104 protein-coding genes and 5 pseudogenes (1 of these 109 running past the window's edge) are annotated in these 115,343 nt (G+C 60.3%); 46 read left to right on the forward strand and 63 right to left on the reverse strand.

The window, feature by feature from the left end; genetic code table 11:
• Positions 1-311 precede the first annotated feature (311 nt).
• Genes A5483_RS06970 through A5483_RS06980 form a run of 3 tightly spaced genes read left to right on the forward strand, consistent with a single transcriptional unit; the run spans position 312 to position 5,217 of the window.
• The gene (locus tag A5483_RS06970; protein WP_063811374.1) at positions 312-3,395 is read left to right on the forward strand and encodes an alpha-mannosidase; all 3,084 of its coding nucleotides are present in this window, start codon (positions 312-314) and stop codon (positions 3,393-3,395) included.
• On the forward strand, positions 3,392-4,567 hold the full coding sequence (locus A5483_RS06975) for a glycoside hydrolase 5 family protein (protein WP_002548294.1): 1,176 nt from the start codon (positions 3,392-3,394) through the stop codon (positions 4,565-4,567). Before A5483_RS06970 ends, A5483_RS06975 begins: the two co-directional genes overlap by 4 nt.
• A gap of 50 nt (positions 4,568-4,617) precedes the next feature.
• The gene (locus A5483_RS06980) at positions 4,618-5,217 is read left to right on the forward strand and encodes a short chain dehydrogenase (RefSeq protein WP_063811375.1); all 600 of its coding nucleotides are present in this window, start codon (positions 4,618-4,620) and stop codon (positions 5,215-5,217) included.
• Between the two features lie 49 nt (positions 5,218-5,266).
• Here the strand turns inward: A5483_RS06980 and coaD are convergent, their stop codons facing one another.
• Both coaD and A5483_RS06990 read right to left on the reverse strand, forming a co-directional pair.
• On the reverse strand, positions 5,267-5,743 hold the full coding sequence (gene coaD / locus A5483_RS06985) for a pantetheine-phosphate adenylyltransferase (protein ID WP_002548252.1): 477 nt from the start codon (positions 5,741-5,743) through the stop codon (positions 5,267-5,269).
• A complete protein-coding gene (locus A5483_RS06990) occupies positions 5,740-6,348 on the reverse strand; it encodes an RsmD family RNA methyltransferase (RefSeq protein ID WP_002548285.1) in 609 nt (202 codons plus the stop codon). Before A5483_RS06990 ends, coaD begins: the two co-directional genes overlap by 4 nt.
• A 153-nt stretch (positions 6,349-6,501) precedes the next feature.
• Here A5483_RS06990 and A5483_RS06995 point away from each other — a divergent pair, with 153 nt between their 5' ends.
• Positions 6,502-6,924: a pyridoxamine 5'-phosphate oxidase family protein gene (locus tag A5483_RS06995; protein ID WP_002548258.1), complete on the forward strand. Its 423-nt coding sequence runs from the start codon at positions 6,502-6,504 to the stop codon at positions 6,922-6,924.
• Between the two features lie 95 nt (positions 6,925-7,019).
• On the opposite strand, the gene A5483_RS07000 is transcribed toward A5483_RS06995, so the two are convergent.
• The 14 genes from A5483_RS07000 to A5483_RS07065 form a co-directional block, all read right to left on the reverse strand.
• Positions 7,020-9,269, reverse strand: coding sequence for an ATP-dependent DNA helicase RecG (locus A5483_RS07000; protein ID WP_063811376.1), 2,250 nt, complete (start codon positions 9,267-9,269; stop codon positions 7,020-7,022).
• 49 nt (positions 9,270-9,318) lie between these two features.
• Positions 9,319-9,504: a 50S ribosomal protein L28 gene (rpmB, locus tag A5483_RS07005; RefSeq protein ID WP_002548328.1), complete on the reverse strand. Its 186-nt coding sequence runs from the start codon at positions 9,502-9,504 to the stop codon at positions 9,319-9,321.
• A 141-nt stretch (positions 9,505-9,645) separates the two neighbouring features.
• Positions 9,646-11,337, reverse strand: coding sequence for a ribonuclease J (locus A5483_RS07010; protein ID WP_063811377.1), 1,692 nt, complete (start codon positions 11,335-11,337; stop codon positions 9,646-9,648).
• Between the two features lie 165 nt (positions 11,338-11,502).
• Complete coding sequence (locus tag A5483_RS07015) at positions 11,503-13,242, reverse strand: pyruvate dehydrogenase (RefSeq protein ID WP_063811378.1); 1,740 nt, start codon at positions 13,240-13,242, stop codon at positions 11,503-11,505.
• A gap of 107 nt (positions 13,243-13,349) precedes the next feature.
• On the reverse strand, positions 13,350-14,171 hold the full coding sequence (locus A5483_RS07020; protein WP_042842529.1) for an LmeA family phospholipid-binding protein: 822 nt from the start codon (positions 14,169-14,171) through the stop codon (positions 13,350-13,352).
• 16 nt (positions 14,172-14,187) lie between these two features.
• On the reverse strand, positions 14,188-14,928 hold the full coding sequence (dapB, locus tag A5483_RS07025) for a 4-hydroxy-tetrahydrodipicolinate reductase (RefSeq protein ID WP_002548277.1): 741 nt from the start codon (positions 14,926-14,928) through the stop codon (positions 14,188-14,190).
• 165 nt (positions 14,929-15,093) lie between these two features.
• A complete protein-coding gene (locus tag A5483_RS07030) occupies positions 15,094-17,301 on the reverse strand; it encodes a polyribonucleotide nucleotidyltransferase (RefSeq protein ID WP_002548256.1) in 2,208 nt (735 codons plus the stop codon).
• A gap of 322 nt (positions 17,302-17,623) precedes the next feature.
• Entirely contained in the window at positions 17,624-17,887 is a 264-nt protein-coding gene (rpsO, locus tag A5483_RS07035; protein ID WP_002548327.1) for a 30S ribosomal protein S15, read from the reverse strand.
• Between the two features lie 233 nt (positions 17,888-18,120).
• Positions 18,121-19,260, reverse strand: a complete 1,140-nt coding sequence (locus A5483_RS07040) for a bifunctional riboflavin kinase/FAD synthetase (protein ID WP_417033718.1) — start codon at positions 19,258-19,260, stop codon at positions 18,121-18,123.
• Complete coding sequence (locus A5483_RS07045) at positions 19,166-20,173, reverse strand: glycine betaine ABC transporter substrate-binding protein (protein WP_042842528.1); 1,008 nt, start codon at positions 20,171-20,173, stop codon at positions 19,166-19,168. Before A5483_RS07045 ends, A5483_RS07040 begins: the two co-directional genes overlap by 95 nt.
• Before the next feature lie 42 nt (positions 20,174-20,215).
• On the reverse strand, positions 20,216-21,082 hold the full coding sequence (locus tag A5483_RS07050) for an ABC transporter permease (protein WP_063811379.1): 867 nt from the start codon (positions 21,080-21,082) through the stop codon (positions 20,216-20,218).
• A gap of 5 nt (positions 21,083-21,087) precedes the next feature.
• On the reverse strand, positions 21,088-22,407 hold the full coding sequence (locus A5483_RS07055; protein WP_042842527.1) for a quaternary amine ABC transporter ATP-binding protein: 1,320 nt from the start codon (positions 22,405-22,407) through the stop codon (positions 21,088-21,090).
• Positions 22,408-22,727: 320 nt separating this feature from the next.
• Entirely contained in the window at positions 22,728-23,615 is an 888-nt protein-coding gene (gene truB, locus A5483_RS07060; RefSeq protein ID WP_063811380.1) for a tRNA pseudouridine(55) synthase TruB, read from the reverse strand.
• Positions 23,616-23,668: 53 nt separating this feature from the next.
• Positions 23,669-24,010, reverse strand: coding sequence for a cupin domain-containing protein (locus A5483_RS07065; protein ID WP_349018636.1), 342 nt, complete (start codon positions 24,008-24,010; stop codon positions 23,669-23,671).
• Positions 24,011-24,482: 472 nt separating this feature from the next.
• Here A5483_RS07065 and A5483_RS07070 point away from each other — a divergent pair.
• From A5483_RS07070 to A5483_RS07100, 7 genes and pseudogenes are all read left to right on the forward strand, one after another.
• A pseudogene (locus A5483_RS07070) lies at positions 24,483-26,387 on the forward strand (BglG family transcription antiterminator).
• Positions 26,388-26,402: 15 nt separating this feature from the next.
• Positions 26,403-26,906 carry a transcriptional regulator GutM gene (locus tag A5483_RS07075; RefSeq protein ID WP_063811381.1) on the forward strand — a complete coding sequence of 168 codons (504 nt, stop codon included), beginning with the start codon at positions 26,403-26,405 and terminating at the stop codon, positions 26,904-26,906.
• An 87-nt stretch (positions 26,907-26,993) separates the two neighbouring features.
• Complete coding sequence (srlA, locus tag A5483_RS07080; protein WP_002548249.1) at positions 26,994-27,572, forward strand: PTS glucitol/sorbitol transporter subunit IIC; 579 nt, start codon at positions 26,994-26,996, stop codon at positions 27,570-27,572.
• Between the two features lies 1 nt (position 27,573).
• Positions 27,574-28,602 (forward strand): PTS glucitol/sorbitol transporter subunit IIB, encoded by a 1,029-nt coding sequence (srlE, locus tag A5483_RS07085; RefSeq protein WP_002548349.1) that lies wholly within the window; start codon positions 27,574-27,576, stop codon positions 28,600-28,602.
• A 27-nt stretch (positions 28,603-28,629) separates the two neighbouring features.
• On the forward strand, positions 28,630-28,998 hold the full coding sequence (locus A5483_RS07090) for a PTS glucitol/sorbitol transporter subunit IIA (RefSeq protein ID WP_063811382.1): 369 nt from the start codon (positions 28,630-28,632) through the stop codon (positions 28,996-28,998).
• The gene (locus A5483_RS07095) at positions 28,995-29,294 is read left to right on the forward strand and encodes an HPr family phosphocarrier protein (protein ID WP_042842510.1); all 300 of its coding nucleotides are present in this window, start codon (positions 28,995-28,997) and stop codon (positions 29,292-29,294) included. Before A5483_RS07090 ends, A5483_RS07095 begins: the two co-directional genes overlap by 4 nt.
• Before the next feature lie 2 nt (positions 29,295-29,296).
• Complete coding sequence (locus A5483_RS07100) at positions 29,297-30,670, forward strand: sn-glycerol-1-phosphate dehydrogenase (RefSeq protein ID WP_063811383.1); 1,374 nt, start codon at positions 29,297-29,299, stop codon at positions 30,668-30,670.
• A 63-nt stretch (positions 30,671-30,733) separates the two neighbouring features.
• Here the strand turns inward: A5483_RS07100 and rbfA are convergent, their stop codons facing one another.
• The 8 genes from rbfA to rimP all read right to left on the reverse strand — a co-directional run bounded on the left by rbfA (position 30,734) and on the right by rimP (position 39,470).
• Positions 30,734-31,165, reverse strand: coding sequence for a 30S ribosome-binding factor RbfA (rbfA, locus tag A5483_RS07105; RefSeq protein WP_002516965.1), 432 nt, complete (start codon positions 31,163-31,165; stop codon positions 30,734-30,736).
• Between the two features lie 80 nt (positions 31,166-31,245).
• Positions 31,246-31,857 (reverse strand): hypothetical protein, encoded by a 612-nt coding sequence (locus A5483_RS07110; RefSeq protein WP_002516886.1) that lies wholly within the window; start codon positions 31,855-31,857, stop codon positions 31,246-31,248.
• Positions 31,854-33,026, reverse strand: a complete 1,173-nt coding sequence (locus tag A5483_RS07115) for a hypothetical protein (protein WP_063811384.1) — start codon at positions 33,024-33,026, stop codon at positions 31,854-31,856. The genes A5483_RS07110 and A5483_RS07115 overlap by 4 nt, the downstream gene beginning before the upstream one ends.
• Positions 33,023-33,826, reverse strand: coding sequence for an ABC transporter ATP-binding protein (locus A5483_RS07120; protein WP_063811385.1), 804 nt, complete (start codon positions 33,824-33,826; stop codon positions 33,023-33,025). Before A5483_RS07120 ends, A5483_RS07115 begins: the two co-directional genes overlap by 4 nt.
• Positions 33,827-34,499: 673 nt before the next feature.
• Positions 34,500-37,400 carry a translation initiation factor IF-2 gene (infB, locus tag A5483_RS12615; RefSeq protein ID WP_002548348.1) on the reverse strand — a complete coding sequence of 967 codons (2,901 nt, stop codon included), beginning with the start codon at positions 37,398-37,400 and terminating at the stop codon, positions 34,500-34,502.
• A gap of 220 nt (positions 37,401-37,620) precedes the next feature.
• On the reverse strand, positions 37,621-37,869 hold the full coding sequence (locus A5483_RS11380; RefSeq protein ID WP_081474382.1) for a YlxR family protein: 249 nt from the start codon (positions 37,867-37,869) through the stop codon (positions 37,621-37,623).
• Between the two features lie 91 nt (positions 37,870-37,960).
• Positions 37,961-38,932, reverse strand: coding sequence for a transcription termination factor NusA (gene nusA, locus A5483_RS07130; protein ID WP_002548269.1), 972 nt, complete (start codon positions 38,930-38,932; stop codon positions 37,961-37,963).
• Position 38,933: 1 nt separating this feature from the next.
• Positions 38,934-39,470, reverse strand: coding sequence for a ribosome maturation factor RimP (gene rimP, locus A5483_RS07135; protein ID WP_002548270.1), 537 nt, complete (start codon positions 39,468-39,470; stop codon positions 38,934-38,936).
• A gap of 126 nt (positions 39,471-39,596) precedes the next feature.
• On the opposite strand from rimP, the gene A5483_RS07140 reads away from it, so the two are divergent.
• The gene (locus tag A5483_RS07140) at positions 39,597-40,538 is read left to right on the forward strand and encodes a DUF4439 domain-containing protein (protein ID WP_063811386.1); all 942 of its coding nucleotides are present in this window, start codon (positions 39,597-39,599) and stop codon (positions 40,536-40,538) included.
• 30 nt (positions 40,539-40,568) lie between these two features.
• Here the strand turns inward: A5483_RS07140 and A5483_RS07145 are convergent, their stop codons facing one another.
• From A5483_RS07145 to A5483_RS07155, 3 genes are all read right to left on the reverse strand, one after another.
• Positions 40,569-41,336 (reverse strand): sulfite exporter TauE/SafE family protein, encoded by a 768-nt coding sequence (locus A5483_RS07145; RefSeq protein ID WP_063811387.1) that lies wholly within the window; start codon positions 41,334-41,336, stop codon positions 40,569-40,571.
• 83 nt (positions 41,337-41,419) lie between these two features.
• Positions 41,420-43,171: a TIGR03767 family metallophosphoesterase gene (locus tag A5483_RS07150; protein ID WP_063811388.1), complete on the reverse strand. Its 1,752-nt coding sequence runs from the start codon at positions 43,169-43,171 to the stop codon at positions 41,420-41,422.
• 161 nt (positions 43,172-43,332) lie between these two features.
• A complete protein-coding gene (locus tag A5483_RS07155) occupies positions 43,333-45,078 on the reverse strand; it encodes a proline--tRNA ligase (RefSeq protein WP_063811442.1) in 1,746 nt (581 codons plus the stop codon).
• 180 nt (positions 45,079-45,258) lie between these two features.
• On the opposite strand from A5483_RS07155, the gene A5483_RS07160 reads away from it, so the two are divergent.
• From A5483_RS07160 to A5483_RS07180, 5 genes are read left to right on the forward strand one after another with little or no spacing between them, the layout of a single operon-like run.
• A complete protein-coding gene (locus A5483_RS07160; RefSeq protein WP_063811389.1) occupies positions 45,259-47,940 on the forward strand; it encodes a TIGR03773 family transporter-associated surface protein in 2,682 nt (893 codons plus the stop codon).
• Complete coding sequence (locus A5483_RS07165) at positions 47,937-49,460, forward strand: anchored repeat ABC transporter, substrate-binding protein (protein WP_063811390.1); 1,524 nt, start codon at positions 47,937-47,939, stop codon at positions 49,458-49,460. The genes A5483_RS07160 and A5483_RS07165 overlap by 4 nt, the downstream gene beginning before the upstream one ends.
• Positions 49,457-50,509, forward strand: coding sequence for a choice-of-anchor M domain-containing protein (locus A5483_RS07170; protein WP_193790456.1), 1,053 nt, complete (start codon positions 49,457-49,459; stop codon positions 50,507-50,509). Before A5483_RS07165 ends, A5483_RS07170 begins: the two co-directional genes overlap by 4 nt.
• Positions 50,506-51,264, forward strand: coding sequence for an anchored repeat-type ABC transporter ATP-binding subunit (locus tag A5483_RS07175; RefSeq protein WP_063811392.1), 759 nt, complete (start codon positions 50,506-50,508; stop codon positions 51,262-51,264). The genes A5483_RS07170 and A5483_RS07175 overlap by 4 nt, the downstream gene beginning before the upstream one ends.
• 12 nt (positions 51,265-51,276) lie before the next feature.
• Complete coding sequence (locus A5483_RS07180) at positions 51,277-52,134, forward strand: anchored repeat-type ABC transporter permease subunit (protein WP_002548333.1); 858 nt, start codon at positions 51,277-51,279, stop codon at positions 52,132-52,134.
• Positions 52,135-52,355: 221 nt separating this feature from the next.
• Here the strand turns inward: A5483_RS07180 and A5483_RS07185 are convergent, their stop codons facing one another.
• The 5 genes from A5483_RS07185 to dxr all read right to left on the reverse strand — a co-directional run bounded on the left by A5483_RS07185 (position 52,356) and on the right by dxr (position 57,924).
• On the reverse strand, positions 52,356-53,201 hold the full coding sequence (locus A5483_RS07185) for a GNAT family N-acetyltransferase (protein ID WP_002548338.1): 846 nt from the start codon (positions 53,199-53,201) through the stop codon (positions 52,356-52,358).
• A 1-nt stretch (position 53,202) separates the two neighbouring features.
• Positions 53,203-54,384: a flavodoxin-dependent (E)-4-hydroxy-3-methylbut-2-enyl-diphosphate synthase gene (gene ispG / locus A5483_RS07190; RefSeq protein ID WP_176607836.1), complete on the reverse strand. Its 1,182-nt coding sequence runs from the start codon at positions 54,382-54,384 to the stop codon at positions 53,203-53,205.
• Between the two features lie 155 nt (positions 54,385-54,539).
• Positions 54,540-55,259 carry a TenA family protein gene (locus A5483_RS07195; RefSeq protein WP_063811393.1) on the reverse strand — a complete coding sequence of 240 codons (720 nt, stop codon included), beginning with the start codon at positions 55,257-55,259 and terminating at the stop codon, positions 54,540-54,542.
• 164 nt (positions 55,260-55,423) lie between these two features.
• Complete coding sequence (locus A5483_RS07200) at positions 55,424-56,704, reverse strand: M50 family metallopeptidase (protein WP_063811394.1); 1,281 nt, start codon at positions 56,702-56,704, stop codon at positions 55,424-55,426.
• Positions 56,701-57,924: a 1-deoxy-D-xylulose-5-phosphate reductoisomerase gene (gene dxr / locus A5483_RS07205; protein WP_063811395.1), complete on the reverse strand. Its 1,224-nt coding sequence runs from the start codon at positions 57,922-57,924 to the stop codon at positions 56,701-56,703. Before dxr ends, A5483_RS07200 begins: the two co-directional genes overlap by 4 nt.
• Positions 57,925-58,020: 96 nt before the next feature.
• Between dxr and A5483_RS07210 the strand changes: the two genes are divergently transcribed.
• A complete protein-coding gene (locus A5483_RS07210; protein ID WP_063811396.1) occupies positions 58,021-59,394 on the forward strand; it encodes a serine hydrolase domain-containing protein in 1,374 nt (457 codons plus the stop codon).
• Positions 59,391-60,482 carry an LOG family protein gene (locus tag A5483_RS07215; RefSeq protein ID WP_002548261.1) on the forward strand — a complete coding sequence of 364 codons (1,092 nt, stop codon included), beginning with the start codon at positions 59,391-59,393 and terminating at the stop codon, positions 60,480-60,482. Before A5483_RS07210 ends, A5483_RS07215 begins: the two co-directional genes overlap by 4 nt.
• Here A5483_RS07215 and gdhA read toward each other — a convergent pair.
• The 8 genes from gdhA to rpsB all read right to left on the reverse strand — a co-directional run bounded on the left by gdhA (position 60,460) and on the right by rpsB (position 68,137).
• Entirely contained in the window at positions 60,460-61,797 is a 1,338-nt protein-coding gene (gdhA, locus tag A5483_RS07220; protein ID WP_063811397.1) for an NADP-specific glutamate dehydrogenase, read from the reverse strand. The two genes, A5483_RS07215 and gdhA, sit on opposite strands and share 23 nt — an antisense overlap.
• Before the next feature lie 79 nt (positions 61,798-61,876).
• Positions 61,877-63,094, reverse strand: a complete 1,218-nt coding sequence (gene rlmN, locus A5483_RS07225; protein ID WP_063811398.1) for a dual-specificity RNA methyltransferase RlmN — start codon at positions 63,092-63,094, stop codon at positions 61,877-61,879.
• Between the two features lie 63 nt (positions 63,095-63,157).
• Complete coding sequence (locus tag A5483_RS07230; RefSeq protein WP_063811399.1) at positions 63,158-63,814, reverse strand: disulfide bond formation protein B; 657 nt, start codon at positions 63,812-63,814, stop codon at positions 63,158-63,160.
• A gap of 250 nt (positions 63,815-64,064) precedes the next feature.
• Positions 64,065-64,928, reverse strand: a complete 864-nt coding sequence (locus A5483_RS07240) for a phosphatidate cytidylyltransferase (RefSeq protein ID WP_002548304.1) — start codon at positions 64,926-64,928, stop codon at positions 64,065-64,067.
• An 11-nt stretch (positions 64,929-64,939) separates the two neighbouring features.
• Positions 64,940-65,494: a ribosome recycling factor gene (gene frr, locus A5483_RS07245; RefSeq protein WP_063811401.1), complete on the reverse strand. Its 555-nt coding sequence runs from the start codon at positions 65,492-65,494 to the stop codon at positions 64,940-64,942.
• A 32-nt stretch (positions 65,495-65,526) separates the two neighbouring features.
• A complete protein-coding gene (pyrH, locus tag A5483_RS07250; RefSeq protein WP_042842505.1) occupies positions 65,527-66,243 on the reverse strand; it encodes a UMP kinase in 717 nt (238 codons plus the stop codon).
• Between the two features lie 183 nt (positions 66,244-66,426).
• Positions 66,427-67,239 carry a translation elongation factor Ts gene (tsf, locus tag A5483_RS07255; RefSeq protein ID WP_002548357.1) on the reverse strand — a complete coding sequence of 271 codons (813 nt, stop codon included), beginning with the start codon at positions 67,237-67,239 and terminating at the stop codon, positions 66,427-66,429.
• A gap of 34 nt (positions 67,240-67,273) precedes the next feature.
• Positions 67,274-68,137 carry a 30S ribosomal protein S2 gene (gene rpsB / locus A5483_RS07260; protein WP_002548317.1) on the reverse strand — a complete coding sequence of 288 codons (864 nt, stop codon included), beginning with the start codon at positions 68,135-68,137 and terminating at the stop codon, positions 67,274-67,276.
• Between the two features lie 289 nt (positions 68,138-68,426).
• On the opposite strand from rpsB, the gene A5483_RS07265 reads away from it, so the two are divergent.
• A complete protein-coding gene (locus A5483_RS07265; protein ID WP_002548305.1) occupies positions 68,427-69,374 on the forward strand; it encodes a tyrosine recombinase XerC in 948 nt (315 codons plus the stop codon).
• Here A5483_RS07265 and A5483_RS07270 read toward each other — a convergent pair.
• On the reverse strand, positions 69,294-70,052 hold the full coding sequence (locus A5483_RS07270) for a M23 family metallopeptidase (protein ID WP_063811443.1): 759 nt from the start codon (positions 70,050-70,052) through the stop codon (positions 69,294-69,296). The genes A5483_RS07265 and A5483_RS07270 overlap by 81 nt on opposite strands.
• A gap of 149 nt (positions 70,053-70,201) precedes the next feature.
• Between A5483_RS07270 and A5483_RS07275 the strand changes: the two are divergent.
• Together A5483_RS07275 and def are read left to right on the forward strand one after the other, a co-directional pair.
• Positions 70,202-71,277: pseudogene (locus A5483_RS07275) on the forward strand (lactonase family protein).
• 67 nt (positions 71,278-71,344) lie between these two features.
• The gene (def, locus tag A5483_RS07280) at positions 71,345-71,947 is read left to right on the forward strand and encodes a peptide deformylase (protein WP_002548295.1); all 603 of its coding nucleotides are present in this window, start codon (positions 71,345-71,347) and stop codon (positions 71,945-71,947) included.
• Here def and A5483_RS07285 read toward each other — a convergent pair.
• Positions 71,931-72,770 (reverse strand): TrmH family RNA methyltransferase, encoded by an 840-nt coding sequence (locus A5483_RS07285; protein WP_063811402.1) that lies wholly within the window; start codon positions 72,768-72,770, stop codon positions 71,931-71,933. The two genes, def and A5483_RS07285, sit on opposite strands and share 17 nt — an antisense overlap.
• 32 nt (positions 72,771-72,802) lie before the next feature.
• Here A5483_RS07285 and A5483_RS07290 point away from each other — a divergent pair, with 32 nt between their 5' ends.
• Positions 72,803-73,789 carry a bile acid:sodium symporter family protein gene (locus tag A5483_RS07290; RefSeq protein WP_063811403.1) on the forward strand — a complete coding sequence of 329 codons (987 nt, stop codon included), beginning with the start codon at positions 72,803-72,805 and terminating at the stop codon, positions 73,787-73,789.
• Between the two features lie 196 nt (positions 73,790-73,985).
• Here A5483_RS07290 and A5483_RS07295 read toward each other — a convergent pair whose 3' ends face one another.
• The 3 genes from A5483_RS07295 to A5483_RS07305 all read right to left on the reverse strand — a co-directional run bounded on the left by A5483_RS07295 (position 73,986) and on the right by A5483_RS07305 (position 76,512).
• Positions 73,986-75,152 (reverse strand): SPFH domain-containing protein, encoded by a 1,167-nt coding sequence (locus A5483_RS07295; protein WP_063811404.1) that lies wholly within the window; start codon positions 75,150-75,152, stop codon positions 73,986-73,988.
• Positions 75,153-75,232: 80 nt separating this feature from the next.
• On the reverse strand, positions 75,233-75,700 hold the full coding sequence (locus A5483_RS07300) for an NfeD family protein (protein WP_002549959.1): 468 nt from the start codon (positions 75,698-75,700) through the stop codon (positions 75,233-75,235).
• Between the two features lie 26 nt (positions 75,701-75,726).
• A complete protein-coding gene (locus A5483_RS07305; RefSeq protein WP_082864016.1) occupies positions 75,727-76,512 on the reverse strand; it encodes an ABC transporter ATP-binding protein in 786 nt (261 codons plus the stop codon).
• A 113-nt stretch (positions 76,513-76,625) separates the two neighbouring features.
• On the opposite strand from A5483_RS07305, the gene A5483_RS07310 reads away from it, so the two are divergent.
• Entirely contained in the window at positions 76,626-77,360 is a 735-nt protein-coding gene (locus A5483_RS07310) for a hypothetical protein (RefSeq protein ID WP_002549957.1), read from the forward strand.
• Positions 77,361-77,365: 5 nt separating this feature from the next.
• Here A5483_RS07310 and fabI read toward each other — a convergent pair whose 3' ends face one another.
• Both fabI and fabG read right to left on the reverse strand, forming a co-directional pair.
• Positions 77,366-78,139: an enoyl-ACP reductase FabI gene (gene fabI / locus A5483_RS07315; RefSeq protein WP_042843119.1), complete on the reverse strand. Its 774-nt coding sequence runs from the start codon at positions 78,137-78,139 to the stop codon at positions 77,366-77,368.
• A 40-nt stretch (positions 78,140-78,179) separates the two neighbouring features.
• Positions 78,180-78,899, reverse strand: a complete 720-nt coding sequence (gene fabG, locus A5483_RS07320) for a 3-oxoacyl-ACP reductase FabG (protein WP_063811406.1) — start codon at positions 78,897-78,899, stop codon at positions 78,180-78,182.
• 135 nt (positions 78,900-79,034) lie between these two features.
• On the opposite strand from fabG, the gene A5483_RS11390 reads away from it, so the two are divergent.
• The 3 genes from A5483_RS11390 to A5483_RS07335 all read left to right on the forward strand — a co-directional run bounded on the left by A5483_RS11390 (position 79,035) and on the right by A5483_RS07335 (position 81,049).
• Positions 79,035-79,322: a DUF3099 domain-containing protein gene (locus A5483_RS11390; protein WP_306417292.1), complete on the forward strand. Its 288-nt coding sequence runs from the start codon at positions 79,035-79,037 to the stop codon at positions 79,320-79,322.
• A 78-nt stretch (positions 79,323-79,400) separates the two neighbouring features.
• On the forward strand, positions 79,401-80,231 hold the full coding sequence (locus A5483_RS07330) for an SURF1 family cytochrome oxidase biogenesis protein (RefSeq protein ID WP_153023081.1): 831 nt from the start codon (positions 79,401-79,403) through the stop codon (positions 80,229-80,231).
• Positions 80,228-81,049 (forward strand): putative RNA methyltransferase, encoded by an 822-nt coding sequence (locus tag A5483_RS07335; RefSeq protein WP_002550042.1) that lies wholly within the window; start codon positions 80,228-80,230, stop codon positions 81,047-81,049. The genes A5483_RS07330 and A5483_RS07335 overlap by 4 nt, the downstream gene beginning before the upstream one ends.
• A 28-nt stretch (positions 81,050-81,077) precedes the next feature.
• Here A5483_RS07335 and A5483_RS07340 read toward each other — a convergent pair whose 3' ends face one another.
• The 3 genes and pseudogenes from A5483_RS07340 to A5483_RS11395 form a co-directional block, all read right to left on the reverse strand.
• On the reverse strand, positions 81,078-81,632 hold the full coding sequence (locus tag A5483_RS07340; RefSeq protein ID WP_063811407.1) for a helix-turn-helix domain-containing protein: 555 nt from the start codon (positions 81,630-81,632) through the stop codon (positions 81,078-81,080).
• A 68-nt stretch (positions 81,633-81,700) separates the two neighbouring features.
• Complete coding sequence (locus A5483_RS07345) at positions 81,701-83,299, reverse strand: ABC-F family ATP-binding cassette domain-containing protein (protein ID WP_002550052.1); 1,599 nt, start codon at positions 83,297-83,299, stop codon at positions 81,701-81,703.
• 58 nt (positions 83,300-83,357) lie between these two features.
• Positions 83,358-83,486: pseudogene (locus tag A5483_RS11395) on the reverse strand (GNAT family N-acetyltransferase); the annotation flags it as partial.
• Between the two features lie 128 nt (positions 83,487-83,614).
• Here A5483_RS11395 and A5483_RS07355 point away from each other — a divergent pair.
• Genes A5483_RS07355 through A5483_RS07365 form a run of 3 tightly spaced genes read left to right on the forward strand, consistent with a single transcriptional unit; the run spans position 83,615 to position 86,267 of the window.
• Positions 83,615-84,643, forward strand: a complete 1,029-nt coding sequence (locus A5483_RS07355; RefSeq protein ID WP_002549988.1) for a glycosyltransferase family 2 protein — start codon at positions 83,615-83,617, stop codon at positions 84,641-84,643.
• Positions 84,640-85,824, forward strand: coding sequence for a hypothetical protein (locus tag A5483_RS07360; protein ID WP_063811408.1), 1,185 nt, complete (start codon positions 84,640-84,642; stop codon positions 85,822-85,824). The genes A5483_RS07355 and A5483_RS07360 overlap by 4 nt, the downstream gene beginning before the upstream one ends.
• A 26-nt stretch (positions 85,825-85,850) precedes the next feature.
• Positions 85,851-86,267 (forward strand): GtrA family protein, encoded by a 417-nt coding sequence (locus A5483_RS07365; RefSeq protein WP_002550008.1) that lies wholly within the window; start codon positions 85,851-85,853, stop codon positions 86,265-86,267.
• A gap of 42 nt (positions 86,268-86,309) precedes the next feature.
• Here the strand turns inward: A5483_RS07365 and A5483_RS12415 are convergent.
• Both A5483_RS12415 and A5483_RS07370 read right to left on the reverse strand, forming a co-directional pair.
• Positions 86,310-86,683, reverse strand: a pseudogene (locus A5483_RS12415) (iron-sulfur cluster assembly scaffold protein); the annotation flags it as partial.
• Positions 86,684-86,685: 2 nt separating this feature from the next.
• Positions 86,686-87,186, reverse strand: a complete 501-nt coding sequence (locus A5483_RS07370; RefSeq protein WP_063811409.1) for a GNAT family N-acetyltransferase — start codon at positions 87,184-87,186, stop codon at positions 86,686-86,688.
• An 18-nt stretch (positions 87,187-87,204) separates the two neighbouring features.
• Here A5483_RS07370 and A5483_RS07375 point away from each other — a divergent pair, with 18 nt between their 5' ends.
• The 7 genes from A5483_RS07375 to A5483_RS07405 all read left to right on the forward strand — a co-directional run bounded on the left by A5483_RS07375 (position 87,205) and on the right by A5483_RS07405 (position 94,947).
• Positions 87,205-87,564, forward strand: a complete 360-nt coding sequence (locus tag A5483_RS07375) for a hypothetical protein (protein WP_042843127.1) — start codon at positions 87,205-87,207, stop codon at positions 87,562-87,564.
• A 198-nt stretch (positions 87,565-87,762) separates the two neighbouring features.
• Positions 87,763-89,775, forward strand: a complete 2,013-nt coding sequence (locus A5483_RS07380) for an oxidoreductase (protein ID WP_063811410.1) — start codon at positions 87,763-87,765, stop codon at positions 89,773-89,775.
• Between the two features lie 227 nt (positions 89,776-90,002).
• Entirely contained in the window at positions 90,003-91,580 is a 1,578-nt protein-coding gene (locus A5483_RS07385) for an acyl-CoA carboxylase subunit beta (RefSeq protein ID WP_082864017.1), read from the forward strand.
• An 11-nt stretch (positions 91,581-91,591) separates the two neighbouring features.
• On the forward strand, positions 91,592-91,954 hold the full coding sequence (locus A5483_RS07390) for an OadG family transporter subunit (protein ID WP_063811411.1): 363 nt from the start codon (positions 91,592-91,594) through the stop codon (positions 91,952-91,954).
• Between the two features lie 2 nt (positions 91,955-91,956).
• Complete coding sequence (locus A5483_RS07395; RefSeq protein ID WP_063811412.1) at positions 91,957-92,427, forward strand: biotin/lipoyl-containing protein; 471 nt, start codon at positions 91,957-91,959, stop codon at positions 92,425-92,427.
• Positions 92,428-92,430: 3 nt separating this feature from the next.
• The gene (locus tag A5483_RS07400; RefSeq protein WP_063811413.1) at positions 92,431-93,552 is read left to right on the forward strand and encodes a sodium ion-translocating decarboxylase subunit beta; all 1,122 of its coding nucleotides are present in this window, start codon (positions 92,431-92,433) and stop codon (positions 93,550-93,552) included.
• A gap of 105 nt (positions 93,553-93,657) precedes the next feature.
• Positions 93,658-94,947, forward strand: coding sequence for an SLC13 family permease (locus tag A5483_RS07405; protein WP_063811414.1), 1,290 nt, complete (start codon positions 93,658-93,660; stop codon positions 94,945-94,947).
• Positions 94,948-95,012: 65 nt separating this feature from the next.
• Here A5483_RS07405 and A5483_RS07410 read toward each other — a convergent pair whose 3' ends face one another.
• The 9 genes and pseudogenes from A5483_RS07410 to A5483_RS11405 form a co-directional block, all read right to left on the reverse strand.
• Positions 95,013-95,369, reverse strand: a complete 357-nt coding sequence (locus A5483_RS07410) for a metal-sulfur cluster assembly factor (protein ID WP_063811415.1) — start codon at positions 95,367-95,369, stop codon at positions 95,013-95,015.
• Positions 95,366-95,866, reverse strand: coding sequence for a Fe-S cluster assembly sulfur transfer protein SufU (gene sufU, locus A5483_RS07415; protein WP_002549997.1), 501 nt, complete (start codon positions 95,864-95,866; stop codon positions 95,366-95,368). The genes A5483_RS07410 and sufU overlap by 4 nt, the downstream gene beginning before the upstream one ends.
• Entirely contained in the window at positions 95,863-97,104 is a 1,242-nt protein-coding gene (locus A5483_RS07420) for an aminotransferase class V-fold PLP-dependent enzyme (protein WP_042843145.1), read from the reverse strand. The genes sufU and A5483_RS07420 overlap by 4 nt, the downstream gene beginning before the upstream one ends.
• Before the next feature lie 2 nt (positions 97,105-97,106).
• Complete coding sequence (gene sufC / locus A5483_RS07425) at positions 97,107-97,874, reverse strand: Fe-S cluster assembly ATPase SufC (protein WP_063811416.1); 768 nt, start codon at positions 97,872-97,874, stop codon at positions 97,107-97,109.
• Positions 97,875-97,880: 6 nt separating this feature from the next.
• Positions 97,881-98,204, reverse strand: a complete 324-nt coding sequence (locus tag A5483_RS07430; protein ID WP_002550050.1) for a non-heme iron oxygenase ferredoxin subunit — start codon at positions 98,202-98,204, stop codon at positions 97,881-97,883.
• Positions 98,204-99,304 carry a Fe-S cluster assembly protein SufD gene (gene sufD, locus A5483_RS07435; RefSeq protein WP_042843146.1) on the reverse strand — a complete coding sequence of 367 codons (1,101 nt, stop codon included), beginning with the start codon at positions 99,302-99,304 and terminating at the stop codon, positions 98,204-98,206. Before sufD ends, A5483_RS07430 begins: the two co-directional genes overlap by 1 nt.
• A gap of 160 nt (positions 99,305-99,464) precedes the next feature.
• The gene (gene sufB, locus A5483_RS07440; protein ID WP_063811417.1) at positions 99,465-100,913 is read right to left on the reverse strand and encodes a Fe-S cluster assembly protein SufB; all 1,449 of its coding nucleotides are present in this window, start codon (positions 100,911-100,913) and stop codon (positions 99,465-99,467) included.
• Positions 100,910-101,674, reverse strand: coding sequence for a helix-turn-helix transcriptional regulator (locus tag A5483_RS07445; RefSeq protein WP_002550005.1), 765 nt, complete (start codon positions 101,672-101,674; stop codon positions 100,910-100,912). The genes sufB and A5483_RS07445 overlap by 4 nt, the downstream gene beginning before the upstream one ends.
• Positions 101,675-101,877: 203 nt before the next feature.
• Positions 101,878-102,193 (reverse strand): annotated as a pseudogene (locus A5483_RS11405) (hypothetical protein).
• Here A5483_RS11405 and A5483_RS07450 point away from each other — a divergent pair.
• The 8 genes from A5483_RS07450 (at position 102,177) to A5483_RS07485 (ending at position 112,099) form a co-directional block, all read left to right on the forward strand.
• Positions 102,177-103,283: a sugar ABC transporter substrate-binding protein gene (locus A5483_RS07450; RefSeq protein ID WP_042843147.1), complete on the forward strand. Its 1,107-nt coding sequence runs from the start codon at positions 102,177-102,179 to the stop codon at positions 103,281-103,283. The pseudogene A5483_RS11405 and the gene A5483_RS07450 sit on opposite strands and share 17 nt — an antisense overlap.
• 97 nt (positions 103,284-103,380) lie before the next feature.
• On the forward strand, positions 103,381-104,985 hold the full coding sequence (locus A5483_RS07455; protein WP_063811418.1) for an ABC transporter permease subunit: 1,605 nt from the start codon (positions 103,381-103,383) through the stop codon (positions 104,983-104,985).
• A complete protein-coding gene (locus tag A5483_RS07460) occupies positions 104,985-105,890 on the forward strand; it encodes a sugar ABC transporter permease (RefSeq protein WP_002549986.1) in 906 nt (301 codons plus the stop codon). The genes A5483_RS07455 and A5483_RS07460 overlap by 1 nt, the downstream gene beginning before the upstream one ends.
• 28 nt (positions 105,891-105,918) lie before the next feature.
• A complete protein-coding gene (locus tag A5483_RS07465) occupies positions 105,919-106,947 on the forward strand; it encodes a LacI family DNA-binding transcriptional regulator (RefSeq protein WP_063811419.1) in 1,029 nt (342 codons plus the stop codon).
• A 201-nt stretch (positions 106,948-107,148) separates the two neighbouring features.
• A complete protein-coding gene (locus A5483_RS07470) occupies positions 107,149-109,632 on the forward strand; it encodes a sodium-translocating pyrophosphatase (RefSeq protein WP_063811420.1) in 2,484 nt (827 codons plus the stop codon).
• A gap of 43 nt (positions 109,633-109,675) precedes the next feature.
• Positions 109,676-110,410 (forward strand): ABC transporter ATP-binding protein, encoded by a 735-nt coding sequence (locus A5483_RS07475; protein WP_063811446.1) that lies wholly within the window; start codon positions 109,676-109,678, stop codon positions 110,408-110,410.
• Complete coding sequence (locus tag A5483_RS07480; RefSeq protein ID WP_193790457.1) at positions 110,385-111,176, forward strand: ABC transporter permease; 792 nt, start codon at positions 110,385-110,387, stop codon at positions 111,174-111,176. Before A5483_RS07475 ends, A5483_RS07480 begins: the two co-directional genes overlap by 26 nt.
• The gene (locus A5483_RS07485; RefSeq protein WP_063811447.1) at positions 111,173-112,099 is read left to right on the forward strand and encodes a COX15/CtaA family protein; all 927 of its coding nucleotides are present in this window, start codon (positions 111,173-111,175) and stop codon (positions 112,097-112,099) included. The genes A5483_RS07480 and A5483_RS07485 overlap by 4 nt, the downstream gene beginning before the upstream one ends.
• Here the strand turns inward: A5483_RS07485 and A5483_RS07490 are convergent.
• Positions 112,048-113,367, reverse strand: a complete 1,320-nt coding sequence (locus A5483_RS07490; RefSeq protein ID WP_063811422.1) for a sialidase family protein — start codon at positions 113,365-113,367, stop codon at positions 112,048-112,050. The two genes, A5483_RS07485 and A5483_RS07490, sit on opposite strands and share 52 nt — an antisense overlap.
• 129 nt (positions 113,368-113,496) lie before the next feature.
• Positions 113,497-114,519 (reverse strand): heme o synthase, encoded by a 1,023-nt coding sequence (locus A5483_RS07495; RefSeq protein WP_042843130.1) that lies wholly within the window; start codon positions 114,517-114,519, stop codon positions 113,497-113,499.
• 215 nt (positions 114,520-114,734) lie between these two features.
• Between A5483_RS07495 and zwf the strand changes: the two genes are divergently transcribed.
• Positions 114,735-115,343 carry the beginning of a glucose-6-phosphate dehydrogenase gene (gene zwf / locus A5483_RS07500; RefSeq protein WP_082864018.1) on the forward strand. 966 nt of this gene lie beyond the right edge of the window, so 609 of the gene's 1,575 nt are visible here — the first part of the coding sequence; its start codon is at positions 114,735-114,737; the stop codon falls past the right edge of the window.

The raw sequence follows: 115,343 nt of genomic DNA on the forward strand, positions 1-115,343 counted from the left end.
CGGGGGGGGGGGGGGGGACAACTCACACCCTCGACGGCATCAATCGCCGTCATAGACGCAAATTTCATCCCCACCGACGGGATACGGAGCCACGAGCAGATCGACTTGTGGCGGGTGGCTTGCCAGCACGGACAGAGCTGCTCAATGCCAGGATTAGATCCGCTGTAGACACTGAACCGCTTTCACCACTGACGATGGGCTTCTGGGTCGATAGGATCAATTCACACTCAGCAGGTTGACTAAACCGTATTAGCCACTACACTTCAAACTGAAACTATTCGTTGTCAATGTCGTAACCGCCAGGGACCCCTATGCATGATCACGCCCCCATTCTTGACGGCAGGGTGCACCGCCACCTCGCCGAGAAGATTCGCCCCGCCGAGACCACCACGGTGTGCCACCTTGACGTCGAGTGGGCCCCCGTCACCGACACCGTCGAAGGCCCAAACAGCCGGCCCGGGATTCTCGGCCAGGGTGAACCCATCCCAATCAGCGCAGGCCTAGCCCTGAAATATGAGCCGTTCCGGGCAGGTGATAAATGGGGGCCGCCATGGGGAACGACATGGCTCCACCTCACCGCGACCGTACCGCCAGAGCATCGCGACGATCACCTCGAGATGATCGTCGACCTCGGCGGAGTCTGGGACTCCCCCGGATTCCAGTCCGAAGGGTTAGTCGTGCGTCCCGATGGGTCCGTCATCAAAGCCCTCAATCCACGCAATACCTGGATTCCTGTCGAGACTGACGCCGAGGGGCACATCGACGTCTACGTCGAGGCTGCCTCGAACCCCATTCTGTTAGCCCAGCCGCCCTTTCAACCCACCGAGGATGGCGACAAACTTACCGCCTCTACCGAGAAGTATTACTCCCTCAAACGAGCCGACCTCGTCGTCGTCAATGACGAGGTACGCGAACTCATTGCCGACATCGTCACCTTGTCTGGTTTGGCCGCCCAGTTGCCGGAGGACTCCGAGCGTCGCTGGGACATTCGCCGCTCTCTGAACCGTGCCATGGATCGCCTTGATCTAGTCAACGTCGTCTCCACCGCATCAGCAGCTCGCAACGAGTTGGCCCCTGCCTTGGCCCGCCGTGCGCATGACTCGGCCCAGACGATGACCGCCATCGGCCACGCCCACATTGACTCCGCCTGGCTGTGGCCACTGCGCGAAACCCGGCGCAAGGTCGCTCGAACAATCTCCAACCAGCTCAACCTTATCGACAGCGACCCCGCCCACATCTTCGCCTTCCCAGCCGCCCAACACTCGGCCTGGCTGGAAGAGGACCATCCCGATCTCTTCGCCAGGTTACAGAAAGCTGTCAAGGATGGTCGCATCATCCCGGTCGGCGGTATGTGGGTGGAATCCGACGCCAATCTTCCCGGTGGCGAGTCGATGTGCCGGCAACTGTTATACGGGCAGCGCTATTTCATGGCAAAATTCGGCCACCATTGTCCCGAAGTATGGCTGCCCGACTCTTTTGGCTACTCCGGCGCACTGCCCCAGCTCGCCAAATTAGCCGGAGCCCGCTGGTTTTTAACCCAAAAGATTTCTTGGAATCAGGTCGACAAGTTCCCCCACCACTCGTTCTGGTGGGAAGGAATCGACGGCACCCGCATCTTCACCCATTTCCCGCCAGCCGATACCTATGGTTCCGACTTATCGGCTCACGATCTCGAGCACGCCCGAGCCAATTTCCAAGACAAGGGCCGTGCCAGTTCCTCCTTAGTACCCTTTGGTTACGGTGACGGCGGTGGCGGCCCCACTCGCGAAATGCTCGCCCAAGCGCACCGAGTTGCTGATCTTGACGGATCCCCCAAACTAGCCATCGAGCCTCCGGCCTCCTTCTTCTCCCGGGCAGAGTCCGAGCATGAGGATCCGGAAACATGGGTCGGAGAGCTCTACCTCGAGCTGCACCGTGGCACCTTCACTAGCCAGTACGAGGTCAAGAAGGGGAACCGGCGCAACGAACACCTGCTGCGTGACGCCGAACTGTGGTGCGCCACTGCAGCCGTACGTGGACTCATGGATTACCCCGGGGAGCGCCTGGCTGAAATCTGGCGAACGATCTGCCTGTACCAGTTCCATGACATTTTGCCAGGATCGGCCATCGCGTGGGTGTACCGCGAGGTCGTTGCCGATCACCGTCGTATCTCCGACGAGTTGACCGAGCTCATTCACCACGCCCAGGAGCTGCTGGCCGGGGAGGGACACGAGGAGATCGTCTTTGACTCCGCGCCCATGGCCCGCCCGTGGGCCTCCACGGTCGCCATGGGTGGCGGCAAGGTTCCGTCCATCATGGAGGGCATCCACGCCGAGGAGACCGAGGAAGGGTTCATCGTCGATAACGGTCTGCTGCGCATGGCTGTTGACGAGCACGGGCTCATCACGCACCTCGTCGACACCGCCAGTGGCCGAGACGCCATTCCTGCGGGTCAGCGCGGCAACCTACTCCAAATACACCCAGACTTCCCGAATATGTGGGATGCCTGGGATATTGACCCCTTCTACGCCAATAATGTCACCGACCTCGATGACGGCTACGCCACCATGAGCCGCAAGGGCGGGTCAGTGACCATCAGCGTCACGCGGACCTTTGGCCACTCCAGTGCAACCCAATCTCTGACCGTCAATCCAGGAGATCCTCGTGTCAAGGTGCACACCCATGTCGACTGGCATGAACGGGACAGCCTTTTGAAGCTGGCCTGGCCGATAGACGTTCACACGGATCATGCCGATTATGAGATCGAGATGGGTCACATCACTCGCCCCACCCACACCAATACTTCGTGGGATGCCTTCCGGTTCGAAGTCCATGCTCATCGATGGGTGTACTTGTCCGAGCCCGGCTTCGGCGTTACCATCGCCAACTCTGGCACTTACGGATGGAACGTGTCTCGTCATCCCAAAGACAACGGGGGTACCTGGTCAGTCGCTCGCGCATCTCTCCTCAAGGGAGCCCGCTTCCCTGATCCTCGTGCTGACGAGGGGGAGCACGACTTCTTCCATACCCTGCATGTCGGCGCGGATCTGACCGACGCCATCCGCGACGGGTATGCCGCCAACCTGTGTGTACGTCGTCGTCAAGGTTCTCCGGTCGAACCGCTGGTGAACGTTGAGGGGGTTGCAGTTGAGGCCGTCAAGCTGGCTGAGGACGGCTCTGGTGACGTCATCGTCCGACTCTATGAGCCCTATGGATGCCATGTTGACACCACGATGACTCTGGGGTTTGAAGCGACCTCGGCCGTCGAAGTCGACCTGCTCGAGGACCCCCTCGACGGCAATCCGCGCGCCCAAGTAACGCCCTCTGTCGTCACCACTGGCCTAGCAGATGGCGTTATCGGTCTGTCGCTACGCCCCTTCCAGGCCGCAACCCTGCGGTTGGGACGTAACCGATGAAAATTGGCGTCAACCACACTCCCTCCCAAGGGTGGTTTCACAGCTGGCTTGATCTTGACCTCGACGCAACCCGCCGTGACTTTGAGGGCATTGCCCAGCTCGGCCTCGACCATGTGCGTTTGTTCCCGCTGTGGCCGTTGTTACAACCTAACCGCGGTCTCGTCCGCCCACGGGCCCTCGACGACGTTATCGCCGTCGTCCGAGCGGCGGCGGAGTTTGACCTCGAGGTCAGCGTCGACGCCCTCAACGGGCACCTGTCAAGCTATGACTTCCTGCCAGCATGGGTGATCACGTGGCATCAGTCGAACCTTTTTACCGACCCGCTAGTCAGATCTGCGCAAAGCGACGTCATTTGTCAGTTGGCGGAGCGTTTGCGAGAGGAACCCAACGCCACTGGCATGACGGTTGGCAACGAATTTCCGCAGTACGCTGCGCTGGCACCAGGACACACCCATCCGACGCGCAGCGAGTGCACCGTTAATGAGGCACAGACCTGGTTGGAAACGATGCAGGAGGTCATGACGAACCAATGGCCTGAGGGGCAGTTCTGGTTCGGCTTCGACGACGACCTATGGTTCGTTGATGATCATCCATTTATTCCACGTCACGCCGTAACCCAGGGATCCGCTACGACCGTCCACTCTTGGGTGTTTGCGCAAGTAGGGCCCCGGTTTGGAAAGGGACATTCTGCCCTGACATGGTTCCCGCGCTACCTGCTGGAGCTAGCTCGGGCATGGAGTCCGTACCCAGAACGTCCGCTGTGGCTGCAGGAGGTAGGAGCACCTCGAACCCATGTACCCGACGCCAGCGCGGCAGCCTTCCTGACGACGACGATGGCGTCACTAGCCTCGACGCGTGGCCTGGAGGCCGTCACTTGGTGGTGCTCCCACGACGTGTCAGCCCAGCTGCTGGATTTCCCGAAACTGGAATACTCACTCGGCCTATTCACCAACGACGGCAAACCAAAGCCAGAAGCTCTGGCCCTGTCGGACATGCTGCCCGATCTGCACAACGCCCAGCCCCAGAATCAACCCGATGAGCCATTAGAGTTCAGCGCGGACTGGGTTACCGGTAAAGGCCGCTCAATGTGCTCCCCGATAGGCGATCTCTTCGCTCAGTGGGTTGACCAAGCGGAACAAACCGGGAGGGCTCCGCAGCTTCGCCGAGTGTGAATGTAATATTGCCCCGCCCCCTGAGCGATGGCAGTGTATTAGCATAGTTTATGCGTATTTTAGTTGAAGGAGCCCGCGGAACAATTGGAAAAGCCGTGACCACCCTGTTCCGCAACCATGGCCATACGGTGATTGAGGTAGGCAGGTCTGACGGTGAGATCCTGTGCGACATTAGCGATGAAACACAACTGGAATCATTGTGGCAGCAGGCGGGCCATATTGACGCCGTAGTGTGCGCATCGGGGACGACGCCCTTCGCACCCTTGGGAGAGTTGACCTCAGCCGATTTCAACAACGCCTGGCAGGACAAGGCGCTTTCCCAAATAAGCCTTGTGCGCACGGGCATCAACCATATTTCCGAGCGGGGATCCTTCACCTTGACGAGCAGAATCCTCTCCCGCGATCCTATTCTCAAGGGATCGGCAGCAGCTGCCGCTAACGGCGCGCTCGAGGCATTCACACGCGCAGCAGCGATAGAAATCGCACCTCGCCGCGTTAACATCGTCAGCCCTCCGGTAGTCGCCGAGAGCTTGGAAGCTTATGACGAATTCTTTCCGGGTTTCCCTGCGGTGAAGACAGCCGATGTCGCCAACGCCTTCCGAAAGTCCGTCGAGGGCGGGGCAACTGGCACGGTGATAACTCTGCCATGAGCCCCCAAGGCGGCGTGGTGCAAGGAGGATTCCTCAGCATTCGACAAAATCATTGATGCCGGAATCTTTCGCGCAACGCGACATTAACCATTTCCGGGACAAATTCGGAGACGTTGCCGCCATTGCAAGCAGCAGAACGAATCATCGAGGAGCTGATCGTGCCGAATTCACGGCCAGCCGGGAGCAAAATCGTTTCAATACCGCTCATAGCCTTATTGAGGTGAGCCATCTGGAGTTCGTAGTCGAAATCGCCACCAAATCGCAACCCGCGAATGATCGCGTCGGCTCCCTTTTCAGTACAGAAATCGACCAAAAGGCCGTCAACAAGCGCCACTTCGACACCGGGGATATCAGCGACAGCATCCTTGACGAAGGCCACCCGCTCAGCCATGGAGAAGATACCGTTTTTCGCGGAGTTCACGGCCACTCCGACGACGACCTCGTCGACGAGTTCGGCTGCCCGGATCACGATGTCAACATGACCGAGGGTGATGGGGTCAAATGATCCTGAAAAAACTGCTTTCACTGCTGCTCCCTGCCCGCATCTGTCTCCGGCTCACCGGCGCGTTGGGCGTAATAGACAACCGTCTCACCGTAGCGAGAACTCCACGACTCATATCCGTCTGGGAAGCGGGGATCACGACTGCGCCGTGACCTCTCGATCACCAGCAAGCCGTTTCGGGCGAGGGACTTCTTACAAGCCGTCGCGATGAGGCTATCGAGGTCGTCGTCGGCGAGGTCATAGGGGGGATCAAACCAGACGACGTCAAAGATGCGTTGGTTCTCCGCGAGGAATACCGTCACCGCCTGGGACAACACTTGGATCCTCAACCGAGTTGTCCGAGAATTGTCCTTCATGACATTGCAGGCGCAGCGGTCACGATCGACGGCGCAAACCATCGTGGCCCCTCTACTGGCAGCCTCTAGGGCCACTGCACCTGATCCAGCGAACAGATCACAGAAGGCTTGACCGGCCAGCTGGTCTTCGGGAGCTTCGTTAGCGGTCCCGTTCCATGCCGCCAGAGCGGAGAACACAGCCTCGCGTACCCGGTCGGTCGTCGGACGGGTCAATCGTCCCGGCGGGGTAGCCAGACGCTGCCCACCGGCGCGCCCCGCAATAATCCTGCTCACTATTTCAGGCTACCGGCCCCCACTGATTACTTCCACGCGGGTGATCGCCCACAGCGGAATACAGAATGGTCATGTGAGGCCCCGTGTTAGGAACCTCCGCAACTTTGCGCCGGTCGACTCCCGAAATGCGCCACAGTCAGGAAGAATGGGCGCATGATCACTGAGGAGAACCCGATCACCGAGGTCCCGGAAGATAGCTGCTGGGGCTACTTGGACACCGCCGAGGTCGGTCGCCTGGCCACCAGCGTCAACAACCAGCCTGAGGTATTCCCCGTCAACTACGTCGTTGACGGACAGAGCATCGTCTTCCGCACTGCTGCAGGTAGCAAGCTGGAAGACATTGTCACGAACAACCGCGTCGCCTTCGAGGCGGACGGCTGGACCGAGGAGACCGGCTGGTCGGTCGTTGTGCGTGGCAAAGCTGAAGTCATCACCGACGACGCCGAGCTTGCCTTGTGCGACAAGATGCCGCTATTGCCCTGGGTGCCTACTGTTAAGCGCAATTACGTCCGCGTCCAGGCCGATCAGATCACCGGACGCACTTTCGCATTCGGGCCGGAGCCGAAACGCAACTAAAACTATCTCAGCAGGCCCGGATCGCTCTCGCGGTTCGGGCCTTTGCCACGTCTAATAACCAAGCCAATCTACGGCGTCATCTGCCGAGGATCGACTCAGCCCTGCTCCATAAGGTTGCCCTCAGCGAGCATCTCGGTGGCGGTAATGACGTCAAGGAGCCTCGGATCGTCGGGGTTTTCCTGCACCCACCGTTCCGCCAGATCTTTCGACGCCGTCACGATCTCGGCATGGTCAAGCACTCGCAACAGGCGTAGCGGCGAGGAATAACCGGCCTGGGAGGATCCCAGCACATTGCCTTCATGGCGCTGGGCCAAATCGAGCTCCGCCAATTCAAATCCATCGCGAGTCGAGGCCACGGCGTTCAAACGCTCGCGCGCCGCCGATCCGGGCGGCGCCGTCGTTACCAGGAGGCATAGACCCGGCAGGTTGCTTCGACCAATACGACCGCGCAGCTGGTGCAGTTGGGATACTCCGAACCGGTCGGCATCCATGATGACCATCATGGTGGCGTTGGGGACATCGACGCCGACCTCGATCACTGTTGTGGAGATAAGCACCTGCGACTCGCCCCCGGTGAACCTGTTCATGACAAGGTCCTTCTCCGATGGGTCCAGCCGGGAGTGCAGGACGTCAATGTTCAGTCCAGCAAGAGGCCCGGTAGCCAGCTGAGGCGCGAGCTCTTCGACGGCAGCTGCAGGAGAGCGCCCACCCTCGACGTTGTCTGTGTCGTCGGAACTGATGCGGGGGCAGACTACAAACACCTGGTGACCGGCATCGCATTCCTCTCGGACCCGCTGCCAGGCGCGTGTGAGCCAAGAACTGTGGGCGGGCAGATCGACAACCGTAGTCTGAACGTCGGCACGTCCGGTCGGTAATTCTTTCAGGCTCGAGACCTCGAGGTCACCGAAGACCGTCATAGCGACAGTACGCGGGATCGGGGTCGCGGTAAGGACGAGCTCGTGGGGACGCGCGCCGTCACCGGTGGTAAGAAGACTGCGTTGCTCAACACCGAAGCGATGCTGCTCATCAACAACGACTAACCCAATGTCGTTGTAGATCACTCGACCCGACAACAGGGAATGGGTACCGACGATGATTCCAGCGGCTCCCGAGGCAATATCTGCCAGTGCGGCCCGGGTGCCGGAAGCCTTCATTGAGCCGGTCAGTAGCGCCACGCCAGTGGAGATCTCCGGGGCATCCAATCCCCCGCCGGACGCCAAGTCGCCCAACATATTGGTGATGGTTCGGTAATGCTGCTGGGCAAGGACTTCAGTCGGTGCCAGCAGAACGGCCTGGTGCCCGGCGTCAACAACCTGAAGCATGGCTCGCAGCGCGACGAAGGTTTTTCCCGAGCCGACCTCTCCTTGCAGCAATCGGTGCATAGGACGATCTGCCGACAGATCGGCGTCGATCACCCGACTCACCTCGTCCTGGCCGGCAGTCGGGGTGAAGGGCAGGCGATCCTCAAAGGCTGCTAGCAATCCGCCGCCGCGACGCGGACACACCGGGGCATCATGACGCTCTGCGTTGCGGCGCCGCACCGCCATCGTCACCTGGGTGGCTATCGCCTCTTCCCAGATAAGTCGTTCGGCGCCACGGCCAGCCTCAGCCACCGAATGCGGGTGATGGATAGCGTGGTAAGCCTCCCACAAACTCGGTAGGTCAGCTTCCTGACGTAACCATTCAGGCAGGGTGTCCTCTAATTCGGGGGTGGACTCGAGCAACATCGATTCGACCGAGGCAATTTCCCAGGTACGCAACTTAGACGTCTGGGGGTAAAGGCCCAGCAAACCGTGGCGTTGCACCTGAGCAGCCATGACCTTGCCCTCTTCACGGCCGGCCACCACCTTGCCGTCACGGTCGATCATGACGAAATCGGGGTGAACAAGCTGTGGGTTTCCGCGGAACTCCCCGACTTTGCCGACAAAGATGCCGTGAGTATGGGCCGAAAAAATACGCTGCCAGTAGGAAACGATATGGGGTTTGCCAAAAAAAGTGACGGGCAGGCGCGCTATACCGTCAGAAAGCATGACTTCCAGACGTTGCCGCGGGCGTCGCTCCCTGCCTGTGACGGTCTTGTTGGTGTGAACCTCGACGCCGACGACGTCGGCCACCAAGGCGACTTCAGTGTCGATAACTAAGTGGGACAAGTCGGTGGTTTCCGTGCCGGTGAGGTAGCGACGCGGGAGATGACCGAGGGCCTCACCCACCGTGTCGACATGAAGCGCAGAAAAGGCCTTAGCCGTTTTAGCCCCGACCGCCTCCGCTAACGGACGGTGAAGCTCCTGCTGGGTGCGGGTATGCCACCGGGTCACTGCATTCACGTCAACACCGTACCGGCCCATAACGACAAAGAACCCGCCCTACGGCGGGTTCCATCGTCGAACGTGATGCTCAGCGGCTGACGCGACCAGCCTTAAGACACGAAGTGCACACGTTCATACGCTTATGCGTACCGTTCTCGATGACACGGACGCGCTGAATATTCGGGCTCCACCGGCGATTGGTCTTCTTCTTCGACCAGGGGACGTTGTGTCCGAAACCGGGGCGCTTGGCGCAGATGTCACACACAGCAGCCACTGGGAGATCTCCTGTTCAGGGTCGAGTGCAACACGCACCCGACGCAATCGTTGGGTTCGAGGGTTCCTTCGGGAACTGGACAAGCCTATACGGTTAAGCGCCCGGAACCCAAATCGGATTCAGGGAGCCGGCGACCGCGCCTCAGATTTTGACCACGACAGGCACGATCATGGGGCGACGCCGCAGAGAGCGCGACACCCAGCGTCCGATGGTTCGCCGAACCACCTGCTGCAACCGGTGAGTGTCGTCCATACCACCAGCCATCGCCTTCTCCAGCTCAGCGACGATCTGGTCGGTGATCTCCGCGAACACCGAATCATCCTCGGCGAAACCACGCGCCTGAACAGCCGGGCGAGACACCACTGACGCCGAGCGGGTGTCGACCGCAGTGACGACCGACAAGAATCCCTGTTCGCCCAGGATGCGGCGATCAGTGAGCGTGTCCTCGGTGAGCTCCCCCACCCCAGATCCGTCAACGAGAATATAGGAGGCATCGACCTTGCCAACCACGCGCGGCACTCCATCGACAAGATCAATAACCCCACCGTCCTCGACGAGCACCACGTTCTTCTCATCGACGCCGGTGGCTTTGGCCAGGTCGGCATTCGCAACAAGATGACGCACCTCGCCATGAATCGGCATCACAGCGCGTGGCCGCACGATGTTGTAGGCGTACAGCAGCTCTCCGGCAGCGGCATGGCCTGAGACGTGGACCAAGGCGTTGCCTTTATGCACCACGGTGGCGCCAAGCTTCGTCAGACCATTGATCACCCGGTAGACAGCATTCTCATTACCCGGGATGAGAGAGGACGCCAGCAAAACGGTGTCCCCCTCCCCCACCTCAATGTCTCGGTGCTCCCGGTTGGCGATCCTCGCTAGGGCCGAGAGCGGCTCTCCCTGGGAACCAGTGGACACGATGACGACCTCGTTGTCCCGATAATGGTCGAGCTCACGCAACTCAATGACAGTGTTCTCTGGAACATCGAGGTAACCCAGATCCTGAGCAACAGCCATATTGCGGACCATGGAACGACCGACATAGCAGACCTTGCGATGATGCCGGACCGCCATATTGAGGACTTGCTGAACTCGATGCACGTGGGAGGCGAAGCAAGCGACAATAAGCTTCTTGTTCGCCTTCTCGAAGACCCTCTCGATGGCCGGCTCGATCTCGGTCTCGGACTTCACGAACCCCGGGACTTCGGCATTCGTAGAGTCGACCATGAAGAGATCGACCCCTTCTTCACCGAGTCGCGCAAAGGCGCGCAGATCGGTAATGCGTCCGTCCAGCGGCAGCTGGTCCATCTTGAAGTCGCCAGTGTTGATGAGAGTTCCGGCATCGGTGCGCACACACACGGCCAGAGCGTCAGGAATGGAGTGGTTGACGGCGATGAACTCTAGATCGAACTGCTCGCCAACCTCGGCGACATCACCTTCGTGAACAACATTGAGCTTGTAACCCTTAATACGGTGTTCACGCAGCTTCGCCTCGAGTAGCGCCAGGGTCAACTTGGACCCGTAAATCGGGATATCAGGGCGACGCTTAAGCAGATAAGGCACCGCACCAATGTGGTCCTCGTGACCGTGAGTGAGCACCAGAGCTTTCACCCGGGACAGCTTCTCCTCGTCGAGGTAGTCCAGCCCAGGCAGCAGCAGATCAACCCCAGGGTGGTCATCCTCCGGGAAGAGCACCCCGCAGTCGATGACAAGCATCTCCCCGTTGATTTCATAGCACGACATGTTGCGCCCAACGTCCCCCAACCCTCCGAGGGGGATGATGCGCAAAACATCCGGTTGCAGGTCCGGGGGTGTCGTCGGTCCAGTCTCAGCCACGTCATCTAGGATATCGGTAGACGGCGACAGCAGTACTACCGATCACGCCATACCCGAACCCACTGCACGAATAGACGACACCGGAGCCGATACATCCGGATCACACTTCATGGATCGACGAGGGCCGCCACCTATGTGGTGACGGCCCCTATCGCGTCTCGCCGATCAGAAGCGAGGAATGTTTCTCATATTGGACGTAGCCATCGACACCGCCTCACCGGCACCACGATTGAGCACGATCTTGCTCATAGCGGTGGCAAACCCGATCATCTGCTCGCCCTTGATCTCCGGCGGCAGGGACAGGGCATTGGGATCAGTGAGCACCTCGACTAAGGCCGGGCCGTCGAAGTTCAAGGCGTCGGTCAAGGCACGGCGAATGTTGCGTGGGTCATCGACCCGCTCGGTGTGAAAACCAATCGCTTCGGCAACACCCGCGTAATTGACATCGTGGACGTCGGTACCGAAGTCGGGCAACCCGTTCACGAGCATTTCCAGCTTGACCATGCCGAGAGTGGAGTTGTTGAAGACAATCACCTTGATCGGCAGGTTGAGCATACGTGCTGTCACGAGCTCTCCGAGAAGCATCGAGAGGCCGCCATCACCGGATACCGAAATAACCTGACGTCCTGGGTGGGAGGTCTGAGCACCAATGGCGTGCGGGAGGGCATTGGCCATCGATCCGTGCAGGAAGGATCCGATAAGACGACGAGTGCCGAGGGGATCGATGTAGCGAGCCGTCCACACGTTGCACATACCAGTGTCGGCAGTAAAGATGGCATCACGGTCAGCCACCTCGTTAAGAACGTGAGCGACGTACTCCGGGTGGATCGGCTTCATGTGCTCGACGTTGCGGGTATACGAGCCGATCGGGGCCTTCATGATCTTGGCGTGGCGCTTGACTGTGGCCTTAAGGAACTTATCGTCATGCTGCTTCAGCAGTGGGGTGACGGCGTTGCAAAGCGCCTTGACGTCGGCGTGGATCGGGAAGGACACGTCGGTGCGACGTCCCAGCCTCTCCGGACGGTTCTCGACCTGGACGGTGAGGGTATCGGGGAGGAATTGGTTGTAGGGAAAATCGGTTCCTAACAGGATGAGGACGTCGGCATCATTCATGCCCTCAGCAGCGGCACCGTAGCCCAACAGACCGGTCATACCGACGTCAAAGGGGTTGTCGTACTGGATGAAATCCTTGCCACGCAGGGAGTGGCCAATAGGAGCCTTGAGCTTGTCGGCCAGGGCAAGGACCTCATCGTGGGCACCTTCGACGCCTGCGCCGGCAAAGATAGCAATCTTCCTGGCGTCGTTAAGTAGCTTGACCAGTTGGCGGACGTCCTCCGGGTTCGGCTCGATAGACGGCCGACGGCTCGGGATGAAGACCGGGGAGGGGGCGGCAGCCTTCTTATCAGAGACGTCACCCGGAAGAGTGATGACGGAGACGGTGCTACCAGCAACTGCGTACCGGATGGCCGAATTCACGACGCGCGGAGCCTGCTCCGGGGTAGAAACCAGCTCGCAGTAGTCGGAACACTCCACAAAAAGACGGTCCGGGTGAGTCTCTTGGAAGTAGTTCATGCCGATCTGGACGCTGGGAACGTGAGATGCGATAGCCAACACCGGCACTTGGGAACGGTAGGCATCGAACAGACCATTGACAAGGTGCAGGTTGCCCGGCCCGCAGGAACCCGCGCACACCGCGAGCTCTCCGGTCAAGGAGGCCTCTGCTGCCGCAGCGAATGCCGCCGCCTCTTCGTGACGGACGTGCACCCAGTCGATGCCGCCCTTGACGGAACCACCCGTCTTACGAACCGCATCGACGACCGGATTGAGGGAGTCACCGACGATGCCGTAGATCCGTCGCACCCCCGCATCGAGGAGCTGTTGGACGAGCTGTTCGGCAACATTCATGAAAGGGACCTCCGCGGTACTGACAACATGGGACGAGTGGCCGACCGGCCACTTCCCAGCATACGACTTATCGTCTCAGTTTGGCCCCATCCTTCGCGCGAAGCGGATCACCTTCCCGTTCCCGCGAGATCGGACAGTTTCACTTCGGTGCCAACCAAAGAAAAGTCGAGGCCTTGTGGCGTTGCTTTAAGTGATTCGTAATGCAGATTTCCCAGATCGGGAAGGGTAAACCGTGAGGTGATCCCTTCTAAGATCGGTTTGAGCAACATGTCAGGAATTCGAATGTCATCGAGGCTCGCTGACGGACTACTCAAGGTCACCCGTCGGGAGGTGGCTTCCACCCCAGGCACAGCGGTAATACTGGCGTCTACCCGGGCTCCCAACACCGTCAGTTCCCGCACGATCTTCACCCTGCCGGTTTCCCCAGTGGCGTCGTTAAAGGTGATTTTTCCACCCGCCAACCGCGATAGCTCAGACCAGTCGATACGGCCAGTAGCCGACATCGTCCCAGCCACTGACTGGGATTTCTCACGGGCATGCCGGATTCCATTGGCATGGATGTCGACGTCGTGGAAGGTCACCATAGTGTCATCTCGGACCACAGTCGCCTTCGGAATGGTCGCGTCAAGACCCTGTAACTCGTCGGTAAATAACACTTCGAGGAAAGGTCGGTTGTGAATCGTCACTCCAACCGTCGAGGCATCGGCTGCCACGGACTTCGCAATAGTCGCCGCAACGTCCTTCTCGGCTCTCGCCCGAAATGTCTGGTCGACGATCACTGCCGCGACCGCAAGCAATGCGATAACAACGATGGCGATCAGCCACTTAATAAAGCGATGGGGGTGACGGTCCCGTTCGACCGTCACCACCGCGCCAGAACCGGGCTGTGGCCTCGGCGGAAGCACCTGAGTCGGCTCGCTTGGCGTCACCGAGAACATAGGACGCTCATTCAAGTCCCAACAACCCTTCAATACCGATAGTCAGACCAGGACGATCAAGGACTCCCCGAACCCCCGTCAACACACCCGACATGAAGGACACTCGGTCCATGGAATCGTGACGGATCGTGAGAGTTTCTCCCTCGGCTCCGAATAGCACCTCTTGGTGGGCGATGAGGCCACGCAGGCGCACGCCATGGACGTGAACCCCATCAACAACAGCTCCGCGAGCCCCGTCGAGCTGACTCTTCGTCGCGTCCGGGACCTCTCCCAAACCAGCCTCTTGTCGTGCCGCGGCAATCTTGGTCGCGGTTGTGCGGGCAGTACCGGACGGCGCGTCAACCTTATTGGGATGGTGCAGCTCGATGATCTCCGCAGACTCGTAGAACTTTGCGGCTTGCTCAGCAAAGTGCATCATGAGGACAGCGCCAATAGAGAAGTTCGGGGCCACCAAACAGCCGGTACTCGGATGATTGGCGAGCTGGTCACGCAGAGTCTGGTACCGCTCATCGTCAAACCCAGTCGTGCCGACGACGGTGTTGATGTCATGGGAGATAGCCCATGAAAGGTTATCCATAACGGCGTCGGGGGTAGTGAAGTCGACGATGACGTCGGCTCCCAACGCTGCGGAACGATCGTCACCGCTATCAACAGCCCCAACAAGTTCGGTGTCCTCAGCCTCCTCGACGGCCTGGCACACCGCAGCTCCCATCCGTCCCTTGGCTCCAAATACGGCGACCTTAATCATCTGGACCTTCCTTCCTGACGACGGCACCTCTCAGGCGCCTGGTCCAGACTACCTAGCAGGGCTGACGTCTCTGGACCATGTTCTATCCGCGCATAACGAACGGGCTGCCCCGGCACAATGCTGGGACAGCCCGAAAACGTCAATTCCCTCGTACGGGATTACGACTCACTCGTCAGTGTCGTCGTCTTCCTCGTCGGAGGCCAGCACCAAGGAGAGCTTGCCGCGGTCATCGACCTCAGCTATCTCCACCTGAATCTTCTGACCGACCGACAGCACATCCTCGACAGCCTCGACGCGCCTACCGTCGTTGAGGTCGCGCATCTTAGAGATGTGCAGCAGGCCATCCTTGCCAGGCAGTAGCGAGACGAAAGCGCCGAAGCTCGTCGTCTTGACGACGGTGCCAAGGTAACGCTCACCGACCTCGGGCATCTGCGGGTTGGCGATCGCATTGATCATCGAACGGGCAGAATCGGCCGAATCGCCGTCATCAGCCCCGATGAAGATGGTGCCGTCGTCCTCAATGGAGATGTTGGCGCCAGTGTCGTCCTGGATCTGGTTAATCATCTTGCCCTTGGGCCCGATAACCTCACCGATCTTGTCCACCGGGATGCGCACGGTGATGATACGCGGGGCAGTCGGGGCCATCTCGTCGGGAGAGTCGATGGCGTCGTTCATAACCTCAAGGATCGCGGTACGGGCTTCCTTCGCCTGCTTGAGAGCACCAGCGAGCACGTCGGCGGGAATCCCGTCGAGCTTGGTGTCCAACTGCAACGCGGTGACGAACTCACTAGTACCGGCCACCTTAAAGTCCATGTCGCCGAGAGCATCCTCGGCACCGAGGATGTCGGTGAGGGCCAGGTACTTGGTCTTGCCGTCCTCATCAGTCTCACTCATGAGGCCCATAGCGATTCCAGCGACCGAGGCGCGCAACGGCACACCGGCGTTGAGCAGGGCCAAGGTGGAGGCACAGACCGACCCCATCGAGGTCGAACCATTAGAGCCAATGGCCTCAGAAACCTCGCGGATGGCGTAGGGGAATTCCTCGCGGGTCGGCAACACCGGGATGAGGGCCCGCTCGGCAAGGTTGCCGTGGCCGATCTCGCGGCGCTTCGGGGAGCCAACACGACCAGTTTCACCGGTGGAGTAGGGCGGCATGTTGTAGTTGTGCATGTACCGCCGGGTGTTTTCCGGGGAGAGAGTGTCGAGCTTCTGCTCCATGTCGAGCATGTTGAGGGTCGACACGCCCAGAATCTGGGTCTCGCCACGCTGGAACAGAGCCGAACCGTGAACCCGCGGGATGATGCCAACCTCAGCTGACAGGGAACGGATATCACGAGGCCCACGACCGTCGATTCGCACGCCCTCGTCAAGGACACGCTTGCGGACGATCTTCTTCATAACGGCCTTAAACGCTCCGGAAACCTCAGCCTCGCGTTCCGGGAAGGTCTCAGCAAGCTCAGCCTTGATGCGGGCCTTGAGCTCGGACTCAGCCTCCTGACGCTCCAGCTTCGCAGCGATCTGCTCGATGCGGGAGAGTTCCTCAGCAGCCTTCTCCTCGACGGCAGCGTAGACGTCATCCTCGTAATCCTTGAAGACCGGGAAGTCGTAGGTCTCCTTGGGTAGCTTGGCTGCCAGGGCAACCTGGGCGTCACACAACACCTTGATGAAGGGCTTGGCGGCCTCTAGACCAGTAGCGACGACCTCCTCCGTCGGGGCGGTGCGCCCGCCGCGCACGAGGCCCCAGGTAGCCGGGGTCGACTCTGCCTCGACCATCATGATGGCGACATCGCCGTCAGCGAGCACGCGACCGGCGACGACCATGTCGAAGGTCGACTCCTTGCGCTGATCGGTGGAGGGGAAACACACCCACTGGTCATCAATGAGGGCCATCCGGACGCCACCAATCGGCCCGGAGAACGGCAGACCAGCGAGCTGGGTGGACATCGAGGCGGCATTGATAGCCACGACATCGTAATAGACCGCCGGGTTGAGAGCCATGACAGTGACAACGACCTGAACCTCGTTGCGCAGCCCCTTAACAAAGGACGGACGCAGCGGACGGTCAATAAGACGGCAGGCGAGGATGGCCCCCTCAGACGGGCGTCCCTCACGGCGGAAAAAAGAGCCGGGGATACGTCCGGCAGCGTACATGCGCTCCTCGACGTCGACCGTTAACGGGAAGAAGTCGATGGAATCGCGGGGAGTCTTAGCGGCCGTGGTGGCCGACAACAGCATGGTGTCACCATCAAGATAGACGGCAGCGGATCCATCAGCCTGCTGGGCCAACAGTCCCGCCTCAAAACGGACGACGTGCTTACCAAACTTGCCGTTGTCGATAATGGCCTCGGTGAATTCGAGTCCGGGTCCCTCCACAGGGATATCCTTTCGCAGGGCCGACCACCGCCCGCAGGCGCTCCAGAAGGCGCCCCCTGATAAACCACACCGGTCTTCGATCGAAGTCGCCGGGACCGTGCCCCGGTGACCACTACCGAGGACCCATGTGTCGTGGGGAGGCAGTCGACGGTTACAGTGATTCTTATTGTGGCCTTGAGTCTACGGCATCGGCGGCGAATCCCACGAATTGCCAGGGTGTACGTGGTTATCATCGCAGGTTCGGCCAAGGCCTGAGCATGGTGCGAATACAGCAAACGGGGCGCCCCGGTAGGGACACCCCGTCACATATGATCTATAGCCTTCAGCGGCGCAGACCCAGGCGAGCAATCAACTCACGGTAATGCTCAATATCATTCTTCGCGATGTAATTGAGCAACCGACGGCGCTGACCAACCATGAGCATCAGGCCACGACGAGAATGGTGATCGCCCTTGTGAACCTTAAGATGCTCGGTGAGCTCGGCAATGCGCTTTGTGAGGATGGCAACCTGAACATCCGGGGATCCCGTGTCTCCAGGATGGGTCGCATACTCTTCAATGACCTTCTTCTTTTCGGCAGCATCCATCTCAGTAGATCCCTTTCTGTCCGTTGCACGGCGTCTCCGACGCTCTTATTGCAGGAGACTCTTCCTAGGCCGCGGCCGATCTAACGGCAACTGGGAGAGAGTATCAGCTATCCCCGATTACGCGCGAATCCTTACGCGAGATGAGGTGCCGAGGCGAAGACCCAAGCAAACTCTTCGCCCAGCGGATCCGACTGGTAGCCCCAAACAAACCCGGACCCGCACAAGCCATGCCCTCAGGACAAAGCTCGCTTAGCTGCCTCGACGTCGTGCGCCATCTGAGAGATCAACGGCTTAATCCCGTCGAATTTGATTTGGCCGCGCAGCCTCTCAGCGAAAGTCACCGCAACGTCGACTCCGTACAGCTCCAGGTCGTCACGATCGATGACGTAGGTCTCGACGCGACGCTCGACCCCATCGAAAGTCGGATTCGTGCCGACCGAGATTGCCGATGGAAGGCGCCGGCCAGCGTCCGGGCCGCTGCTGGGCTCCAGCCATCCGGCGTACACCCCGTCAGAAGGTATGGCGCGATCCCGAGGCATAACGAGGTTAGCCGTCGGGAATCCGAGTTCACGTCCCCGCTGGTCGCCCATGACGACAACCCCACCAACCTCAAAGGGCCGGCCTAGCAGCTCTGCCGCCTCGGTGACCTTGCCTGCAGCAACGACCTCACGCACCCGCGTTGACGATACCGTCAGCCCTGAGATAGCCACGAGGTCCATGGCGTGCACTTGGAAGCGACCGCGCCCCACCTCGGTCAGAGTATCCGGCGTGCCTACCGCGTGACGCCCGAAGCGGAAATTCTGTCCCACCAGCACATGCCTGGGCTGTAAGGGCCCGAGCACCCGCCCAACAAACGCCGCTGGAGACCAACTGGCGATCTCGGTGGTGAAATTCACCACGCGCACTTCGCTGGCACCGGCATCCTTGAGCCACTCGATCCGTCGCTCCAGCGGGCACAGCAAGGCCGGGGCATGGTCGGGGGCGAGAACGGTCAGCGGATGAGGCCAGAAGGTGACGACGACGACGTGGCCGTCCGGATCCAGCCTCGTGGCCTCTTGGACAAGGGCCTGGTGGCCTCGATGCACACCATCGAAGTTTCCGATGACAACAGTCGACGATTCCTCGGGAACAGACACGTTGGGCAGTCTATGGTGCGAATCCGGTTGAACCCGAATCCCACCGGACGCTCTGTCCTCACCCGACCTGTAAGGATCAGCGCCGGCGGGATAGGCAACGGGCCGCCCACAAGGGCGGCCCGTTGTCGTACCGATGCCTGACTCACTTCTTGGCAAGTTGGCCAGTCTTGAGCTTGTCGACCCAGGTCTTGTTATGTGAGGTCCATTCCTCGACGGCCTTCTCTTGGTTCTTGCCACCGTACTTATCCGCAGAGAACATAGTGTCCTCAAGGTCGGACAACTTGTCGTCGTCAAAGGCCATATTGCGCATCAACTGGGCCGCCTTCGGGAAGTCTTGCTCAAAACCCGGACGGCCGAAGCTGTAGATCACCTCAGCATTGCCCATAGCCTTCTTAGGATCTTTCAGGTCGCGAACCGGGAAAGCGCCGTAGGCCCAATGCGGGCGCCACAAGGTCACTGCGATGTCCTGATCAGCGTCGATAGATTTCTTAAGTTGAGCCAACATAGCTGGGGTCGACGAGATCTTGAAGTTGAGGTTCTTCAACCCATACTTCGGGATGGCCGAGTCCTTGGTCGTCTTGGTTAAACCAGCACCAGCTTCGATGCCGTACAGAGTATTGTCGTACTCATCACCCATGGTCTTGAGGTCGCCGATGGTGCGTGCCTTGGAGTCTTTGTTGACAGCGATAGTCAACTTAGCGTTGTCGTACCAGCAACCAAGGTTCTCCATCTTGTTGCCATACCGCTTTACGTAGTCGGCGTGGGTGACCGGCAGCCAGCTGTCAGTGAGGAGGTCGATATCTCCGGCGACAAGTCCGGCATAGCCTGGACCAGCATCAAAGCCCTTGATCGTCACCTTATATCCGTCCTTCTCCAGGACGTTTTTCATAATCCCGGCAGTCGCGAAGGACTCATCCCAGCCGTTAAAGGCACCAATGGTGATGTCCTTCTTACTGTCAGCCTTCATAGAAGTGGTGTCCTTCGACCCATGGCCCGGGGTGCAGTCGGCCCACTTCGTGTTGACGTTATCCATGCCGGTGTCGGACCCACCAGGCTCCCCGTTTCCACTGTTGGTGGCACCGCATCCCGATACGGCTAGGGCCCCCATCGTTACGGCGGATGCCACGGCGATGACCTTGCGTCGAACCATGCTTGTGCTCATCGGTACTTCCTCGTGTTCGTGTGCATCAACTCAGCTCGCCTGCTGTGCTCGGGCGAGCGGGGTGCGATTAGCTAGTCCGCTCGTGATGCGGTCCAGATATACAGCGACGACAACTACTGCCAAGCCAGCCTCCATGCCTAGACCGATATCGACCTGAGACAAGGCTGCGACGACGTCACCACCGAGGCCGCCAGCACCGACCATGCCCGAGAGCACGACCATAGACAGGGCCAACATGATGACCTGATTGACGCCGGCCATTACCGTCGGCATAGCTAGCGGCATCTGAATGCGCCACAAGATGTGACGGGGGTTAGCACCGAATGCGGCGCCGGCCTCAACGGTCTCGGTGTCGACTCCACGGATGCCCAATTCGGTGAACCGTACTCCCGGTGGTAGCGCGAAGATAACGGTGGCGATAGCGCCGGGCACCTGCCCGATACCGAAGAGCACGATGACTGGAACCAGGTACGCCAGCGAAGGCATCGTCTGCATAAAGTCGAGAATCGGTTTGATGATGGCCGAGAATCGCTTCGACTTGGCCGCCCAAATACCTAGCGGAATCGCCAGGATAAGGGCCAGAATCACCGCTACTACCACCAGGGCAAGAGTTTGCATGGTGTTGTTCCACTGGTCCATAGCCCTCACCAGGTAGAAGCCGATGAGGGCGAACAAGCCCACCTTCCAGTTGGCGCAGGCCCACCCGATAGCGGCGAAGACCACCATCATGACTAGGTACAACGGCTTGGACAGCACCAGATCTAGACCGTGGTACATGCCACCAATAACAACGTTTGTAAACGTGATGAGCCAGTCGAAAGCGTTCTGGAACCAGTCAAAGAAGGTCTCAATCCAGCTACCGAGCGGAATCCGAGGGTTGGCGAAATTAAAGCCCATAGCAATCAGGCCTCCTTCTCGATGGTCGCGATCTGGTCAGCCGGCGGAAGACCGACCGGGTCACCGGTATCCCTTATGACGGGAAGCTTTCCGGTGTTCTCCAAGGACATGACAGATCCCTCTCCTGCCTCGTCGCGAGCTCGTGACATCGCGTCGAGCAGGGCCACCCGAGAGATGACGCCCATGAGGTGAAAATCATCGTCGACGACAGCCAACGGCACCCTGGCGTTGCTCGTGGGAGCGAAAAGCTCCGACAACGGGGTGTCAGTCCGTGCTGTGAGAATGCCGCTAGTTTCCACCGCATCAGCAATGCTGCGATGTCCGTGACGAGCAGCCTCGATGACCTCTTGATCGCCGACCATGCCAAGTAAACGACGATGCTCATCTACGACAAAGACGCCGGACCAATCGCGCTGGTCCATGATGCGTTGGACTCGTCGAGGATCTGCCGACCGAGAAACGACCGCCTCGGTGGGACGCATGACCGCCGACGCAGTCAACACTCGGCTGCGGTCAACGTCTTGGACGAAGTCCGCAACGTAGTCGTCAGCAGGTTGAGTAAGGATCTCGTCGGAGGTACCGATCTGGGCAACACGACCGTTGCGCATCACGGCGATGTGATCGCCCAAGTACATGGCCTCGTTGAGGTCATGGGTAATGAAGATGATTGTCTTGTTGAGGGTGCCCTGCAGCTCGAGGAGCTGATCTTGCATCTCGCGACGAATAAGCGGGTCAAGGGCGGAGAAAGCCTCGTCCATGAGCAGGATGTCAGTCTCGGCTGCGAGTGCGCGCGCCAGTCCGACTCGCTGCTGCATGCCACCGGAAAGCTGATGAGGATACTTGTCTCCCCATCCGTTAAGGCCCACCGTGTGCAGCCACTCGTTGGCCTTCTCAAGGCGTTCTTTCTGTTTGAGCTTGCCCTGCAACTTCAGCCCGTAGGCCGCATTTTCACGCACAGTAAGGTGCGGAAGCAGCGCGAAGTGCTGGAACACCATCGAGACGTGGTCCCGGCGCAGTTCCCGCAACTGAGCGTCATTCATGTCAGAAACGACCTTGCCCGCAACCTCGACCGTGCCTTCAGATGGGGACCACAGCCCATTAATCATCCTGATGAGGGTGGACTTCCCAGACCCCGACAGGCCCATGACGACGAAGGTCTCTCCCCTAGCGACCTCAAAGCTCACGTCGATAACAGCCGCCGTGCCGAGAGAGGCGAGTTCTTCTCGAGACTCCCCTGCCTTGAGTCTTTCGATCACTTGGCGCTCGTGTTTACCGAAAACCTTGTACAGGTGGGATGCTCGAACTAGATCCACGTCGTACGGCACCTTTCGTATGGACGATTTGGAAATAACCCAGGCGGCGCAAAAACACCACAGTTTCACGTCACGGCAACATCGAGCACCGAAATAACGGCATCGACATCAGCGTAAATGAACTATTTAATGATATCACGCTATATCTATTTCTGCAAATACTAATACCGTTATTTATGCAACTAGAATTGTTGTAGAATATTTACTATGCTGCTTTAATCATACCGTAATGCGACATCAATATAGCTCGATGTGTGATATGTCACTCCACGCGGCGGTACGTAGCTGAGCGCACCGTATGGCGCTGCATCCTGACTGGCGCGACGGCCTCGTCAAACCAACACGCATATTGCGCGACTCTGGCCATCTTTCTCGTCATCCGGACGATAAAGGGCCAATAATTCCCCAGTTTCCGCAATCATTGCGGTCACTTCCGCCGGCACGGTGATATTTAGACGTCGACCCACTCGGATGGCGGCTTCTTGGTCCGCAGTGACATGAACAATGGGAAAACTCAGTGCAGCAGCCTCAGCCATTGTCATCGGAGTAGGCGTGACAGCGCCCTCAGCGAAAATATCTGGGCAGGCAGCCGTGAGATCGAACGGCCCGACGCGGGTACGACGCAGCGCGGTGAGATGTCCCCCAACTCCGAGATCTGCACCGACGTCACGAGCTAGCGCCCGCACGTAGGTCCCCGAGGAGCACGTGACCTCGACGTCGACGTCAACTACCTGACCCTGCCGTCGAATAGCAGTAGCCTCAAACCGAGAAACGGTGACGGCGCGCGGCTGCAGGACGACGTCCTCCCCAGCACGCACCTTGGCGTAGGCGCGCTGGCCATTAACCTTGATCGCGCTAACGGCGGTAGGGACCTGCTGAATCTGCCCGGTCTGACGCAACATCGCGGCACCAATAGCCTCATCATCGATCGCGGAAGCGTCAGTCGTCGCAGTGACCTCCCCCTCAGCGTCGTCGGTGACAGTGCCCACCCCCAACCTCATGGTGGCGGTGTAGTCCTTGTCGTGCAGAGACAGATGACCCAACAGTCGAGTCGCACGGTTGATCCCAACAATGAGCACGCCGTTGGCCATCGGGTCGAGGGTTCCGGCGTGGCCGACCTTGCGGGTACCCATGAGGCGCCGCACCCGTCCGACTACCTGGTGAGAGGTGACGCCGGCCGGTTTGTCAACGACAAGGATGCCGGAGTGGAGAGTATTCATCGCAGCCAGTATCCCGGCTCAGGAGGACCTCAACAAGCTTGGGCTGCCACACGTCACGCGGTGATCATGTATAGAGCCATTTTCGAGGCCTCAACTGCCCTCACCGAGTGGGGCAGACGGGTGGTGAAATGCACCATACCTCCAGGGTTCAGAGTCACTGTGCGACCCTCGGCAGTAATTTCGAGCTGACCTTCGAGAGCCTCGACGATAACGGGCATTGCAGCCGTGTGCTCCGACAGTTCCTCTCCGGCAGCAAAGGAGAACAGGACGACGTTCACCCCCTCAGCCCGCATGACAGTCTTGGAAACAGTCGCCCCGTCAGAGTAGTCAATCTGAGCGGCAAGGTCCTCGATGAACCCGAGGTTGTTCATTTCCGTCATGAGGTATCCCTTCATGGTCGTAGCTGTGACGGGATGGTTGTCATGATCCACTCACGGTGACCATGGTCCCGGCAAGATAGTTGCAGACGAAAGCTCCCGCATCGTCAAGACACGCCTGCCGGCCTAGATCAAGCGCCAGCGCCCTGACGACACCGCCAGTTGGGCAGTCATCCTGAGGGAGAATCACGTGACGTGCCTTCACGCTCACGCACCATATCAGGATCGGTTTACTCCCATGATCAGCGCCGGGCCTCCCGCCGACGTCAACAACGCGCTCCGAGTAAGGCCGGCATCAGGGAGCAGGCTCACTCCCACCCATCGGCAACGCACGAGCGTAGGACACAACCGCATAAGCACCAGGTGAATCATCGCACCGCTACCTTTCCGAAACCCGGAAAAAAGTCCGCCCAATACCGTAAGATCGCGGCGCAGATGCGGTGCTAACTTCATGCCAACCAACGAGGTCGAGCACGAGGAGGTGATCGCCATGGACCGAGAAATGTGGATTCTCAGACAACTAGAGACATCGCTGACCGCCTCCGCCGACGCGCTGGCAGAACGCTTGCAGGTCAGCCCCCGCACCGTCACCAACTCCATCAACACGCTCAACCAGATGTTGGCCCCGGCAGCGTCCGTACGCCCCGCCGCTGGCCGTTACCGTCTCTACATTCTCGACCCGTAGGGATACAGCCAAGCCCGCGGCCGTCTGCTTCGCGCCGCGGCCTCCCTCAACGACCCGCGTCATCGCCGCGCACAGGAGTTCAGAACCCTCCTGTGCGCCGAGCGCCCGGTGACCTCGGACGACCTGGCCGACACCGTCCGCGCCTCTCGAGTAACCGTCCTCGCCGACATCGCTCGGCTGCGTGAAACCCTAAGACCCTTCGGAGTCCGAGTCGAGGGCCCTTCCAACTGGGGTTTCAGTCTCACCGCCGAGGAACTCGACTTACGTCTGGCAGAGCTGACCCTCTACCCCGCCGAACTCGTCGACGAATATCCGATCGACGATGACATCGTCGCCATCGTCACCCGGATCACTGAGCAGGCTCACCTGTCCAGGCCATCACGTGACTACGTGCGTCGCTGGCTCACCGTTCTGCTCGATCGCACCCTCACCGGCCACCCGCTGGACGAGATGCCCGCGCAGTACCAACGCCTGCGCGACAGCCCCGCCCACCACATTGCTTCCGAGCTTCTCTGCGAGGCCGAAGGTCTCGTATCAACCACCTTCCCGATCGAGGAGGAACTCTTCCTGGCTATGTCGGTCGCCGGAATGCGCACCCCCGACAGTGCACATGGTCGTCAGCTTTTCCCAGTCGACAGGGAGATCCCCGACCTCGTCGACGCCATCTTCAAACGCATCGCCGAGGTCATGCAGATCCATCTGGACGCCGACGAGCTGGTCGACGAATTCGCCCACCACCTTGCTTTCATGCTCAACCGAATGCGTTTCCGCGTCACGATCGACGAGCAGCCAATACATGGCATCCGCGACCAATATCCGGTGGCCCACCGGATGGCCGAGATAAGCCGCGACGTCATCGAGGAACGCACCGGCATGCGGATCAGTGACTCCGAGACCGGACTGTTGACCGGCTACCATCAGGTCTTCCTTGACTCCCACCGCACCCCTCCCCATCTCACGTTGGCGATCATCACGGCGACCGGACGGGTCTCGGCCCACCTCATGAGAATCCAACTCGACAAAGTGCTCCCGCCCGGCACCAAATACCTCATGCTGACCGGAGACGGCGTCAACGAGTCATCGCTGGTCGGAACCGACCTCGTCGTCGCCACTGCCGATGTCGACACCGAGGCCTTTACCGTCGGCGATGTCCCAATCATCCAGCTCGGCCAGGTCTTCGATCCTGCCGAGCTCATCAGTCGATTGTCGCGGCTGAACCTGCGCGGCCACGTCGACCTCCAGCTTGCTGGGGCCAACTCGTCATTGCTCATGTCGATGCTCTCCCCCGACCGTTTCATGGCCATGCCGACGGGGACCGGTTACTGGCCGGCAACCGAAGCCCTCGCAGCCCACTTGATCGATCAAGGTCTGGCCGACGAATCCTTCCTGGCCACACTGCGGGCTCGTGAGGAAGAAGCGACCATGCTGCTCGATGGCCTCGTCGGGTTCCCCCACGCCACCATTCCGGGAGCCGACCGCATCATCCTGGCGATGGCGACCATCCCACGCAGCCCACAACAGCCCGGTGCCCGCGTCGTCTTCCTCATGGGAGTCCCCGACAAAACCGACTACGACGACACCATCCTCGTCACCGTCTACGACGAGATCATCCGCCTAACCAACGATCCAGATCTGCTCAACCGGCTCAGCACGCTCACCAACCATGAGGACGTCTTCTGGCTCATGGCTTCCCGCCCCTGCAATCCCTGACTCCGAGGAGAGACGATGTTCTGGCCCGTTCTTGCCACCGTCGCAATCATCTACGTGTGCAACGCCGTCCTGGCCATGCGTCAGATGAAGGATTTCTCCACGACCTACACACTGCTGCGCACACGCGGGAGAGTCGCCATCGGCAAACAGAAGAACGCACTGAGTCGCGGCGCCATCGTCATGTTCCTGCTCGACGACCGTGACCACGTCGTCGCGGGCCGTCGCATGAACGGCATCACTGTTCTGGCCCGGTTCAGAGACTTCCCGGTCTGCGACGGGTTGCCTGTCGAGGAGATCGACCCTACAGCCGTGCGAGCTGACCGGGGAACTCAGCGCGCCATCGCCAACGCCCGCGACAACTTTCTCACGATCCGGGCCGGCGAGATCCCGGTCGAGCCCCCGACCCCGCTTATGAAGGTCGTCAACCGAGTCGACGCCAAGGTCGGACACACCCCTGAACGACCTGCGGGTGCCAGCCGGCACGTCGTCGGCAGACGTGGACTCACCGCCGTCGACTGAACGGCTCCGCCCAACACAATTCTCCCCTGCGTCTACACCGCTCGGGACCCGCCCTCAACACCACTACTACACACGAAGGAGTTGATCATGCACTACCTGGTGGAGGCCGCCGAATGGTTTGTCGGCCTGTTTCAAGAAGGTGCGAAGACATTCGTGAGCTGGATGGGAAGCATCGTGCCCCTGGTGCTTATGCTCCTCATCGCCATGAACTCGATCATCCGCCTCATCGGTGAGGACCGGATCAACCGCCTCGCCCAGAAAGCCGGAAACAATCCCGTCAGCCGCTATCTCCTGCTCCCCTTCATCGGCTCATTTATGCTGTGCAACCCGATGGTGCATTCCCTGGGCCGATTCCTCCCGGAACGCTATAAGCCGAGCTATTTCGCTTCAGCGGCCCAGTTCTGCCACACCAGCAACGGGATCTTCCCGCACATCAACCCTGCCGAACTATTTATCTGGCTCGGCATTGCCCAGGGCATCACGAAGGCTGGACTACCGACCGGGCCGCTGGCGATCCGCTACCTGCTTGTTGGTCTCGTCCTCAACTTCGTCGGTGGCTGGGTGACCGACCTGACCACGAGATACGTGAGCAGGCAGCAGAAGGTCATCCTCCCCGACACCATGGACGGGAAGATCGTCCATGTCGACACCCTGGTGGAGGCCTGAGATGACCAAGTACCACTCCGTCACCGTTTCCCATGGCTCCGGCGGCTACGGCGGCCCCCTCACCATCACCCCGACCGAGACTAAACACAAGCTCGTCTACATCGTCGGCGGAGGCGTCCGGCCCACGGTCGTTGATCGCATCGCCGAGCTGTCTGGTGCCGAACCGGTCAATGGGTTTAACACCTCCGTCCCCGAACAGGAGACGATGGCCGTCATCATCGACTGCGGAGGAACCTTGAGGTGCGGGATCTACCCCCGTAAAGGAATCCCGACTATCAACGTCATGCCAACCGGCAAGAGCGGTCCGCTGGCCCAGTACATCAACGAGTCGATCTATGTCTCCGCCGTCGGCGCCGACCAGGTCCGATTGGCTGACTCCCCTACTCCGTCTGAGGTCGTCACCAGCACACCACGGCGGAAAGCGGGAACGAGTGGCACCGTCCAAGGGGAATGGAGCACCGACAAGAAGATTTCCGAAGCCGTCGCCGAGAAAAAGAACAAGACCGTCATGGACAAGATCGGTCTGGGCGCCGGCAAGGTCATTTCAGTGTTCTACCAAGCCGGGCGAGACGCAGTGCAAGCCATGCTGACCACCATCATCCCGTTCATGGGGTTCGTAGCCATGCTCATCGGCATCATCAACGCCTCCGGATTCGGCACCTGGTTCACCAAGCTCCTCATCCCACTGGCCGGCAACGGCATCGGGCTCATCGTCCTTGGCCTCATCTGCTCGCTGCCCTTCCTGTCGCCCCTGCTCGGCCCAGGAGCCGTCATCGGTCAGATCATCGGCACCCTCATCGGCGTGGAGATCGGCAAGCACAACATCCATCCCAGCTTGGCCCTTCCAGCGCTGTTCGCCATCAACACCCAGAACGCCTGCGACTTCATCCCGGTCGGCCTAGGACTAGCCGAGGCTGCCCCGGAAACAGTCGAGGTTGGCGTCCCCAGCGTCTTGTATTCGCGATTCCTTAACGGCATCCCACGAGTCGCCATCGCCTGGCTGTGCAGCATCGGCCTGTACGCATCCTGACACTCACACCTGATCCGGAGAACATCAATGTCTGTCATATATCGCAACCAAATCTGCGCCGTCGGCTCGCAGGCCGAATCCTTTCTCGACGAGAACATGCTTGTCACATTCGGGGGTAAGGCACCCGACGAACTTCGCGACTTCTGTTACGCCCTACCCGAGGCGACCTCGAGCGGCACCATCGGCGTCGGTGACGTCCTCGCCATCGGCGAACACCGCTTCCCCATCACAGCAATTGGTGCCCTCGCACAGCGCAACCTCGACTCCTTAGGGCACGTCACCCTCGTCTTCGACGGCGCCGACGAGCCACGGCTCGAGGGTGCCCTCCACGTACGCTGTGGCGGTGAGCTGCCCAGACCGCAGGCCGGCAGCACAATCCTCATCGAGTCAGCATGATCCGCACTGAGGTGACAATAGGCCACCCTGCCGGGATCCACGCCAGGGTGGCCGCACAAGCCGTACTACTGGCCTGCGGCCACTCGGCCAGTGTCTTCCTGCGATCCTCACGCGGGACGGCCAGTCTTACCCGGCTAGCGGACCTGCTGAGATTGGACGTCCGCGAGGGCGCCGTCGTCGAGATCCTGGCCGATGGCCCTGACGAGGTCGAGGCACTGCACGAAGTCGCGACATTCCTCACGTCCGCCGCAAACGACCCCACACCACATACTGCATCAAACGAAGGGAACGATTGACCATGAGCGACGAGATCATCGCGGCAGCCGTCGCGGGCGCCGGGGACACCGACGTCGTCGAAATGGGACGGGGAGTCCTCGATCGTGCCGGAAACGTCCTGGCTGAGCACATGTGCCGCGCCAGGGGCCACAACCTGCCCGCCCTTGTCGTCGCCGACGAACGCACCTGGGCAGTGGCCGGGAAGGCCGTCAACGCCGGCTTACGCTCGGCCGGAGTGGCGGCCTGCGACCCGCTGGTCTTCCCTGCCGAGCCTTGCCTGCACGCCTCCTTAGACAACGCCCACACCATCGCCGACCGGCTGCGCACCCTGGACGCCGAGACCGGTTCGCCAGTCGTCCCGATCGCGGTCGGGTCAGGAACCGTCAACGACCTGACGAAACTGGCCGCCAAGGATTTGGGACGCCGTTACGCCGTCGTCGGAACTGCAGCCTCCATGGACGGCTACACGGGGGCCGGGGCGCCCATCAGCGACAACGGGGTCAAAGTGACGATGCAGTGCGTAGCACCGCAAGTTGTCATTTTCGACTTGGACATCACCGCCGCCGCACCGCAGGTCATGACAGCATCCGGATATGGCGACTTGGCTGCCAAGATTCCCGGTGGCGCAGACTGGATCATCGCTGACGCCGCCGGGGTAGAACCACTCAACCAGCATGTATGGACCCTCGTCCAGAGCGGCGTCCGGGACGCCCTATCATGTCCCGACGACCTGCGTCGCGGCGATCCGGACGCCTTCTCCGGGCTGGTGGAGGGTCTCATCCTGTCAGGCCTGGCGATGCAGGTTTATGACGGCACTCGTCCGGCGTCTGGGGCCGAACACTACTTCAGCCACATCTGGGAGCTTGCCCACGTGGGTACCGATCGCAACCCACCACTGTCCCACGGGCACAAGGTCGCCATCGGGACCCTCGCCATGCTCGCCTTCTACGAGAAGTTCCTCGACCGAGACCTCTCCAGGCTCGACATCGACGCGGCAGTCGCAGCATGGCCCGACTGGCGGACGGTGGAGTCCGACATCCGCTCAACCTTTGAGGGTGCGCTGGCCGACCACGCCGTCATGGAGACAAAGGTCAAATACGTTGACGCCGACGGGCTGCGAGCCCGTCTCAATCGGGTCGTTGACCGATGGCACGAGACCCGAGCAGCCCTTGAGAAACAGCTAGTGAGGGCCCGCGTGTTCGCCGACCAGCTCCGTCGGGCCGGGGCCCCGTCCCGTCCCGAGGACATTGGACTAACCGCCGCCGACGTGCGGGCAACCTTCCCCAAGGCTATGTACTACCGCTCCCGCTACACCGTCCTGGACCTGGCACGTGAGGGGAGGTGGTACGAGGAACTCGTCGAGGAGGTGTTCGCCCCGGACGGACTGTGGACCTAATTGCTCCGGCACAACGCTGACCTCGGACTCATGTCCGGGGCCACGCCATGTCGTCAGGAGTTATCACTCCTCCTCGTCGCTATGACGGTAGGGATCAGCCTCACCGGCAGGCATGGCACCTTGGGAGCGTCGAGCGATCTCGGCATCAGAAGCGGCAGCTCGTGCCAAGGCGTCCTCGATCGACTTGGCGGTCTCAGGAGTGGCATCACGCACGAAGGTCAGGGTCGGGGCGTAGCGCAGCTTGAGTCTCTTGCCGACGGTGGAACGCAGCATCCCCTTCGCCGACTCAAGTGCCGCTTCCGTTCCGGCGATCTCCTTGTCGGTACCCATCGCGGTCCAGAACAAAGTGGCGTCACGGGAGTCCCCGGTCAGACGCACATCGGTGATCGTCACGAAGCCCAGGCGGGGATCCTTGACACGACGCTCAAGGGTCTCGGCCACCACGACTCGGATCTGATCGGCTAACTTGGCGACACGCGGATTCGGTGTGTTCATGATCTCTCCTCGCCATCGGTGTCCTGAGCGGATCAACCATTTTTGCACACCGTCCCCACCGACGCACACGGCAGCCAGTGTCAACGCGGGGGTCCGGGGGTACTCCACTGCAGCACCATCCCGACGACGACCAACGCGGCCGAAACGGCCAGGCTCAGGGGGGCGAGAGGGCTCTGGTTCAGCAGCGCCCACCAGTAGGGAGTCGCCGCGGAATCCTTGGTACCCAGGATCCAGCACGACAGGACGAAGATGGTTCCCGGCAGCCACGCCCAGGCCACCGACAGTACGACGCTGGCGACCATCGCCAGTCCCACCAGCAGGACATGGTTGCGCGCAAACCACAGCACCCACCACTGAGAAATGGGTTGGTCACCGTTGAACAGGACGGCCCATGCCACTGGCCACACCAGAACGATGACGGCCCACACCACCCTCATGGTGCGAATGGGACGGTCGGGGAAGGCCTGCTCCCGTTGTGGGTCCGGGGAGGAGAACAATACGGAGGCGAGGATGCCACTCAGGCTCGAAGGCCCCAGCCCCACATCAACCGACCTGCTGCCGGCAAACGGGACGGTGACGAGGTCGCCGCCAAGGTGATGGGCACAGACCATTCCCACCGTCAGATAGGCCACTACGGCCACCAGACCGCGACTGCGCAGGAACCATCCGAAGCAGGAGAGCCGGCCCGTCATGGACAAGCCCTCACCTGTGCCACCATGGATCGCAGCGAGTCCGGGGCGAGGGGTTGACCGTCCATGACCGACACCAGTGCGTCGTCAAGGATTTCGACCGTCCCGTCACACTGTGAGGACGTGGAATCCTCGACTCCCAATAGGTTGTCACCCAGCAGGGGTGCGTTGAGATCCCCGGCCCATTCTCTCGCTGTGGAGGAGGTCGACACGTGCGTCCGCACCGGCAGGTAACCGGCCTTCCCTGGCCCTCCCTCGGGGGCGTAGACAATGCGTCTCTGGACCCCGCTGGCCATCAACAGGTCATCGACGCGGCCCATCGCCGTCGCGTACTCCTCCAGCCGCCAGGACAGGTCACCGGAGACGCATGCCATGGATCCATGCTTGCCGACCTCACGACACCGCCAATCATCCGTGGATTCCCACACCTCCTCCAACCGAATCGTCGCTGCGGCGTCAACGATGACCACTGCCACCAGAATCGTCGCCGTGAGCCACCGCCACCAAGGCCCACCACCGGGTGTCGTGATCACGCCCACGAGCACCAAGGAGACGACGATGACGGCACAATCGAGTCCAGCCCACAACGCGATGGCGTGCCAGGTGAGATGCGAAGGGGCGCCGTCGATGGCCGCAGGACCAGGCCATCCGATGAGCAGGTCATAGGCCTCAGGAACGCCCCCCGCCACCAAGTAGACCGCGATGGCAGCGACAGCGGCGAGCAGATAGGAACCAGCCGCCACTCCAAGGACGGCCCCCAGGGCCAGGAATGCCGTGGCGGCCATGGCGGTGAGGACCGAACCCATCACGAGTCGCGGATCGGCGTCACCGGAAGCCACCAATGCGAGGATTGCGGTCGTTACCCCCACAGCCAGGAGCAGAACGGCTCCGACACCCACCAGCCAGGTGGTGACGATGGCGGCGGTGGCGCTGCGCGGCCAGGCTCGGGATGTACGCGTGACCCCGGCGCGGCGAAGACGAGCGCCGTACGCCACCCCGACTCCGCAGCACACTGGAGACAGGATGACCGTGTCCACCGAGACACTCCCCGTCGTCAAGGCGAAGGACTTCCACACGCGGGGATACATGTGCATCAGGCCAACGCTCGTGGCGACCCACAACACGGCAAGCCCCAGCCCAGACCAGACGGCCTGCCGAAGACAGGCTTTCATCGGTCCCCCTCAACGAGCTCGGATTCTGCGCGACCTTGCATCAGGTGCAGGTAGCCTTGCTCAGCCACTGACACGTGGTCCTGTGAATCAGATTCTCCTGCTGCAGCCATCAATTCGGGTAGCGTGCCGCTCCAGGTAATGTGTCCCCCATCGACCAGATGCACCTGGTCTGCGGACAAGGCGACGTCATCCATGAGATGGGTGGACAGCACGACGACCCGTGAGGCCGCCTGCTCGACGACGTGGCGGCGAAACGAGATCCGCTCCCCCGGATCCAGCCCCACGGTCGGCTCATCAAGAATGAGCACCTCGGGGTCGTGAACCAGTGCCGCCGCGAGGAAGACCCGACGCTTTTGACCGCCCGACAGAGTACCGATGGGCTGGTGGGCGAATTGACCGACGTTCAGATCGGACATGACGTCTTGGCACCTGTGCCTGACCTGCGTGGACGGTACTCGATACATGCGCGCACAGAAGGCGAGAAAGTCTTCGACCGGCCACGACGGTGACCAGGTGCATTCCTGCGGAACGTACCCGATGTGGGCCCGGTACCCAGAGCCCTCCCGTCGTCTCCTCACGGGTTGCCCGTCACGACGTAGCGTCCCGGCCCTCGGTCGTTTGATTCCGGTGAGCACAGCAAGCATCGTCGTCTTGCCCGCACCGGTGGGGCCGACAAGGGCACTCACCCCCACCGGAAAGGTGGCCGATACCGGCCCCAGTTGCCAACCCGACCGGTATCGAACGACCACCTCGTCAAGTTCAATCGTGTCAGAACTCACCAATTCAACCCATCGCTGCACTTATCACGTCGAGCCACTAGGTCGATACAAATCTTAGAAGAACGTTGCCAACCGCCTCTTTGATTACGACCAACGCGGATCTTGGCGTCAGCATCCCATCTGTACGCCTGTCCACCAACCAAACGCCCAGTGCTGCCTGATGCCCCGGTTCTTAAGACTTTCGGTATACAGTTTCCACCCGGCATGGGCTGACAGGTATAATAAAGAACGGAAGCGTCGATCTTGCCGTAACCGCCCCTGTCAGTTTTCTTGTGACCCGCGACAGTGAAAATGTAATTAGCCTGAGAATGCCAGACACCATCCGATGACATGTAGGCTTTCTTATGTCCTTGGGTTTTTCCTGATGCTTTCGCCGATCCTACTGTGACAGAAAGACTCTTCCACGATGTCACAGGAGTCGCTCTGATAGTATCAGCAAGTCCCGGCGCAGCAGAACACAAGCCAAAGACAGACTCGGCAAATGCTAACATACTAACATAACTACAATGCGGCTTTTCTTGTACATTCGTCAACCATCTCTCCAGTACATCGCGCAACGGGGCAACACCGCCCTATTGTTACCGAATTGTGAATAATAATATCCTTCGGGTCGCAATGGGTCAAATCGGCGGCAAAACACGAACGGGGCGACCACGCTTCCACGTGGACGCCCCGTTCAGGACAGTGACCAAGCTCAGTCGCGAGGCTTCTCCACCATCTCGTAGCACTGGACCTCGTCGCCGACACGGATGTCGGAGTAGTTGGTCAAGGTCAGACCACACTCGTAACCCTCACGCACCTCGGTGACGGCATCCTTCTCGCGCTGCAGCGTGTTGATCTCGGTCTCCTGGACCACCACGCCGTCGCGCACCAGGCGGGCCTTGGCATGACGACGGATAGTGCCGTCGGTGATCATGCAGCCCGCGATCGTTCCAACCTTCGAGGAGCGGAAGATCTGGCGGATCTCCGCGGTGCCCATGGCCTTCTCTTCGTAGATCGGCTTGAGCATGCCTCGCAGCGCGGACTCGATCTCGCCGATGGCGTCGTAGATGACCGAGTAGTAGCGGATGTCGACATTCTCCTCGTCGGCCATGCGCTGGGCATGGGCGGTCGGGCGAACGTTGAAGCCCACGATAACGGCGTTGGAAGCGGCAGCCAGCGAGACGTTGGTCTCGGTAATGGCACCGACGCCGCGGTCAATAACGCGCAAGTCGACTTCGTCGCCCACATCGATCTTGGCCAGGGCATCCTCGAGTGCCTCAACCGAACCAGCGCCGTCACCCTTGAGGATGAGCAGCAACTCTTCAGTCTCGCCCTTCTCCAACTGCTCAAACAGCTGGTCAAGGGTCTTGCGACGCGACGACTTGGCCTGCTGGGCAGCACGCATACGAGCCTCACGCTTTTCAGCGATTTGGCGAGCCTTCCGGTCGTCGTCAACAACCAGGAAGTTGTCGCCAGCGCCAGGCACAGAAGTCAATCCCAGAACCTGCACCGGGGTAGCCGGAGCAGCCTCGTCAACACTGTCACCTTCATCATTAATCATGGCGCGCACACGTCCATAGGAGGACCCAGCAACAATGGAGTCGCCGATGTGCAAGGTGCCACGCTGAATCAAGGCGGTGGCCACCGGACCACGCCCCTTATCGAGGTGAGCCTCAATGGCAACACCCTGAGCGGCCATATCGGGATTGGCACGCAGATCAAGGGCTGCGTCAGCAGTCAGCACGATCGCCTCAAGGAGATCATCGAGGCCCTCATGGGTGCGAGCAGAGACGTTGACGAACATTGTGTCGCCGCCGTACTCCTCCGGCACCAAACCGTACTCGGTGAGCTGTCCACGGACCCTATCCGGATCAGACTCCGGCTTATCGATCTTGTTGACAGCCACCACGATCGGCACATCAGCAGCCTTCGCGTGGTTCAGAGCCTCAACGGTCTGCGGCATCACGCCGTCATCAGCAGCCACAACCAGCACCGCGATATCGGTGGACTGGGCACCGCGGGCACGCATAGCCGTGAACGCCTCGTGACCAGGAGTATCGATGAAGGTGATGGCGCGCTCGGCGTCATCAACCTCGGTCTGGACCTGGTAAGCACCAATAGCCTGGGTGATGCCACCGGCCTCGCCTTCCACCACGTGGGTGTGGCGCAGGGCGTCCAGCAGCTTCGTCTTGCCGTGGTCAACGTGACCCATCACGGTGACAACCGGCGGACGTGCAACGAGATCGGACTCGTCGCCCTCGTCCTCACCAAACTCGAGGTCAAACGACTCCAGCAACTCGCGGTCTTCATCCTCTGGGGAGACGACCTGAATCTCGTAGTTGAGCTCGTCACCCAGGACCTGCAGAGTGTCATCGGACACCGACTGAGTAGCCGTCACCATCTCGCCCAGATTGAATAGCACCTGCACCAGCTGTGCCGGCTCGGCATTAATCTTCTCGGCCAGATCGGTTAGCGAGGCACCACGGCGCAACCGGACAGTCTCGCCATTGCCCTTACGGACGCGCACACCGCCGACCAGCGGTGCCTGCATCTCATCAAACTCTTGCCTGCGCTGCTTACGGGACTTGCGACCTCGGCGGCCACCGCCACCACCGCGCCCAAAGGCGCCCTGGGTACCACGGCCACCACGGCCACCACGGCCGCCGCCGATGGGACCACGAGGTCCACCGCCGAAACCACCGCCGAATCCGCCACCGCGGGACCCGCCGCGGCCACGGCCACCACCGCGCCCACCACGGCCAGTAGTGGTTGGGCCGATCTGCGAGGACTGGTGCTTCGGCATCATGGCCGGGTTCGGGCGCGGTATACCGGAACCGCCGCGCGATCCCTGGCTGCCACCCGGACGGGGCATACGCTCGCCCTGACCGGAGCGCGGGGCTCCACCGGAACGTTGTCCGCCTTCAGAACGATGACGGCCTTGTCCCATTCCCTGACTGGAGGCGAACGGGTTATTTCCGGGACGCGGAGCGCCGGTGCGACGACCGGCACCCGGACGCGGACCGGGACGAGCGCTGGAAGGCAGCCCACCTGATCCGCCCGGGCGCGGTCCCGGGCGGGCACCAGGGGCCGGGGACTTCGATGGTGCGCCCGGCTTCGGTTTCGGAGTCGGAGCGTGAGGCTTGGGAGCATTCTGACCCGGCTTAGGAGTCGGCTTCGGCTCCGGAGTCGAGGCGGGGGGCTCCTGCTGAGGGGAGTCACCGGACGACTTTATGAGCCCCGGACGTGGAGTCGCACTGGTACGCGCTGCAGAGCTGCGACCAGGCTTTGGGCCACCACTGGAGCCGGGGCGGGGACCAGGCGCTGGCTTCGGCGCGGGCCCCGGTTTCGGACCGGGAGTCGGCTTAGCCGATGTGGTCTCCTTGGAAGTCTTTTTGGAAGATGCCTGCGACGTACGAGACGCAGGCTTCGCGGGTTTGGCGTCAGCAGCCGGTTCAGCGGAACCGATCTGATCACGCAGTCGCCGCACAACTGGTGCCTCAATAGTTGAGGAAGCCGAACGGACGAACTCGCCCATATCGTTGAGCTTCCCCAGAAGCTGCTTGCTTGACAGTCCGAGCTCCTTCGCGAGCTCATAGACGCGGACCTTGGCCACTACTCTCCTTCGGGCCCGGCCGCGATAGACCTGGGCCTAGTTGTTGTGAATCCTCATTAGTGCGAACTCATCGAGTGTTCATGAGCAACTGCCCACTTCCTATTCAGTCCCCTTGAGCCGGGCGGGCCGACCCACCGGGAAACACGATTCGGTGAGGCCGCCGGACCTCCCGGCGGACATGCGTAACTGATTTTACCGAAAATGGCCTGCTGAGCCCAATTCACCGCGCTGGCAACTGCTCTTGGCCATCCGAACACACCACGACGCGGGCACGAAATGATCTCGCGAATCCACCGGATACCGCGCGTCTCCAACACTCGTTGTTCAGGTGGACGTGGGCTCCCCTGCCCTGAGCGTGTCCCGTCAGATCGGCCACCACAACTCCGTCGACTAGCACATACCGCCTCATATTCGCCGGGTCATCGACGCGTCGGCAGCCGACACAGGTGCGCTGAGGTCGTGTGATCACTCCCCCACCTTAAGCCAATACACACACGCACAACGCCCGACCCTCCGCGCAGGAAGGCCGGGCGTCGTCGATATGTCTATGCCAGGCAATTTCAGACCTGGTTATCTGGACGAATATCGATCCGCCATCCCGTCAGGCGAGCGGCCAGTCGGGCATTCTGTCCCTCGCGGCCGATGGCTAGCGACAGCTGGTAATCCGGAACAATCGCGCGAGCGGTCTTAGCCTTCGGATCAATAACCGTCACCGAAGACACCTTGGACGGAGACAGGGCAGCGCCCACGAATTCGGCCGGGTCTTCCGACCAATCAATGATGTCGATCTTCTCCTCACCCAACTCGTGCATGACAGCACGTACCCGCTGACCCATCGGGCCAATACAGGCTCCCTTGGCAGAAACGTCGGGATTATGGGAGACGACAGCGATCTTTGAGCGGTGACCGGCCTCCCGAGCTAGGGCCTTGATCTCAACGACCCCTTGCTCGATCTCAGGCACCTCCATAGCAAAGAGCTTGCGCACCAGGTTCGGGTGAGTACGCGAAACAATGACCTGCGGGCCACGGACTTCCTTGCGAACGGCCACGACGTAGACGCGGATACGACGCCCGTGGGAGTAATTCTCGCCGGGCACCTGCTCGGCCGGAGGCATGATGCCTTCCAGCGTGCCCAGGTCAACGCGAACGGTCCGGGTATCGCGGTATGACTGCTGGACGACGCCGGTAATGACGTCACCCTCAACAGCGACGAAGTGTCCGTACTTCTGCTCGTCCTCGGCCTCACGCAGCCGCTGGAAGATCACTTGGCGGGCAGTTGAGGCGGCTACGCGTCCGAAGTCCTTGGGAGTGCCGTCGTACCAGCCGACAACCTCACCCTCCTCGTCCTTCTCCGGGAGCATGACCGCGACATTGCCTGTCTTACGGTCCAGCTGAACCTTGGCCCCCTTAACCGGAGCCTCCGTCTTGTCGTATGCGTTGAGGAGGGCGTCCTCTAGGGTCGTCAGCAGATAATCAAGCGGGATGTCCTTATCCCGCTCGATCATGCGCAAAGTTGACAGGTCGATGTCCATCTCAGTTCTCCTCCTGCGACGCCTGCGCGTCGCGACGATTGAGCTCCACCTGGACAACGGCCTTCGCCACGTCAGCAAGCTGGACCTCACGGGTGGTGTACACGGGCTTATGTGGTTTGGAGTTTTCCGCCTCGACCTCGAGGGTCACGGTCTCCTCGCCAGCCTCAGTGATACGACCGTCAAAGGTTTCCCCAGACTTCTGTCCTTCGGTGGGGTTAAGAGTAAACCGCACCAGGTGCCCAATATTACGTCGGTAGTGGCGCGGCTGAGTCAAAGGAGTAGAGACCCCGCGCGAAGAGACCTCAAGGGTGTACGGAGATTCTCCCATAGCGCCGGAATCGTCAAGGCAACGCGAGATCTCGGCAGTGGCCTCAGAAATCTCGTCAAGGCTAGGTCCGTGGCCGTCGGGGCCGTCCCCGTCAACTCTTACACGCACAAGGCGACGGCGTCCGGCGGGTACGACGTCGATGCGATCGAGTTCGAGCCCAACCTGGGACACGATCGGTTCCAGCAGGCTTGTCAGCCTCTCTGCATTCATCTGTGTCTCATCCTGTTGTCGTTATAAATTGTCCGTATCGAGTTTAGCCGCTTACCCCTACTAGCCGGACACCACTTTATCGACGGCTATCGCGATGACGCAGCTGGGTGTCGATAGGCTGAACCCATGATCGCCAGGAGAACCATTCTTGCCAGCGGAGCTGCCCTTGTTGCTATTGGGCTGACGGGTTGTGATCACGATTCTCCTAAGAAGAAGGCGACGACGGTTCGTTCCACAGCAACGACCCCTATGCCGCACCGAAACGACGCGGTGTCGACGGAAGCACTACTAGCCGACCTCGCTAACAAAGCCGCTCGCAGCGCCGCGGACGGCCAGCGGACAGTGCTCAACGAAATCGCCGCAGCGCACCATCGCCACGTCCAGGTACTAAGCCAGTCCAACCCCTTCTCCGGCAGTACCGCCGTACCCTCCGCCACCGTGTCCCCCACCCTTCGCACCCAGGGGTCACCGCTGGCCCTGCTACAACAACACGAAAAGGCTGCCGCTACCCAGTATCTGGAGACCTGCCGGACAGCTCAGGACTCCTCTGAAACTCTGCTGTGGGCCAGCCTGTCGGTGTTCTGCTCGGCCTTCAATCCCACTGGTCCAGTTCCCCAGCCGACCCCAAAGGTCGTCCCAGTGACGGTGGGACAAGAACCTCTCGCCGACGCCCAGCAGGCGTTACTGTCCCACCTCAACGCCCTCGTTGCCGGCTTGGAGTGGGGTATCGGACGCCTTGAGGAGAACGACCCGCTGCGCACCTGGGGGTGGGACCGTCGAGAGAAAGTCCTTGCCCAGCGCGCAGAGGTGCGTCAAAACATTCGAGATGCTTCAGCAACGCCGACTCCCGACTTGCCCGGGTATCCGATGTCACCTGCCCCCGTCAACGATGCAGCGACCCGATCATTGTGGTCCGGGTTGGAAACGAATGTGCTCTCCGGTTGGGGCCGCGTTACAGGCGCCAGTGGGTCAGCAGCACGCCCCCATGCGGTTGCTGCGATGGTGACTCAAACCCAGGTTCTGGCCCAACTGGGTACCGGCGTGACGACCTGGCCAGGTTGGGTGTAAGCAAACCCTGAAGCCCCGAATCCCGTCTGATTAGACTCCCCAGATGAGCTGAACGAGCATTCGCACCGCCAGAACACTGGTAACGATGAGGAACACCGTCCGCACGAAGCTGTTGCCGTGTTTCATAGCCATTCGGGCACCAACCAATCCCCCGACAACGTTCGCGATAATCAGCGGCCAAGCGACATGCCACCAGACGTGACCGTGGATCGCCAGTGTGATGATGGTGACGAGATTTGTCACCGTGTTGCAAATCTTCGCCATTCCCGAAGCCTTGAGGAAGGAGTACCCACCCACGGCCACGTAGGTCAGTACCCAGAAGGTCCCGGCCCCAGGCCCAATAGCGCCGTCGTAGCAACCGAGGAATAGCCCGATGATCGGAACAAGGATTGGGTGTTTACCAGCCTCGCCATTGTGGCCCGTCCCCAGTGACGGCCTCCTCCAGGTATAGATGCCGATGGTGACCAGCACCACCAGGAGGATGGGGGTGTATACAGCCCGCGACATGTAAGTGACGATGCGCGCACCCACCACGGCACCCAGACCAGCTAGGCCAGCCGCCCACAGGAACATTCGCCAATCTGGGCGCTGTCTACGCAGATACCCCACTCCAGCAGTGAGGTTCCCGACGACCTGAGCTGTCTTATTCGTGCCCGCGATCGTTGCTATCGGCGTCTCGGCCGGCAGACCGACTAGCAGAGACGGCAACATGATGAGTCCGCCTCCGCCGACCACAGCGTTGATCCAACCCGCCCCGAAGGCGGCAAGGAGAAGACCAGCGAAGACCCAAGACGCCACGTGTCAACCTCTCTGCGACCCAGCAGTAGGGCCCCACCCCCGAAGGGGCAGGACCCAATTCGTGTTCTCGGTCAGAAAGTGGCTCAGGCCCAAGGATGCGCCAGCAGCAACTCCGTATTGTGATCGACCGATGTACCGAGCCTACCCACCCTCGTATGGAGGTCGTTCGCGCCAAACTCTCGGTACAGGCTGGCCAGACCGTCCGGGTCGGTCGTGTCGTAGTCGGCCTGGTACGGGGCATTGGACTCAATAAGCGTGGTGAAGATACTCACGGTGCCGTCATGATTGTCGGCAAGCTCGATGATGCGGGCCATCTGGGGGAAGTCGACGTGGGAAGCCGTGTTGATCTCCCACCAGCTGCGACGGGCATCGAGAGCATGATGGTGTGCGGTGATGTTGTTCGCATGCACGTGTCCATTGACCCAGGCAATCACGTTCGGGTAGTGCGACAGCAGGGAGACCAATTCCGGACCGAGGTGACGGATACCGGTGCCGTCGCCAGGGAGGATAGGGTTGTTCATCGTCATCGAGTCGTGGTGACTGAAAAGGACGAACATCGTGTCGCTCACGTCGTGATGATGACGCACCCCGAGATCGTCGTAATACACGCTGCTACCGGCGCGTAACACAGATTTAAGCCAGTTCCATTGACGGTCGTCGATAGAACCATCGGTGTACCCGGCCCGGTTGGTCGAGTCCAGGCTGATACCGGTTACGCCGTTGGCAATCGGGAAGGTGTAATAACCGCGCACGGCATTGAGATCATCCTCATGGAATCCATGGCCGTGCGGGCCCGCACCATCGATACCGTCGCGCAAATGAGCCTTGATGAACTCGAAGGGCGTGAAGGGCACCCGACGTTCATCCGCAGTAATTTGCCGGGTCAGTGAAGCGGCATCGTTGGACAGGGCTACCGGTCCGTTTCCCTGGGCTGCCTGGAGATAGGCCTTAGTATCTTTCTGGCTGGCGAAGCCGGTGATCTTGCGATCACTGGTGTACATCGCCTTCAGCAGACCCCAGTCAGAAGGCAAGGTGCCCTGGACTGAATCGTCGTGGTTACCGAATACCGCGTACCACGGAAGCTTCACGCCGGCGGAAGACACTGGGGCCATGACGCGACGGAAGTAGCCGTCTACCTGGGGGAAACCGGCGCGCTTATACATGTCGCTGCGATGCGATTCAGGATTGTAGAACAGCGGGTCCCCGAAGGTTTGCACACTTTCCCAGCGATCGCGTGCGCCGGTATTGGGAACGATCGTGCCACCAGACAACAACGTGAGGTACCAGTCGAGTTCGACGTGCTCATGATTATCGGTGTTGTCACCAGTGCTGACAAGAGCGTCAAAAGCTCGGCCAGTAGCCGGACCGCCCTGGAGAGAATTGACGCGGCGGACCAAGGAGGCCGTAGCTAGCGGACCCAGCGCTTCCTGCGGGCGGAAGGCCGGGCCAGCCAGCGGATGCATGAACTCGACCCTCATCGGCGACTGCACGTCGGTCACGTGCAAGTCGGTCACCTGAACGAACGACGCCAAACCATCGCGGCGATCGTCGCGCCCGCTCTTGCCCTTGGCGAGTTCCTCGCGTACGACAAGCGGGTAGCCGCGCTGCGCCTTAAGCCTGCGGTACCCGCTGCCCGGACCTCGCAACCCCACCTGTTCAAGGGTGGTGCCGGACGTGGAGTGGAGACGCTTCGACGCGTGGGCCAACGCCGGGGTGGTGCCGGTCACCGCCGCAGCGGCGACCAAGGTCACACCGCCGAGGAACGTTCGCCGTCCCAGCCTGTTCTTGGCCGTCTTATCGTCGTTTCTGGTCAACTCGTCTTCGTTCTCTGGCATCGTTCACCTTTCGCAAGGTTGAGGGGTCGTTCAGCCTGGTTTACGAACACCATTGTCAGGCCGCTACTGGGTCACTTCCGCACCAGATTTCGAGAACAGTTGGCAACCATGTAGCAACGTGTAGATGTCGGTCGGTTAAACGATCGATGCCACTTCGGCTCTCAGCGGCGTACCTCCTTGAGGACAACGGGCACAGCCTCGGCCACGTCAACCTGACGATTCTCGCCCGTGGCACGGTCGCGAACTTCGACTAAGCCGTCTTTGAGCCCCCGACCGACGACCACCGAGGTCGGCATACCGAGAATCTCACTATCAGCGAACTTCACTCCAGGGGACGCCTTGCGGTCGTCTAGAAGGACCTCGAGACCAGCTTCGGCCAGTTCACTGGCAATGCGCGTGGCCTCGTCGAGGACCTCCGCTGCCTTGCCGGTGGCAAGTACCTGGACGTCGAAGGGAGCGACCTCACGGGGCCAACACAGCCCCTTCTCGTCACAGGTGCCCTCAGCAATAGCGGCCACGGCACGGGAGACGCCCAGACCGTAAGACCCCATGGTCACCGTCACAAGCTTGCCATTGTGATCGAGCACCTTAAGTCCAAGAGCATCAGCATATTTCTTACCGAGCTGGAAAATATGGCCGATCTCGATACCGCGGGATAGGTGAAGCTCGCCGCTGCCGTCAGGGGCCGGGTCACCTTCGCGGATCTCGGCGACGTCAATGACGCCGTCAGGGGTGAAATCGCGACCAGCTACAAGATTGAAGACGTGCCGATCCTTCTGGTCGGCTCCGGTGATCCAGGAGGTACCGGTCACGACCCGGGGATCAACGAGGTATCGCACCTTCGAGGAGTTGTTCTCGCCGAGGGCACCCGGCCCAATGTAGCCCTTGACCAGCTGCGGATTGGCAGCAAAATCCTCTTCTGTGAAGGGCTCAACCACCGCCGGTTCCAGGGCGGCTTCCAGCCGCTTCTCATCAACCTCGCGGTCGCCAGGAAGCCCGATGGCCAGCGGCTCGCGGGTGCCATCAGGATGGGCCACCATGAAGACAACGTTTTTGAGGGTATCGGCCCCAGTCCACGGGCGATCCTCTCGCGGACGCACCTCATTGGCCATTCTGACGAGGGATTCGATGGTCGGGACGTCAGGGGTATCAACGATCTCGGCCTCCGGTAGCCCGTCGAGGGGCAGCGGATCAGGAGCAGCCATCTGGACGGCCTCCACATTGGCGGCGTAACCGCCAGAAGAACGGACGAACGTGTCCTCGCCGTTGGCTGCGACAGCCAGGAACTCCTCAGATCGGGATCCACCCATCGGGCCGGACATGGCCTTGACAATGGCGTAGTCAAACCCGAGGCGGTTGAAGATCCGAATGTAAGCATCGCGTTGAGCCTGGTAGGCATCATCGAGTCCCTCTTGAGCGACGTCAAAAGAGTAGGCGTCCATCATGACGAACTCACGACCGCGCAGGATGCCAGCGCGCGGGCGGGCCTCGTCGCGATACTTGTTCTGGATCTGGTAAAGGCACAGCGGCAGGTCCTTGTACGAGGAGTACAAGTCCTTGACCATGAGAGTGAACATCTCCTCGTGGGTAGGCCCCAACAACATGTCCACCCCCTTACGATCTTTGAGACGGAAGAGGTTATCGCCGTACTCGGCCCAACGACCGGTCTCCTTGTAAGGATCGGAAGCCAGCAGCGCAGGCAAGCACACTTCCTGAGCCCCGATGCCGGTCATCTCCTCACGGCAGATGGCCTCGATCCTACGCATCACCCGGAGCCCAAGCGGGAGCCACGAGTAGACACCGGGAGCGACCCGGCGGATATATCCAGCCCGAACGAGCCAGCGGTGGCTTGGAACCTCGGCATCAGCCGGGTCCTCTCGCAGGGTTCGGACGAATAGCTGTGACATGCGCGTCAACACGACGTGTACCTTCCCGGCCGTGCTCGACCCTCCGCCGCCCTTCGACGTGACCGGCAACGGCCATGTCGAATCCTAGCGGCACAGGCCAACGGCTCGGGCCAGCACTGCCCCCAAGTAGCACCGATAACCGTTCTCATTATACAGTTGGCCGGACATTACAGGAAGACAATGGAGGCCACCGTGAAACGGTTCGCATCGCTCCTTGCCGCCCTGCTGACGTTCCTGATGATCAACCCGTCATCGACGAACGCGGCAGCGCCGGATCATGAGCACCTGCACAACGGCCATGTCGACGCCACCCACACCGAGTGGGATCAGGCGACCGACGGGCCCACCACTCAAGCACTCGGGGATAGCAATGCCACCGACGTTCGCCCCTCGCCGGACCCCGCCAATAGCACCAGCACCGTGCTCGACCACGGTCACGCCGATGTCTTCCGAGTAGGATCGGCCCCCGATGGCGGCATCGACCTCAAACTCAAAGAAGACGTCACCGGCGATGGGGTGCTCCACACCCCCGAAAACGTCCTCCTCAAAATCAAAGATTCCGCTCTCACTGATATCCCTGCCAACTTTCCTGGCGCTCCTCAGGGATATGTCCTACCGCTGACGCAGAACCCGGATGTGCTCTGGCCAGGTTGGGAGACCTTCGACGTCAAACGCAACGGCTTCGATTCGGTCAACATCACGGTAAGCAACGTCAAGGGCCCCGGCAAGGTGCACCTGTTCTCCCAAGACTCCTTTGGCGAAGTTAAGCCTCTGCTTGACGGCAACACGACCGAACTACCCGGCACCATCACCGTCGCTCAGCCCTCCCATGTGCACGCCAACTGGGTGTTTGGCAAGACCGGCATTTACACCATGACCGTCCAGGCCACAGCACACAAGTCCGGCAAGAAGTTCCAGACCAAACCGCACACCTACACCTGGGTGGTCGGCGATACGACTGCCCTCCCTGAGCCGTGGGGACAGCCAACTCCACCACCGACGCCCACGTCAGCCCCAACAACTCCAAGCGTCGCCCCAACTCCGTCGCTTTCCCCCGTGCCCCGGCCGACGCCGAGCACCACCGCACCCAAGGCCTCGGTCACACCGACAGCAACCCCCAAGCCGGCCCCAACGCAGGAGCAAACCCGGCCCCGGAAGCAGACCCGTAAACCCGTTGTGAAGCCGAGAGCCAGCACAACGCCCTGCGCTAAAAAGCTGGTCCTCGACCACGGTCACTCCGACGTCTTCCGCGTCGGATCGGCTGCCAAGAATGGCCTCGATCTCAAGATCAAGGAAGACGTGACCGGCGAGGGGGTGCTCCATACCCCGGAAAGCGTGCTGCTGGCCGTTAAGGACTCTGCCCTAACGACCATCCCGAAGGGATACCCTGGCGCCCCCAAGGGTTACCTGCTGCCCATGACGCAGAACCAGAATCTGCTGTGGCCGGGCTGGGAGACCTTCGACGTCAAACGCAACGACTTTAATGAGGTCAAGGTCAACATCCGTACCGTCAAGGGCCCAGGCAAGGTACACCTGTTCTCGCAGAGCTCCTTCGGTAACGTCCAAGCTCTGCTCGACGGTGGTTCAACCACCCTGCCGGGCACTATCACCGTCAAGCAGCCGTCCCATGTGCATGCCAACTGGGTGTTCACCCAGCCCGGTCGTTACCAGATGACGGTTGATGCCACCGCCATCCGTAATGGCACGACCGTCAGCACTGGAGCCCACACCTACACCTGGGTCGTTGGTTCCCAGGCCATCACCGCTGCCAAGAGCTGCCCGACCGGTACCGTCGCCGGCACCCCGGCCCGCGGTAACGCTGACAACCCGGCCCGGGGCAAAGGCAGCAGCAGAGGTGGTTCCGACAGAGCCTTCGATGACCTTGGCATGGCCAACAGCCCCCGCAACAGCTCGAACAGACCGACCGGGGTGACAAGCGCCAGCGGCCCTTCCGTCAAGAAGGAAATCTGCCGCCCGGTGAAGATCGCGAACAAGGTAGCCGCAGCGAAAAAGACCGCTGCTCAGCCTGCTGGCCGGTCGGCATCCATCGCCACTGAGGGCCACTTCGACTGGGGCGTCCAATTGCAGTCCGGCAAGCTCATCTCAGCCGTTAAAGACGACCGCTCCGCCCCGGCGAAGTGGGTCGATCCATCGAGCATCGTGATGGCTGTTGGCGATAAAGCCAATACCACCGCCCCTGCCGGCATGGACTTCATTGCCAAGGGCGGCACCAAGGTATGGCTCATCGGTGCCACCCAGGTAGCCGGCGTGCCGTGGCTAGGCGTCAATACAATGCACGAATCCATCATCAACGGAACCACCGGCCCGGTTCACATGCACCTGGACAAGGTCAGTGGCCCTGGCAAGCTAGCCGTGTTTATGTCCGGCACCTTCGGTGGCGGCGTGGGACAGCGAGTTTTCGATAACGTCGGCGGACCCACCAGTTACACCATCCCGGCGAACACCCACGCCCATCCGAACTGGGTGTTCACCGCCCCCGGACACTACGCCGTGACTGTCACTCAGTCGGCCACAACCAAGGACGGCAAGAAGGTCAGCGCCACTGGCACCCTCCACTTCGCGGTAGGCATTGATGCCGCGTCGGTGGCGGCTTCCCTGGGCAAGGTGCCGGCCGCGGCCGGCACCGACGGGAATACCGATCCGGGCTACACCATCGTGGGCCGTACCCCTGATGGCAAGCCGTGTGATCTCAAAGCGACCGGCCTGCCAGGCTCCGGCGAAAACGGCGAGTCCGGTGACACCGGTATCGCCTCCCAGACCAACCAGGGTCTGGTGGTCGGAGCCTTCGCGGTTCTTGGCTTAGCCGGCGCTCTCCTCGTGGCGAGGAGACGACGCGGGTGAAAAAACGCCTGTTATGCGTCGTGGCCGCACTGAGTCTGCTGGCTGGGTGCGGCCACGTTCCTGCTTCCCGTGACAGGCTTTCCGTGGTGACGACTACGCCTATCCTCGCCGATTTGACCCGTCAGGTCGCCGGTGATCGTGCCACCGTCACCTCCATGGTGCCTTCCGGGGCAGACCCCCACACTTATGAGCCGTCGCTGCGTGACGTCCGGACCGTCGTGTATTCGAAGGTCGCGCTGTCGAACTACCTCATGCTCGAGCCTCATTCGGTCATCAAGACCATCGACGCTTCCCTACCCGCTGGGTCCATCAATGTCTCCCTAGCCGAGGAGGCCCAAAAGTACGGCGCACAGGTGATCCCGCTGGTTGAAAATGCCAACCTGGACACCGTGTGGCTAGGGCTGCGCATCATTGGCAAGGGTGCCGCACGGGGAGCCGACCGTTCCTCCTCGGTCCACCTTCAGCTGAAGTCGGTTGAAGGACCAGGGGACCTCACCGCCTATATCACTGGAACCTTTGGTCGACCTCAGATCTACTACTCGACGACTGACGGCATCGACGAGCGTGACGACGTAGAGCTTCCTACCGACGCCCACACCCACATGTCGTGGGCCTTCAGCAAACCTGGGGTGTACAAAGCGGTGTTCGCGGCCACCTTATCGACTCCCAAGGGCAACACGTCGATTGGCACGCAAACCCTGACGATCGCCGTCGGGGCCGATCCGCGAACTAACCCTGAACTCGCCGATCGAACTGTTGTCGACAAGGGACATGCAGACTTCTGCGCCGACATTGACGAGGCAACGATGACCATCCTGTCCGACCCGACCGGCGGCGGCGTACGCACCCAGAAGCGTCTGAACCCCGACAAGTCAGTCGTGTGGGTACCCCCGAAAGCCCTCACCGAGATACCGCCGTCACCGGCTTTCCGTTTTCTGGGGCATCCTGGGTCCTCAATCCACCAGCTACCTCAGGCTGTTCTCGGCGTCCACGTTCACGGTGAGATCGACCCCCACCTGTGGATGAGCATCAAGAACACCAAGGCCTATGTGCAGGTCATCCGTGACTCCCTTATAAAGGCTGATCCTCAAGGGGCGCAGACCTATCGCGAGAACACTACAAAATACCTGGCCAGGCTCGAAGAGACTTCGCACTACGTCGACCGCAAGATCGCAAGTATTCCGAGGGGACGGCGCCAGCTCATTACCAGTCATGACGCCTACGGTTACCTTGCTCAGGCTCACGGTATGCACATCGCTGGGTTCGTCACTGCCAACCCTGGCGTGGAACCGTCCATGGCCCAGCGACGCAAACTCAACCAGACCATCGCTGACCTCAAGGTGCCGGCGGTGTTTCTGGAGCCCAACGTGCTGCGTGGTTCCTCAGTACTAGCCGCGATCGCCGCAGACAACGGTGTCAAGGTGTGCCCCATCTATGGCGACACCTTCGACGACCACGTCACCAACTACATCGACCTCATGAGATTCGACGCCGACTCCCTAGCCAAGTGCTTGGGATGAGGCCCACTGTGGAGGTACCCATGATCAACCGTCCGCTGGCAGGCGTGTCTGCCATGCTCATTGCGCTCACCACTAGCTTCGCCTTGGTCCAGCCGGCCCAGGCGTCCCCCACTCCTGCGCCCGACCCAGCCCTCAAGCAGACCGTCACTGATAATGAGAAGGTGGCGAAAGGCCCGGCTGAGATCAAGCGCGGCCACGTCGACGTCGGCCCCCGCATCGTTGCCGGAAGATTCTCCCTGATGGCCCGTGATGACACTGCAAACCCGCCAGTCTGGCGCAGCACTGACGAAGCTGTGCTGCGCGTCGCTGACGCTTCGCGCGTCGACGTGCCCAACGACGACAGCTATTCCTTCTTGGGCACTGTGCGCGGGAAGAAGGCTTACGTCATTCCCCAGACCCAAGATCAGAAGGTCGTGTGGCTGGGCTGGAATACCCAGGCCCCTGAGATCGTCCAAAATTTCCGACGCGGAGCCGATCTCGTCTTCACGGGGCATGAGGGCCCAGGACAAGCCCACATGTTCATTGAGAACGGTTTTGACTCCCCGATGCCGCTGTACGACTCCACCAAGTCCGGCGAGCAGCTAGTTCACATGGAGGCCAACACTCATGTCCACGCTAACTGGGTGTTCTCTGATCCCGGTGCGCAGACCATCTCCGTCGATGTTCGCGGTACCGATGGCAAAGGGACTAAGCACTCTTACTCGACGAAGTTGAGGTTCGTTGTCGGCGACAAGGGATCCGCGAACGAAGCCCGCGCCATAGGGTCTTCACCATCAGCCGCTACATCTGTTGCTCCACCAGCTTCGTCGAGGGCCGCGGCCACTGAGATATCCTCCCCAGCTTCAACCGCGACTGCGAATTCCTCCGACGACTCCGACGATGACACCCCATGGGGACCTGCAATCGTTGCCGGAGTCGTCATCATTGGCATTATCGTCACCGCTTTGGTGGGACGCTCCAGGTCAAAGAAAATGCGCGACGAAGTATGGAATGAGGAAGGCACCGGCGCAAGCGAAACCAACAAGGATTCCGGAGACGAGCCCAGATGAATGACCTCGGATCCATCAAGATCTCTGACGTAGCCGTCAACTTTGGCGGGCTGCAGGTGCTCCACGATGTCAATATGTCGGCCGCCAAGGGCGACCTGCTAGCTCTACTCGGCCCCAACGGCGCTGGCAAGACCACTATCCTGCGCACCATGCTCGGCCTGGTGAAGCCAGCCAAGGGCACTGTTGAGGTCGCTGGCGCGTCTCCTGGTAAGGGATGGCGCCACATTGGCTACGTTCCGCAGCGCCACGAGTTTGCGTGGGATTTTCCGATCAGCGTCGCTGACGTCGTCATGAGCGGACGTACTCGCCACATCGGGTGGCTTCGTCGCCCTAGCAAGGACGACCACATCGCAGTGCGTGACGCCCTAAGAACTGCTGGAATGGCTGAGCTGGCTAACCGTACTGTTGGGGAATTATCGGGGGGTCAGCGTCAGCGCGTGCTCATCGCTCGCGCCCTGGCCACCCGTCCGTCGGTGCTACTCCTTGACGAGCCTTTCACCGGCGTCGATATGCCCACCCAGGAGCAGCTCACCGAGCTATTCATCAAGTTGTCGGAGGCTGGGACGACCCTCGTCATGACGACCCATGACCTGGCCCAGGCGATGGCCACGGCCGACCGGGTGTGCCTAGTTAACCGGACTGTCATCGCTGACTCGACCCCCCAACAGCTGCGCGACCCGGCCATGTGGATGCAGGCCTTCGGGGTCTCCGGCTCGTCGCCCCTGTTGAGGATCGTCGGCGCAAACGCCGCCTGAACGAAGGTAATCATGCTTTCCCCTCTCGACTTCTTATCTGACCTCACCAATCCCCTGCTGAGCTTCCTGCCAAAGGCGCTACTCGTCGCCGTGGTGTGCTCAGTAGTTGCCGGGGTCATTGGTTCGCACGTCGTCCTGCGCGGGATGGCATTCATCGGTGACGCCGTCGCCCACTCGGTGTTTCCCGGGTTGGCGGTGGCCTTCCTCATGCAAGGGTCGCTGCTGCTGGGCGGGTCCATCGCCGGGTTGACCACCGCGATCCTCGTGGCGATCGTTTCGCAGAATCGGCGCCTCAAAGAGGACTCGGTCATCGGCATCCTCTTCGCCGGGGCCTTCGCGCTGGGCATTCTCATCATCTCGCGGGCACCGGGGTATTCGGGGTCGCTGCAACAGTTCCTCTTCGGGTCGATCACCGGCATCACCAACGACGACATCGCCATCGTGTGTGTCACCGGGGCCCTAGTCCTTGCACTGGAACGGGCCGTCCACAAAGAGTTTGTTGCCGTCGGGCTCGACCGTGAGACAGCTAGGGCCTCAAACCTGCCGGTGTTCGCCCTGGACCTGCTGCTCTACGTCCTGGTGACGATGACTGTCGTCATCTCGGTGCAGGTCATCGGCAACGTCCTGGTACTGGCTCTGCTGGTGACGCCGGCTGCCACCGTCCGGCTACTCACCGACCGGCTAGGGCGGATGATGGTCCTGGCGCCAGTCATCGGTGGGCTGAGCGCCCTGGTGGGCCTGTACCTGTCGTGGTCGATCGATCTTCCGGCCGGTGGGACGATCGTCCTCGTGGCAACCACGGTGTTCCTAGCGTGCTGGCTGGTCGCCCCGCGCGGGTTGCTGGGGGCAGCGCGACGTCGGGCGGCATAGGGGGTCCTGCAGCGCACCCAACTCGACACGGAGAAGACATCTCAAGGACGGCCCCGTTCGCGCCTAAGGTATAGCGCTCACAACAGCCACGGGGTCATGACATATGATCCGTCAGCATCTGGCAAGGCCAGCGATTCAGCAACTGGAGCGGCCGTCTTCGATGTCATGGCCCGACACATCTTCTAAAACATCAGGTCGATCGACTCGCAAGTCGCAGACCCTCAGTAGAGAAGCGTCGCCATCGTCCCGATCCGCTCGAACCCGACTCTCCGGTAGGTGCGCAAGGCGCGGGTATTGAAGTCGTTGACGTACAGCGAGACGACGTCGTGATCGCGCCGGGCCAGCTCGACGACGGCAGCCATCGCCGGGGCGGCCAGCCCGCGTCCACGCCAGGCTGGATCCATCCACACTCCCTGAACTTGGCAAACATTCCCCCATGTGACGGCGACGTCGGACTTCCAGCGCACGACGCCGTCCGCAACGATGCCGAGGCCACGCCCCTGCCGTACGAGTTCGAGCATGTGACGTCGATACCCACCCCCGGAGTCCAGCGGGCTGACGCCAACTTCCTCGGTGTACATGACGACGGCGGCCCGGAAATAGGGCTCAAAGTCTCGCTCATCGATCCGGGTCACCCGAGGGTCCGGAGCCACCCGAGGCTGGCCCGACATCGCCAGCAGAGGTTGGCAGGAGCGCACCTCACGAGGCCTTCCCCAGGTGTCCGGACTGATCCGGGCCAGCCGCTCATACAGCGCCAGGACGGCCACATCCGTGCCCATGATCGACGAGGATCGCCGCCAACGTCCAACCTTCGACGCCAATGCGTCGACGACGGCGTCGTCACGACCGTCGTCGATCACCGGCACGAGATTGGCCCCAACGTGAACGAGCCCGACGAGTTCGCCGCCTCGGAAGACGCCGTGAACCGGGCAGCCCAGACGGTCACTGTCCAGCCCGCCCTGACGGATCCTCGACAACAGGAAGAGATTGGCGACGGGGGCACGCGAGAGGAACTCGATGGTCTGGCCCAGGTCAGCGTCGTCGAGCTGCCTGACGCGGATCCTCACCTCAGGAAACCGTGACCTCGACGGCCCCGGTGGTGTCCATCTCGTCGGACATTCGGTTGGCTTCTTGAACGAGCACCTGGACGATCTCGTTCTCCGGAACGGTACGGATGACCTCGCCGTGCTTAAAGATCTTGCCCTTTCCATTACCGGCAGCCACGCCTAGATCAGCCTCGCGGCCCTCCCCAAGCCCGTTGACGACGCAGCCCATGACGGCGACGCGCAACGGGGCGTCTATCCCTTCGAGGGCATCGGTTACGTCATTAGCCAGCGAAAGAACGTCCACCTGGCAACGTCCGCACGACGGGCAGGAGACAATCTCCAGACCTCGAGGACGCAGGTTGACAGACTCTAGAATCTTGATACCAACCTTGACCTCCTCGACCGGATCAGCCGACAGGGATACGCGGATGGTGTCGCCGATACCCTCGGCAAGGAGGTGCCCGAAGGCCACCGCCGACTTGATAGTGCCTTGAAAAGCCGGACCAGCCTCAGTAACGCCCAGGTGAAGGGGATAATCGCACTTGGCGGCCAGCTGTTCGTAGGCACGGATCATGACGACCGGATCATGGTGTTTCACCGAGATTTTGAAATCCCGGAACCCATACTGCTCGAAGAGGCTGGCCTCCCACAGCGCCGACTCCACCATGGCCTCGGCGGTCGGGGCTCCGTACTTGTCGAGCAGACGCTTGTCGAGAGAGCCAGCATTCACGCCGATGCGGATGCTCGTGCCGTGCTCGGTGGCAGCCTTGCAGATCGATTCAATCTGGTCGTCGAACTTGCGGATATTGCCGGGGTTGACACGCACCGCGCCACAACCGGCCTCAATCGCTTGGAAGACATACTTCGGCTGGAAGTGGATGTCGGCGATCACCGGGATCTGGGACTGTTGGGCGATGATCGGTAACGCCTCGGCGTCCTTATCGGTTGGGCATGCGACGCGCACGATGTCACAACCTGCAGCGGTCAAGGCGGCGATCTGCTGCAGGGTGGCACCAACGTCGTGGGTTTTGGTGGTTGTCATGGACTGCACTGAGATGGGTGCGTCACCACCGACGAGCACATCTCCCACCTTGATCTGGTGCGTCTTGCGACGTGGCGCCAGGGTCGGAACGGGAGGGGTAGGCATACCCAGGTTCACGGTCATTGACGTGTCACTCCTGAAATCGCGGATTCTCGTCTCCATTGTGTCACCACCGTCGCCGCCGTGGTGACGCTGACAGCGAGCACTCCCATCGTCGACCCGGTCGTCGGGCCCGTCAGTTACGGCGCTGAGCTGGGCGGCGAGGACCCTCCAGACCACGCCAGGCACCCTTGAGCATTCTCCTTTGACGAATTTGTTCAGCCCTCGACCGGAAATGGCACATCGTCGAAGAAGGCCAATTCCAAGTCCACTGCCGCGTTCCAGAATCGAGTAAGTTCCTCAATATGTTCTTGAGCTGAAGTACGTTCAAGCTCATTAACCAAGAACTGCACCCAGGCACGGAATTCCTCACCCCGATGCAGATCCACCCAGCCTAGGAATTTGTTGGGTAAATCAGCTTCTGGTTCCGGGGCCTGAATACGAGACGCCCAGTCAAGGTACAGACCTTCCGCCACCACCAACAGCACCAACACCGTGGGATAGTGGTGGGTCTCAACAGCCTCACGCATGAGGTTCTCGAAGGAGCGGGTGGGTTCTGACAGCTGCGGATGGGTACGGTCAGCTTGGGATACTCCAAGTTCATCAAAAGTAGCCTCAAACCAGCCTGATTCCTCACTGCATATCATGCCTAGCTGACGCCCGAAAACGAGTTTCGCGTTCACAGCATCGGCACGCACGAGGGCCTCGCCTAACAATTCGAGGAAGGGAACGAAGAACTGGTTGTCCTGAATAATATAGTGAGCCAGTTGAGCATCGCCGAGTTCACCAGCGAACAGCTCGTTGACAAATCGGTGGTTGATCGCCGTGGTCCAGGCTTCGCGGCGTCCGGCAGCAAGCCGGGTAACACATCCACTCGGGGCCACAGTGATGCCTGCAGTAGCAAGCGGGGCAGACGAAGATGGGGTGAAACCATTCATAGCCCCATCGTGACACTGACGCGGCGCATGCGAACCATCGATGGGCAAGACAACACCACCGGAAGCCCAGTGGTCTTCCCTGGGGCCGCCACTACCCGGCGCTCGTCAGGGGGTCGCCGACGGTGAGCGGTAATTGACAACTAATTGACAGGTATAAGGCTGGGTCAGAAAATTTTCACCGGCGATACGACATCTGCAACGACGAGGACCAGCCCCATAACAAGCATGAGCACCCCAATTGTCCACGCCACCGGCAGCATCATTGCGGTGTCCGCCGAACCCGGATCGGGCCTTCTGGAAAGTTTAAACAGGCCCCGCTTAGCTGCCTCATAAATGGCACCGGCGATATGTCCACCGTCCATGGGCAGCAGTGGCACGACGTTGAACCAGAACAAGAAGAGATTGAGGCCACCCAACAGACTTGCCCCGGTGGCAATCTTGTCGCCTAAGGTCAGCTGGGAACTGCCGGCGACATCCCCAGCCACCCGAGAAGCCCCGACGATGCTCATCGGGCTGTTGGCGTCACGGGCCTTACCAGTCGCCAGATCGGAGGCAACGTTCCAGGTCAGGACCGGGAGTCTGGCCAACGCGCTTAGCGACTGTTTCGACATCGTCCACATCTGGGAGACGGTATCGCCCGGCCCAGAATGGACGACGACCATTGTCGGGCTGACACCGAGGTAACCCGCTTCGACTGTGCGACCCGGATTATTGAGGTCAGGCACCTCGGTGAGGAGGGTGTGCGTGGGCGTGAGGCTGACGGAAACACCGTTGCGTTCCACCCCCAGACGCGCCTCGCCGTCACCATTGCCACGGATGAACTCCTGAAGTTGCGACCACGAATCCACCTGTCGACCATTAAAAGAGACAATGCGATCCCCCGCTCGCAAACCCGCCTCGGCAGCCGGTGCGCGGCGGTCCTTCTGGGTACACGGGCCGCTGGCCTGGGCGGACTGGACACACGGTGTGACTGCGGCGACCGTCGTCGTCTGGGCTGCTCGTCCGTGAATACCAAAAACCGCCCAGAACAGCAGGAAAGCCAGCAGCAGATTGGTAAGAATCCCACCGCTCATGATGATGAGACGCTGCCACACCGGCTTGTCACTGAACAGTCGACCCCGGTCGGCGTCAGTAATGTCCTCAGCTTCGCCAGCACGCGCCTCATCAGCGAGTTTGGTAAGCCGATTGCTGTGTCGGTGGTGGACTTTGGCGGGGTACATCCCGATGAGGCGCACATAGCCGCCCAGCGGGATCCACTTAAACCCGTACTCAGTTTCACCGCGCGTAAACGACCAGATCCTCGGCCCGAACCCGGCGAAGAACTCAGTGACCTTTACCCCGAAGATTTTCGCCGGGATGAAGTGGCCGCACTCGTGAAGCAGCACCGAGAGGATGATGAGGCCGAAGAAGACGATTCCTGCCAGCACCTCGACCACAAGTGTCACCGGCGAATCCCCTCAGCACACAGCTCAGCAGCGCGACGGCGGCCCCATGCGTCAGCAGCCATCACGGCATCGAGAGTGAGGGCCTCGTCACCGACGTGTCGAGCACCGGGGAGGTCACTCTCCTCACCGGAGAGGTGCTCGTCAAGGACCGCAGCAATAGTGTCGGTGATGTCGAGGAAGCCAATATGTCCGGCACAGAAGGCATCGACACAGGACTCGTTGGCCGCATTGAACACGGCCGGCGCGGTACCCGCAGCGTGGCCGGCACGTCGGGCCAGTTCGACGGCTCCGAAGGTCTCGTTGTCGAGGGGCTCGAAGGTCCACTGGGTAGCCGTCGACCAGTCGCAGCCGGCGGCCGCGTCCGGAAGGCGATCTGGCCAGGACAGTCCCAGGGCTATCGGCAACTTCATGTCGGGCGGCGACGCCTGAGCAATGGTGGCGCCATCCCAGAACTCCACCATTGAGTGGACGATGGATTGAGGATGGACGACGACGGTGATGTCGTCGAGATCAACGTCATAGAGTAGGGCCGCCTCGAGCAGCTCCAGGCCCTTATTGACCAGAGTCGACGAGTTAATGGTGATGACCCGGCCCATATTCCAGGTGGGGTGCTTCATGGCGTCGGCAGCGCTGACGTCGACCAAGGAGGCACGGTCGCGACCGCGGAAAGGTCCACCGGATGCGGTCAAGATGAGGCGACGCACCTCGTTGCGCCCGCCTCCTCGCAGACACTGAGCGAAAGCAGAGTGCTCGGAATCCACGGCAACGATTTGCCCAGGAGCAGCGGCCTCAGTGACCAGACGCCCGCCGACAACCAAGGACTCTTTGTTGGCCAGAGCGAGGGTAGTGCCGGCAGCCAGTGTGGCGAGGGTGGGACGCAGTCCGGCAGCCCCGGTGATGGCGTTGCAGACGACATCGGCGGGCATAGCTGCGAGCTCTGTCGAGGCATCCGCACCGGTAAGAATTCGAGGATTGGGCACGGCAAGGCCGCGTGATCCAGCCTGCACAGTCAAAGCTCGCTGCAACTCCTCAGTAGCATCCTCGCGCGCAATAGCTACGGCGGGGATGGAAAAATCGAGAATCTGCTGAGCCAGTAAGCCAACATCCGAACCACCTGCCGATATACCAGCGACCTCAAATTTGTCACGACGTGACGAAATGACTTCTAAGGTTTGCGTTCCGATCGAGCCGGTGGAGCCGAGAATGATGACCTTCTTCACTCTGCCAGTCTGTCACGGCGTTACCACAATGGTCGAGGTCCACGGCTCTGTTCTTCGGTGCCCCCAGCACTGGTCAGCGGTCTTACAGTGGGAACCATGACTGACGGTGTTCTCGACCTCGCTGCAGACGTCCTCGAGCAAGCCGGAGCTCACCCTCACCGGCTCGTCGTGCGCCAGCACGGTCAGGTTGTCGGTCGACGGCGGTGGGCTCCGTGGAGCCCCGACGTTGCGAGTCTCGTCTACTCCTGCTCGAAGACATTCACCTCAGCTGCCGTTGGCATCGCCGTGGAGCGGGGAGCCTTCGGATACGACGACACCTTGGCCCAGCTGTGGCCGCAAGCCTGCACTGCCAACACCGGACCAATAGCAAGATCCATTACGGTTCGCAATGCCCTGTCTATGTCGACCGGTCACTCCGCGGAGCAGCTCCTGGAACCAACATTGGCGTCCCGCCGTCCGCCTGATCTCAACACCGCCCAGACCCTGCTAGCGACCGAGCCGGATGGTCGCCCTGGGGTCGACTTCGCCTACAACAATCTGGCTACCTGGATGCTGTCGCGGATTGTTGCCCGGCACACCGGCGAGGATGTCGATACCATCATCAGCAAGGAAGTTCTCACCCCGATCGGGGCAGGGGCACACACCTGGGTTCGTGACGCCGATGGCATCCCGCTGGGGTTCTCAGGGCTGCACATTGACGCCGAGGATCTCTCTGTGTTTGGCCAGCTTCTCCTCGATGAGGGGGTGCATGACGGCACCCGTCTGTTACCCGAGGAATGGATCGCACAGCACCGTGTCCGCCAGGTCGACTGCGCCCACGACACCAGTCCGGAATGGGAAATGGGGTACGGCTGGCAGACGTGGATGTCAAGCCATGGGTACCGTCTGGACGGGGCCTTCGGCCAGTACGTCCTCATCATCCCCGAGGTTGACGCCGTCATCGTCATGACTAACGACGCCAATGAAGATCCTGACGACAAGCAAGCCATTCTCCAAGCGGTGTGGGACCATCTACTGCCTGCTTTAGCCGATGGGTTCCAGCCACAACCCGAGGAAGTAGTGCGCACCCTGCCCACCGTGCCTGGAGTATTCGACTCGACAAGGTCGGTGCAGGGAATCGCCTCTGATGGCTCACACATCGTTGTGTCCCCACACCGGGCGAGCCGGAACTGGACGATATCGTGGCGCAGCCCGGGGACCTTCAGCCATACCACCGACGAAACCCTCGAAATCGCCGTGGGCCACGAAGAGTGGCGGGCCTCCCACTGTCAAGTCGGTGACGATGCCATCGACATCGCGGCCAGCGGCGGGTGGCAAGGCGAGACCTTCGTGGCAAGACTATGCGTCGTCTCGACGCCTCACACCCTCACCTTGCGGATGGCACCGGAAGCCACAACAACCGAGTGGGACAACGAACCGCTCAACCCTGGTGGCTTGCTAGCCCTGGTGTACCCGGAGCCGCGACGATGAACACCAACCATATCGAGATCGAGACACTCGACCAATTGCGTGTAGCTGCTCCCGATCTCGCCGGTCAGGTGGTCCAGGGAGTCGACCTCACCGGGTGCAGCAACCTCCTTCGTCACTGCGATGTGTCCACGACGATCTTCCTTGGCTGCTCGACCTCTGCCCGGCTTGCAGCCTGGTTGCGCGCCCGGGGCGCCCTCATCTTCCCGGCTATCCCCGGCGTCCCGTTCGACCCCTACCACCCGGGCGCCTACACGGCGGAGGAACTGTACAACGACATCGGCGAGGGGTACCACGTCACCTTGGACGCTGCCGTCGACAGGTGGCGCCGCGGCCTAGCCACCCCACCAGAGTTGCGCGACACCCTCGCCACCACCTTGCATGACGGCGCCATGACCGACGCCCTGGACGACCTGCTGGCTGGAACCGATCCGACCATGACAGTGGGGGTCATGGGAGGCCACTGTGTCACCCGCGATTCCGACGATTATCGGCTGGCAGCCGACCTCGGTGCCGCCCTGGCTGGTTCCGGTTATCTCGTCACAACCGGCGGCGGCCCGGGAGCGATGGAGGCGACCAATCTGGGAGCGGCTTGCCCAGCCGACCTGCTCAAGGAGTCCCTCGACCGATTGAGGAAAGTCGTCGGGACTGCCAACGTCACCGCATGGGTGCAGGCTGGCCTCGACGTCGTCTCGTCATGGCCACAAGGCCCGGCCCACCGCACCATCGGCATCCCGACGTGGTTCTACGGTCACGAGCCGCCGAATGTCTTTGCCACCAGCATCATTAAGTACTTCTCGAATGCGCTGCGCGAAGATATTCTCCTCAACCGTTGCCGAGGCGGGATCATTTACCTACCCGGCCAAGCGGGCACCGTCCAGGAAGTCTTCCAGGCTCTCACCGGAAACTACTACGCCACCGACGAAGACGAGGTGACCCCGCTCATCATGTTTGGCAGTCACTACTGGAGCCAGACCCTACCGGCCTGGCCGCTACTGCACAGCATGTCACGGGACCACCCCCACCACATCTGCCTCGTCGACACCGTCGAGCAGGCAGTAGCGGCACTCAGACGACGCCCATCGCGATGACGGCGTCGGCCACTTTGGTAAACCCGGCGATATTGGCGCCCATGACGTAATCGCCCGGGTGACCGTACTCTTCGGCGGTCTCTATGCAACGGTCGTGGATGTCGGCCATGATCTGCTGCAGTCTGGCCTCAGTCGCGTCGAAGTCCCAGGAGTCGCGCGCGGCATTCTGCTGCATCTCGAGAGCCGAGGTGGCGACGCCACCGGCATTAGATGCCTTGCCTGGGGCAACGATGACACCGGCGTGCTGGAAGGAATGCACCGCCTCAGGGGTGCAGGGCATATTGGCGCCTTCGGCGACAGCAACCACACCGTTGCGGATGAGAGTGGCGGCAGCCTGTCCATTGAGCTCGTTCTGGGTGGCACAGGGCACAGCGACGTCGACCGGCACCTCCCAGATTGATCCGTCAGAGTGGAACGTAGCCGAGTCGCGTCGGTCGGCGTATTCGCTGATGCGACCCCGCTCGACCTCCTTGATCTGCTTGAGCAGGGCCACGTCAATGCCCTTCTCGTCAACGACGTAACCGCTGGAATCTGAACACGCAACGACGGTGGCTCCGAGGTCCTGGGCCTTCTCAATCGCGTAAATGGCGACGTTGCCAGATCCAGAGACGGTAACTCGCAGGCCGTCTAAAGACTTACCGTTGGTCGCCAGCATCCGCTGCACGAAGAAGATCGTGCCATATCCGGTAGCTTCAGTGCGCACTAGGGATCCGCCCCAGGTAAGTCCCTTGCCGGTAAGCACGCCGGACTCATGACGGTTCGTGACGCGCTTGTATTGGCCGAACAGGAATCCGATCTCGCGGCTGCCCACGCCAATATCGCCCGCTGGCACGTCGGTGTGTTCACCGAGGTGACGGTAGAGCTCGGTCATGAAGGACTGGCAGAATCGCATGACCTCACCCTCGGATGCGTCATGGGGGTCGAAGTCCGACCCACCCTTAGCGCCACCAATTGGCATACCGGTGAGGGCATTCTTGAAGATCTGTTCAAAGCCCAGGAACTTAATCGTTCCTAAGTACACCGAAGGGTGGAATCGCAAACCGCCTTTATATGGTCCCAGCACCGACGAGTATTCCACTCGGAAGCCACGATTGATACGCACCCTACCCTCGTCGTCAACCCACGGGACCCGGAAAATGATCTGGCGTTCCGGTTCGCAGATACGCGACAACACGGCCGCCTCTACGTACTGCGGATTCTTGTCGAGCACCGGGCCGAGAGAGTCGAAGATCTCCCGCACAGCCTGGTGAAACTCGGCCTCTCCTGGGTTGCGGCGCAGCACCGCCTCGTATGCATTTTCAAGTTGACTATCCATACCGTGACTCCCCTGATGTACTTGGACGATTGTGATACTCGGGCCACACCGGGACTATCACCGGGGCCGCCGCTTACCTTTAACTTCCCAGCCCCTCCGATCGTCCCACAGCCGCCAACTGGCCACAGGCACCGTCGATTTCAGAGCCTCGGGTATCGCGCACCGTCACCGGGATTTTCCAGCGCTCAAGTGTTTGGACGAAGGCGTCCTGGTCCTCGCAGCGCGAAGCCGTCCAGCGGGAACCCGGCGTCGGATTGAGAGGGATGAGATTGACGTGAGCCCAGGTCCAATCACCCCGACGACGGATCTGACGGGCCAGCACTGCAGCACGATCGGCCTGGTCATTGATGTCTTTCATGAGGGCGTACTCGATGGAGACGCGACGCTTAGTCTTTTCGGCATAGCGCCAGGCGGCATCGAGCAACTCATCGACTTTCCAGCGCCGGTTAACCGGGATGAGCTCGTCACGCAGCTCGTCGTCAGGGGCATGCAGCGAGACAGCGAGGGTCACCGGGATCCCCTCCTCGGTCAGGGCTTTGATACGCGGCACCAGGCCAACCGTCGAGACGGTGAGGGCTCGGGCGCTCATCCCGACCCCGTCTGGACCGTCAGCGGTCAGGGTACGGATAGCAGTGAGCACCGAACGGTAATTGGCCATCGGCTCGCCCATGCCCATAAAGACAATGTTATGGACGCGCCCAGATGCTCCGGGAACCTTGCCCGCCGCAATGAGGCGATTGGCCGCCAAAACCTGGCTGACGATTTCGGCAGTGGACATATTGCGCTGAATGCCGCCCTGACCAGTGGCACAAAATGGGCAGGCCATACCGCACCCGGCCTGTGAGGACAAGCACAAGGTGGTGCGCGCCGCGGAGTGACGAGTGGCTGGATAGTACATGAGCACCGACTCGACTAGCGCTCCCCCATGCAGCCGCCACAGGTTCTTGACGGTTGTGCCGCGATCGCAAGACTGCTGGGAAACCTCGGTCAACAAGACCGGAAACCACGCGTCGGCGATCTCCTGACGGGCCGCCTTGGGTAGGTCAGTCCATTGAGTCGGGTCTACCTCCCACCGCTCAAAGACGTGGGCGGAAATCTGCCGGGCACGAAAGGCCGGCAGACCGAGATCCTTGACGGCCTGCACTCTTTCCTCGACGCTCAGATCGATCCAGTGACGAGGAGGCTTCGCACGACTCGGGGTATTCACGACGACCGGCATCTCCTTGCCCGGCTCAGCGAGCGGCATGGAGGGCAAGGCGAGGCCTGACGTGCTGACGGGATTTCCAGTCGATGACATCACGCCCCCATTATCCCCACCCGACCACACAAGTCGACGCTTACTAGGTACGGTACAGCGGCGTCATCTCGGCGAGCAGCTCTGCACCAGCTCGTAGCAGGCCGGATCACCAGGCAGGAGGAAGTGGAATCCCTCAAGAAAGATGATCATGACGAGGTTCGCCACCACAATGAGCGCAAACAGCCACATGATGACGGCGGATACGGCGTGGGTCTTGACGCCACGAGGGGTAAGCCACGGGGCGAAAACCATCATGACGCCACAAAACGCTATAACGATAGCAAAGGTGATGAAGGCCCACGTGTAGGTGCTTAGCCCGAAGGCTTTGGAACCATATCCGGGATCCCCTGGCTGAATATGCAACAGGATATGACGTGCTGATTCCGCTGCGCCGAGGATCGCCGAGAGGATCGACACACCATAGCCCAAGCAAAACTCCGCCATCGTGACGGACCCGCGCCGGGTACGCACAATGATGTAAAGCGGCCCGAGACACGCAAGCATCATCGAATATCTCTGAAGCATGCACAGCGGGCATGGGTATTCATGCAACCCGAATTGCACAATAAATCCACCCGCCAGCACCCCAATGTAGGCCAGCAGGAAGAGGTTCGCTCCCCAGAAGCCCACGCTTGGCAATATCCGCCGTACTCCAGTCGGGATTCGCTCCGCATCCGACAGCGTCTCGCCGTCGACTCTAGTGTCGTCGTTCCTCACCATGACAGCCCCAGATTACTCGTCGCATGTAACGACAACAGAACCACGCAAAAACCCGCGATAATCATGACGGACACAATGAATATCGACTTCCTGATACCACGCAGTATCATTGTCAATACCAACGCAGCAATGAGGACCATAATAGTGATGTCCATCTGCGCCCCTATCTATACTTAATAGTTACGACTCAGAAGAATTATATCATTGGATCTTAGCGACGCTCACGATGGCGGTACCGCCACAACCACGATCACAGCACAAGAGACATGACGAGCCAGGCAAAGGGCGCCGAAAACAGCATCGAGTCGAGGCGGTCCATGACCCCGCCATGACCAGGCAGGAAATTCGACATGTCCTTGATACCGGCGTCACGCTTAATCATCGACTCGACAAGATCTCCCGCAGTGCCAGTGCAGGCTAGGACGACCCCAAGAACAATCCCAGCCCACCACGGCGCCGATAGCAGTCCCCCCAAACAGGCCCATCCGACGAGAGCTGCGGTCAGGACGGACCCAGCAAAACCCTCCCAGCTCTTTTTAGGGCTAATACGCGGGGCCATCTTGTGCTTGCCGAACAGCACCCCGACAGCGTATCCACCGGTGTCAGAGGCCACGACGCTGAGGATCCAGGTAGCGATGCGGCGGCTACCGCCCTCATCGCCCATCATGAGGGGAACAAAGCAGCCAAGCAATGGCAAGTAGGCGATAGTGAAAAGACTGGCAGCGACGTCTTTGACGAAACCATCCGAACCGCGTGGCAGCCGCCATGCCATAGCGGCAACTGTCGTCGCTCCTAACGTCGCCACTAGGAAGGTATTGGGCAGGATGTGAAGCTTTAGGGTCGAAGCCGCATATGCCCCGATAACCATAACTCCGGTGCCGACGCAGATAGGCACCACCGCTGAGTTCATTCCCAGGCGAGCCGTCGCCCGGTGAAGCTCGATGGCTCCGGCCATGAGAGCCAAGGTCATCAGCAAAACGAACCCCCAGTGCCACCACCCGACGGTGCCGATGACGGCACCACACAGCACTACACCCGTGGTGATGGCAGCAGGAAGATCACGGCCGGCACGTGAGGTCCGTGCGGCCGCGATCTTCTCCTGGGGCTCGCCCACCGTGAATCTGATCAGATCTCGAGGAGTTCGCTCTCCTTGGATTTCAGCAATTCGTCAATCTGCTCAACATATTTGCGGGTGACCTGGTCTAGCTCTTTCTCCAACCGAGTCATCTCGTCCTCAGAGATCTCTTTGTCCTTCTCCTGTTTCTTGACAACGTCATTGCTGGCGCGACGAATGTTGCGGACGGCGATACGCCCTTCCTCAGCCTTAGTCTTGGCCATCTTGATGTACTCTTTGCGGCGCTCCTCAGTCAAAGCTGGGAGGACGCAACGCACCACATTGCCATCGTTAGAAGGGTTGACCCCTAGGTCGGAATCCCGAATAGTCTTCTCGACGTCGTTGACACAGCTCTTATCGAATGGCGCGATAAGGACCGTGCGAGCCTCCGGAACCTGGAAGCTGGCAAGCTGCTGCAACGGGGTGGGAGTGCCGTAGTACTCGATCATAAGTTTATTAAACATGGCGGGATTAGCGCGCCCGGTGCGAATAGCCGCGAACTCCTCGCGGGCATGGTCGACCGCTGACCCCATCTTCTTCTCGGCGTCCTTGATGATGTCGCTCACTGTGTTGTCCTTCCTTGGTATGTCTCGATGGTTCAGCGATGGACGGTAGTGCCGATGTCCTCACCATTGATGACGCGGCCAATATTGCCTGGCATCTCGAGGTTAAAGAAGACCATCGTCAGGTCATTATCCCTGGCCATAGCGACAGCAGTGGCGTCGGCGACCTTGAGATCACGCGACAGGAACTCATCGTAGGTCAGTTCATCAAACTTGTAGGCGTTCGGATTGGTTTTGGGGTCACTGTCGTAGACGCCATCAACACCCTGCTTACCCATGAGGAGCGCATCAGCCCCGATCTCCAAGGCTCGCTGCGCGGCGACGGTATCCGTGGAGAAGTACGGCATTCCGGACCCGGCACCAAAAATGACGACGCGTCCCTTCTCCATATGACGCTCGGCCTTGCGCGGAATGTAGGGCTCGGCCACCTGGCCCATCGTGATGGCAGTCTGGACACGAGTATCGACGCCAGCCTTTTCGCAGAAGTCCTGCAGGGCAAGGCAATTCATGACGGTGCCGAGCATGCCCATGTAGTCGGCACGGTCACGCTGCATGCCGTGCTGCTGAAGCTCGGCCCCGCGGAAAAAGTTTCCCCCACCAACGACGACGGCTACCTGGACACCGCTATTGGCGATCTCAGCGATCTCGCGGGCCTTGGCGGACACGACATCGGCGTCAACACCGACTCCTCCCCCTCCGAAAACCTCTCCGGACAACTTGAGAAGGACTCGGTTATAGCGCTCTGGCATCATCTCTCCTGGTCGGCGGACATTGACGCGGGGTGCGTCACCCTAGCTTAGCCCGACGACGGCTACCGCCGCAGTTCGCCATGTCCGCGACTGGCATTCCTCTCAGAAAACGACGAATGGCCCCACCATGTTCGGTAGGACCATTCGTGGCCAAAATCTCGTCATCATCCCCGATCGGGGACGAGATCACTCTCCGGCGGAAAAGCGGACGAAACGCTTGATGGTGACGCCAGCGGCCTCAAGGGTCTGAGCGACGGTCTTCTTGTCATCGGCGATGGCAGGCTGATCGAGCAGGCAGTTCTCCTTAAAGAATCCGCCCAGGCGACCCTCAACGATGCGGTCGATGATCTTCTCAGGCTTGCCCTCTTCGCGGGCGATGTCAGCGGCAACGGTGCGCTCGTGCTCGACGACGTCGGCGGGGACCTCGTCACGAGACAGCCAGCGCGGACTCATGGCCGCGATCTGCAGGCAGACGCCGTGGACAGCCTCAGAATTGTCACCCTCATACTCGACCATGACGCCGACCTGCGGGGGCAGGTCCTGGGAACGACGGTGTAGGTAGACGTGTGCGTCACCGTCGAAGTGAGCGGCGTTAGCGAGCTCAATCTTCTCACCGATCTTGGCAGCAAGCTCACCAAGCTTGTCACCAACGGTCGTCCCATCAGCTAGGGCGGCGGCGTTAGCAGCATCCTTGGAGTCAGCCCCGGCCTTGTCAACGGCCTCGGCGATCTCGTTAGCGGCGGCGATGAACTCCTCGTTTTTAGCGACGAAGTCGGTCTCAGAGCCAATGTGCACCAGGGAGGAGCCAGCGGCAGCAACCAGGCCGTTGCTGGCCTCACGATCGGAGCGCTTAGCAGCCTTAGCAGCGCCGGAAACACGCAGGATGTCAACGGCCTTATCGAAGTCGCCATCGGCCTCCGTGAGGGCCTTCTTAGCGTCCATCATGCCGGCGCCGGTGGCGTCGCGCAGCTTCTTGACCTCAGCAGCAGTAATAGCCATAGATATCTCAGTCCTGTCTAGACGTGGGCGAACTTCAGTTGGACTTCTCAGCCTCGGGGGCCTCGTCGGCCTTCTTGGCCTCGGTCTTCGGCTCTTCAGCCTTGGCCTCGGTCTTGTCCTCAGACTTAGCGTCGTCCCCCTCGAGGAGTTCACGCTCCCAATCGGGCATGGGCTCAGCCTCAGCGGTCTGCTCTCCGGACTTACCAGCCGAGCGAGCCATGAGCCCCTCGGCGACGGCGTCGGCGATGATGCGGGTCAGCAGGGATACCGAACGAATAGCGTCATCGTTACCCGGGATGGCGTAATCCACCTCGTCGGGGTCACAGTTAGTGTCGAGGATGGCGACAACCGGAAGCTTGAGCTTGCGAGCCTCGTCGATGGCGAGGTGCTCCTTCTTAGTGTCGACGACCCAGACAGCTTGCGGGACCTTCGGCATATCGCGGATACCGCCGAGGTCCTTCTCCAGCTTGTCCTTCTCACGAGAGAGCATAAGCAGCTCCTTCTTGGTGAGACCGGAGCCGGAAACCTTGTCGAAGTCCATAGCCTCAAGCTCCTTAAGCCGGGCGATGCGCTTCGAGATGGTCTGGAAGTTAGTGAGCATTCCGCCAAGCCAACGCTGGTTGACATAAGGCATGCCAACCCGAGTGGCCTGCTCAGCGATAGATTCCTGGGCCTGCTTCTTGGTGCCGACGAAAAGGATCTGGCCGCCCTTGGCGACGGTCTCCTTGACGAAGGCGTACGCCTTGTCGATGTAAGTCAGCGACTGGTGCAGGTCAATAATGTAGATGCCGTTGCGCTCAGTGAAAATGAAGCGCTTCATCTTCGGGTTCCAGCGACGCGTCTGGTGTCCGAAGTGGACGCCGCTCTCGAGGAGCTGGCGAGTGGTGACGGCGGCCATGCCGTGTCCTTCCCTCTCTGGGCACATCACACAGATATGCCAAACGGTTGAGCGGTGACGCGGGATTGCGTCACCTCCTGATGCATCACCGTTCGCCCGCCTGCCATGGCAGGACCGTGGACGCCCGGTCGTCTGTGACGTCGATGCATGCGAAGTCAGCCCGAAGTAATCCGGACTGCGCGGCTAGTTTACGACATCAATAGGCAATCAAGCTAACCTCCCCCTTGACCCTGGCCGTCTCCGCGTGTCCGCCTACCATCCTGACGATCGCGGGCCACAGTGGATTGTGATGAACAACCCATCCCCGACCAGCGATGGCGCCGCACATCTGCCTGTGTCCCTGACGTTGCCCGTCGAGGACTTCTGTGAGCACCTCTCGGCGCTGCGGCGCTCGCCTAACACGATCCGCGGTTATCGAGCCGACCTCATCGATCTCATGGGTCATGCCCATTCCCACGGTGACGACACCTTGGGCAACATCGGCACATCCCAAGTGCGAGCGTGGTTGGCTGACACCCGACTAGCTGGTGCCTCGGCCGCTACCATGCAGCGCCGCTGGTCGGCTGCGCGAGTGTTTTTCCGCTGGGCAGCCAACGAAGATCTCATTGCCGCCGATCCAACGGCAGCTCTGACTTCGGCCAAAGTACCGAAACGTCTACCTGCCACTCTGGGCGTCGAGCAGGCTCGTCACATCCTTGACGAAGCCGTGGCTCAAGCTCGTAGCGATGAATCTCCCCAAGGCGCACGTGACGCCGCCATCCTCGAGGTTCTCTATGGCGCAGGACTGCGCGTCGGCGAGCTATGCGGTCTTGATCTAGGTGACGTCGATCGATCTCGCCAAACTGTGAAAGTCACCGGCAAGGGAGACAAAGAACGCACCGTACCCATGGGGGCGCCTGCGCTGCGTGCCATCGACACCTGGTTACCTCACCGTAAGGAATGGGTTGGGCCGGATTCCGGGCAGGCGCTCTTTCTGGGAGCTCGCGGTGGTCGCATCAATCAGCGCGTCGTTCGACGAGTCGTTCACACCCACTTGCGTGCCGAACCAGACTCCCCCGACCTTGGACCTCACGGGTTGCGCCACGCTATGGCAACCCATCTGCTGGAAGGCGGAGCAGACCTGCGCACGGTCCAGGACATGTTGGGCCACGAGTCCCTAGCCACCACGCAGATCTACACTCATGTTTCCACCGAAAGATTGCGCGCCGCGTTTCGTCAAGCTCATCCCCGCGCCTGAGCCATCTCGGATGGCTTCGGTCACCGTCGTATCAATACCTACTGCGCCGTCCCGTCCAGCCGCACGCCACGGTGGCATCAGGACACCATTTGAACTGGCCTTTTTCCTCCTGTCCCCTGGCAGATTCAGAGGTCGCACCAACCGCCCTTGCCCCGACGCCAGATGACGCCGATTGTCCAAGGGCAGCAACCGCACCTCGAGTTGCAACAATGTCATGGGGTTTTGATACACATCCCCCTTCTTCAGCCCCCAGTGCAAACAGGTGCGGGTGCATGGTGGTCCCATCCCGACAACTCCTATCACCTGGCCAGGCACCACGACCTGACCAACAACAACGCTAGGTACAACCGGCATGTGGGTTGTCCGACGACCGTCAGGAAGCAGGATGCTCACCACCCCCGCCCCCGCTACCTGGCCGGCAAAAACGACCACCCCAGCCGTCACGGTCGACACCGGTTCACCCACGACGGCCGCGAACTCCACTCCCCTACTACCGGGCAGCCATCGTTCAGCAGGCGGGGCAAACCCTTTGATGACTGGGCCTAGCACCGGCGGTGCCGGACGATTCGCTGCACCCCGCGTGGGAGGGACGGCGACGCTGTGGCTGGGAGCTGGCAAGACCAGCAGGCAGGTCCCCATCATGATAATTAATAAGCTGATGCAGACAGATCTCCTCATACCTTCAGTTGTCGCGAGAAACCGCGATTTTCGCCAACCAATATTCCAACTGTGGATAACCCAGCGACATCGGACCTCGTCCCTTGTGGATAGCCACCTGACCTTCCCTATCTGATCTGCTGGCCCCCGATCCTGGATAGGCTCCACCTATGGCCGTCACCCCAGTTCTCGCGTGCTACCGCACCTCCGATGCCGCAGTCGGTGGCATTACTGCGTGGCAGTTGACGACAGGACCTTCCGGGCCTCGCACCGACGTCGTGGGCAGCTGCCCCTTGGGGGATGCGTCCTGGGTCACCCCGCTGTATGACCTCGTCGTCGTGTTGTGCGAGCGCGATGGCACTCTTTGCGTTGTCCGCCCCGCACGCGGATTCCAGGTCGTCGCGACAGTGCTACTCAACGGCCAATGTCCTTGCCACGGCGCCATTGACCCCACTGGGCGTCTTATGGCCGTGGCCGATTACGCCTCAGGTCAGGTCGAATTCGTCGACCTCTCAGACCCCACTCAGCCAACAATCCAAAGTGTCCTCAGCCTCGGCCAGGGCAGCGTCTTTCCTGAACCGGTAGCAGACCGGCAAGAAGGTCCCCATCCCCACCAGGTGACCTGGTTGGATCGCGCCCATCTGGCGGTCACGGATCTGGGATCTGACCGAATCTACTTCCTGCGCTGGAGCGAGGCCGGGCCCGAGATCATTGGGTCCCTCACAACCCCTGCAGGATGTGGTCCGCGTCACCTCACCCTTACCGAGGATGGTCGCAAGCAGATCTTGGCAGTCGACGGAGATTATCAGGCACTGTGAGCACCTGGTCACGTCCTACCGGCCAGGACAGGTGGGCCCGCGAGTGGCGTTTCGTCCAGGAAACCGCGTCGTCGCACTGGTCACGTACCGGCACGCGCCGCTCCACTCAAGCACCAGCTGCCCCGTCAGCAATCGTCACCACCCCTGATGGTCAGCATTTCGTCGCCAACAGGTTGGTCGGCAGCATTGGGGTATTGGAAGGACGGTTCGGACGTCTCAAACTGATTGACGAATTTGATACCACCGGAGCGAACCCGCACGACATCACCGTCACCACTCAGAATGACACCCGAGTGTGGGTCGCGTTACCGGAAGAGGGCCAGATCGCGGTCCATCTACATAGCAAGGACACCAGCAGCTGGCAGGTCGAGACGACTATCGACCAGCCCGGCGCCATGAGGGTCATCGTAGGCCCGACTATCGGATGAACAGGGGCCGTCGCCCACTCGTGACACAATTAGTTACGGCCATTTGTCAACCCCAGGAGATGCAACCATGCGCAAGCACACCCCCAATGACAACCCCCACTGGGAGGATCTGTTCAAAGGTGGGTCGCTGCGTCGGGTGACCCGATGGGGGGAGCCCGTCCTGCACGCCAAGACCCGTCCAGTCACAGATTTTGACGAGGACCTGACGTCCCTCATCCGCGACATGTTCGCCACGATGGACGCCGCCGACGGTGTCGGCCTGGCCGCCACCCAGGTCGGGGTCGACCTAGCCATGTTCGTCTACGTCTGCCCCGACGCTGACAACATCGTCCACCACGGCGCATTCTGCAACCCAGTCGTCACTCTGCCGGAGGGACGCGACCGCCGCCTGGAGGCTGCCGACGAGGGCTGCCTGTCGTGGCCCGGTGGCTTCCAATCTATGGCTCGCCCCGGTCTAGCCACCTGCACCGGTCAGGATCCGTGGGGCAACGACATCACCGTCACCGGCACCGGGTTCTTCGCCCGATGCCTGCAGCACGAAACCGATCACTGCAACGGCATCGTTTTCGGCGACCGCTTGTCCAAGCGTGCGCGCCGCAAACTCGACGAGCAGCATGACGCCGTAGCGCACCTATACCCTGACAATTGGCCTGTCACTGCGAAAGGCTGAGCCCCGTGGGGCTTGTCTCCCGCAACTCGTAGCAGGCGACTGCGGCCGCCGCCGCAACGTTGAGAGAGTCCACGCCACCTGCCATCGGGATGCGCACCACGACGTCGGCTTGACTGATCCAATGGGCCGACAGGCCTGCCCCCTCGGTACCCATGAGTAGAGCAACCTTGCGCGGGTTACGCCTCAGGTCGGCCGAGAGGTCATCGAGGGTGACCGACTCGTCGCTTAGTGCCATCGCGGCCACGGTGAAACCGTGGTCGCGCAGCTCATCAAGGCCTCTCGACCAGTTCTCAAGACGGGCCCAGGGCAGCTGAAAAACCGTCCCCATGGAGGTCTTGATGGCGCGACGGTAGAGCGGGTCGGCCGCGCGAGGAGCCAGCAAGACGCCGTCCCATCCGATTCCGGCTGCACAACGAATGATGGCCCCGACATTGGTGTGATCGACAATGTCCTCACACACCACCAGGCGTCGGGTCGCCATGAGATCAGCGGCACTCCACCGAGCCTGGCGGCACATCGACGCCAGGGCACCGCGGTGAACGTGGAACCCGGTCACCTGCTCGGCCAGAGCCTCGGAGACGACGAAGACCTCGACGTCGAGACCGTCAAACAGATCCCGCAAACCGTCAATCCAACGAGGAGCTAGCAGGAAGGATCGGGGCGGGTAACCCGCCCCGCAAGCGCGCCGGATGACCTTGGCACCCTCTGCGATGAACAGCCCGTGCTCGGCTTCTAAAGACTTGCGCAAGTTGACGTCACGCAGGTTCACATAGTCGGCCAATCGTGGGTCGGCGGGATCGTCGATATCGATGAACGTTGCCACTTCTCCAACCTACCGGTGACTATCGTGGACAGGTGAGTTCTGCCCAGCCACACCGCAAGCTACCTCTTGACGGGTTCGTCCTCGCCATCGTGGTGACAGCGATCATCGGATCTATTCTGCCCGCCACTGGGCCCGCAATTCCCGTCGTCAAGCACGGCGTAACCGTCCTCATTTTCATCCTGTTCTTCCTGTATGGTGCCCGGTTGGAGCCCCGTGAAACCCTCGACGGTCTCAAGAACTGGAAGTTACAGGCAGCGATTCTGGCCTCCACCTTCGTCGTTTTTCCACTCATCGGATTAGCGATGCGCGGACTGGTGCCCTGGGCGCTACCTGGCACCCTGTACATCGGCATGCTGTGGATCTGCCTGGTGCCATCGACAGTGCAGTCGTCGATCAATTTCACCTCGATCGCCCACGGTAACGTCGCCGGAGCCATCGTCGCGGCCACGACGTCGAATCTCTTAGGCACCTTCCTCACGCCCCTCCTGGCCCTCCTTTTGATGTCAACCAGCGGCGGGCTCAAGATTCAACCCACAAGCTTCCTTGACGTGATCGTCCAGCTGCTGTTGCCCTTCGTATTGGGCCAGCTGTCCCGTCCCTGGACTGCAGATTTCGTCATAAAACACCGCAAACCACTCAAATACGTTGACCAGGGATCGATCATCCTCGTCGTCTATTCGGCGTTTTCAGAGGGTATGCGCGAACATATGTGGTCCCTAGTATCACCAGCATCGATGATCGTCCTGACTCTTATATGCCTGGCTCTGTTGTTCTTCATGCTGTGGTTAACCTGGGCAGGGTCCGGATGGCTCGGCTTTAACCGTGACGACCGCATCGCCATCCAGTTTTGCGGCACCAAAAAATCGCTGGCAACCGGTCTGCCTATGGCGACGGTGCTCTTCGCTGACCAGCCTGTCGGCCTCATCGTGCTGCCCCTCATGATATTCCACCTAGCCCAGCTCATCGCCTGCGGTGTGTTAGCGGGGCGCTATGCGCGGCAATGTGAGGCCGAGCAGTGACTGACCGTTCGTGATCTCGACGCTGCACCCGAAGATCCATCGTCATGAGGCCCATTCGGCCACCAGTTGGAACCGGCTCTCAAGGCCCCAACCGTGCATGATTTCTTGCACGATCATCATGCAAGAAATCATGCACAGTGCCCGCCAAACGAGTTATCGCGTTCGGGCACCGCCCGGGTACCTCAGTACAGACCAATCACTCGACTGAGCCGCTTCCCTGCTCCGCAATGGTCTGCTGCTCCGTCGGAGCCGGGGTGATCTGGCCACCGCCCATACTGCGTTTGGCTGACAGACCGGGATTCTCCAACTTGGCAGCCTCTTGGATCGCCTGCTGGACGGTCGCCTCAGAGGCCTCCTTTTCCTCCGCCTTCTGAGCCTCGATCTCGGCAAAAACATCAATCTTCTCCGGTGCGGCAAACTGCGACGGATCAGCCGCCGCAAAACCGCCCTTACCCGGCTCGTGTTCGTCCTTGCCCGCTAAGGAGCCAAGACCCTTCAAGGCGTCGTTCAGCTCAGAGGGAACCACCCACACCTTGTTGGAGTCGCCACGAGCAAGGGTCGGCAGCATCTGCATGTACTGGTAGGCCAGCAGACCCTGGTCGGGCTGACCGGCATGGATGGCATTGAACACCGTCGTGATTGCCTGGGCCTCACCCTCGGCGCGCAGCATCTGGGCCTGACGATCGGCCTGGGCACGCAAGACGGCAGCCTCACGGTCGCCTTGGGCACGCAGGATAGCCGACTCGCGGTCGCCGCCGGCCGACAAGACCTGGGACTGACGCTGACCTTCTGCCAACAGAATCGCGGCTCGCTTGTCGCGCTCGGCCCGGGCGCCCTTCTCCATCGCATCACGAATCGTGGGCGGCGGCTCAATGGCCCGCAACTCAACCCGGTTGACTTTGATACCCCATTTGCCAGTGGCCTCGTCAAGGACTGACCGTAGCTTCTGGTTGATCTCTTCTCGGCTGGTGAGGGCCGCCTCCATGTCCATACCACCGATGATGTTACGCAAGGTCGTCATCGTCAGTTGCTCGATGGCGGTCTTGTAAGACTGCGCCTCGTAGGCGGCGCACTCCGGATCGACGATCTGGAAATAGATCACCGAGTCAATGTTGACCATGAGGTTGTCCTCGGTGATGACCCCCTGCGGTGGGAAAGGGACAACCTGCTCACGCATGTCGAGGTTATGCTGCACTCGATCGATGATCGGAATAAGCAGATGGGAGCCAGGGTTAAGACGCCGATTGAACTTTCCGAGCCGCTCAACGAGACCGATCTTCTGCTGGTGAATGATTTTGATGCTCGACGACAACACGACGACGAGCAGGACAATAATCACCAGACTGGGGACGAACTGGGGCATGAATACTCTTGCGATACTTGAGGTGCCGGTCAGGCTCCGGCATCCCCCTCATCATGCCAGATCAAGGCCACACGCCTAGATCAGGAACTCAGGCTCCTGAAAACCGGATATACCACGAGCGTCGCACCGTCGACCTCGTACACCTCAATTTTCTCCCCGGCAGCGATAGTCGACCCGGGTTCCAGGGCACGTGCCGACCACTCTTCACCGTCCACCTTGACCTGACCGTGGCCATCTGTGATGTCGCTCGTAGCAACGCCGTCAGAACCGACTAGTTTGTCCAAAGCTGACCGGTATCCCGGAGCCTCACGCACCCGGCGCAACAACGTTGGGCGCAGCACGGTAAGCAATAAAGCTGCCACCACAGCAGCGACGATGGCCTGCAGTAACCACATTCCTGGAATGATCGCTGCGGTGATTGCTCCTGCTCCCGCACCGGCAGCGAGCATGAGCAGGGTAAATTCTCCGCTTAGCATCTCCGTGCACGCCAGCACAGCGGACGCCACCGCCCACAGCAACCAGCGATGTTCCCCGAAAGATTCCAACACGGCGCACTCCCGTCGTCGGTGCGGTGTCAGCGGGCAGCACGAGCGTTCCAGCGCCCGTCAATGTGACTGACCATCAAAGGCATACCGAAAGCACCAGAGAGGACTTCCGAGGTCAACGTCGTCTCCACTGGACCGGCAGCCACGATGCGACCCTCCGCCATCACTAACGCATGGGTGATTCCAGCCGGAATCTCCTCTAGATGGTGAGTGACAAGAACCGATGCCGGAGCATCGGGATCAGTAAAAATAGCCGACAGCACTTCAATAAGCTGCTCGCGACCAGCTAGGTCAAGACCAGCAGCAGGTTCGTCCAACAGCAACAGTTCCGGATCGGTCATGAGAGCACGGGCAATTTCGACCCGTTTGCGCTCCCCCTCGCTCAGGGTGCCCCACATACGATCGCCCATCCCGCCGAGTCCCATCCGCTCCAGCAGAGCGTCGGCACGAGCCAGATCCTGCTCATCGTAGGCTTCGCGCCAACGGCCCACGACAGCCCAGGCCGCCGAAACCACCATATTGCCGACCTTTTCCGATTCCGGAATGCGGTGAGCTAAGGCCGAACAGGCCATTCCGATCCGCGGTCGCAGTTCGAATACATCGACCGCACCGAGGATCTCGTCGAGAATCTCCACCAGCCCCACAGTGGGATGAAGCTGAGCTCCCAGGACCTGCAGAAGGGTCGTCTTACCCGCTCCGTTAGGCCCGACCAGCACCCAACGCTGATCGTCCAAGACGTCGAGGTTGACATTGTCGAGGATCCAACGGTCCCCGCGTCGAACTCCCACGCCTGCCAACTGCGCCGCTGCACTCATGGGTAAGAACTTACCTTGTGGCGACGACATACCCGGGCTGTCGTGCAGAAGACGACTAGGCAGTGCCAAGAACGCTTACCCTGGCACGAGAAAAAGGCGTCTAGTCTGGGCGAATGCTCGAGATCTGCTGCCGTCTCACCTGCCTGCTCAACGACCTGTGTGCCGGTCGCACCACCGCTCCCCACGCTGAGGCGGAGCTACTGAGAATGGCAGCGGCCCACCATGTTCACGATCCCGACGAAACGCTCGGCCTATCCGAACATGATCCGTTGTCGTCGGTCCCCATCCGGATGGCCCTAGCCCGGATCTCCCACGTCCCCCACGACACTCCCGTGCTGTGGGGTCTGCTGCTGCCTGCCCCCGGTCAGCTTGCTGGTCTGCGCGGTCCGGCTCAGGTCAACCGAGCCGCTCTCGACGCCGGTGCAGTCGTCGTTTGTCATCAAGGCTCTACGACCATGCCCGCCGGGACCGCGTGGATCCCTCATCCGGTGGGTTCGGCGATGCAGTGGACGGTCGTCCGGGCTGTCGCTCCTCTACCGCCCCCTACCCCCGCCGACGCCGCTCCGTTGCTGAGATCGGCCATCTGCGCGACGGCTGCTCAGCTCAACGAGCTGAGCATGATGGGAGGACGTCGTCCCGACGTCGTGCCCCCGCACCTCACCGGTCATCGTCCAGCCGATCAGCGTCTCCTGGACTCGGCATGGACCGTGATGATGGCCTGCGATGCCGGGCGTGAATCAACCATGATTACCGCCTACGGAGCACAGACACGAGAAACGGCGCTGCGCCAACTGCGCAACGCCGCCTCCCAAGCTGTTACCGCAGCCACGTCGTGGCCACTGACCTAAGTGGATCAAGCTCCGGTCGAACCCATACCGCCATCGACGTGGATTATCTCGCCGGTAGTGGCTGGAAACCAGTCAGACAAGAGGGCAACAATTCCCTTGGCCGCGGGCGTGGTGTCCTTGGTGTCCCAGCCAAGCGGGGCACGCTCCCCCCACACATCATTGAAGGCATCAGCGCCCGGAATAGCTGTTTTAGCCATGGTGTCCAGCGGACCAGCGGACACTAGGTTGCAGCGCACACCTTTGAGGCCCAGGTATCGAGCCAGGTAGCGATTGGCCGATTCCAGTCCCGCCTTGGCCACTCCCATCCAGTCGTAGAAGGGCCAGGAGACGGTGGCGTCAAAGGTCAGACCGACGACCGAAGCATGCTCGGCGAGGATGTCGTCAAGGGCGGTCATCAAGGAGACATAAGAATACGTGGAGGTGTGGACAGCGACGGAGACGTCATCCCATTCCGTTTCGAGAAACTTGCCCCCCAGGGCCGTCTTGGGATTAGCGAAGGCGATGGCGTGAACGACACCATCAAGCTTTTCCACTCCGAGGTCGCGCAGTTGCTGAGGCAGGGCGGCCAGCTGGTCGGCGTCGGTGACATCGAGTTCGAGTACCTCCGGCACCGGATCGAGTTTGCGAACAGCTCGACGGGTGACGCCGACGGCACGCGGCAGGTTCGAAACAATAACCCGGGCGCCCTCATCCTGGGCAATCTGGGCCGCTTTAAAAGCGATAGAGGTGTGCATCGTCACGCCTGTGACGAGGACGGTACGTCCTTCAAGAAGTCCCATAGTGATGTCCTTCCGGTCGATGTGGATGGATGTGATGGTGTCAGTGGCCCATGCCGAGTCCTCCGTCGACAGGGATCACAGCCCCAGAGACGTAGCTGGCGGCATCGGAGACGAGAAATCGGACGACCGCAACGACATCGTCGACCGATCCCAGCCGCTTGGCCGGGATGCGCTCGAGGTATCCCGAAACAAGCTTCTCCGGCAGTTCCTCGGTCATGTCCGTGGAGATGAAACCGGGAGCGACAAGGTTGCAGGTAACGCCGCGAGACCCTAGTTCACGGGTCACAGAGCGGGCCATGCCCAGCATCCCAGCCTTCGACGCCGCATAGTTGACTTGCCCGGGGGAACCGAGCAGACCTACCACTGACGAAGTCAAAACGATGCGGCCAAAACGGGCCCGGGTCATCGCCCTGGCAGCGCGGCGGATAACGCGGTAAGCGCCGGTGAGATTAGTGTCGATGACCTCGGTGAAGTCCTCCTCCTTCATGCGGGCGAGCAGCCCGTCCCGGGTAATTCCGGCATTAGCAACCAGCACCTCGACTGGGCCAAGCTCCTGCTCGACCTGGCTGAACGCCACGTCGACCGAGTCGGCGTCAGTGACGTCGCAGGCGATCGGCAGCACCCCTTCGGGTGCGGTAGCCGAGCGACTCGTTGCGGCCACTCGGTATCCCTGTGCGTGCAGATCTGCGGCGATCGCAGCACCGATACCGCGCGATCCGCCGGTGACGAGGGCGACGCGCCCCGGGGTGTCTAGACTCATAGAATGAACCTATCGCACGCCACGACCAAGAGTTGGGAAGGCTCGACCTGATCAACGCGACGCACCTAGGCTGGACAGGTGAGTGACGCAGCACGGGCTCGGTGGCGTCGAGGGCACCGTAACGCCCGGCATTCGATCACGTCTGCCAAGAGATCAGCCAGTGAAGACCTCGAGATGCGTCAGCGACGCTACTTATGGTCGATGCTCGTGCGAACAGTATGCTTTATCGGACTCGTCATCACCCCGAGCCCATGGCGCTGGAGCTTCCTGGTGGGGGCAGCCGTCATCCCTGCCATCGCCGTGGTGCTCGGCAATGCCGCCGACCGACGCACCACTGACACTATGCCGTCTCAGCAAAGCACAGAATCTCAAGGCGAGCTCGGCTCGGCCATGACCATTCACGGCGAAGTCGACGAAAACTGATCCGGTCGCGCAGACGCAACAAATAGCAAAGCCCAGTCGTGGGGCATTACTGGGAATCGACCAACTAGGCTCGACAGCGTGAAGAAGCTGTGGGTGAGATGGGTGGCGCTGACACTGCTCGTCATTGTCCTGAGCCTGGTCATGATCCGGCTGGGACAGTGGCAGCTGCACCGGTTGTCAGGGCGTCGCGAGGCCAACAACATCATCCGCACCAACCACAGCAAACCGCCGGTCGAATGGTCAACTCTCATGGGCGACCACGAGGTGACGCCACAGCAACAGTGGCGACCCGTCACCATCACTGGCACTTTCGATACCGCACACGAACTCCAAGTGCGCTACCGGAGCAACGACGATGACAATGGGTCAGAAATCGTTACCCCCATCGTCACGAAGGACAGCCGCCACGTCCTCATTGATCGTGGTTTCCTCAAGCGCTCCTCACATGAGGGCGACGCGCAGACCCTACCTCCAGCCCCCAACGGAGTCGTGACAGTAACTGGCCTCGTCAAAGGTAATGAGCACGGGAAACCCACCGCCACCGACCCCGTGGAGGGCAAGGTTCGTCTCATTAACTCCGACGCAATCGGTAAGGCGCAGGGGATTATATACGTCAGCGGATACATCTCAACAACGTCGATGGCACCAGCACAGCGTGATCTGGTTCCCAACGAGCTTCCGAAACTCGACGATGGCCCCCATCTGTCCTATGCCATCCAGTGGTTCTGTTTCACGGCTATCGCGGTCATTGGACTGTTCGTCCTGATCCGAGGGGATATTAAGGACCGACGCAAACGCCGGGCCAAAGCGGCTCGTTCAGCCGCTCAGCGAGCTGTCAGCGGCCCGGAACCGAATCGCCATGACGCGTCACACAACCGCGGCGCGAAGACACCAGGGGCCCACACGTGACGCCGACACTTTCCGTAGTCCTGCCGTGGCTGATCTGCCCCACCTGTCAGCGGCGCGGCTGTGAAAACCCGTTGGCCCGTGAGGGGAGGTCGCTGCGATGCCCCGAGCACCACTGTCTCGATATCGCCAAGCAGGGCTACGTCACCATGACAAGCGCCCCGGCCGGTGCTAATGCGGACACCGTCGAGATGATCGCTGCCCGCCAAAGAGTGTTGGACGCCGGGCTGTTCCGTGACCTTGATGCTCGGCTGGCCGAGATTCTCACCGACCGAGATCGCATTGTGGAAGTAGGAGCTGGAACCGGTCACCATCTGGCCCAGGTTCTCGAGGCCCACCCCGATTCCCACGGTCTGGCATCTGACGTCTCGAAAGCAGCTATCCGGCGGGCGGCGAAAGCTCATCCTAGGATGGCGGCAGTGGTTGCCGATACCTGGGCTGGGCTGCCTATCCGCACTGGCTGTATAGATGCTGGGCTGTGCGTCTTTGCGCCTCGCAACCGTGACGAGTTCGCGCGCATCATGAAACCTGACGGGATCTTCGTCGTCGTCACCCCGCTACCTGACCATTTGCAACAGCTGCGTGAACGCACCGGGATGATCGGCATCCAGCCCCACAAGCACGACGAGCTCATGGCAGCTTTGGCATCACGGTTTACCGTTATCGGCCATGAAGAGGTGCGAGCGGACATTCCTCTGGACAAACAGACGGCCTCTGACGCTGTGGCAATGGGGCCTAGCGCCCACCACATCCACAACGTTCGTGTCGATGCCATGTCCGTCACGTCAGCTGTGGAAGTGACGGTTCTGTCTCCCCGGTGAGCGGGGTTCCTGCCGGAAAGAACCACCCTCAAAACTGGCGGTTATCGATGCTGTGCTCGGCCTTGTCTAGCCGACGACGCGCCTTGCGTACCTTGCGATCAGCCTTTTCGGCCTTAGCCCGACGCTTGTTGAGGGTCGGCTTGGCCTTCTTGCGACGAGACTTTCCTGCCCCGGCGCGACGCAATTTGCGCAGGGCTTTCTCAGCCTTGTGTGCTTTGCGATCGGCTTTTTCGGCCCGGGCGACGGCGGCCTCAACAGCCAATTTCAAAGCGTCAATGTCTTCAGGGCTCGGCGAGGTCCCACCACCATTGGTATTCGAATCAACCGAGTCTTGTTGGTCGACCTCCTGCGATTTCTCAACGGTCTCGCGTTCAGCCTTCGTCTCCGGGGATGCCGGATCAGCGCCTCCGCGGCGCCGAAATTCAACGCCGACCTCTCGCAGCAATTTTTGCACTAGCCCGTAGGACCGACCGGATTCGCGTGCCAGGGATCGGATGGACACGCCATCGTGGTAGCGACCCGCCAATTCCTCGGCCACCGCTTGTCTGGCCTCACCGACCAGCCTAGGCGCACGTGCGACCATCAACCCTCCTCGACACCAACCCACGCATTCTCATGCTACGGCATGGCGAGGCTGCGCACGACGCGGTATCAGGCCAGACTGATGAGTTCGGCGTAGTCAGCACTCCACATATCTTCGGTGCCATCGGGCAGGACGAGCACACGATCGGGGTCCAGCGCATGGACCGCTCCCTCGTCGTGGGTGACGAGGACAATAGCGCCACCGAAGTTTCCGATAGCGTCGAGAACCTGTGCTCGGCTAGCCGGATCGAGGTTATTTGTTGGTTCATCAAGGAGCAGCACGTTGGCCGAAGAGACGACCAGAGTCGCCAGAGCCAGACGTGTCTTCTCGCCACCCGAAAGCACCCCGGCCGGCTTATGCACATCGTCACCGGTGAACAGGAAGGAACCGAGTACTTTGCGCATCTCGGTCTCATTGAGGTCACTCGCAGAGCTGGCCATGTTCTCCAGCACGGTGCGGTCCATGTCGAGTAGATCGTGCTCCTGGGCAAAGTACCCGAGTTTGAGCCCGTGCCCGGCGATCACCTCTCCGGTGTCTGGGGTCTCCTTACCCGCCAGGATCCGCAGCAGAGTCGTTTTGCCAGCACCATTAAGCCCGAGGACGACCACCTGGGATCCACGGTCGATATTGAGGTCTACCCCGGCAAACACCTCCAACGAGCCGTAAGTTTTGGTGAGGTTGCGTGCTGTGAGCGGGGTTTTACCGCACGGGGCCGGATCGGGGAAGCGGATGGCGGCTACCTTATCGACGGCCCTCTCTCCCTCAACTCCCGCGAGTAATTTCTCGGCGCGCCGAGCCATCTGCTGTGCCGCGACGGCCTTGGTCGCCTTCGCGTGCAGTTTGTCGGCCTGAGCCTGGAGGGCGGCAGCCTTACGTTCAGCGTTAATTCTCTCCTTGTGACGGCGCTTCTCATCAGCGGCTCGCTGCTCAAGGTAGAGCTTCCAACCCATGGAATAGATGTCGAGAGTGGCCCGATTGGCGTCGAGGTGGAAGACCTTGTTGACGGTGGCCTCCACTAGCTCAGTGTCGTGGGAGATCATCAGGACCCCACCCGAGTAGGACTGCAGGAAGCTACGCAACCAGACGATGGAGTCAGCGTCTAGGTGGTTAGTGGGCTCATCAAGGAGCAGGGTGTCCGCTCCGGAAAAGAGGATGCGCGCCAGTTCGACGCGACGGCGCTGACCCCCCGAGAGGTTCTTCAACGGCTGAGAAAGAACGCGGTCGTCAAGCCCCAAGTTCGACGCAATTCTGGCAGCTTCCGCGGAGGCGCCATACCCACCAGCCGCAATGAGGCGGTCCTCGGTTTTGGCGTATTTGTCCATCGCGACGGCTCGGTCCTCCTCAGAACCGTTGGCCATCTGGTGTTCCAGGGTGCGCATTCGCTCCAACATGTGGTCGAGGCCGCGCGCTGACAGAATCCTTGCCCTCGCGATCGTTTCCATGTCTGGATCGCGGGGATCCTGCGGCAAGTAGCCGAGTTCGCCGGTACGACGTACTGATCCTGCTGCGGGAAGGGCTTCACCGGCCAAGACACGCGTTAGGGTCGTCTTGCCGGCGCCATTGCGACCCACTAAACCGACCTTGTCCCCAGTAGCTACCTGGAAACTCACCGGGTTGAGCAGGAGCCTAGCTCCGACTCGCACCTCCACATCTTTGACCTGCAGCACCGGGCCATCTTCCCCCGTTCCGGCGGCCAGGGACAAATGCCCGCCGGTTCAAGCAGCCTTAGCGACGCAGAACCATCGGGACGTGATCAATCCCAGCCTCCTCAAAGTGCGGACCGGTAACGACGAATCCAAAATCGCGGTACCAGTTCTCGAGGCAAGACTGGGCGTACAGGGCAACCTCCCGGCCGCCATCGACATGTTGCTACAAGAGTGGCTCCACAGACGCATCAACACGATCATCGCAGTCTGCTCAAGTAACGGGATCGTCACCGTTATGACACTGTTCTGGTTGCTAGTCTGATAACCTTGAGTGCCGTGAGATTGGTATCATTCATCTTCCCCATCTACAATGAAGAGGGCAATATTGATGAGTTGTACTCACAGATGAGTCAGCTCGTGGAGGGGCAGCCTTTTCGCTCTGAGTTCATCTTCATCAACGATGGGAGCAAGGATAGTTCGCTCACGAAACTTTTAGCCCTCCATGAGCAGGACGAACGAGTTGTCATCATTAATCTGTCGCGAAACTGGGGACATCAGCTTGCCGTGACAGCAGGGCTCGACTATGCCGACGGTGATGCGGTCGTCATCATGGATTCCGACCTACAGGATCCTCCCGAAGTGGCCTTGGAGCTCATCGAGAAATGGCAAACCGGGGAGTACGACGTCGTCTACGCGCAGCGACGAACCCGTCAAGATTCCGCATTCAAGAAATTCACCGCCACCATGTTCTACCGGGTGCTCCACAGCATATCGAACGTCGACATTCCGCGAAATACCGGAGATTTTCGGCTCTTGGACAAGAGAGTTGTTGTGGAGCTGCGAAAGTATCGAGAGCACGATCGGTTCTTACGCGGAATGGTTAGTTATATCGGTTTCCGCCAAGTGGCTGTGCAGTTCGATCGTCACGCACGCCATGCCGGGGCCACTGGGTATCCCTTGAAGAAGATGATTCGCTTTGCCACCGATGGCATCATCGGATTCTCCGATGCGCCTCTGCGGCTGATCTCGAAGATCGGGACAGTGGTGTCGCTGGCCTCCCTCATTGGCATCATCTATGCGCTGCTACGTAAGTTTCTCTCCCCGCAGGAAGTGGTGAACGGTTGGACGTTCACCATCATCACTATCATGTTCTTTAGCGGCGCCCAGATGATTATGCTCGGCATCATCGGCAGCTATCTCGCACGAATTTATAGCCAGGTGAAGGGTCGTCCGCTGTACGAAATCAGCACGATTGCTAGCCGCGGCGGCGCTACCGTCCACGCCAGCAGCGCGTACCGCAGTGATACCGAGAGCAATCCACCATCCCCCATCTCCCATTACTCCAACCTCAAGGACACCCCGTGAGACGGCTCACTCGAATATCTGCTCATGACAAACCCGAGCCGACCTACACCACGATTGCCCGGTTCAACGTCAACGTGTTGGGGTGGATTTTCCTCGCTGCGGCGACGCTCTGCTCATTGCTCATCCGCAAAACGGTCGTCCGCTTCCATAGCGCTGACTATCAAATATTTCTGAGAAAATGGTATGAGCATCTCAGTACATACGGGTTCAGCGGTTTCCGCACGGAGTTCGCGGATTACAACTTCCCTTACCTTTACTTGTTGTGGGCAGGAGCCAGGGCTGGGATTCCGCCACTGGCTCTCGTCAAGGGGATCTCAATCTTTTTCGACCTCGTTCTCGCGGCAGCGATCATGTTCCTCTTCCGGTCGCTCCACTCATCCCCCTTGATAGCCGCAGGGGCGGGGGTTCTCACCCTGCTCATGCCGAATGGCTGGCTCAACAGCGCGGTCTGGGGACAGTGCGACATCATCTACACCAGTTTTCTCGTGTTGTGCGTCACAATGCTCATTCGTCGCCAGTTCTCCTGGTCATGGTTCTGGTTCGGAGTCGCCTTCTCCTTCAAGTTGCAAGCCGTCTTTCTGCTCCCCTTGCTCGGCGTGCTCTGGCTGATAGACCGCCGCCAACACTGGTGGGCACCAGCGTGGGCAGTAGTCCCCCCCGTGCTGGCTCCTCTTCCTGCAGTGGCGGCCGGACGACCACTGGCATCGGCTTTTGGGGCGTACGTTGGCCAAGGGTCCCAGTTCTTCACCACTAATGCGCCAAATTTCATGTCCTGGTTCGGGCCGAATGCCAAAATTATCGGTCACGCCTCACTCTGGCTGGCACTGGGCATCATCTTTTTCATTCTGGCTGCTGTCGTAAAAATTCACTGCGGACAGCTGGACACAAACACCATTCTGTGCCTGTCAGCATTCGTTCTACTCGCCATTCCGTTCCTGCTCCCTACGATGCGCGGACGCTATTTCTTCCCTGGTGAGATCTTCCTTCTAATCTGGGTGATGAAAAATCGCTGGCGCAACTGGTGGCTGCTCCTACTCATTTACGTTCCGCTGACGTTCGACTACGCCCGGAACCTATTCCACAGCACATTCCCCTTAGGTAGCAAAGAACTATCGGTGAGCATTCTCGTCGGATTGGCTCTGCTACTGCGGGAAACCACGGCACCGATCCACAAGTCATGAGTTCATCCGAGACAAACAGTCGCCATGTGAAAGCCAACGTCGCACGCCTGATCAGATTCGGCCTGGTCGGTTTGCTGAACACAGCCGTGTACTACATCGTCTACCGATTGCTTCTGTGGTTCCTGCCTTATCTCGCAGCTCACATCGCTGCCTTCTGCGTCGGCATCATCATAAGTTTCTTTGCGAACTGCGCATTCACCTACCACGTGAAGCCGACGTGGCGGCGTTTCATCGCATTCCCAGCGACAACACTCATCAACCTGTTCATCACGACATTCGGGTCAGCAGCTCTGGTGCGGTGGGCAGGAGTAAGTCCAAAATACGCAACACTCGTCGCAACCGCCGTCGCAGTTCCGTTCACCTATATCGCGACGACATTCGTCTTGGCGGGCCGCACGCAGGTGGAGCGTCCTGGCGAACCCCATCAATCTGCAGGATCGTGAATGGATTGACCCACCACTTAGCGCATCCAGGTGGACGCAACGCTGGAGCTGCGCCCGACCATCGTCAGTGATGCGCTCCAGGCCCCATGGCGGCCACCACGCCCAGTTGATTGCCACGGACTTCACAATCCCCTCGAGCGCAACGGCATCCTCATAAATGTCCTCGTCAAGCTCGACACTGCCACGCGAACGCATCATCTGCTGAAAACCCCGATAAAGCTCCTGAGCCTCACCAACAGTCTTACCAACGACAAGATCCGACATCACAGACGTCGACACCTGCGAACTCGCAGCAGCAACTCACCCTCACAAGACGGATTAGCCCGAGTCACCTCAGCGTCATAGTTCTCACGCAGACCGCTGTGATGCTTCCCCCGTTCCGGCGGCCAGGGACAAATGCCCGCCGGTTCAAGCAGCCTTAGCGACGCAGAACCATCGGGACGTGATCAATCCCAGCCTCCTCAAAGTGCGGACCGGTAACGACGAATCCAAAATCGCGGTACCAGTTCTCGAGGCAAGACTGGGCGTACAGGGCAACCTCCCGGCCATCAGCACCGGCAATCTCGAGGGCGAGATCCATCATTCGCCGACCAATATGCAAACCCCGACTGGCAACATCAACGGCCACTCGTCCAATGACGAGGTGGTCTTGGTCATCAAGAATGCGCAGCGTACCGACCGGGCGACCGCCGACCGACGCCCACACGAGGACGGTAGTGGGTTCGAGTTCGCGCCCGTCTAGGTCTGGCTCAGTGCACCGTTGTTCCCCATGGAACACTGCGCTGCGCAGCCACAGGCAGGTGTAGAGAGTGGTCACATCCATGCTCATGGCGTGGGCATGACGAAGGTCAACATCGCCCGATTGAAGGCCTGTTCCGACGGCATCAGCATCATTTTCCCGTGGCGAAGAAGACATCATGCCCCACATCTTGACAGAATGTCTGACATGAGTACGCCACGCCGAGCAGCACCAGAGGACGACACCGATCTGGCGGACGTCTCCCGTTCCTGGCACAGGTACCTCATCCTCGTCATCTGCAGTGTCATCGTCGCTATCCTCGGGCTAGGCATTTTCGGCTACCTGGCGTGGTGGTCGTTGTGCGATCAAGCCGCCGGAGTCTGCCAACATGGTGAGCCCGTCATGTACTGGTGTTCAGTGGCCGCCCTGGCCATTCTCGGTCTCATCATCGGGGTCTTGACACAGATTTGGTTAGAGAAACGTTGGTGGCATCTGCTCGCCATCATCATCCCGGCTGTTCTCATCATCGCCGGTGTTTTTTTCTGGCTCGCCGTCTAGAAAGAAGCGTCTTTGGCTTCAAGGGACGACGCAGGTATTGACTGACCTATCGGCTCCCCAAGCAGGTTGCGGCCTGCACCCTCCTCACGCGGCGTCTACACGATTTCAACACCGTGTTCGCGTTCAGCAACTACAATAAGAATGCACACGGCATCTGTACCAGTGCGCCACAGACGACGCTGGCCGGGGGAGGTTGTTGTGAGCGAGATCCATCGAGTTTTATTCGAACCGACGACTATCGGTTCCATCCACGTCAAGAACCGCTACGCCATGGCCCCGATGGCCCCATTCGGCATGTCCACTGCTGAAGGTGGCTGGAACCAACGCGGAATCGACTACTACGTCCGGCGCGCTGCCGGCGGCATTGGTCTTATTATTACCGGTATCTGCCAAGTGACGAACCCAGTCGAGCACCTCCCGAGTGGGACCCTGCCTAATCCGACACTGTCTCCGGCGTGCTTCTTGCGAACCTCGCGAGAAATGACGGAGCGCGTCCATGCCCACGACTCCCGCATTGTCCTGCAGGTCGGCGCTGGGTTCGGACGCGTCATCATGCCCGTCATGCTGCGCCCTGGTGAAAGGCCAGCAGCCCCGTCGGAAATCCCGTATATGTGGGATCCGAAGATCACCTGTCGTGAGATCACCATTGACGAGATCCACCAGATCGTCTCCCAGTTTCGCATCGCTGCAAAAGTGGCCTATGAGGCTGGGTTTGACGGCATCCAGGTGCACGCATGTCACGAGGGCTACCTCCTGGACCAATTCGCCATCGAGAAGTTCAACCATCGCACCGACGAGTACGGCGGTTCCCTCGAGAACCGGCTGAGATTCCCGCGCGAGATTGTCGAAACCATCCACGAGACGGTCGGAGACGACTTTCCGGTGCAAATCCGGTTCTCGCCCAAATCCATGATGAAAGACTGGAACGTCGGCGCACTCCCCGATGAAGACTTCGAGGAGGTCGGCCGTGACATGCCCGAAGGCATCGAGGTCGCCCGTCAGCTGCACTCCTACGGCTACGAGGCCCTTGACATCGACGTCGGCTGCTACGACTCCTGGTTCTGGAACCATCCACCGATGTACCAGGCCAAGGGGCTGTACCTGCCCTATGCCTGCGAGCTGAAGGAGGCTCTGCCAGACATTCCGCTCATCGTCGCAGGCAGGATGGACGATCCCGATCTTGCCGCTAATGCCGTCTCTGACGGGATCGTCGACATGGTGTCCCTAGCCCGTCCAACCTTGGCGGACCCGGACATCGTCGTCAAGCTGCAGACCGGCCATCCCGAACAGGTGCGTCCCTGCATTTCGTGCCAGGAGGGCTGCATGGGTCGCATCGGCAAGTACACCGCCCTCAATTGTTCGGTGAACCCCGAAGCCGGACGCGAGGCCGATACCCATGTGCGCCCAGTACTACCGCATCACGCCAAGCGAGTGCTCATCATCGGGGCCGGGCTAGCCGGCATGGAGGCTGCGCGAGTTCTCAGCGAACGCGGACACGAACCTCTCATCGTCGAGGCCAGCGACCACATTGGCGGAGTCATCCTTGCGGGTGGTCAACCTTCCTTCAAGGAGGACGACCTAGCTCTGCTGGAGTGGTACCGCACCACCCTGGAGGAGTTGGGCGTGGAGATTCGACTCAACACCACCGTAACGGCTGATCTTATCGCTTCCTTCGGGGCCGATCACGTCGTCCTGGCGACCGGATCGAGGCCGCGTCGACTCGACCTAGGTGATGATGCCAAGGTCATTGACGCCACCGACGCTCTGCTCAACCGCGACGCGTTGGGTAGGCAAATCGTCATCGTCGGCGGCGGCTTGACGGGCTGTGAGCTAGCCCTCGCGATGAGGGAGGCCAACGCCGAGGTGACGATCATCGAGGCCGAACCCGATATTCTCGCCCGTAATGCCCCGTTGTGCGTTGCCAACGAGGACATGTTGCGTCGCTTGGTGCCATTCCGCGGAGTCAAGGTGATGGCAGATGCCAAAGCCCTGCACACCACGCCGAGAGGACTGCTGATCGAACTCAACGGTCACGAGCAGGAAGTACCAGCCGACTCGGTAGTCACCGCCATCGGATACCTACCCGAGCAGGATCTTCGTGGTGCCGTCGAGGCGACCGGGCTACCGTTCAACATCGTCGGTGACGCTCGCAAGCCGGCCAACATCATGTACGCGATCTGGGACGCCTACGAGGTCGCCTCGACCATCTAACGGTTGGGGTCTGGCCACCCAACTCCCAGATCCAACAGAGGGGTTACCCTCCCCCGGGGTGCCGACTTGCCGAAGTCGACGCCCCGGCCCCCGCATCGAGGCATAACGCCCGAAAATGAGAGAAAACGGATAAAACAAGAAAATATACAAGATGGGGCTAAAACCCCGCTAATATGTCGCATGTTTGCAATGACGCAAACGAAGGTAAGAATCACAGCGAGGTGACGATGACCGACATGAAAAAGACAGATGGACTGTCTCAAAACAACCCCATGGATGAATTCAAGAGGGCGCGTCTGCTCTCCCGTCAAGGTGGAGGTGAGAAGCGCATCAAATCCCAGCACGAAAAGGGAAAAATGACTGCTCGGGAACGCATAGACACCCTCCTTGACAAAGGTAGTTTCCAAGAACTCGGCAGCCTGGCCACCCACCAGGTGACCGATTTCGGCATGGCAGAGAAACGATTCCCGGGCGACGGTGTCGTAACTGGCATCGGGAAGATCAACGGACGCCGAGTTGCGGTGTATGCCCAGGACTTCACGGTACTCGGTGGCTCGTTTAGCCAGGTGCAGGCTCAGAAGATCAATCGAATCCAGGATCTCGCCTTGGAAAGTGGCATCCCTATCGTGGGGCTCAACGACTCCGGGGGCGCCCGCGTGCAGGAAGGTGTACGAAGCCTGGCCGCCTATGGCGAGGTGTTCGCCCGAAATGTCAAGGCGTCGGGTGTCATCCCCCAGATCAGCGTCATTATGGGTCCGTGTGCCGGTGGAGCGGTGTACTCCCCCGCCCTCACCGATTTCACTGTCATGGTGGACGGCACCTCGGCCATGTTCCTCACCGGCCCTGGGGTGGTGGCCTCAGTCACTGGAGAGAAGGTCAGCGCCCAGGAACTCGGCGGTTCGGATGTGCATAGCGCTCGCAGTGGTAACGCCCATTTCCGAGCTCACTGTGATGCCGAGGCCCTGGCTTTAGTACAGCTCATCCTGGGGTACTTGCCCTCAAACACTCAGGAGGACGCACCCGTAATCGCTAGCAACGACCCCGTCGATCGCCGCGACGATGCCCTCAACGACGTGGTGCCCTCCGATGAAGGGTCCGCGTACTCGATGCGGGAGGTGCTGGAAACGATCTTTGATCGCGGCAGCCTTCTTGAAGTCCACCGAGAATTCGCGCCAAATGCCATCGTCGCCTTTGCCCGTCTGGGAGGGCGTTCTGTGGGTGTCGTCTCTAACGAACCAAGTTTTATGTCCGGAGTGCTGGACATTAATTCCTCGGACAAGATCAGTCGTTTCGTTCGATTCTGCGACACCTTCTCCCTACCGGTGATAACCTTCGTCGATTGTCCAGGATATCTGCCAGGGGTGGATCAGGAATACAATGGCGTCATCCGACACGGGGCAAAAATCATCTACGCCTACTGTGAATCGACCGTGCCGAAGATCTCCGTCGTAACCCGCAAGGCCATTGGCGGATCCTACGTGGCCTTAGGGTCACGACAGATGGGCACCGATGTCACCCTCGCCTGGCCGACTGCCCAGATCGCCGTCATGGGTCCCGAGGGTGCCGCGCCGCTGATTAATGGTCGCCAAATTTGTGAGGCCAGCAACCCAGATATGGAACGCCAGCGGTTCATCCAGGAGTATCGGCAACGTTTCTTCAACCCATACCGTGCAGCCGACATCGGTCAGATCGACGAAGTCATCGAGCCGCGCGAGACACGGTTCCAACTGGCACAGGCCCTTGATCTGCTACAGACAAAGGTCGTCAACGTTGTTCCCAAGAAACACGGTTTATTCCCAGTGTGAGGAGACCAATCATGGCCAATTTCACATGGAGCCTAGAGATGATGATCCTTGGCATGGGAACGGTTTTCATCATGCTCATTTTGCTCATGCTTCTTCTTGTTTCGATCGGTCGATTAGACGCCCGCACCATCAAGCGCCAGCAACGAGCGGGTATCGGAGCGAAGTCCGAACCTGAGCTTCTTCCAACCTCATCGCAATCCGATATACCCAAGGACAAACTAGCCGCCATCGCGGTAGCCATCGTGGCCCACCAGCAGGCGCAATCGAAAAACCCTCTGCTAACTCCCCAGAAGCAGGAATTGCAGACTCGCCCCCGGGAAAGTCAGTGGGTCATCGTGGGACGGTACTCACAAATGCGACGCACCAGGAGATGACCATGGATCACTACATCGTCACAGTGCATGACACAGCATACGAAATTGGCGTAGATGACATCGGGACGTCGCGTTTCTCGGTGACCGTTGATGGGGAACAACTTGAGGTCACACTCCAGCTAAAGGACGCTGCAGCCACCAAGGTAGACAATTCCAACGGCGTGACCCGCCCGAGTGGTAGCAGTTCCTCAGCTGACAACACACAGACATTTTCCGCATCGGAACCATCGACCCCAACTCCATCGAGTCAAGGAGCAGGCCAGATGACGGCCCCCATGCCCGGGGTGATCGCCGAGGTCCGCACTAGCTCGGGAACCGCCGTAAGCAAAGGAGACACCCTGCTGGTTCTAGAGGCCATGAAGATGAAGAACGAACTCCACGCCGATCACTCGGCTGTTGTCGAGGCGCTCCTGGTCAAACAGGGCGACCAGGTGAAATATGGCCAACCCTTAATCCAGTTCAAGGAGGCGTAGACCATGGGCCCAGAAGTATGGGACAACCTGCTACGAGGTGTCCTTAATCTGCAGTGGCAGAGTCTTGTGATGCTTCTTGCCGGTCTTCTATTGATCTGGCTCGCCATCGTCAAGGAGTATGAACCACTACTCTTACTCCCGATTGGCGCTGGTTGCATTCTGGCAAATATGCCTGTCTCGGCCATGTTGGGCGATCACGGCATGCTGACCACCTTCTACAACATCGGTGTGGCCAACGAGCTGTTCCCGCTCCTAATCTTCATAGGCATCGGTGCTATGACCGATTTTGGGCCTCTCCTCGAAAATCCGAAGATGGTGCTACTCGGCGCCGCAGGACAGTTCGGGATCTTCCTGACCCTCATCCTCGCTATCTTCTTGGGTTTCACGCGCCCCGAGGCGGCCTCAATCGGCATCATCGGAGCCATTGATGGCCCCACATCTATCTACGTCTCAGCCAAACTGGCACCGAACCTTCTAGGCCCCATCACGGTCGCAGCATATTCCTACATGTCCCTCGTTCCGATCATCATGCCCCCGGTGATGAAGCTCCTCACTACAAAGAAGGAACGAACTATCCGCATGCCATACTCCCAGCGCGAGATCAGCAAACGTACCCGCATCATCTTCCCACTAGTGACGACGATCGCAGTGGGCATTCTGGTGCCTTTTGCGCTACCCCTCATTGGTTCACTCATGCTGGGAAATCTTATGCGTGAATCTGCTGTCGTGGAAAGACTCACCGGAGCGTCTCAAAACGAGCTCAACAACGTCGTTACCCTATTTCTCGGGCTTGCTATTGGCTCAACTATGGTCGGCGAACAATTCCTCAAGGTACAGACCCTTATGGTCCTCATTTTAGGGTTGGTGGCATTCATCTTGGACACCGCCACAGGCGTGTGCTTCGGGAAGCTACTCAACGTTTTCTCGCGCGGAAAGTTCAACCCGTTGATCGGGGCCGCCGGCATCAGTGCCTTCCCAATGGCCGCACGAGTGGTTCAGCAACAGGTCACCAAGGAGGACGACGGAAACTTCGTCCTCATGCACGCCATGGGGGCCAATGCCGCCGGGCAGGTGGCCTCTGTCATGGCCGGCGGCGTGGTCCTCGCCCTCATGGGCACCTTCTGATCCAATATCAGATCACGAAATATATCAAGTATTCATAAAAGTCTTATCGCGCTCGATTCACACCCCTTTGATGTGAATCGGAATCACCGTCCATTGGAGACAGCCATGACCGCTCCAGCAATAGTATCCCTCATCGTTGTCGCGGCAATAGTTACTCTATCCTGTTTCCGCGACCTCAACGTCGGCATCCTCGGCGTTGCCGCCGCCTTGGCCCTGGGCGTCGGCATGTTGCACATACCCCTCAAAGAAGTCCAGGCAAACTGGCCAGTCAACATGTTCATGACCCTCGTGGGCGTGACCTTCATGTTCTCTTGTGCCCAGGTCAACGGCACCATGGAGAAAATCACATCCCACGCCGTTCGGCTAGCCAGAGGCAATACCGCACTCATCCCCATCATCATCTATTTCCTCATCGCCGCCATCACCACCGCCGGCCCCGGAAACATCCCCACTGTCGTGCTCATGGCCCCGGTGTGTATGGCCTTAGCCGATCGCATCGGCCTCAACGCCTTCGCCATGACCCTCCTAGTCGTCGGCGCCGCCGATGGCGCCGCGTTCTCCCCCATCGCACCGACTGGCATCATCACGAACAACCTCGTCGAGAAGATGTCGGGCCAGCTAGGCATCACGATGACGACGACCTTTGCGTGGACCATCTACGCGTGGTCGTTCATCGCACAGACCCTCATCAACTTCGGCGGATTCTTCATCTTCGGCGGAGCGAAATGGATGCGAGCCCAGAAATCCGGGAAGGTGTCCATCGACAATCTAGCGCCCAAGCCGGCCCCCATGAATCTCAAGCAATGGGTCACAGTCGCCGCCATAGTCGTGCTCATTGTCATGGTGCTCTTCTTCGGTTGGGATGTTGGAATGACGGCATTCTTCCTTGGAGCCATTTTCGTCATTTTCACGATCGCCGATGACGACGAGGCCGTGAAGAACATGCCATGGGGAGTCATCATCATGGTCGGCGGAATGTCGATGATCATCAGCATCATGGATGCGGCTGGCGGCTTAGCCATCATCACTAAGTCCATCGGCACCATCTCGACTCCGATCACAGCCAATGGCTTCCTGGCCCTATTCAGTGGAATTATCTCGGCCTACTCGAGTTCCTCAGGGGTCGTCCTGCCAATGTTTCTACCGATGGTTCCCGGTATCATCGCGAAGATGGGCGGAGGCGATCCGGCATCCCTGATCACCTCCATCTGTGTAGGGTCCCACCTGGTCGACACTTCACCCCTGTCCCTCTTCGGCGCCCTGTGCCTGGCGACGGCGGCAAGCACGGTCGATAAGCGAAAACTCTTCCGCAACCTTCTCATCTGGGGTCTGTCGATGTCAGTCGTCGGCGGCGTAGTCTGCTTGCTCCTGTTCGGCGTCCTCGGACTTCCGTGATTCCGTCGATTCGAGTGACACACCTGCCACTACGGCCTCACTCCCGTAGTGGCAGGGCTTGAGACTTAGACGTTAAAGCCGATTGCCTGGAGCTGCGCCCGACCATCGTCGGTGATGCGCTCCAGACCCCACGGCGGCAACCATACCCAGTTGATCGTCACGGACTTCACAATCCCCTCCAACACAGTCTGAGTGTCGTATTCCAGCCGATCAGTCAGCGGACAAGTAGGGCTCGTCAACGTCATATTGATAGTGACATTACCCTCGTCATCAATATTGACCCCATACACGAGACCGAGGTCAACAACATTAACCATGAGTTCGGGGTCAATGACGTCCTTCAACGCCTCAATGACATCGTCGACGGTCGGCATAGCCGTCAACGTCACCTCTTGGGCAGGCAACGCATCTTCTTCACTCATCGACTCTCCTCTTTCGTCTCGCTAACATCAGCACCCGAACCAGAACCAACCTTCTCCGCAGAACCCTCAGTCACCTTAAGCAAACTATCCTCTAGAGCCGACCAGCCGAGCATCGCACACTTCACCCGAGCCATGAGCTTGGCAACCCCCTCGAACGCGACGGCATCCTCATAGATATCCTCGTCAAGCTCGACGGTGCCACGCGAGCGCATCATTTTCTGAAAGCCCCGATAAAGCTCCTGCACCTCACCAATAGTCTTACCAATGACAAGATCCGACATCACAGAAGTCGACGCCTGAGAAATCGAACACCCCACAGCGTCATAAGACACGTCACTAATAACATCGCCATCCAGGTGAACCCGCAGCAACAACTCATCCCCACAAGACGGATTAACTTGAGTCACCTCAGCGTCATAGTTCTCACGCAGACCGCTGTGATGCTTCTCCCGGTAGTGGTCCAGGATGATCTGCTGGTACATCTCTTCGACATTCATGCCGCACCTCCGGCGAAGAAGTTCCGAGCGTACTCGACAGATTCGACGAGGCGGTCTACCTCGTCGGTAGTGGAGTACAGGTATGACGACGCACGAAGGGAAGATTGTATTCCCAGTCTCTCGTGCAAAGGCCTGGCGCAGTGGTGTCCACCTCGCACCGCGACACCGTGACCATCCATGATGCTCATCGCGTCGTGCGGATGCACTCCCTCGATGGTGAACGACACCGTTCCGGTACGGGCGGTGGCGTCGATCGGCCCAAGAATGCGCACCCCCTTGACGGTTTGGAGCCCCTCGAGCATCCGAGTAGCCAGCTCATGCTCGTGCTCGGCGATGGCTTCCATTCCGATGCCGTCTAGGTAGTCGGCGGCCACCCCGAGAGCAGCAAGCTGCGCGATCGGCGGAGTACCAGCCTCGAACCGGTGCGGAGGCTCGGCGTAGGTCGACCCTTCCATGCGCACGACCTCGATCATCTCGCCACCGCCGAGGAAGGGCGGCAGCTCGGCGAGCAGATCGTAGCGGCCCCACAGGATACCGATACCGGTGGGGCCACACATCTTATGCCCGGTGAAGGCCACTAAATCAGCGCCCAAGGTCGTCACGTCCACGGGCATCTGAGGCACGGCCTGAGATGCGTCGACGACCATGACGGCCCCAACTAGGTGGGCCTGCTCGGCGATCCTCGCGATGGGGTTAATCGTCCCCAACACATTGGAGGCCAGGGTTAACGAGACAACCTTGGTGCGCTCATTAATGAGCCCCTCCGCCTCGGCCTTGTCAAGATCGAGCCGGCCGTCGGCAGTGATGTCGAACCACCTCAGGGTGGCACCGGTACGCTGACAGACGATCTGCCACGGAACCAGGTTGGAATGGTGCTCCATCACCGAGATAACGACCTCGTCGCCAGGACCGAGGCGCTCACTCAGGGTGTACGCGCACAGGTTAAGGGCTTCGGACGCATTCGACAGAGCCACCACTTCCTCGGGACGCGCCGCCCCAATAAACCGTGCGATGCGTTCCCGCCCGCCCTCATAAGCCTGGGTGGCCGCCAGCCCGAGCTGGTGCATGGCCCGTGCGACGTTGGCATTGTGCCGCGCGTAGTGCTCACCCAGGGCATCAATGACGACCTGAGGTTTCTGAGAAGTATTAGCCGAGTCGAGGTACGTCAACGGGTACTCCCCCACCCTGGTGGACAGGATAGGGAAATCTTTCCTGATCTTCTCGACGTCGTAGCTCATCATCAGCTGTTGGCCTTGGCAGCAGACAGGTACTTCTCATAGCCCTCAGCCTCAAGCTCCTCGCCCAGCTCCGGACCACCGGTGGCGGCGACGCGGCCGTCGACGTAGACGTGAACCTGAGTGGGTTTCACGTAGCGCAGGATGCGGGTGTAGTGGGTGATAAGCATCAAACCGTGAGTTGGATCGGTCATGTAGCGGTTAACGGTGTTGGCAACGACTTTGAGGGCGTCGATATCTAGACCAGAGTCGGTCTCGTCAAGAATGGCGAACTTCGGGTGCAGTAGCTCCAACTGAGCCATCTCGGAACGCTTCTTCTCGCCGCCAGAAAATCCCTCGTTGACAGAACGCTCAGCGAAGTCTGGATCAAGCTCCTGCCGGGTCAAGGCTTCGTTGACCTCCTTGACCCAAGTGCGCAGCTTTGGGGCCTGGCCTTCAATAGCAGTGCGGGCGGTGCGCAGGAAGTTAGCGACGGAGACGCCGGGTACCTCGACCGGGTACTGCATCGACAGGAACAGGCCGGCACGAGCACGCTCGTCGACGGTCATGGCCAGGAGATCTTCACCATCGAGAGTGACGGAACCACCAGTGACGGTGTACTTAGGGTGACCGGCCAGGGTGTATGCCAGGGTCGATTTACCCGAACCGTTCGGGCCCATGATGGCGTGGACCTCTCCGGAATTGATGGTCAGGTCGACTCCCTTAAGGATCTGCTTGGGGCCGGCCTCGGTCTCAACGTCGACGTGAAGGTCATTGATCTGCAGGGTTGCCATGGTGGTTCAGGACTCCTTGGTGATGGGATTGACGACGTCGACGAGAACGTCGTCGCCGTCGATAGTCACGGGGTAGACGGGAAGTGGTTCAGTGGCAGGGAGGCTACGTGGCTCCCCGGTGCGCAAGTCGAAGAAGGAGCCGTGCATGTAGCACTCCAAGCCGCAATCGACGACCTCTCCATCGACCATCGGCACCTCGGCGTGGGTACATATAGCTCCAACGGCGAAGACCTCGCCATTGGTGCGCACCAGGACGACGTCGGTGCCGTCAACCTCGAACTCCTGCGGAGAATTCTCCTTCAGGGCCGAGACAGTAGTGACGACGGGCATCAGTCCTCCTCCACCGAGGTGGAGGATCCGAGGCTCTCGACAAGTTCGGCCTCAATGCGAGCCACAAGCTCCTCAGAAATCTCGGGCACGTCGATCTTGCGGACGATGTCGGTGAAGAAACCGTGCACGACAAGGCGGCGAGCCTCAGCCTCTTCGACACCACGCGACTGCAGGTAAAACAGCTGCTCAGCGTCGAAACGTCCAGTGGAGGCTGAGTGCCCGGCACCGCGAATATTGCCGGTCTGGATCTCCAGGTTTGGTACCGCGTCAGCACGGCAGCCCTCGGTGAGGACGAGATTCTTGTTGGACTCATAGGTGTCGATGTCCTCCGCCACCGGACGGATAAGTACGTCACCGATCCACACTGAGTGCGCATCCTTACCCTGCAAGCAGCCACGGAAGTCCACGTGAGACTCGGTGCTGGGGGCGTCGTGATCAACGAACAACCGGTGCTCGATGTGCTGACCGGCATCGGCGAAGTAGGCGCCGAGCTGGGTCAGGTTGCCGCCGGGACCGCAATAGGAGGCCGTCTGACAGATGCGCACGGCCTTGCCGCCAAAGCTGGCCTGGGCGGTGCGGACAGTGGCGTCGCGACCAATCTCGAACGAGATCTGAGCCCCGTGGATAGCAGCGTCGTCCCATTCCTGGACGAAAAGCACAGTGGCATGTGCACCGTCGCCAATACGGAAGGTCCAGTTCTCACCGAGGTGAGCCACGCCACGATGACGCACAATGACGGTGACTTCGGCATGGTTACCGATCTCGATGACCACGTTGTGATGACAGGGGATATCACTGCTGCGACCGGTGACAACGACCTCAACCGGAGCTTTGAAGGAGGCCTCAGCGGGGATGACAACGTGGCGATTAACGGCGTGGGGGTCAGCGGCAGCCAAGGCCGACAGCCGGTCCTGCGGGGTCTCGGCCAATCCCTTCAACTCGCTCGTGGCCAGCTCGGTGATGGTGATGCCGTCAGCCCCCTGGACGTCAACGTCGATTGCGTTGGCCTCCTGACTTGACTCGAGGGCGACCTCAGACAGAACCGGCGTGAAGGTCTTAATTGGGGTGAACCGCCAGATCTCCTCGCGCCCGGTGGGCATGGGGTGATCAGCGATCTCCCACGATGGGGTGGGGTGCAGATGGGATTCGACGTCGCCTTCGATGGCGACGTTGTGGCCCTTGTGGGGCGCGGCAACTGGTGCGCTCAACGCGGTGTCTCTCTTTCTCGAAAAAGTAGGGTTCGTTGGTGCTGAGGTCGGATCAGCCGACCGCGCCCTCCATCTGCAGTTCGATGAGTCGGTTGAGCTCCAGGGCATACTCCATCGGCAACTCCTTGGCGATGGGCTCGACAAATCCGCGCACGATCATGGCCATCGCCTCCTCCTCGGTCAGACCACGCTGCATGAGGTAGAACAGCTGGTCCTCGCTCACCTTGGAGACAGTGGCCTCGTGAGCCATCGACACCTCGTCAGTACGGATGTCGTTGTAGGGGTAGGTGTCCGACCGCGAGATATCGTCAACGAGCAGGGCGTCACAGCGCACGGCCGAAGACGAGTGGTGGGCATCTTTACCGACGGCAACTAGGCCGCGGTAGGCGGAACGTCCCCCACCCTGCGAGATCGACTTAGAGACGATCGTCGACGAGGTGTAGGAGGCGTTATGGATCATTTTGGCGCCGGTATCCTGGTGCTGGCCCTCAGCAGCAAAAGCAACCGACAGTGCCTCTCCCTTGGCGTGGGGACCCATGAGGTAGCAGGCCGGGTACTTCATGTTGGCCTTAGAACCGATGTTGCCGTCAATCCACTCCATCGTGCCGCCCTCTTCGACATAGGCACGCTGGGTGACGAGGTTGTACACGTTATTCGACCAGTTCTGGATGGTCGTGTAGCGACAGCGAGCGTTCTTCTTGACGATGATCTCGACGACCGCGGCGTGCAGCGAATCCGACTTATAGATCGGGGCGGTGCAGCCCTCGACGTAATGGACGTACGCACCCTCATCGACGATAATCAGGGTCCGCTCGAACTGTCCGAGATTCTCGGTATTCATACGGAAGTAGGCCTGCAGCGGGATAGTGCAGTGGACGCCCTTCGGCACATATATGAAGGAACCACCCGACCACACCGCCGAGTTGAGGGCCGAGAACTTGTTGTCGCCAAGCGGCACAGCGCTGGCAAAGTGCTCGCGGAAGAGCTCCGGCTCCTCCTTGAGTGCAGTATCAGTATCCAGGAAGACGACGCCCTGTTTGCCGAGCTCCTCGTTAATCTTGTGGTAGACCACTTCAGACTCGTACTGGGCCGCAACGCCGGCAACCAGTCGATCCTTCTCGGCCTCCGGGATGCCCAGACGGTCGTAAGTGCTCTTAATATCGGCGGGTAGGTCCTCCCAAGACGCCGCCTGACGCTCCTGAGCGCGCACGAAGTACTTGATCTGGTCGAAGTCGATCGTGCTGATGTCAACACCCCATGTCGGCATCGGCTTGCGCTGGAAAAGCTTGAGGGCCTTAAGACGCATGTCAAGCATCCACTGCGGCTCATGCTTCATAGCCGAGATACCGCGCACCACATCCTCGGACAGTCCGCGCCGGGAAGCAGCGGCGTAAGCGTCAGAGTCATGCCAGCCATATTTGTAGCCGCTCAGGGCAGCCAGGTGTTCGTCCTGGCTGGCACCGGCGCCCGGGAGGCTTGCGGGAGGGTCAACCTGGGTCATGAATGATCCTTTCGGATGGATGGACGCTTGGACGGCTCGGCCAGGGCTCGACGGGTAATCTCAACATCGACGGGAACGTGGGTGGTGCATACCCCATCGCCGTGGGCGATCGTCGCCAACCGCTGGACGTGGGACCCGAGGAGTTCCGAAAACAGCTGGGTTTCAACCTCACATAGCTGCGGAAATACCTTGGCCACTTCGGCCACTGGGCAATTGTGTTGACAGATCTGTTGCCCCGCACCAGCCGGTTGAATGGTGGCCACGTAGCCGTCAGCCGACAAGGCCTCAGCCAGCAATTGAGCTGGGACTTCGTCAGGCCGCGTCTGACGCAGCGCACGGTAACGCGACTCAATGTCATCGACTCGAGCCTTAGCGACCGCGTCGAGGGCAGAAGGGCCTGCTGCATTGGCAAGCTGTCGAAGGGCCGATATCGCCAAGTCGTCGTAAGCGGTGTAATAGTCGGCCCGCCCATGATCGGTCAGGAAGAACACGCGGGAAGGACGACCCCTTCCGCGAGTTCCGAAAACCCTCTTCTCACGGGAATCTACGAGGCCGTGGCTCACAAGAGCGCTGAGATGACGACGCACCGCAGCCGCTGTCAGACCGAGACGATCGGCTAGCTCGCTGGCCGTCGACGGGCCATTGTGCAGGATGGACGACATCACACGATCCCTCGTGGAGTTGTCCGAGATCTCCTGCTTGTGCTCGCCGACGACGTCGCGACCTGCGACGGCCACCTCGGTGTCGGTCGAATTTTTCACAACTCCATTGTTGCCTAAAAGGCGACTGGTGCAAGTAAGTTAACCCTAAGCGAAAACAGCGAACACCACGCCCTCTTAGAGCCCGCCAATCGCCGACGCGCCACCCCCGAGACACGAAGACAGCACAAGCACAACCGGCACTAACCCAGCGCACCCGGCCAAGGCGCGCTCAATCTCACAGCGCACAGCGGGGCAGCAAAACCTCAGATCGACCCCTGGACACCAATGAAAGATTTTGCAAGAATTGCGTCAGCTTGCAAGGCCGTGACAACGAAGTGTCCTTCTCATGCAAGAGCCCTTGCTCGACGATGAGCGTCGAGCTGCCTCGAAAGGTGTAACCCCCATGTCCGACATCACCCGTCGCTCAATGCTCCTGGGAAGCCTCGGTGCTGCTGCCATCAGCGTCCTGTCCGCATGTGGTGGCAACGATTCTCCCTCACCATCCACCTCCTCGACATCAGGTAAAAGCTCCTCCGCAGCTGGAGCCGCCGGATCGATCCTGGTGTGGACCGACTCCAACCGCGAACCCGTTTTGCGCAAAGTTGCCGAACAGTTCAAATCCGATACCGGCGTCACCGTCAAGCTGGCCGTCAAGGACTTTGCCCAAATTCCCGACGACTTCATCACCCAGGTACCCACCGGCAAGGGCCCCGACGCCACCATCGCCGCCCACGACGCCACCGGGCGCATGGTCCAAAATGGCGTTGTCGCTCCCCTGGAGCTCGGTGATACCTCCGCTTACCAAGACGTTGCCGTCCAGGCTTTCACCGTCAACGGCAAAATCTACGGTGTCCCGTACGCCACTGAAAACATTGCCCTGGTTCGCAATACCACATTCGCCAAGAACGCTCCGAAGACCTTCAACGAGATGATCGATATGGGCAAGAATTCCGGGGCCAAGTACCCCTTTCTTGTCGGCTTGGATCCCAAACAGTCCGATCCGTACCACCTGTACCCATTCCAAGCCTCTTTCGGGGCTCCAGTCTTTAGGCTCAAGGACAACGGATTCGATTCCAGCAAGGTTGCCATGGGCGGTGCCAATGGCGATAAGTTTGCGTCCTGGCTAGCCGATCAGGGCAAGAGCAAGAACTTCAACCTGAATATTTCCCAGGACATCTCAAAAGATCTGTTCGCAAAAGGCCAGGCAGCATTCATCCTCACCGGGCCCTGGAACCTCGACAGTTTCAAGAAGGCCAACATCAAGTACGAGATCAGCGACATCCCCTCGGCCGGCGATCAGTCCGCCACACCGTTCGTCGGCGTCCAAGGATTCTGGATGAGCGCCAAGACCAAGAACGCGGTCGCCACCCAAAAATTCCTCGTCGAGTACATAGGAAACCCGGACGTCCAGGCCGAGCTATTCAAAGTAGGAAACCGTCCGCCAGCCAACAAGCAGGCCTTTGAAAAGGCCGAGGCCGATAAAGACGTCGCCGCATTCGGTATTGTCGGTCAGAAAGCCGTCCCGATGCCGAACATCCCGGCCATGGGCTCAGTGTGGGCCGACTGGGGCGTTGCTCAGGCTGAAATCATTAGCGGCAAGGCTTCTGACCCAAAGGCTATCTGGGACAAGATGGTCAAGGCTATCGACGAAAAGATCATGAAGGGCTGATAGCAGATATCGGGGGCGTACGCCATCGTGCGCTCCACCCTCCCAACGCCAAGGACGGCGTTTCCCCTGACCCCGTGAAACTGGAGAGCCCCACATCATGTCGCCATCGTCAACCACCAACCACGAGGTGCGAGAAAAGCGTATCGCCGCAGCAAGTGGTAAATACTGCGGGTCATTGGGAGCCTGGATCATCAAGATTGCCTTGCTCAGCATCCTCGACGCCATCGCCGTCTACGGCGTTATGACCGCCATTGCCCACGGTTCGGCCCTGATGGCCGTCGGCATCGCTGCTATCGCCGTCATCGTCACCGTCATTTACTTACCGCCCAACCGGATGTTGCCCGCCAAGTATCTGGCCCCGGGCATCATCTTCATGCTCATCTTCTCAGTGGGCGTGATGGCTTACACGATCTACGTGGGTTTCACGAACTATGGCGACGGCCACAACGGCAGCCGCGACGATGCCATCGCCGCCATCCAACGCAACAACCAGGAACGCGTCCCCAATGCTCCGGTCTATCACTCGAGCGTCGCCGAAAAGGACGGCAAGCTGGCCCTGGTCGTCGTTGACCCCGGCACCAGGAGGGTGCAGGCTGGCACCCCAGATCAGCCTCTGAAGCCGGTCAAGGGAGCTGAGCTTAACTCTTTGGGCACGATCAAGGATCTTCCGGGCTACCGCCTCCTCCCCTTCTCCGAGGTGTCCCAACGCAGTAACGAGATATCTCAGCTGCAAGTTCCCGTCTCCAAAGACTCTTCAGCCCGATACATCCGCACCACCACCGGCTCACAGGCCTTCGAGTTCACCTCGACGATGACCTACAACAAGGCGGCCGGAACGATGACCGATAACAAGGGCACCGTCTACAAAGACAATGGACGTGGCAATTTCGTGTCAGCCTCCGGCAAAGCGCTAGAACCAGGCTGGAAAGTCACCGTCGGGTTCTCTAATTTCAAGAAGGCTCTCACCGACCACGAGGTACGAGGGCCATTCCTGCGTGTAACCGCGTGGACGTTCGCATTCGCGGTGCTTTCGGTACTCACCACCTTCGCTCTCGGCCTAGCCCTGGCCCTGTTGTTCAACGACACGACCATGCGAGGACAAAAGATCTACCGAATACTCATCCTGCTGCCCTACGCCTTCCCGGGCTTCCTGTCAGCTCTGGTGTGGTCGGGCATGTTCAATCAACAGTTTGGCTTCATCAACCAGGTATTACTGGGCGGGGCGTCGGTCCCGTGGCTGACTGATCCTTGGATTGCTAAGGCGGCCGTTCTCATCGTCAACCTATGGCTGGGCTTCCCCTACATGTTCATCGTCTCGACGGGTGCCCTGCAGTCCATCCCGGCCGACATTCTGGAAGCTTCCCGGATCGACGGCGCGAGCACCTGGCGAACCTTTACGAAGATCAAGCTTCCGCTGCTCATGGTGCCGCTGGCCCCGCTACTCATCAGCTCCTTCGCCTTCGGCTTCAATAACCTCGTCCTCATCTACATGCTGACCCTCGGTGGTCCCCGGTTTACCGACACCAGCCTCGACGTCGGCGCTACCGACATCCTTATCTCTATGGTGTACAAGGTTGCCTTCTCGGAAGCTGGGCGCGACTACGGCCTAGCGAGCGCGTTCTCCGTCATCATCTTCATCATTGTCGGCGTGATCTCCTGGCTCGGGTTCCGCCAGACCAAGTCCCTTGAGGAGATTAACTAATGAGCACCGCAACAGTGACCTCTGCGATCAGAGGTGCCAACCGCCCGACCTCGTTTTCCAAACGGCTCAACTCACAGTGGTGGCGTCACCTCCTCGGCATCGTCGCCGTAGTCTTCGCGGCCTTCCCACTGGTCTACGTCCTCTCGGCTTCCCTCGCACCGGGTGGCACCCTGACTGGTTCAAACAAGCTGTTCTCCCAGATCGATTTCTCGAACTACTCCAGGCTTCTGAGTGACCCGGTGCGTCCCTATGGGCAGTGGTACCTCAACACCCTCGTCATCGCCGCTGTCACCGCCGCGCTAACAGTCTTCTTGGGAGCCCTTGCCTCCTACAGCTTCTCTCGAATGCGCTTCAAGGGACGCCGTGGCGGGCTGCTGAGCCTCATGCTGATACAGATGTTCCCGCAGCTATTGACGGTAGTCGCCATTTTCCTGCTGCTCACCTGGCTCGGTGACATCTACCCGGTGTTAGGCGTTGGGTCAAGAATGGCCCTCATCATGGTCTACTTGGGTGGCGCTCTGGGAGCCAATACCTACCTCATGTACGGATTCTTCAATACCGTGCCGCAATCCCTCGACGAGGCAGCACGAGTGGACGGCGCCGGCCATGCCCGCATTTTCTTTACCCTCATCCTGCCATTAGTAGCCCCGATTCTGGCGGTCGTCGGTTTGCTGAGCTTCATTGGCTCCTTCACTGAGTATGTCGTGGCCTCGGTAATCCTCGGCGCCGATCCGCACACCTCCACCCTGGCCATCGGCTTGTATCAGTACGTGTCCACCGAGACCAGTTCCAACTGGGGTGTCTTCGCAGCCGGCGCTGTCCTGGCCGCCCTACCCCCGATGGTGCTGTTCCTGTGGCTACAGAAGTACATTGTCTCCGGCCTAACCGGCGGGGCCGTCAAATAACGCTGCCACGTTACCGAGAAGAGGAACTATGAGCGGACCAACCTTGGCCGACATCGCCGACCAGGCGGGCGTGAGCCAGGCCACCGTCTCGCGAGTCCTAAACGACAAGCCGGGAGTATCGGGCTCCACCCGGCAATGTGTCCTTACCGCTCTCGACGTCCTGGGGTATCAACGCCCCACCCATCTCAAGCCCGTCAGCACCGGCCTGGTAGGACTCATCGTCCCTGAACTCACTAATCCAGTCTTCGCGAGCCACGCCCAAGCCGTTGAGACCCTGCTCGCGAGGGAGGGGTACGCCACAGCAGTGTGCACCCAAGCCCCCGGCGGCATGCGCGAGGACGACTACATCAGGGTGCTGCGATCGTGTCAGGTCGCCGGGATCATCGTTATATCCGGGTCTCACGCCGACACCACGGCGGATATCTCTACCTACCACGAACTGATTGCTGTCGGACTGCCGTTAGTCCTTATCAACGGCTACTCCCCCAGCATTGCAGTTCCCCAGATCAGTGACGACGATATGGCTGCCATGGACCAGGCCGTTGCACACCTGGTTGGGTTAGGTCACCAGCACCTGGGCCTGGCCGTCGGCCCACGCCGATACGTTCCAGTGCAACGCAAGGAGCAAGCTCTGCGGACTGCCATGAATCGTCGGCTCGACGGACGTGGCAGGGTCACCGTCAGCAATACGGTCTTCTCTGTTGACGGCGGGGCTCGTGCCGCCGTTGACCTGCTCGGCCAAGGGGTCAGCGCCATCATCTGCGGCTCCGATCTGATGGCCTTGGGAGCGATTCGCGCCGCTCGAGCACAGGGACTGTCGGTTCCTCGCGATGTATCAGTGATTGGGTGCGACGACTCGGCCCTCATGAGGTACACCGATCCCCCACTGACGAGTCTTCGTCAAGACGTTGAGCTCATTTCCACGATGGCGGTCCAATCCCTCATGGGGCTAATTCGCGGCGACACCGCCTTTCTCGGTGAACGTCTGGTGCGACCCGAACTCGTCATCCGGGCCACGACGGCGCCAGTCCGAGTGCCGACTGCGAATCCCTCTTGAGGGCCGCAGCCACCGAGCCGCGCTGCGCCTATGAGCGATAGCAGCTCCGTCGGGTGACATTCTGCACATCGCGACTCTGAGTGCTGACAAGGGGGCCGCCACGTCATACGGTTAGAAGTAAGGCCTGCACTAATGCAGGTGCACGACAGCTCTCAGGGAAGAGACAGAATCGTGAACACGATTAACAAGGGGATTTGCCCCATGAAACGCCTACTTGGCGGTGCACTGCCCGTACTTCTCACCACCCTCGCGCTAGCTGGATGTGGCTCCGGCGGGGCGACCAAGGCAGGAGGTGGCGGCGAAGCTAATCTGAAACTGCCCCCTCTCAATGAGCAAGTCGGAAACGTCTCCGGAACCGCCCTGTTATGGATCGGATTGGTGATTTGCCTGTTCGGTTTGGGATTCGGCCTAGTGACGTATTCCAAGCTACAAAAGTTGCCCGTCCACGAGGCGATGCATGAGGTTTCTGAGCTTATTTACGAGACCTGTAAGACCTACCTTAAACAGCAGGCCAAGTTCCTCATGCTGCTATGGGCTTTCATCGCTGCAGTTATCGTCGTGTACTTCCTGTTCCTCGAGCACATGGGTGCCAAGGTGCTCATCATCTTGATGTTTAGCCTGGTCGGCATGGCGGGATCATTCGGAGTCGCCTGGTACGGCATTCGCGTCAACACTTTCGCAAACTCCCGTACTGCCCATGCGTCACTACGCGGCTCCCCATGGGAGACCTTCGACATCCCCATGCGTTCTGGCATGAGCATCGGTATGGTCCTCATCAGCGTCGAGTTGACCCTCATGCTCTTCATCATGCTGGTGCTGCCCGGCGACCTCGCTGGTCCGTGCTTCATCGGATTCGCGATCGGCGAGTCCCTCGGCGCGGCCTGCCTGCGTATCGCTGGCGGTATCTTCACCAAGATCGCCGATGTCGGTGCCGACCTCATGAAGATCGCCTTCCACATCAAGGAAGATGATGCCCGTAACCCCGGTGTTATCGCTGACTGCACCGGTGACAATGCCGGTGACTCAGTCGGCCCATCCGCCGATGGATTTGAGACTTACGGCGTCACTGGCGTAGCCCTCATCACCTTCGTACTGGGAGCTGTTCCGGATCAGACGGAGCAGGTCCAATTGCTGGTGTGGATCTTCGTCGTCCGTGTGGTCATGCTCATCGCGTCGTTCGTCTCCTACCTCATCAACAACGCCGTCACGAAAGCCCGCTACGGCACGGTGTCGGAGATGGATTTTGAAAAGCCGCTGAGTTCCCTGGTGTGGATTACCTCGGTAATGTCGATCCTGCTGACGGTCCTGACCACCTGGTGGATGCTGGGTTCAATGGGAGACGGAACCATGTGGTGGAAGCTGTCCATCATCATTTCTTGCGGCACTCTGGCCGGTGCCCTTATCCCAGAGCTCGTCAAGGCCTTTACCTCGACGAATTCCCGTCACGTGCGTGAGGTCGTGACGAGTGCCCGTGAGGGAGGTGCCTCCCTCGACATCCTGTCTGGTTTGGTCGCCGGCAACTTCTCCGGATTCTGGTTGGGCATCATCATCGTCACCCTCATGGGCGCATCGTTCCTCGTCTCGGGTGCCGGTTCGGGCCTGGGCGATATGGGAGCTATGAGTGAGGTCAAGTGGGCAGTCTTCGCCTTCGGTCTCGTCGCCTTTGGTTTCCTCGGTATGGGTGCGGTAACGATCGCTGTCGACTCCTACGGTCCGGTGACCGATAACGCCCAGAGCGTCTACGAGCTGTCAACGATCGAGGAGATCCCCAACGTCTCCGACGAACTCGAGAAGCACTACGGATTCACCCCGAGGTGGGACATTGCCAAGCACATCTTGGAAGCTCAAGATGGCGCTGGCAACACCTTCAAAGCCACCGCCAAGCCGGTGCTCATCGGTACTGCTGTGGTCGGCGCGACCACGATGATCTTCTCAATCATCATGATGCTCACCGAGGGCTTATCAAATGCTGCCGAGGTCAACAAGCTTGGCCTGACCCACGCCCCATTCCTGCTCGGCCTCATCACCGGCGGCGCCGTCATCTACTGGTTCTCTGGAGCCTCGATGCAGGCTGTCACGACTGGCGCCTACCGAGCCGTCGAGTTCATCAAAAACAATATGCAGCTCGACGAGAAAGCCACCAAGGCCTCCAGTAAAGATTCCAAGAAGGTCGTCCAGATCTGCACCGAATACGCTCAGAAGGGCATGCTTAACATCTTCCTGGGTGTGTTCTTCGCAGCCCTCGGGTTCGCCTTCGTCGATCCGTATTTCTTCATCGGGTACCTGATCTCGATTGCCATCTTCGGCCTTTACCAAGCCATCTTCATGGCCAACGCCGGCGGCGCTTGGGACAACGCGAAGAAAATCGTTGAGGTGGACTTGGATGCCAAAGGCACTGAGCTGCACGACGCCTCGGTGGTCGGTGACACCGTCGGTGATCCGTTCAAGGACACCTCATCGGTGGCCCTTAACCCAGTCATTAAGTTCACGACCCTCTTTGGCCTGCTAGCCGTGGAGCTAGCAGCGTCGATTGGCGCAGGTCTGCTGACCTACATCCTCGCTACGGTGTTCATCCTCGTCGCTTGCTTCTTCGTCTACCGCTCCTTCTATGGCATGCGAATTGACTCGACGAAGGGCCCCGATGAGTTCGGCATCGTTGCTAAGGAGGCTGGCAGCAGGTTGTGATCGGCAGCAGGGTTCTACACTGGCCGTCGTGCCAGAAAACCCTTTGCCTCTGGACCCTCACACTTCAACAGAAGCCCTACTTCTCGAGGAGGTGAGGGTCACCTTTGGTCGTATCACTGCCCTTGATGGATTGAGCCTGACCGCCGCCACCGGCGCTATCACCGCTGTACTGGGCCCCAATGGTGCTGGTAAGACGACGATGATGCGCTGCTGCACATCTCTCGTCTCCCCCGACTCCGGACGCATCGACGTGCTCGGTCACGCCCCGGGCAGCCCCGAAGCCGCCGCTGCCACCGGGCTCATGCCTCAGAGCGCCGGCGCCTGGAGCGGCATCCGAGCCGGCGAGCTACTGCACTACATGGCCGGTCTGCACGCCAATCCCATCGACCCGGACCTTCTCATCGAAGCGCTCGCCATTACCTCGTTCGCGCGCACCACCTATCGACGCCTCTCCGGCGGCCAGCAGCAAGCCGTCAACCTCGCCGCTGCCCTGGTAGGCCGCCCCACACTGGTATTCCTCGATGAACCGACCTCGGGGATGGATCCTCACGCCCGGCACCATACTTGGGACATCGTTGAGCAAATGCGTCACGATGGGGTCTCCGTGGTACTCACTACCCATAACATGGACGAGGCCCAGCGGCTGGCCGATCACGTCTGGATCGTCGATCGCGGCAAGGTCGCAACCCACGGCACCGTGCCAGAACTCACCGCTGAGTCAAGTTTGGAAGATGTGTTCCTCACTCACACCAGTGACCGCGCCGCAGGGAGGAACTGACATGACGACACTCAATTTCCGTCCCGCACCTCAGGCCGCACCGGCTGCTGCACGCGTACGTAACCACGCCGTCACGGAGGTGCGTCTGGTGATGCGCAACGGGGAGCAGCTGCTGCTGGCCCTCGTCATTCCCATCGGGATTATCGTTGCCGGACGCTTCCTTGGTGATCGGGTCGGACTGACGATGGACGCCTTGGCACCCTCAGTATTGGTTCTCGCCATCTGGTCGACATGTTTCACTTCCCAGGCGATCATGACCGGCTTTGAGCGTCGTTACGGAGTGCTCGAACGATTGTCCGCAACTCCGTTGGGTCGGTCGGGTCTGCTGGCTGGCAAGGCGATGACTTATTCCGTTATCAGCCTCGCTCAGGTGATACTGCTTGCCATCGTTTCCTTGGCGCTGGGTTGGTGCCCCCATGGGTCCACCCTGGCTTGGCTACCAGCCCTGATGAGCGTCGTGCTCGCCATGCTGGCATTTGGGCTCGCGGCACTGGCAATGGCTGGCTCTCTTAAAGCTGAGGTCACTCTCGGATTGGCAAACTTGGTATACATCGTCGGTCTGGTTGCTGGGGCCGTAGTGTGGCCGCTGGCGGATTACCCGAAAGCCATTCGCCCCGTCATTGCTGCCCTGCCTACCGCTGCCCTCGGAGAATCATTGCGTGCCTGGGGGCTTGGACAAACCCTGTGGTGGCCGCTAGCAAGCCTGGTGGTCTGGGTGGTTCTGCTCGGACTGTTGGCACGGAAGGTGTTCACGTGGATCTCATGACTGCCCGGGATCGTCGCCTGTACGGCTGGTGCCTCGCAGTCCTCGTTACCAACATGGGCATCGTCGTAACTGGTGCGGTGGTGCGTCTGACCGGATCGGGTCTGGGATGCAGCACCTGGCCCCACTGCACCGCTGGATCGTTCACCCCGCACGCGGCGATGGGAATCCATTCCTTCGTTGAGTTCGGCAACCGGCTCCTGACCTTCGTGCTTATCGCGGTGGCTATTGGCGCTCTCGTGCGCTGCTATCGGGTCAGGGTCAAAGCCCAACTGTTGGCTCTCTCCTGGATCAACCTGGTCTCAATCGCCCTACAGGCCGTCATCGGTGGCATTTCAGTGCGGGTGGGCCTCAATCCCTTCGTGGTGGCCCTACATCTGCTGCTGTCGGTGGCGATAATCCTTGTCAACGTCAAGATGATCTGGCTAGCCGGTTCCCATTCCAGTGAGCCCGTTGACGGACTGACGATGGGTTTAGTGCGAGCCACGGTGGCGATGATGTGTGCAGTCATGTGGCTGGGAACGATAGTGACGGGATCGGGGCCCAACGCCGGTGACTCGGGCTCAGCTCGCACTGGGTTCAACATTGAAACCGTCGCACGACTGCACGGCATCTTGGTGTGGATCACGGTAGCCCTGACGATCGCCTGCTTGGTCATCGCCACCACCCGTCAGCTAGCCATGATGCGTCGCTGGAGCATTATTTTGGTGGCCGTGGAGATCTACCAGGCGATCATCGGATACTCGCAGTATTTCGCCCACCTTAACCCGTGGCTAGTTATTTGGCATATGGTAGGCGTCTCCTTAACAGCAGCGGCAATCGGAGCCTTGTGGTGCAGTGTGCGTCCTACTCCCTCTCCGGTTCTGGCTAGCGCTCAGACACCGGTGCGCGGCAAACCGGTGGGGCGTGACGAGACATCCCGGTGAGGAGAAGAGGGGGCCGCGATAGCCCGAAGAGATGTGTCAGGACTTGGCTTTCTAGCAGTCGGCCTCCCGGAAGGCGCAGACAAGCACACAGAGTTCAACCACCCGATCGGGATGGTGGAGTATCGAATCCCATCACGTTCCCACAGCACGCCCAATGCTCCGTCGGACTGCACCGCTATGGTGGTGTATCCGACTTCGCCGGGCATGTAGGTCTGGTGCCTGGCCCATGTTCGTCCGTCATCACAGGAAACCGACAGGGTACCGTTCACCCGTTGCGTGGCATTGCGGGCATTAGTGAATAACAGGATCCTGGCTTTCGCCGATCCGGCCCCGGCCTGGGGATAGGCCCGAATGATTTGGGCGTTGTTGGTGGGGTCGATGAGGTCATCGACCAGCCTCACTGGCCCCCAGGTTCGGCCACCGTCGTGGGAATAGGCCACCTTGCGCCGGCCGGAACGGGCTGCATCCCTGGAATTGAGCATGAGGGTGCCGTCGGACAGTTCCACCACCTTGTTCTCATCCATCATTCGGCCCACCGGGTTTCCGGCATGCCAGGTGAGACCGTGATCATCAGAATAGATCGACTGGGCCTGTTGGCCGACACTGTTGCGCACCGTCATCTGGGCGATGAGGCGCCCGGCATGGGGGCCGTGTAGCAACACGATGCCCTGCCCCGATGCCACGAACCGTGTTCGAGTGGTGGGATCCGGGGTGATCTCGCGCGTGATGTCCCGATGAGTCCAGGTGTGTCCGTTATCGGTCGACGTGGAGACCTCGGTGTGCAGCACATTACGATCCGCCGGGTCCGTGCCTACCTCTGATGTGGCGAACCCCCTGTCGTAGGACTTCACGTGAAAATTGAGGATGTGACCCGTGGCTGGATCGACGAGATAGGAAGGATCGGAGTATCCCACCTTCTGGAGGCCCGGACTCCCGGCATGGATGACAGTTTGGGGACCCCACGTCCTGCCGTTGTCGCGGGAGCGGCGCTGCACGATGGAATTGGGATTGGGCGCATCGGCGGCGCTACCCGGCCGCAGATCGTAGGAGGCCAGCAAATCACCGTTCGAAGCGATCGTCAGGGCCGGGATACGATAAAAGACACCAGCCGGATTCTCATTGACGGCCAAATCTACGATAGGGCCCAGAGCGTTGTCGGATGCCATGGCCGGGGCCGTCATCAAGGACGTCCCGGTGATAGCCGTGATCCCCGTAACGGCCAAGGTCCCCGCGATGGCCAATACGCTCAGTTTCTTGGTGCTGGTCATGCCATGCTCCTTTGCATGTGGTGTTGACGCGTCCTACTGCCCGTTGCGGTAGGGGTCAAATTGATATGCTAAAGGACCGCAAGGACGCCTGCCAGCAATACCTACCTGGCGGTTATGATCAGGCTGGTCTCACGGATGGATGAGAGGATCCACCGCAATCGCTAAGAAGAGCAGGGACAAGTACGTGTTCGACCAATGGAAAAGCCGCATCGGCTTGAGCAGTGCGCCACGCAGTCCAACTCGGGCACGGCGCAGCAACTGGACCGCCTCGACGATGAACACCGCACCTGACACCACTGCGACGACAAGATAGACCCACCCCATGTGAGCCACCGGCCACAACAGCAACGAGGTCGCCACCGTCATCACCGTGTAGACGAGGATCTGGACGGCAACCTCGGGGGCCTCCTTCACCACCGGAAGCATAGGCACGCCGGCGATCTTGTAGTCCTCGCGATACCGGAAGGACAGCGCCCAAGTATGTGGTGGGGTCCACCAGAAGACGATAAGGAAGAGCACCACCGGCTCCCATCTCACGCCCCCGGTGACGGCAGTCCAACCAATGAGGGGCGGAAAGCATCCAGCAATACCGCCCCAAATAGTGTTTTGCCAAGTGCGACGCTTGAGCAGCATCGAATACACGAAGACGTAAAACAGATTGGCAATCAACGCCAGCCCGGCTGATAACCAGTTCGTACCGAATCCCAGGATAATGGTGGCAACTACTCCCAGCACGATTCCATAGATAAGGGCGCTACGACGCGGTACCTGATGACGTGGGAGCGGACGGCGGCGAGTCCGACGCATCTTCTCGTCAATATCGACATCAATGACACAGTTGAACACGTTCGCACTAGCCGCAGCGAAAAGCCCACCAAACATCGTCGCGATTGCTAAACCAAGTTTCGGCACACCACGGGAAGCCAGAAACATCACCGGCAAGGTCGTCACCAAGAGCAACTCAATGACCCGCGGCTTAGTCAGGGCGACATAGGCGCCCACTACGTCACGAGTCGACAATCGGGTACGGCCCTGCTCCTGCTCCACCTTGGTCTCGACGGGGTCAGGACGTTGAGAGGCTGGCGCCGTCACCACGCGCGTCGTCTGGTTGCTCACGGTGTCCTTCGGAATCGAGAAAGGTACTGCGACCACTGCTGGGCACGACACATCCGTGAAGCGGGGAGCGCCGCGGATGGGCCGTCTTTACAACTTTAGGCTTTCTAGCCGCCGATGTCCTCATCGTTAACCTTCCAGTGGGGCTCTCGGCGTCAGCCCGTCGCTGAACACGATCGCTGGTGGTTCGACCGGCTACCGTTGGGCAAGTGGAATGACGATTCCGCACGACATCACCAGGAAGGACGGGTGAGGTGGCAGGTCGAAACGCATCAGAAAGCACCACCAGAGCAACCAGCGGGCTGCGTGGCGACCGCATCAACCCATTGCGGGATCCCTCAGATCGCAGATTGCCACGCGTTGCCGGGCCTTGCGTTCTGGTCATGTTCGGGGTCACCGGCGACCTTTCACGCAAGAAGCTCATGCCAGCTGTCTACGATCTGGCGAATCGTGGCCTACTCCCACCTGGTTTTGGCCTAGTGGGTTTTGCCCGTCGAGATTGGGCGGACGAAGATTTCGCCAAGGTTGTTCACGACGCCGTGGCCGAGCATGCCCGTACCCCTTTCCGCGAGGAGGTGTGGAAACAACTACTCGAAGGCATTCGGTTTGTCCGGGGGGAATTCGACGGTAACGACGCATTCGAGAGATTGGCCAACACCATCCGCGAGCTTGACGAAGAACGTGGCACTGGTGGCAATCACGCTTTCTACCTCTCCATCCCACCAAGGTCTTTTGAGGCGGTCGTAAGCCAGCTCAAGCGTCATGGCATGACCGGCCACGACTCTTCTCACTGGAGCAGAGTCGTCATTGAGAAACCCTTCGGACACGATCTGGAAAGTGCGCGCGATCTCGACGAGATCATC

This window comes from Cutibacterium namnetense (assembly GCF_001642025.1).
Classification (GTDB): Bacteria; Actinomycetota; Actinomycetes; order Propionibacteriales; family Propionibacteriaceae; genus Cutibacterium; species Cutibacterium namnetense.

Coding starts and splice junctions, on each gene's coding strand:
- A5483_RS06970 (WP_063811374.1), top strand. CDS start 312: ATGCATGATCACGCCCCCATTCTTGACGGCAGGGTGCACCGCCACCTC.
- A5483_RS06975 (WP_002548294.1), top strand. CDS start 3,392: ATGAAAATTGGCGTCAACCACACTCCCTCCCAAGGGTGGTTTCACAGC.
- A5483_RS06980 (WP_063811375.1), top strand. CDS start 4,618: ATGCGTATTTTAGTTGAAGGAGCCCGCGGAACAATTGGAAAAGCCGTG.
- A5483_RS06995 (WP_002548258.1), top strand. CDS start 6,502: ATGATCACTGAGGAGAACCCGATCACCGAGGTCCCGGAAGATAGCTGC.
- A5483_RS07000 (WP_063811376.1), bottom strand. CDS start 9,269: ATGGGCCGGTACGGTGTTGACGTGAATGCAGTGACCCGGTGGCATACC.
- A5483_RS07015 (WP_063811378.1), bottom strand. CDS start 13,242: ATGAATGTTGCCGAACAGCTCGTCCAACAGCTCCTCGATGCGGGGGTG.
- dapB (WP_002548277.1), bottom strand. CDS start 14,928: ATGATTAAGGTCGCCGTATTTGGAGCCAAGGGACGGATGGGAGCTGCG.
- rpsO (WP_002548327.1), bottom strand. CDS start 17,887: ATGGATGCTGCCGAAAAGAAGAAGGTCATTGAAGAGTATGCGACCCAT.
- A5483_RS07045 (WP_042842528.1), bottom strand. CDS start 20,173: ATGGTTCGACGCAAGGTCATCGCCGTGGCATCCGCCGTAACGATGGGG.
- A5483_RS07050 (WP_063811379.1), bottom strand. CDS start 21,082: ATGGGCTTTAATTTCGCCAACCCTCGGATTCCGCTCGGTAGCTGGATT.
- truB (WP_063811380.1), bottom strand. CDS start 23,615: ATGAATACTCTCCACTCCGGCATCCTTGTCGTTGACAAACCGGCCGGC.
- A5483_RS07065 (WP_349018636.1), bottom strand. CDS start 24,010: ATGAAGGGATACCTCATGACGGAAATGAACAACCTCGGGTTCATCGAG.
- A5483_RS07075 (WP_063811381.1), top strand. CDS start 26,403: ATGTTCTGGCCCGTTCTTGCCACCGTCGCAATCATCTACGTGTGCAAC.
- srlA (WP_002548249.1), top strand. CDS start 26,994: ATGCACTACCTGGTGGAGGCCGCCGAATGGTTTGTCGGCCTGTTTCAA.
- srlE (WP_002548349.1), top strand. CDS start 27,574: ATGACCAAGTACCACTCCGTCACCGTTTCCCATGGCTCCGGCGGCTAC.
- A5483_RS07090 (WP_063811382.1), top strand. CDS start 28,630: ATGTCTGTCATATATCGCAACCAAATCTGCGCCGTCGGCTCGCAGGCC.
- A5483_RS07095 (WP_042842510.1), top strand. CDS start 28,995: ATGATCCGCACTGAGGTGACAATAGGCCACCCTGCCGGGATCCACGCC.
- A5483_RS07100 (WP_063811383.1), top strand. CDS start 29,297: ATGAGCGACGAGATCATCGCGGCAGCCGTCGCGGGCGCCGGGGACACC.
- rbfA (WP_002516965.1), bottom strand. CDS start 31,165: ATGAACACACCGAATCCGCGTGTCGCCAAGTTAGCCGATCAGATCCGA.
- A5483_RS07110 (WP_002516886.1), bottom strand. CDS start 31,857: ATGACGGGCCGGCTCTCCTGCTTCGGATGGTTCCTGCGCAGTCGCGGT.
- A5483_RS07115 (WP_063811384.1), bottom strand. CDS start 33,026: ATGAAAGCCTGTCTTCGGCAGGCCGTCTGGTCTGGGCTGGGGCTTGCC.
- nusA (WP_002548269.1), bottom strand. CDS start 38,932: ATGGACATCGACCTGTCAACTTTGCGCATGATCGAGCGGGATAAGGAC.
- rimP (WP_002548270.1), bottom strand. CDS start 39,470: ATGAATGCAGAGAGGCTGACAAGCCTGCTGGAACCGATCGTGTCCCAG.
- A5483_RS07140 (WP_063811386.1), top strand. CDS start 39,597: ATGATCGCCAGGAGAACCATTCTTGCCAGCGGAGCTGCCCTTGTTGCT.
- A5483_RS07150 (WP_063811388.1), bottom strand. CDS start 43,171: ATGCCAGAGAACGAAGACGAGTTGACCAGAAACGACGATAAGACGGCC.
- A5483_RS07155 (WP_063811442.1), bottom strand. CDS start 45,078: ATGTCACAGCTATTCGTCCGAACCCTGCGAGAGGACCCGGCTGATGCC.
- A5483_RS07160 (WP_063811389.1), top strand. CDS start 45,259: ATGGAGGCCACCGTGAAACGGTTCGCATCGCTCCTTGCCGCCCTGCTG.
- A5483_RS07170 (WP_193790456.1), top strand. CDS start 49,457: ATGAGGCCCACTGTGGAGGTACCCATGATCAACCGTCCGCTGGCAGGC.
- A5483_RS07175 (WP_063811392.1), top strand. CDS start 50,506: ATGAATGACCTCGGATCCATCAAGATCTCTGACGTAGCCGTCAACTTT.
- A5483_RS07180 (WP_002548333.1), top strand. CDS start 51,277: ATGCTTTCCCCTCTCGACTTCTTATCTGACCTCACCAATCCCCTGCTG.
- ispG (WP_176607836.1), bottom strand. CDS start 54,384: ATGGAGACGAGAATCCGCGATTTCAGGAGTGACACGTCAATGACCGTG.
- A5483_RS07195 (WP_063811393.1), bottom strand. CDS start 55,259: ATGAATGGTTTCACCCCATCTTCGTCTGCCCCGCTTGCTACTGCAGGC.
- A5483_RS07210 (WP_063811396.1), top strand. CDS start 58,021: ATGACTGACGGTGTTCTCGACCTCGCTGCAGACGTCCTCGAGCAAGCC.
- A5483_RS07215 (WP_002548261.1), top strand. CDS start 59,391: ATGAACACCAACCATATCGAGATCGAGACACTCGACCAATTGCGTGTA.
- gdhA (WP_063811397.1), bottom strand. CDS start 61,797: ATGGATAGTCAACTTGAAAATGCATACGAGGCGGTGCTGCGCCGCAAC.
- rlmN (WP_063811398.1), bottom strand. CDS start 63,094: ATGTCATCGACTGGAAATCCCGTCAGCACGTCAGGCCTCGCCTTGCCC.
- A5483_RS07230 (WP_063811399.1), bottom strand. CDS start 63,814: ATGGTGAGGAACGACGACACTAGAGTCGACGGCGAGACGCTGTCGGAT.
- pyrH (WP_042842505.1), bottom strand. CDS start 66,243: ATGATGCCAGAGCGCTATAACCGAGTCCTTCTCAAGTTGTCCGGAGAG.
- tsf (WP_002548357.1), bottom strand. CDS start 67,239: ATGGCTATTACTGCTGCTGAGGTCAAGAAGCTGCGCGACGCCACCGGC.
- rpsB (WP_002548317.1), bottom strand. CDS start 68,137: ATGGCCGCCGTCACCACTCGCCAGCTCCTCGAGAGCGGCGTCCACTTC.
- A5483_RS07265 (WP_002548305.1), top strand. CDS start 68,427: ATGAACAACCCATCCCCGACCAGCGATGGCGCCGCACATCTGCCTGTG.
- A5483_RS07270 (WP_063811443.1), bottom strand. CDS start 70,052: ATGAGGAGATCTGTCTGCATCAGCTTATTAATTATCATGATGGGGACC.
- def (WP_002548295.1), top strand. CDS start 71,345: ATGCGCAAGCACACCCCCAATGACAACCCCCACTGGGAGGATCTGTTC.
- A5483_RS07295 (WP_063811404.1), bottom strand. CDS start 75,152: ATGCCCCAGTTCGTCCCCAGTCTGGTGATTATTGTCCTGCTCGTCGTC.
- A5483_RS07305 (WP_082864016.1), bottom strand. CDS start 76,512: ATGAGTGCAGCGGCGCAGTTGGCAGGCGTGGGAGTTCGACGCGGGGAC.
- A5483_RS07310 (WP_002549957.1), top strand. CDS start 76,626: ATGCTCGAGATCTGCTGCCGTCTCACCTGCCTGCTCAACGACCTGTGT.
- fabI (WP_042843119.1), bottom strand. CDS start 78,139: ATGGGACTTCTTGAAGGACGTACCGTCCTCGTCACAGGCGTGACGATG.
- fabG (WP_063811406.1), bottom strand. CDS start 78,899: ATGAGTCTAGACACCCCGGGGCGCGTCGCCCTCGTCACCGGCGGATCG.
- A5483_RS07340 (WP_063811407.1), bottom strand. CDS start 81,632: ATGGTCGCACGTGCGCCTAGGCTGGTCGGTGAGGCCAGACAAGCGGTG.
- A5483_RS07370 (WP_063811409.1), bottom strand. CDS start 87,186: ATGATGTCTTCTTCGCCACGGGAAAATGATGCTGATGCCGTCGGAACA.
- A5483_RS07375 (WP_042843127.1), top strand. CDS start 87,205: ATGTCTGACATGAGTACGCCACGCCGAGCAGCACCAGAGGACGACACC.
- A5483_RS07385 (WP_082864017.1), top strand. CDS start 90,003: ATGACCGACATGAAAAAGACAGATGGACTGTCTCAAAACAACCCCATG.
- A5483_RS07390 (WP_063811411.1), top strand. CDS start 91,592: ATGGCCAATTTCACATGGAGCCTAGAGATGATGATCCTTGGCATGGGA.
- A5483_RS07395 (WP_063811412.1), top strand. CDS start 91,957: ATGGATCACTACATCGTCACAGTGCATGACACAGCATACGAAATTGGC.
- A5483_RS07400 (WP_063811413.1), top strand. CDS start 92,431: ATGGGCCCAGAAGTATGGGACAACCTGCTACGAGGTGTCCTTAATCTG.
- A5483_RS07405 (WP_063811414.1), top strand. CDS start 93,658: ATGACCGCTCCAGCAATAGTATCCCTCATCGTTGTCGCGGCAATAGTT.
- A5483_RS07410 (WP_063811415.1), bottom strand. CDS start 95,369: ATGAGTGAAGAAGATGCGTTGCCTGCCCAAGAGGTGACGTTGACGGCT.
- sufU (WP_002549997.1), bottom strand. CDS start 95,866: ATGAATGTCGAAGAGATGTACCAGCAGATCATCCTGGACCACTACCGG.
- A5483_RS07420 (WP_042843145.1), bottom strand. CDS start 97,104: ATGAGCTACGACGTCGAGAAGATCAGGAAAGATTTCCCTATCCTGTCC.
- sufC (WP_063811416.1), bottom strand. CDS start 97,874: ATGGCAACCCTGCAGATCAATGACCTTCACGTCGACGTTGAGACCGAG.
- A5483_RS07430 (WP_002550050.1), bottom strand. CDS start 98,204: ATGCCCGTCGTCACTACTGTCTCGGCCCTGAAGGAGAATTCTCCGCAG.
- sufD (WP_042843146.1), bottom strand. CDS start 99,304: ATGCCCACCGGGCGCGAGGAGATCTGGCGGTTCACCCCAATTAAGACC.
- sufB (WP_063811417.1), bottom strand. CDS start 100,913: ATGACCCAGGTTGACCCTCCCGCAAGCCTCCCGGGCGCCGGTGCCAGC.
- A5483_RS07455 (WP_063811418.1), top strand. CDS start 103,381: ATGTCGCCATCGTCAACCACCAACCACGAGGTGCGAGAAAAGCGTATC.
- A5483_RS07460 (WP_002549986.1), top strand. CDS start 104,985: ATGAGCACCGCAACAGTGACCTCTGCGATCAGAGGTGCCAACCGCCCG.
- A5483_RS07465 (WP_063811419.1), top strand. CDS start 105,919: ATGAGCGGACCAACCTTGGCCGACATCGCCGACCAGGCGGGCGTGAGC.
- A5483_RS07470 (WP_063811420.1), top strand. CDS start 107,149: ATGAAACGCCTACTTGGCGGTGCACTGCCCGTACTTCTCACCACCCTC.
- A5483_RS07485 (WP_063811447.1), top strand. CDS start 111,173: ATGACTGCCCGGGATCGTCGCCTGTACGGCTGGTGCCTCGCAGTCCTC.
- A5483_RS07490 (WP_063811422.1), bottom strand. CDS start 113,367: ATGACCAGCACCAAGAAACTGAGCGTATTGGCCATCGCGGGGACCTTG.